Consider the following 113,341-nt stretch of genomic DNA (forward strand, 5'->3'; position numbering starts at 1 on the left):
CCGACTCCTGCTTACAACCGCACCAGCAGGTTCTTGGCGATCAGCCCGTGCAGCTTGCCGATGCCACGTGCCAGATGCATCGTCAGCAGCAGCAGCAGCGCGCCCGCCGCAGCAACCGCGATCGCCACCAGCGGCGAGGCCGCCATCGGCAGCACGTTCACGTCGTTGATGTACACGCCGGGGATGTCACCACTGAAGATCGCCGCGACCGGCGCCCAGATCAGGCTCAGCGACAGCGACAGCAGCGTCACAGCAATGGTGAAGTAGATGACGCCCAGCGGCAGCATCAGCACGAAGTACAGCAGCGTCAGCCAGGTGCGGCCATCGGTGAACATGTCGCCGATGCGCTGCAGCCAGCTGCGGCTGCGGTCGGTGTAACGCGGACGGCGCGGCATGCGCTCGCCCAGCAGCGCTTCCACCAGCCGCCCTTCCAGCAGCGCCAGCCCGCGCACCGAGCCGAAGAACAGCACGGTCAGCGGAATGCCCACGATCAGGATCAGCAGGCCCAGCGACAGCGACAGGCCGGTCACCACCCAGGTGAAGAAGAAGATGCCGGTGGCCAGCGACAGCAGCATGTAGAACAGCGCACCGTAGGTATGCGGATCGGCCACCACGCCAAAGAAGCGCGCCAGCAGCGAGCGTTGCACCGGCGCCGGCGGCGGTGCGGCCGGCTCGACGCCACTGGCTTCGGCCGCCGCACGCAGTACCGGCGCGGTATCCGCACGCGGCGTACGCAGCGCGCGGTTCACCGTCACTTCGGTCTCGCGGTAGATCTCGGCCACTTCGTCCGGCGCGCCGTAGCTTCCGGCCACGTCGGCGATCACCTCGGCCTCGCTGCGACCGGGCTGCGCGGCCAGCTCCGAGCGCAGGTACTCCTCGGCGTCGTACAGCGCGTCCTGCACCATCGCCGGGTCGGCGTCTTCCAGCGCCGCGCGCAGCTGCGCCAGGTACTGCGGGATGGTGGTCGGCAGGGCGCGGCCTGCCAGGTTCGGGTCGTTCATTGCGGTACCCCCTCCAACACGGAATCGACGGAATCGCGGGTGGCCTGCCAGGCCTGGCGCCACTGCGCCAGCACCTCGCAGCCACGTTCGTTGATGCGGTAGTAGCGTCGCGGCGGCCCGCTGCTGGACGGCTCCACATGGCTTTCCAGCAGCCCGGCGCTCTCCAGGTTGCGCAGCACCGGGTACAGCGCGCTCTGCTTGCCGCTCAGCACGCCCTCGCCCACGCGCTCCAGCTCCTTGGCGATCAGGTAGCCGTACAGCGGCTCCCCGGCCCGGGCCAGCACCGCCAGCAGGGCCAGCGACACGGTTCCGGCGCTGAGCTCCTTCTGGAACTTCTTCAGGTGGACATCGTCCTCGGACATGGCCGGCCCTCCACTACGTTGGAGTCCACAGTAGTGCGAAGTTCGGTATAGCGAATGTGTCGTTAGTCATCGTGCCGGTTGGCGAGACCGGTGCGCTCACGCAGAATCGAACCCTCGTTCATGTTCCGGGGTTCCCATGCCGCACCGTCGTCGCCTTGCCCTGACCGCCGTCGCCCTGGCCTGCCTGCTGCCCTCGCTGGCCAGCGCGGCCACCCCGTACCGCAGCCCGCAGCAGATCCTCGACGCCTCGGCCGCCAGCGACTGGCGCACCCCGGACCCGGCCAACCTGCTCTACATGGACCTGCCTGCCGGGCGGGTGATCATCGAGCTGGCGCCGCAGTTCGCCCCGCGGCACGTGGCCAACATCCAGACCTTCGCGCATGAGCACTTCTGGGACGGCACCAGCATCTACCGCTCGCAGGACAACTTCGTGGTGCAGTTCGGCGACGCCGACGCCGATGACGCGGCCAAGGCCAAGCCGTTCGGCAGCGCCGCGCGCAAGCTGCCGGCCGAGTTCGAGCGCGCCAGCGCTGGCCTGAACGTCAGCGTGCTGCCGGATCGCGACGGCTGGGCGGCACAGACCGGTTTCGTCGACGGCTTCCCGGTCGGCCAGGACCCGCAGGCCGGCAAGGCCTGGCTGGCGCACTGCTACGGGATGCTCGGCGCCGGCCGCAGCAACGAGGAAGACAGCAGCATCGGCGCCGAACTCTATGTAGTGACCGGCCAGTCACCGCGTCAGCTGGACCGCAACATCACGCTGGTGGGTCGCGTGCTGAAGGGCATGGAACTGCTCAGCGCGACGCCGCGCGGACCGGCGCCGATGGGCTTCTACACCGACCCGACGCTGCGCACGCCGATCGTGTCGATCCGCCGTGCCAGCGATGTGCCGGTGGCCGAGCGCACGCCGATCCAGGTGCTGCGTACCGATTCGAAGACCTTCGCCGATACGGTGGAGGCGCGGCGCAATCGCGTGGATGATTTCTACAAGCGCCCGGCGGGGCATATCGATCTTTGCAATATTCCGGTGCCGGTGCGCTGATGGTTTCCTGCGCGTGGCGCGTGCTGAAGGTGCTTCACTGTTCATGGGCGTTACTTTTCTTTGTACGCAAAGAAAAGTAACCAAAAGAAACGTTCCGCCGGCCGCGAGCCGGTGCTACGCACCGGTGCCCTGCGCTCCTCGGCCCGTCGAGGGACGGCGCGGGAACTCGCTGCGCTCAGACACCCGCGCCTCTTCGCCCTCGCCGGACCTGCGGTGCTCGGCTCGCTCAAGGCGGATCCAAGATCAAAGGCAGAAGCGCTCGCTTCGCTCGCCGGGCCCGGCCCGGCACTACCAAGCATCGTCGTGCAGCTGTGGCTCTTGACCTTGGGTCCGCCTTGAGTGAGCCGAGCATCGCAGGGGAATCAGGGGCGAAGAGGTGCCGATGTCTTGTAGAGCCGACTGTTAGTCGGCTGACCTCTGCACACCGTCCCCTGATTCACCGAGAAGCGCAGGGGACCGACGTGCGAAGCGCGGCGGCTCACGACCTGGCGGCGCGTTTCTTTTGGTTATTTTTCTTTTCGCGCGAAAAGAAAAGTGACGCCCATGAAAAATGAAGCACCTTCAGCACGCGCCACGCGCAAAACGCCAACGCCTCAGCCCTTCTGACTCACCGCCACGCTCCCCAGAATCAAAGCCCCCGCCACCAACATCTGTACCGTCACCGCCTCCCCAAGGAACAACCACGCAAACGCCGCGCCGAACAGCGGAATCAGGTAGGTCACCGTCGACGCACGCGACGGGCCGATGCGGCCAATCAGGCGATAGAACATCAGGAATGCCAGGCCGGTGCAGGCCACGCCCAAGGCGATCGCTGCACCCCAGGCCTTCAGCGGAATGGCGGCCTGTGGCCAGTGCGTCACCGCCATCGGCAGCATCCACAGCGAGGCACACGACAGCGTGGCTGCCGCCGCCGCGGCCGATGGCAGCCCGGTCATGTGGCGCTTCACCAGATTGACGCCCAGCCCGTACAGCAACGACGCCGCAGCGCCGGCGATCACTGCGGTACCAATACTCAGGCCGGAAACCTTGGCGGTGGCCAGCACCACCACGCCGGCGAAACCAACCAGCAAGGCACCGGCGCGGCGCATGCCGATCTTCTCGCCGAAGAACAGGAAGGCGATCAGCGCGGCGAACAGCACGGTCATCGCATTGCAGATCGCACCGATCGCGGCCGGCGCCTGCTCGGCGGCATAGGCAAACAGCACGAACGGCAGCGCCGAATTGATCAGGCCGATCGGTGCCAGCCATAGCCAGCGCCGCGGCGGGAACTGCGCGCGGGCGCGCCACAGGAACGGCAGCAGCACCAGCGCCCCCAGCACCAGCCGCACCTCGACCAGCGCGAACGGGCCGAACGACGGCACCGCCACCCGCATGAACAGGAACGAGCAGCCCCAGATGGCGCCCAGCAGGGTCAACTCCAGCGGTGTGCGCCAGTCGCGCTCGACCGCCTGTGGGACCGCATTCATGCTATGCCTCCGTCCATCGTCAATTCCTCGCCAAGGCGGACAGGATCGGGCGCAGACGCCCGCGGCACAAGCGCGTAGTATCGCTGCCAGCCACAAATATCGTTTGAGGCTGGACATGCAGCTACGCCCTTCCCTGCTCCCCGCACTGGCCGTCTTCGCGGTCGCCGCCCGCCACCAGAACTTCGCCCAGGCCGCGCAGGAACTGCACCTGACCGCCAGCGCAGTCAGCCACCACGTGCGGCGCCTGGAAGAGGTGCTGGAGACCCGGTTGTTCCTGCGCCACGCCCGCGGCGTGCGCCTGACCTCCGAGGGCCGGCAGCTGGCCGATGCGGCCAGCGCGGCCTTCACCGACGTCGCCGCGGTCGCCCATCATCTGCACCCGGATGCGGACAGCGTGCCGTTGCGGATCACCACGCTGCGTTCGCTATCGTACTGCTGGCTGTTGCCGCGGCTGCCCCGCTTCACCCAGGCCCATCCGCACATCCGCATCGAGCTGCACACCGGCAGCGGACTGGATCGCTATGACGACACTGGGCCGGAGGTCGGCATTCGCTACGGCCTGGGCCAGTGGCCGGGCCTGCGTGCGCAGCACCTGATGGACGACTACCTGTTCCCGGTAGCCTCACCGGCACTGGCCGGGGTCGAAACGCTGGTCGATCCGGCGCGCATCGCCGACCTACCGCTGCTGACCGACCTGTCGCCGCAGGGCTGGCGCGACTGGTTCCGCCACGCCGGCGTGCGCCCGCCGTCGCCGCTGCCGCCGATGCACACCTTCGCCGACAGCACCGACGCGATGCGTGCAGCGGTGTATGGCATGGGCGCGGTGCTGGCTCGCACCCACATCGCCCAGCCCTATCTGCAGCGCTACGAGGTGGTGCGCCTGCCCGGTCCGGCATTGAAGGCTCGCTATGCCTATCACGTGGTGCACGCAGAAGGGCAACCGCCGAGCCCGGCCGCGCGCCTGTTCATCGACTGGTTGCTGGAACAGGCGCAGGACGAGCGCACGCCGATTCCGGCATTGCCGGACAGCCTGCTCGGGCGGCCGGCGACGCAGGCCTGACTGCGCCCTCACCCGTTCTTTGCCTCGCGCTGGCTAGGCTGCTGGCGAACCCACAACGTACCTATGCCATGGCCATGCTGCGACTGCGCATCACCGGAACCGAAGACGACGCCCGCGCCATCAGCGACCTGCTGCTCGGCCTGGAGGGCATTGAACATGTCGAGGAAACCGACGACCTGATGCCGCACATGGACGACGACGATTCCAGTTCGGCCGGGCTGTCCGATGACATCGGCCCGGGCATCCACGAGCTGGAAGTGGAAGTCGGCAATGAAAGCACCGCGCAGAAGGTGCGCGATGCGGTGCAGGAACTGGCGCTGGAGCTGGATGTGTTCGTCGAGTACGAGACCGACGAGGGCTGATGCCGGCTGACGGCCGGCATCAGCCTTCATCTCAGCGGTTGGGCGGTAGCTTGCGACGGCGGCGACGCCACCATGCCCGCACACCCCAGGCCGCGATCAAGGCCAGCACCGCCACCGGCAGCAGTGCGGCCGCAGCGCGGATCAGGAACGCGATGCTGGTGCTGAGGATGCTGCCCGACTCGCTCAGCGCCTCGCCGATTTCGCTGCGGCTGCGCTGTCCCGAAGTGGTGTCGAAGTGGATCGACACCAGCTGGGTATCGATACGCCGGCGCTGCTGCGCAGCATCCTTGTTGGCCTGCTCGACACCCGCCTCGATCTCTGACAGGCGCGTGGTGATCGCCATCAGGTCTTCGATCTTCAGGTCCTTGCGGTCCTGGTAGGACAGCAGGCGGGCGTGCTCCTTTTCAAGCCGCGCTTTGGTCAATGCCGTGTCGGCCACCGCCTGCGCGAGATCCTCGGCACGCGTATTGCGGGACTGCAGCTTGCCGCCTTCACCGGCCATCGCGATCAGCGGCTCGGTGCCCTTCGGGGCGATGCGCACCTTCACTTCACCGCTGGGCTGCTCGCCGCCGTGCTGCTCGACCTGCAACACTGCACAGTCGCCGAACTTCGCGCTCTGGCAGGCCTGAGCGATCTGCTGGATGCGCGGTGCGATCTGCGCCGCCTCCAGCTGCACTTGCACGTCATGTTCGTAGGCCAGGAATGCACCTTCCGGTGAAGCGACGGCGGCTTCGGCACCGCCTCCGGCATCGGCCGCGACGTCGCCATGCTTTCCGCACCCTGCCAGCGCCAGCAACAGCACCGGCATTGCTGCCATGCGCGTCCACGCGCACACCGGCCTCACAGTGCGGCTCCGTCGTAGGAACTCACCGCCAGCGTGGCCAGATCCACTGCAGGCACGCAGCGCACGTTCACCGCCACCATCGGTGTGCCGGTGCGCGGGTCGACCGCTTCGCTGTAGGGAGCGACGCCACATTCGCGGCAGTGATGATGGTCGATGTGGGCCTTGTTGAAGTGGTAGGTGGCCACGTCGGCCGGATCGGTGGTCAGCTGGAACGCCTCGCGCGGGGCGAACCACAGCAGGCTGCCACGGCGGCGGCACATCGAGCAGTTGCAGTCGATGACGTCGCTGATCGGCGCCTCGGCCTGTACGGTGAATGCGATCCTGCCGCAATGGCAGCTTCCCTGGTATTCCATGTCCTGTGCTCCGCTGGAGGGTCCGTGTCTGCGCCCATGGTAATCCTATGGCACGGGGACAAAGCAGCTCCGGGGCCCTATGCTCGGGGTTTGACCCCGTACAGGAACGCCGATGCGCCCGCATCTTCTTGCCCTTGCCCTGGTCGCCGCCCTGACCGGTTGCCAGCCGGCCGACGCCCCGACCAACGCTTCCACCCCGACCGCCAGCCAGCAGGCCGGTGACGCGGCGGTCGATGCGGCCTTCGCCGATCTGTCCAAGCGCGCCCTGGATACCTGGATGCAGCTGTCCCCGGTCAGCGCCACCCAGATCGGCGACCACCGCTACGACAGCGAGCTGGACGACCTCAGCGCCGCCGGCCAGCAGAAGACCGTGGCCGCCTACAAGGCGCTGCTGGGCGAGCTGGACAAGATCGAGGTGGCCAAGCTGGGCCGCGAGAACCAGGTGGACGCGGCGATCCTGCGTAACCAGCTGCAGTCGGAAATCTGGAACGCCGAAGTGCTGCAGTCCGGCAAGTGGGACCCGCAGCTGTACAACGGCATCGCCGGCAGCGCGATCTACGGCCTGATGGCGCGCGAATTCGCGCCGCTGCCGGAGCGCCTGAAGTCGGCTACCGCGCGCATGGAAAAGCTGCCGGCGATCTTCGCCCAGGCCCGCGAGAACCTGGACCCGGCCCGCGTGCCGAAGATCCACGCCGAGACCGTTGCCAAGCAGAACAAGGGCATCCTCAGCATCGTCGATACCTTCATCACCCCGCACATCGGCGAACTGCCGCAGGCCGACCAGCAGCGCCTGCAGGCTGCCATCGACGGGCTGAAGAAGGCCGTGGACGAGCAGCAGACATGGCTGGACAAGACCCTGGTGCCGAACGCCAAGGGTGATTTCCGCATCGGTGCGGAGAAGTACGACCAGAAACTGAAGTTCGCGCTGAGCTCGTCGCTGTCGCGCCAGGAGATCGGTGAGCGTGCACGTGCCGAACTCAAGCGCGTGCGCGAAGACATGTACGGCATCGCGCAGACCGTGCTGAAGGACAAGCCGGGTGCGCCGGAGATGCCGGCCCAGCCGACCGACGAGCAGCAGCAGAAGGCGATCGAGGCCGCGCTGGAACTGGCCTACGCCGACAAGCCGGCACGCGACAAGGTGGTGGACGATGCCAAGGCCGCGCTGGAGCAGTCCACCGCCTTCGTGCGCGAGCACGACCTGGTGACCCTGCCCGACGCGCCGGTGGACATCATCCTGATGCCGGAATTCCAGCGTGGCGTGGCCGTGGCCTACTGCGATTCGCCGGGCCCGCTGGACAAGAACCTGAAGACCTTCTACGCCGTGTCGCCGATTCCGGACGACTGGAACGAGAAGCAGGTCGACTCGTTCCTGCGTGAATACAACTCGCGCATGATCCACCTGCTCAGCATCCACGAAGGCACCCCGGGCCACTACCTGGAAGGCTGGCACTCGGCCAAGTTCCCCTCCACCCTGCGTGCGGTGCTGCGTTCGGGCCTGTTCGCCGAAGGCTGGGCGGTCTACACCGAGCGCATGATGCAGGAGCAGGGTTACCTCAACAACGATCCGCTGTTCCACCTGGTGCAGCTGAAGTTCTACCTGCGCACGATCTCCAACGCGATCCTCGACCAGGGCGTGCACGTGGACAACTGGGATCGCGAAAAGGCGATGCACCTGATGACCCACGACGCGTTCCAGCAGGAAAGCGAGGCGGCCGGCAAGTGGGTGCGTGCACAGCTGACCTCGGCGCAGCTGCCGACCTACTTCGTCGGCGCGCAGGAGCACTTCGACACCCGCAAGGCGGTGCAGGAGAAGCTGGGCGACAAGTTCAACCTGAAGGCCTACCACGACCAGGTGCTGTCCTACGGCGCGCCGCCGGTGCGCTTCGCCCGCCAGCTGATGTTGGACCAGCCGATCGAGTGATCGGGGATGTAGGTTGGAATCGGAACGGCCCGGGCAGACCCGGGCCGTTTCTGCATGCGGTGGCAGGAGCCGCGCCTGCATCACGCACCGGCAACATGCACGGGCGCATCGTTCGCCGGGTTCCCCCTTCCACCGGCCTCCATGTCTCTCCCCCTGTTCCGTCTTGCACTGCTGCCCACGCTGCTGGCCAGCGCCTGTGCCTTCGCCACCTGCCCTCCACCACCGCCCGGCCAGCCCGACATCCGCGCCTTGGGCTACTACACCGACAAGGCCGGCTCGGTGATCGACCCGGCGCTTCAACAGCAGAATCATGACGCCACCGCGTCGCTGGACCGCTATGCCGCCGACGTGGCGCGCATGAGTGACGACTACCTGCGCGATGGTGATCGCGCCGCTGCGCAGTGCACGCTGGCCTGGCTCGGCGCTTGGGCGAAGGACGGCGCGATGCTCGGGCAGATGATCCGGGTCAACAACGACCAGTCGTTCTACATGCGGCAGTGGATGCTCGATGCGGTGGCCATGACCTACCTGAAAGTGCATGACCAGGCCGACCCGCAGCAGCGCGCGCGCATCGATCCGTGGCTGCAGCAGCTGGCACGCGCCAATCTGACCTACTGGGACAACCCGAAACGGCGCCGCAACAACCACTACTACTGGGGCGGTCTGGGCGTGCTGGCTACCGGCCTGGCCACCGATGACCAGGCCCTCTGGCAGGCCGGTCATGCCGCCTTCCAGAAGGGCGTCGATGACATCCAGGACGACGGCAGCCTGCCGCTGGAAATGGCGCGCGGGCAGCGTACCCTGCACTATCACGACTACGCGCTGGCGCCGCTGGTGATGATGGCCGAGCTGGCGCGGCTGCGCGGCCAGGACTGGTACGCCAGCCGCGACCACGCCATCGATCGCCTGGCGCGACGCGTCATCGAGGGCAGCAAGGACCCGGCGTGGTTCAACCAGCAGACCGGCGTGGCACAGCTGCCGCTGCAGGCCAGCGGCTGGGTCGAGTTCTATCGACTGCGCTCGCCCGATGGCGGCCTGTTCGAAGCCGCACACGCACGTGGGCCATTCCACTCGCCGCGATTGGGCGGCGACCTGACCCTGATGGCCACGCACGGCATCGTGCGCGCGCCCCTACGCTAGTCGCGCACCTCAGTGGGCCGCCGGTTGCAGCAGGCGCTGGAACTCCGCGGCGGTGCAGCCCTGCGCCGCGCAGCCCGGCACCCGCAACGCAACACGGCCCGGCGGCTGCGCCTCGGTCAGCGGCTGTGCGTCACGCAGCTGTACGGTGGTCGGGTAGACGTAGGCCAGGCGGATCCGCTCCCTGCCGCTGCGGCGGTCACGCCAGCGCTCGAACTGCAGCAGGCCACCGATCGGCGTCTTCTCGTACTGATCTGGCAGTGTGTAGTCGGTGATGCCCAGCGCCGCCAGCACCGAGCCGATGTTGGAGTCATGACCGACCAGCAGGGCCACCTTCGGTGACGCCGGATCGTTCAACAGCGTACCTACCTGCTCCAACAGTGGCGCGGCCACATCACGCGCCACCCCGGGTGTGCCGAACAGGATGTCCTGGTAGCGATTGCGGATCTGCGCCAACGCCTGCCATTGGCCCTCGGTGTTCAACCGGCCCCAGCCTTCGGCGGCGGCGTCGCGTGCCTCGTAGTGCTCCATCAGCAGCGCGTCGACCACGCCACTTGCCAGCGCCAGCGATCCGGTCGCGCGCGGCTCCTTGCCCGGCTCCGCACTGAAGGTGGTATCGGCCAGCGTCAGATGGCAGTCGCCGCGGCCGGTACACGCCGCCGACTCCGGGTAGCGGGTGACCGCCTCCACCACCGCCAGTGCCGGCGCCAGGTCCACGTCGGTCAGCGCTTGCTGCATTGCCGACAGCGCGCGCTCGCGGAAGACCGTGTCTCTGTTGTGGATCACCGGATTGAACAAGGGATCCATCGTGCCCAGCGGCATGCGCTGCTCGATCGCAACGTGGCAGCCCGGGAAGGCACCGGCAACGAAGAACTGTGCGGTGGCCTGGGTACGCTGCAAGCTGTTGGCATGGGCGCGGAAGTCAGCCGGCTGCGGGCAACCCGAGGCCCGCAACAGCTGAGCCTGGCGCAGCCACTGGCCGATGTAACGGCCCATGTATGCCTCCAGCACGCCGCCCTTGGTGGTCAGCTCGCCCGGTGCCACCTCCCAGCGCGGCCAGGTCTCGGGTGTCGCGTTGGCGAGCGCGCCGGAGGCCACCACCGGCGCGCGCAGGTTGTGGCGGCTGAGCAGGATGACCTGCTCAAGCTGCTCGTCTGCGGCGGGTGCGGCCATCGCGGTCGCAGTGCTCATGCCCAGCGCGAGCGCCAGCAACAGGGAGCGTAGGGGGAGGATCATGCAGGTCTCCAGAAGCACGCTGGGGTCAGAGCCCATTCCTTCGGAAAGGGATCCGACCCCAAGGGATACAGGACCGGGGTCGGATCCCTCTCGCAGAGAAGGCTCTGACCCCCGCAGCGGTCATTGATCGGCGGCCACGAAACCACCGGTCTGCCGCGCCCACAACCGCGCGTACAGTCCACCAGCCGCAATCAGTTCCGCATGGGTGCCGGTCTCGACGATGCGGCCCTCGTCCATCACTACCAGCCGGTCCATGCGCGCGATGGTCGACAGCCGGTGCGCGATCGCGATCACCGTCTTGCCACCCATCAGTTCGTCCAGGCTGTCCTGGATGGCCGCTTCCACTTCCGAATCCAGCGCCGAGGTCGCTTCGTCCAGCACCAGGATCGGTGCGTCCTTCAGCAGTACGCGGGCAATGGCGATGCGCTGGCGCTGGCCACCGGACAGCTTCACGCCGCGCTCGCCGACATGCGCGTCGTAGCCGCGACGGCCCTGCCCATCCACAAGTGTGTCGATGAAGCTGGCCGCTCGCGCCTTGGCCACGGCTGCGTGCAGTTGCTCGTCGGTCGCATCCGGACGGCCGTACAGCAGGTTGTCGCGGATCGAGCGATGCAGCAGCGAGGTGTCCTGGGTGACCACGCCAATCTGCTGGCGCAGGCTTTCCTGCGTAACGTAGGCAATGTCCTGGTCGTCGATCAGGATGCGGCCGCTTTCCAGGTCGTACAGGCGCAGCAGCACGTTGACCAGGGTCGACTTGCCGGCACCGGACGGACCGACCAGGCCGATCTTCTCGCCTGGCTTCACCACCAGGTCCAGGCCGGCGATCACGCCACCCTTCTTGCCGTAGTGGAAGTGGATGTCCTGGAAGTGCACGCCGCCCCGGGTCACCTGCAGCGGCACCGCATCGTCGCGGTCCTGCACGGTCAGCGGCTGGGCGATGGTGGTGATGCCATCCTGCACCGTGCCGATGTCCTCGAAGATGCCGTTGATGGTCCACATGATCCAGCCGGACATGTTGTGGATGCGGATCACCAGGCCGGTGGCCAGGGTGATCGCGCCGACGGTGATGTGGCCACCGTTCCACAGCCACAGCGCCAGACCGCAGGTACCGGCGATCAGAAAGCCGTTGACGATGGCGATGGTCAGGTCCATGCCGGTGGTGATGCGGGTCTGTGCGCGGTGCTTGACCGCCAGCTCCTGGATCGACTCTGCCACGTAGGCCTGCTCGCGCCCGCCATGGGCAAACAGCTTCAGCGTGGGGATGTTGGTGTAGCCATCGACGATGCGGCCCATGGCCTTGGAACGCGCCTCCGACGCGATCCACGCCCGTTCCTTCGCGCGCGGCACGAAGTAGAACAGGATCACCGCATAGGCCAGCAGCCACAGGATCAGCGGCACCATCAGCCGCCAGTCGGCCTGCGCGAACAGGTACAGCGCGGTGCCGGTATAGACCACGATGTACCAGAGCGAATCGACCATCTGCACCGCCGACTCGCGCAGCGAGGTACCGGTCTGCATCACCCGGTTGGCGACGCTGCCAGCAAAGTCGTTCTGGAAGAAGCTCAGGCTCTGCCGCACCACGTAGTTGTGCATCAGCCAGCGCGAGCGGTTGCTCAGGCCGGGCACGATGGCCTGGTTGACCAGCAGGTTGTGCAGGCCGACCAGGATCGGCCGCGCGATGACCGTGATGAACAGCATCCAGCCCAGTTCATTGGCGTGGCGCTTGAAGAAGTCGGCGCCCGGCTGCTCGGCGACCATGTCGACGATGCGGCCCAGGTAATCAAACATCGCCACTTCCACCAGCGCCAGCAGCAGGCCGGCGATGAGCGTGGCCAGCAGCACCGGCCACACCGGGCGCAGGTAGTGCAGGTAGAACGGCAGCACCTTGCGTGGTGGCATGCGCCCGTCCACGGGCGGGAACACCGGAATCAGGGATTCAAACCAACGGAACATTGCATTCCCTCGCCTCTTGCAAGCGGCGGAGTATCCCACGCCGGATGTGTACGCCAGCCGATGATCACCGCTCCGCCCCTGGTAGTCGCCCACCTTGGTGGGCGCCGTACCGCATGCCGACCAAGGTCGGCATCTACCGTTCAGTCGGGGTGAACAACAGGTCCTGGAAATCGAAGCTGAAATCGGTCAGGTCGGAAATCGGCTGCATGCGCACCTCGCGCACCTTGCCATCCGGATCCAGGCTGAAGTTCACGAATGCATCGGCGTTGAGCGAGCGGTCGTCCCAGCGGACGATGAAGGTGTCGTGCTGCCAGTGTTCCAGTCGCCCGCTCAGCTGCGCGGTCTTCGCAAAGCGCAGGCGCAGGCCCTTGCCCTCGCTGCTGACCTGCATGTCACCGTACCAGCGGTCACGGAAGGTGCCGGTGTAGCCGGCCAGCGCCAGCGACGGCCGGCTGCCCTTGTCGCGTGCACTCTGGTGCTTGGCCCAGGCCTCGTCGGCCTTTTCCTGGCCCTTGGCCACGGCCTTGGCATAGGCATCCACCCAGTCGTGCTTTTCACCGCCCAGGTAGGCATCGAGCACGCTCAGGGTGATCGCGTTGAACGCTGCACCCACTTCCTGGTTGGTCAGTACCACCACGCCCAGCTTCTCGCCCGGCACCAGGGTCAGTCGCGAGACCATGCCCGGCCAGCCACCGGTGTGCCAGACCAGCTTCTGCCCGCGGTAGTCGCTCAGGCTCCAGCCTTCGCCATAGCCGGCGAAATTGGCCCGCGCCGGTGCCAGCTCCGGCACGCTCGGCGCCGGGATCGACTGCGGCGTGATCATCCGCCACATCTGCTGCTGGCTCTTTTCGGTGAACAGTGGCGTGCCATCGGCCAGTTTGCCTTCGGCCAGCTGCACCTGCATCCAGCGCGCCATGTCATGCGCGCTGGAATAGATGCCACCGGCGCCGGCGTTGTTCGACCAGGTCAGCGGCGCAACGGTGCGCAGGTCCTTGAAATCGTACTTGGCGTGGCCGACGGCGGCCTTGTCACCAGGCTTCAGGTGATCGGCGTTGTAGCGGGTGCCGGCCATGCCGACCTTGTCGAAGATGCGCGCCTGCAGGAACTGCTGGTAGCTCATGCCCGAAACATGCTCGATCACCTGCTGGGCGACCGCGTACAGGATGTTGTCGTAGGCATAGCTTTCGCGGAAACCGCCCTTCAGCGGCACCCTGCCCAGTCGCTCCACCACTTCGGCGTTGCTGTAGGAGGTGGCCGGCCAGAACAGCAGGTCACCGGCGCCCAGGCTCAGCCCGCTGCGATGCGACAGCAGGTCGCGGATCGTCATCTGGCCGGTCACGAACGGATCGGACATGCGGAACGACGGCAGGTGGTCGATCACCTTGTCGTCCATCTTCAGCTTGCCGTCCTCGGCCAGCAGGTTCAGCGAGGTTGCGGTGAACGCCTTGGTATTGGAAGCGATGGCAAACAGGGTGTCGGCCTGCACCGGCTCCGGCCTGCCCTGTTCACGCACGCCCCAGCCGCGCTCGAGCACCACCTGGCCGTCCTTGACCACGGCCACGGCGATGCCGGGCACGTCGAACTGCGCGCGTACGCGCTCGACGGTCGCATCCAGGTCCTGCAGCTGCGCCGGGGTGGCCGCGCTTGCCATGGTCGTGCATGCCAGCAGCACGGCTCCTCCAATCCAGGGTTTCATCCAGCACGATCTCCGAACAGGGGTGGCGGCCATGTGCAGGCCGTCATCAGGGGTTCGCGCGATGGTAACGGTCATCGGCGCAGGCTGCCCTGTGCCATAGGAGGGGTGTCATGGACGGAAACGGCCAACCGAGCAATGGATCCACCATCATTCCTTGCCTGCGCTACCGCGATGCGCAGGCGGCGATCGACTGGCTGCAGCGCGCCTTCGGCTTCCATGCCCAGGCGGTGTATGCCGACGGCGATACCGTGTTCCACGCCCAGCTGACCTTCGGCAACGGCATGATCATGCTGGGCTCGGCCAACAAGGAAAGCGCCTGGAGCCAGCATGCCGCGATGCCGGACGAAGTGGGCGGCCGCCAGACCCAGAGTGCCTGCGTGATCGTCACCGATGCCGACGCGCACTACGCCCGGGCCAAGGCCGCAGGCGCCCGCATCGTCATCGACATCGCCGACCAGGACTACGGCGGCCGTGGCTATGCCTGCGCCGATCCGGAAGGCTACCTGTGGTGGTTCGGCAGCTACGATCCGTGGCGCGCGGACCACGGCCAGTGACCGCCGGAGCGATCCGCTGCGGCATCGGCGGCTGGGTGTTTCCGGAATGGCGCGGCGGCGTGTTCTATCCGCCGGGCCTGCCGCAGCGCGAGGAACTTGCCCATGCCAGCCGCGCCCTGCGCTGCATCGAGATCAATGGCACCTTCTATCGCACGCCGACTGCCGCCCAGTGCGCTCAGTGGGCCGCGCAGACACCGGAAGGCTTCCGTTTCTCGATGAAGGCGCCACGCTACCTGGTGCAGCGCCGCGACCTGTCCAGCACCGTGGAGGCTGCCACGCCGTTCCTGCAGGCGGCACTCGCGCTCGGTGACCGGCTCGGTCCATTGCTGTGGCAGTTCGATCCGCGCCATCCAGCCGACGCCGATGCATTGGACGCACTGATGGCGCAGCTGCCGAAGCAGCTGGAAGGGGTTCCGCTGCAACACGCGCTGGAGGTGCGCAACGCTGAGGTACATGGCCCGGCGCTGGTCGCCGCCGCGCGCCACCACGGCGTGGCACTGGTGATCGAGGACAGCGACGAGGCGCCACTGCATGGCGATGCCAGTGCCGGCTTTGTCTACGCGCGGATCAAGCGCAGCCAGGTGCGCTTGAACGAGGGCCTGCCGGGGTCCGTGCAGCAGCGCTGGGCGGAACGTGCGCTGCGCTGGTCACGCGGCGAGCCGGTGGCTGACCTGCCCTGCCTGGCCGGCCCTGCCGCGGAAGCCCCGCGTGAGGTCTACCTGCTGTGCATCGGCGCGGGCAAGGCCCGCAATCCGGCGGCGGCGATGGCCTTGCAGCGCCTCATCGACGGCGCCAGCGGTCCAACCCCCACAGCAGGGTCCACCCCACCACGAACACGCTCGCAACGCGCAGCACGTTGAGCAGGAACGCTGCCAGCCCCAGGCGTTGCAGTTCGAGGAACGGATACGGCGCCTGCCCTGTCACTTCGGCGACCAGCATCGCCCAGCCCAGGTACACCAGCGGTACCAGCAGCCCCCCGCCCAGTGCGCGCCAGCGGAGCGCCCCATGCGGCAGCAGCCACCACCACCCCAGCAGGTACAGCGCCGGCACAGCGTAGTGCAGGCCGGCATCAACCCACCATTGCAGCCCGGAGGGCTGCCACAGCCCCTGCAACGCCAGGACGTAGATGCACGCGGTCACCCCGATGCACAACGCGATCACCGCGGCGACAGTCGTGTTCAGCACACCCGCACGGATCAGCCTGACGCATCCCAGGCACACCGCCAGGTTGCTGAGAATCGTGAAGTAACCAACGAAGCGCAGCGTCGCCATGCCGACCCCGGCAGCCGCCCCGGGGCCGCGCAGCAGCAACAGGAATTGCAGCAGCAACGAGGTGGCGGCCATCAGTGCAGTCAGCGCTGCCCATGCACGCAGGGCGGAACGGTTGGCAGCCATTGCTGGGTTCCCCAGGGGAGTTTCCGCGAGCATGCCACAGGCATCGCCGGCGGCCGCGCGATTGCCGCACAATAGGCGGATGAGCACATCCGACACCCGCAAAGCGCTGTGGCAGATCCATTTCTGTGTCCTGCTGTGGGGCGTCACTGCCATCCTCGGCAAGCTGATCACCCTGCCCGCACTGCCGCTGGTGTGGTGGCGCATGTTGCTGGTGACGGCGATGCTGGCCCTGCTGCCGCGGGTCTGGCGCGGGTTGCGCACCCTGCCCCTGCGGCTGGTGGCGGGCTACGCCGGCATCGGCGCGCTGGTCGCCCTGCACTGGCTGACGTTCTACGGCGCGGTGAAGCTGGCCAATGCCTCGGTGGCTGCCACCTGCATCGCGCTGGCGCCGGTGTTCACGTCGATCATCGAACCGTGGGTGGCCAAGCGGCCATTCCAGCTGCGTGAGCTGGCGTTCGGCCTGGCGGTGCTGCCGGGTGTCGCGCTGGTGGTCGGTGGCGTGCCCGATGGCATGCGCCTGGGTGTCTTGATCGGCGCGATCTCGGCGCTGCTGGTGGCGGTGTTCGGCTCGCTCAACAAGCGCATGGTCAGTCATGCGGATCCGCTCACGGTCACCGCGCTGGAGCTGGGTGCCGGCACCCTCACCCTGACGCTGCTGGCGCCGCTGATGCCCTACCTGCTGCCAGCGCTGGCCAGCCCACTGTGGGTGGTCCCGAATCTGCACGACGGCATCCTGCTGCTGGTGCTGGCCGGGTTCTGCACGCTGCTGCCGTTTGCCCTGGCACTGGTCGCGTTGCGCCACCTGAGCGCCTATACGGTGCAGCTGGTGACCAACCTGGAACCGGTCTATGCGGTGCTGCTGGCGGTGGTGCTGCTGCGCGAGCAGCACGAGGTCACCCCGTGGTTCTACCTGGGCGTGGCGATCATCGTCGGCGCCGTGTTCCTGCATCCGCTGCTGAACCGCCGCAAGCCGGTGCAGCATCCGGAAATCCTTGGCACTGCCGAGGCGCGCAACATCGCCGATTGAGTGCATCCACGCATGGCGTGGATCTACTGAACGCAGCAACGCAGCGACGAGCGGCGTGCGGATCAATCGGTCAGCGCTGCGGCCAGTGCCATGCAGGGGCATCCAGCAGGCCCTGCCCGCTCAGCAGCGTGCGGCCCTGCTCCTTGTACAGATGCAGCGAATGGCACCCCGGCGCCTGTTCCAGCGCCGCGATCAGGCGGCTGGCGTGCGACACCACCCATACCTGGCTGCGCGCACTGGCCGCGATGATCAGCCGCGCCAGCGCCGGCAGGAGGTCCGGATGCAGGCTGGTCTCCGGCTCATTGAGCACCAGCAGCGGCGGCGGGCGTGGCGTGTGCAGCGCCGCCGCCAGCAGCAGGAAGCGCAGCGTGCCGTCGGAGAGTTCGGCCATCGACAATGGCCGCAGCAACCCGGGTTGGTGGAAGCGCAGCGCCAAGCGTCCATCCAGCTCCTCAAAGCCCACCGTGGCGCCCGGGAACGCATCGTCGACGCTGCGTGCCAACGCAAGGGGGTCACCGATCTCGAGGATGGTCACCCAGGCCGCCGCCAGATCCCGGCCATCGTGATGCAACACCGGCGTGCGCGTGGCCATCGCCGGCTGCCGCGCCGGGGCATCGGCATCGCTGCGGAAATGGTCGTAGAAGCGCCAGCAACGGATGTACTCGCGCAAGGTGATCGTTTCCGGCATGCGTTGCGGATCGCCGACCTGGGTGAACAGGCTGTCGAACAGTGACAACCGGTCATCGACCAGATCCCAGCCGCGCGCATGGCGCCGCCGCACCACCGCCCCACGTCGGTCGACCAGCAGGTTGGCGCTGCGCAGGAACGGCCCGGCCCAGATCGCCTCCGCCTTGATCTGCGGATCCAGCGCAAACGCCGAGCGACTGGGCGGCGGATAACCGAGATCGATGGCATAGCCGAATTCGTCGGTGGTGAAGCCCAGCTTCAATCCCACCGATTCCTGGCGTGGGCCGCCCTGCAAGGGGATTTCGCCGGCAGCAACCCGACGGTCTATTTTTTCCGGGCCCGCCCACAGCGCCGAACCCAGCCCACCTTCGCGGGCCAGCACGGCCGCGACGCCGCCCTGTGCGGTCTCCGCCAGCAGGCGCAGCGCGCGGTACAGGCTGGACTTGCCACTGCCATTGTCGCCGGTCACCACATTCAACTGCTGCAGCGGCAGCACCAGCCCATGCAGCGAGCGATAGTGGGCGATGGCCAGGGTCTGCAGCATGGTCGGCGTCCGTGGGAACAGGAGCGGCATTTTCGTTGGGCGCAATCGCACAGGCCGCGACACGGCGTGATCCAATCGGCAAAAGCATCCACGCATGGCGTGGATCTACGGCATGCAGGGCTTCAGCCTGCCAGTTCCACCCGGTTGCGGCCATTGCCCTTGGCCCGGTATAGCGCCTTGTCGGCACGTGCCAGCGTGTCATCCACGCTCTCACCGGGCTGGTGCTGGGCGATGCCGATGCTGATCGTCACCGGGAACCCCAATGGCAGGTCAGCCACGGCCAGGCGCAGGAACTCGCACTGCAGTTCGGCAGTGCGCAGGTCGGTTGCCGGCATCACCGCCACGAACTCCTCGCCGCCATAGCGCGCGGCCATGCCGCGGCCGGCGAAGTGCGAGCGCAGCAGTGCGCCCAGCTCGGCCAGCACGCGGTCGCCGGTGGCGTGGCCCTGGAAGTCGTTGATGTGCTTGAAGTGGTCGATGTCCAGCAGCGCCACGCAGGCCACACTGGGTGGATTGCCGGCCACCGCCTCTTCCAGTGCGGCCGCCATCGCACGACGGTTGGGCAGGCCGGTCAAGGCGTCGGTGCGGCTCTGTTCGGTCAGGTCGGCGTTCTGGGCCAGCAGCACGTCCTGGTATTCCGACAGCAGGCGCTCGTAATCGTCGCGCTCCAGCATGTGCTTCTGGATGTCCAGCGCGAAGCGGCGCAGTTCCATCACCAGCATCACCTGCCGCGACAGTGCGGCCAGCGCTTCGGCCTTGTCGCTGGCCAGGTGCTGCGGATGCGCGTCGAACACGCATAGCGTGCCCAGCGGCAGGCCATCGGAACTGATCAGCGGCGCACCGGCATAGAAGCGGATGTGCGGATCGCCGGTCACCACCGGATTGTCGTGGAAGCGGATGTCCTGCAGCGCGTCCTCGACCACCATGATTTCCTGCGGCTGCAGGATGGCGTGGCCGCACATCGATTCGCTGCGCAGGTTCTCCGCCGCATCGATGCCCTGGATCGACTTGAACCATTGCCGTTCGACATCGATCAGGGTCACCGCCGCCATCGAGGTGCCGCAGACCGCCTTGGCGATCACCACTAGGTCGTCGAAGGATTTTTCGCGCTCCGAATCCAGGATGCGGTAGCGGTACAGCGCCTCAAGCCGAAGGGCTTCATTGGCAGGCTTGTCGGGCTTGATCATGCAGCGTCACGTTCCGGCAGGTCACCGCGAAGTCTAGCTTATGCAGAGCCGGGCCCATGCCCGGCTGCATCCGGCAAATGGCGGCCGAGCATGGCTCGGCCCTACAGGCGTGGTTTACCAGTCCAGCTGCTTCGGCAGCAGGCCCTGCAGCTCCTGCTCGGTCAGGTTGCGCCACTGGCCCGGCTTCAGCGCGCCGATCTTGATGTTGTCGATGCGCACACGGCGCAGCTGGGTCACGCGATAGCCGAACTCAGCGGCCATCAGTCGGATCTGCCGGTTCAGGCCCTGCTGCAGGGTGATGCGGAAACCGAACTTGGCGATGCGCGAGGTCTTGCACGGCAGGGTCATCTGGTCGTGGATGCGCACGCCGCGGGCCATGCCGCGCAGGAACTCATCGGTCACCGGCTTGTTCACCGCCACCAGGTATTCCTTCTGGTGGCCGTTCTCGGCGCGCAGGATCTGGTTGACGATGTCGCCGTTGCTGGTCATCAGGATCAGGCCTTCGGACTCCTTGTCCAGGCGGCCGATCGGGAAGATGCGTTGTTCGTGGCCGACGAAGTCGACGATGTTGCCCTTGACCGATGTTTCGGTGGTGCAGGTGACGCCGACCGGCTTGTTCAGCGCGATGTAGACGTGGCGGCGGGTGCCGGGCTTGCGGGCGACGCGGGCGCGCAGCGGCTGGCCGTCGACCAGCACCTGGTCTTCTTCCCCCACCACCGCACCGGTGCCGGCCGGGTGGCCGTTGACGGTGACGCGGCGGGCGGCGATCAGGCGATCGGCCTCGCGGCGGGAGCAGAAGCCGGTGTCGGCGATGTGTTTGTTGAGTCGGGTGGTCATCGCCCTATTATCCGGCATCGCCGCCCGCTGCGCCTCATGCCGGGCCGGGCGGATCGAGCTCTTCACCGTCGAATACACGGTTGCGGCCGGCGCGCTTGGCCACGTACATGGCATGGTCGGCCCGCCGCAGCAGTGCCGCCAGGTCATCCTCGCCCGGCCGCCACTGTGCCAGGCCGATGCTGGCGGTCACCTCCAGCCCCGCTACCTGCAGCGCCTGGCCAGCCTCGGTGATGCGCTGGCGAAGGCGGTCCAGCCGCGCCGATGCCGCCTCACGCGGCATGCCCGGCATCAGCAGCAGGAACTCCTCGCCGCCCATCCGCACCACTTCGTCCTGGCTGCGCACCGCCGTACGCAGGGCCCGCGCAACGGCCACCAGCACCTGGTCGCCAACCGCGTGGCCATGACGGTCGTTGATATCCTTGAACAGGTCGATGTCGAGGAAGCCGATCACCAACGGCCCGCCCTCGCGGTTGACACGCTCCAGATGCCGCGCCAGCTGCTGCAGGCCGGCACGACGGTTGGGCAGGCCGGTCAGGCCATCGGTCTCGGCCAGCTGGCGCAGCTCGTCACGCTGCTGGCGCAAGCGGCCAAGCCGCTGGTTCAGGGCATAGGCCGCCATCATCAGCAGCCAGGTCACCGCCAGCTGCAACGCTTCCACCCGGTATTCCAGCAGCCACTCCGCACCACAGGCATCGGCGATGATCAGCACCAGCATCGGTGCAAGTGCAGCCAGGCCCGCCTGCGCCCAACGGTCTCCGCGCCAGCGCGCCCATATGCCGACCAGCAGTGCCAGGCCACACCCGGACAGATAGGACACCTGCAGGCCCTGTGCGACCCAGGCCAGATGCTCCCAGCGCAGCCACGGCACCAGCCCGGCCAGCGCCATCAGGGTCCACAACACCAGCAGCTGCGCCGGGCGTGATCGAGGCAGCACGCGGTCGCCTCCGTTCAGCCGCCACAGCGCTGGCAGCACCAGCGCCTGCGAGGCCGCGGTCAACGACAGCAGCCACTTCGCGCCCTGCTCCCCCACCGGCAACCAGGGTTCCGGGTAGCCACTGAGCCCACCGAGGACGGCCTGCCACAACACCAGCACGGTGGTGCAGACGATATAGACCAGGAAGCTGCGGTCGCGCGTGGTCAGGAACGCCATCAGCGCCGACAGCGCCAGCGCGATCGCCACCGCGATGCAGGCGGCACGTACCAGCAGGCGCGCGGTATCGTTCTGCTGCACCGGGCTGGGCGCGCCCAGCCGCAGGGTCGGTACCCAGCGTGTTTTCAGCGGCGTCTGCCAGGAAACCAGGAAGGGCTCGTGGCTGCCGGCCGGTGGTACGGCCACCATGCCGATACCAGCACGGAAACGCGAATCGCGGGTACGTGCATCATGCATGTCGCCGCAGATTTCGCGGTCGCCATGCTGGACGCGCACTTCACCGGCAAAGACGTTGAACACATCCAGTGCCTGCGGTTCCCCCGACCAGCCAGCGGGCGGTGCGGGCACCTCGGCCTGCTGGCGGGCGCCGGACAGCATCTGCGGCGTGCACGCACGGTGCGGCGTCGGCTCGTCGGTCGCGCCGCCGACCAGAAGATAATCACGGCCCGACACGGCCTCTGCAGCCTGAAGCGGCCACGGCAACGCCAACCACACCATCAGGACGGCCAGCACCGCTCCTGTTCCATACCGCCACTGCCTGCCGCCCACGCCACGTCCTGTTCCTGCTTACGTCCGCGCCCACTGCGCGTCGCCCCTGGCGCGCATTATCGCAGCCGGGCACGCCGCGCATGTGTAGACCAAAGTCGGCGCCCGCGGTTCAGCCAGCGCTGGGCGGCCCCTTCACGGCCACCAGCCGGAACGGCCTCAGGTCCGCCAGGGTCATCCGTTCCAGCGGCTGCGGGCGCTCGATCGCGTAGCCCTGCAGGCCCTGTACGCCAAGCCGGGTCAGCGCACCGGCGACCTCGGCAGTCTCCACCCACTCCGCCACCACTTCCATCTGCAGCTCGCGCCCGAGCTCGCTGATCGCACGCACCGTGGCGTGGCTGACCGGGTCAGTATCCATGTCCCGCACGAAGGCGCCGTCGATCTTCAGGATGTCCGCCGGCAACTGGCGCAGGTAGCCGAAAGAAGACAGGCCGGAGCCGAAGTCGTCCAGTGCCATCCGGCAGCCCCGCGCCTTGACCGCATCGATGAACGCACGGGCCTGGCTGAGGTTGCTGATCGCTGCGGTCTCGGTGATCTCGAAACACAGCTTGGAAGCCAGCGCACGGTTGCGTTCAAGCAGGTCGCAGACGAAGGCAAGGAAACCCGGTTCGGCAATCGACTGGGCAGATACATTGACGTTGCACAGCCCCAACTGGCGGACATGCACCGGGCAGACCTGCAGGTGGCGGAACAGCAGTCCGAGCACATGCCGGTCCAGCGCTACCGCCATGCCATAGCGCTCCACCGCGGGCATGAACTGTCCGGGCAGGTGCAGGCTGCCGTCGGTGCCCCGCATGCGCACCAGCACTTCGTAGTGCAGGTAGGACGGATCGCCAACCCGGGCGATGCGCTGCGCATACAGCAGCATCCGGTTCTCGGCCATCGCCAGGCTGACACCCTGCAGGCGCTCGGCCTCCTGCCGCTGCTCCTCCAGTGCCATGCGGTTCTCGTTGAAGCAGTGCACGCGGTTGCGGCCGGCCTGCTTGGCGGCATAGCAGGCACTGTCGGCAGCGCTCATCAGCCAGTTCACATCGGGTGCGTCGGCGCTGACTTCGACCACGCCGATGCTGCAGCTCAGCTGCGGACTGCCTTCACTGATGGGGAAGGTCGCCTGCCCCAGATTGCGGATCACCCGCTGCAGCACCCGCTTGGCTTCGTCCTGGCTGGCATGGGCAAGGAACACCGCGAACTCATCGGCGCCAAGTCGCCCGACCCAGTCGCCATCACGCACCGCAGCCACCAGGTAGTCGGCAAAGCTGCGCAGCATCTGGTCGCCGGCGGCGTGGCCGAAACTGTCGTTGACCAGCTTGAAGTGGTCAAGATTGATGTAGCACAGCGCATGCGTTCCACCATCGCTGCGCACCTGCAGCAGCGCGCGTTCCAGCAGGCGTTCGATCTCGCGACGGTTGATCAGGCCGGTCAACGGATCATGGCTGGCGTGGTGCTCGATCTCGCGTGCAAGTGCATGGTTCTGGCTGACATCCTCGATGATCGCGAACACCGACAGGCCACCGCCGGCACTGCGCACCCCGGTACCGCTCCAGCGCCCCCAGACCAGGCTGCCGTCACGGCGGCAGAAGCGCAGTTCGCTCGGCCGCAGCTGGCGGTCCCAGTCGATGCGGCCAACGCCGTCGATGACCAGCTCGCCTTCCATCAGCAGATCGCCGAGCGACATCTGCAGCAGCACCTCACGCCGGTAATCGAGGATATCGGCCATCGCCTGGTTGGCTTCGACCACCCTGCCCTCGGTGTCAAGCTTGAGCATGCCGACGTTGGCCTGGTAGAACGCCGCGCGGAAGCGGCTCTCGTGTTCGGTCAGGTCCTTGCCTACCCGGCGCGCGAGGGCCACCGCCATCAGGCTGATCGCCAGCACCGACAGTCCTCCCACCACCAGCGTCGCGATGCGCACCAGGGTGGCCATGCGCAGCAATGCCTGCGAGAACGCCTGCGCCTGCACCTGCAGGCGACGGTCGAGATCACGCAGCTGTTGAAGGTAGCGGTCACGCGCAGCGACCGGCAGCACGCCTTGGCCATGCCGCTGCTGCAGCTCATCCACCAGCCGCTGCACGGCCATCAGGTCGCCATCGGTCTGCCGCCACAGGGCGGTCGCTTCACGGAATGCACCGATGTCGCGTGCATACCGGAACGAGAACACCAGTCGTGGAATATCGGCGGGCGCGTTGCCGCCCCGCAGGAATCCCTGCCGGGCCTTGGCCTCGTCCGGCTCGGCCTGCTCCAGTGCCAGCCGCGCCTGCAGATCCCCCATGGGCACCTGCAGGGCCCGGCGCGCATCGTCCAGGTCCTGGGCATCACCACGCGCCAGGTAGCGGCTGAGTGCGGCGGTCGCATCCTGCTGCCCCCGCGACCAGTACCCCTGGCCAGCAATCCAGGCGGTGGAAGCCGCCTGCAGTTCCTGGATCAAGGCGGACAGTGCGACCAGTCCAATCGCCATGCCCGTCAACAACGCAAACCGCAGTCCCAGGCCACGGGTCATCGGCACCCGCCGGCTCTGTTGGTCAGTGCCACTCCTACCCATCCCGGATCCCCCCGAATGTGATGCGGTGACAACCTCCTTTGGAACCGGCTCAGCCTAGGACCGGGAATGTGTTGGCCATGCGAAAAGGGGACGGAGGGGATTAACTCGTTTTCGGCATAAGCGCCCCGGCCAGCCATTCACGACTTAATCCCCTCCGTCCCCTTTTCCAGCCCCATAACGCACAACGCCAGCCCGGAGGCTGGCGTTGTCATGGCTGCGGTACGGATCAGTAGCTGCGCGGACCGCGCGGCTTGAAGCCGTCACGACGCGGCGGGCGGCTGTCGCGGTCACCGCCGCGGTCGCCGCCGTGGCCACCCGGGCCACCCGGACCACCACGACGCGGGCCACCCGGGCCGCCCGGACCACGCTTGTCGAAGCGCGGCTTGAACGGACGCGGGGCCGGGTTGGTGTCTTCACCCGGGGCCAGCGCACGCATCTGCAGCTGCTGGCCGGACACCCACACCTTCTGCAGGTGCGACAGCACGTCCGGCGGCATCTGCGCCGGCAGGTCCAGCAGCGAGAAGTCGTCGTGGATGTCGATGCGGCCGATGAAGCGGCTTTCCAGGCCGGCTTCGTTGGCGATGGCACCGACGATGTTGGCCGGCTTCACGCCATGCTGGTGGCCCACCGAAATGCGGTAGGTCTCCATGCCCTGCTCCGGTGCACCACGCGGCGGAACCTCGCGGCGCGGACGCTGCTCGAAACCACCTTCGGCGTCGTCACGGCGCGGGCCGCGCTCGAAACGCGGGCCGCGCTCGTTGCGGTCGAAGCGATCGCCGCGTTCCGGGCGGTCGCCACGGTCGAAGCGCTCGCGCGGCGCGCGCTCTTCACGCGGGGCACGCACCGGCGGCTGCAGCAGGAACGGGGTATCGCCCTGCAGCATCTTCGCCAGCGCGGCGGCCACTTCGATGGCCGGCACGTTCTGCTCGTTCTCGAAGCGCTCCAGCAGCTGGCGGTAGAAGTCCAGGCCACCGGCACCCAAGGTTTCGGTGATGCGCGAGGTGAACTTGTTGATGCGGGTGTCGTTGACCGCTTCCACGCTCGGCAACTGCATCTCTTCGATCGGCTGGCGGGTGGCGCGCTCGATCTGGCGCAGCATCCCCTTCTCGCGCGGGGTGGCGAACAGGATCGCCTCACCGCTGCGGCCGGCACGGCCGGTACGGCCGATGCGGTGCACGTAGCTTTCGGTGTCGTACGGGATGTCGTAGTTCAGCACGTGGCTGATGCGCTCCACGTCCAGGCCGCGCGCGGCCACGTCGGTGGCGACCAGGATGTCCAGCTTGCCTTCCTTCAGCATGGCGATGGTGCGCTCACGCTGGGCCTGCTGCATGTCACCGTTGATGGCGGCAGCGGCCAGGCCACGGGCCTGCAGCTTGCTGGCCAGCTCTTCGGTGCCGGCCTTGGTACGCGCGAAGATGATCATCGCGTCGAACGGCTCCACTTCCAGGATGCGGGTCAGCGCATCCAGCTTGTGCATGCCGCTCACCCACCAGTAACGCTGGCGGATGTTGGCCGAGGTGGTGGTCTTGGCCGCGATGGTCACTTCCACCGGGTCCTGCAGGTAGGTCTGCGCGATGCGGCGGATCTGCGGCGGCATGGTGGCCGAGAACAGGGCCACCTGGCGCTGCTCCGGCAGCTTCTTCAGCACGGCTTCGACGTCGTCGATGAAGCCCATGCGCAGCATTTCATCGGCTTCGTCCAGCACCAGGGTTTTCAGCTCGGACAGGTCCAGGGTGCTGCGGTCCAGGTGGTCGATCACGCGGCCGGGGGTACCGACCACGATGTGCACACCACGGCGCAGGGCCGACAGCTGCTGGCCGTACGGCTGGCCGCCGTACACCGGCAGCACGCGGAAGCCCGGAATCTTCGACGAATAGGACTGGAACGCCTCGGCAACCTGGATGGCCAGTTCGCGCGTCGGCGCCAGGATCAGGGCCTGCGGCTTGATCTGCTGCAGGTCGATGTTGGACAGTACCGGCAGTGCGAACGCTGCGGTCTTGCCGGTGCCGGTCTGGGCCTGGCCCAGCACGTCGCGGCCTTCCAGCATCGCCGGGATGGTGGCAGCCTGGATCGGCGACGGGGTTTCATAGCCAATGGCGGTGACCGCCTGCATCACGGGCTCGGACAGGCCGAGCTGCGCAAACTGCAGCGGCGCTTGGGAATCTTGGGACATGGGGAACTCCGAAGGCACTGCCGTCTTCCTGGCAGTGCGACAAAAAGGTGATGGTCCGCGCTTTGGGCGCCCTTCTTATCGCGTGCCCTGGCGCTGCTCGGTCGGAGGAGATTTCACTCGCTCAGAGTGGAATGATACCGCATTGATGCTGAACGAGGCGTACAGCTTGCCGTGCGCGTGCCGTCATGCCCCGCGCTGGCGCACAATACGCGCCCTCGTCCCCGGCCCGGCCGCTGGCTCGCGCCCCTTCCCAGGAAACCCGTTCCATGCAGATTCTCGAATTCGACCTCGACGGTGACTACGTCGAACTCAAGCAGCTGCTGAAGCTGGCCGACCTGGTCACCAGTGGCGGCGAAGCAAAGATGGTCATCGGTGACGGCCAGGTACGGGTCGATGGCGAAGTTGAACTGCGCAAGGCCTGCAAGATCCGCGCAGGCCAGGTGGTGGAATTCGCCGACAGCCAGATCCGGGTGCTGGCCGTCGGCTGATCTGAACGGGTTCAGGCCACGCGCTGGGTCAGGTGCGAGGCGATCAGCTGCCTGAACGGAGCCACGCCCTGCGCCAGACGCAGACCGGCCGCCCGCAGCAGGCGCGCCGGGCGGCGGTCGTCGGTGTACAGGCTGGCGATCGCGTTGGTGGCCTCGTACAGCGGCCGCGACGCCAGCCGATGACCGCGCTGGTAGCTGGCCAGCATGCCCGCGGCGGCGATATCGGCACCGCGTCGCTGCTGCGCGACGATGCCCTGCGCCAGCCGCTGCGCGCTGGCCAGGCCCAGGTTGAAGCCATGTGCAGTGACCGGGTGCATGCCCACCGCGGCATCGCCGACCAGCGCTGAACGCTCGCCGACGAAGCGGTGCGCGTACACCCCCACCAACGGATACGCCTGCGGCGTGGCCACCGGCTGCATCCGGCCAAGGCGGTGCTCGAAGCAGGCACTGACGGCCTCACCAAAGGCCACTTCGTCCATCGCCAGCAGCTCCTCGATCTGCCGCGGCGGCAGCGTGATCACCGCCGATGCCTGGCCCTCGTTGAGCGGCAGCAGCGCCATGGTGCGGCCGTAACCGAACCACTCCCACGCGGTGTGGTGATGATCGCGCTCAACCTGCATGCGGCAGACCAGCATCGACTTGCCGAAGTCGCGCATCTGCGCGCCGATGCCGAGCATGCGGCGGGTGGCGGAGAAGCGGCTGTCGGCGGCAACCAGCAGGCGCGCATGCAACTGGCTGCCGTCATCGAGCTTGACCACGTGGCCCTGCGCGTCGGCCTGCACGCCCAGCACCTTGCGCCCGTCGAACAGCTCCAGGCGGTCCTGGCCCTGCACCGCATCCCACGCGGCGCGGCGGATCAGATGGTTGGGTACCAGCCAACCCAGCGGCTGGCCATCGACCTGGCTGCTGGCGAAGGTCAGCGCGAACGGCGAGCCACCATTCATCACCCTGGCATCGCGCAGTTCGGCAACTTCGGCGTGCGGCAGGCGCTGCCACAGCCCCAGTTGCTCCATGCTCTGCCGCGAGGCGTGGGTCAGCGCGATCTCGCGGCCATCGAAGGCGGCCTCGGCCAAGGCCTGGCGCGGCTGGACGTCGACCAGCCCGACCTGCAGGCCGCTGCCGGCCAGCGCGCGCGCGAAGCACAGGCCTGCCGGCCCGGCACCGACCACCACCACGTCCATCCTGCGCATGCGCGCCTCCTGCCGTTGATTCAGTCCGCGCCAGCATAGCGCCGCGCACCTGAGCGGCCTTGATCTGGATCAGGCCCGGGTCACAACAGCGCGAACACCAGCGCCAGGATCGACAGCAGCGACACCAGCCACACCAGGCTGCGCACGTAGGGCACGCCTGCGGCATACAACGGCAGGTAGACCACGCGCGCCCAGAAGTAGGCCTGCGCGGCCAGCGCGGTGGTGTCGTTGCCGCGCCCGGCCAGCACGACTGCGATCGCCGCGGCGGCGAAGAACGGGAACGTCTCCAGGAAGTTGGCCTGGGCCCGCTGCAGGCGACCGGCCAGCGCGCTGAGCGGCTTTACATCGCCATCCCGCGCCGAGGCATTCCACTTCATTCCCCGTTCGCGGGTGACCACGGTGGAGGTGGCGAAGATGCAGACAAAACCCAGCAGCACCGACCAGGCCAGCATCGTCAGTTCAGTTGCCATCGATCATATCCTCATGGCGCCGACGCGCGCAGGCTGTAGCCGGCCAGGCGCCACACCTGGTCTTCGTCGAACCGGAACGAGACCAGCTCGCGCACCGGCTGCGCGCTGTTGGCGAAACGGGTCGGGAAACTGACGTTGATGTACAGCCCTTCCGGCACGGCGGCACCGGCGCTGTACTTGACCCGGGTGATGGTCGGCTGGCCACGCCCGGCCAGCGCCCCCAGGCGCGCGCGTTCGGTGGTCAACTGGCTGACGAAGGCGGCCTTCGGCACCGCACGGCGCGCGACGGCAGAGGCGCCATCCCACAATTCGCCAGCGCGGTTGGCATCAACCAGCTGCGCGGCCTTCACCGCCGCCGCGCCAATTTCAGCGTCCTGCTTCTGCACCTGCGCCTGCTGCGCAGCGGTCAACGCCGGAGCGCCTGCGGTGGCCGGTTTCGCAGCCGCTGGCGATGCCGGTGCAGGCCGCGCCGGTGCCGGTGCAGGCGTGCTCGGCGCAGGAACCTGCGCCAACGCGGTCAGGGGCAGCAGGGACAGCAGCAGGAGCACGCGCTTCATGGACACCGCCGGTTCTCGGGAAAGAACCGCAGTCTACGCCAGCGCGGTGATCTGTCCGTCAGCGCGCGTTGGCGCTGCCTTCCACCGCGGCGGCATCGGCCTGCGCGGCAGGCGTGCCGGTGTCTGCCGGCGCCTGTTCGGCCACCGGCGACGGCTCCGACGGTGCCGGTGGCAGCGTCGCCACGTCGATCTCCGACAGAGGGCTTTCTTCCGGGCACACCGCATCCGGGAACCCGAAGCGCTGCTTCAGCGCCTGGCCGCAGCTGTTGATCGATTCCATGTCGGCGCCTTCGCGCTTGCACTGCTGGTCGAAAGCGATCAGGAACGCATCCTTGCGCTGCACGAAATCATCGCCGCAGGCCCGCATCTGCTTGATCCGTTCCAGATCGTCCTGCACCGCGTTGGTGCCATCCAGGCCGTACTGGCGCAGCTCGTCCGGGGTCAACAGGCGCAGGCTGCGGTTGGGCACGGTCATCATCAGGTCGGCTACGCCCACCGCCACGCCGTTGCGCTGCAGGTAGTCCTTCACGTTGTCGTAGACCTCGTGCAGCTCGCGGTTGAGTTCCGCGCGCGAGGTGGCCTTGGAACTGATGCGCATCATGCGATGGATGCCGACCTTGCCCGACAGCAGGCGGTTGTCACCGGCGGCCAGCACGAACACGCAGGCGCTGTGGCAGATCGAACCTTCGCGTACCCAGATGGTCCAGCCCGATTCACCGATGCTGTCGCCGGCGACGATCGCCGATTCCACCTGGCCGCCACTGGAGTCCAGGTCGAGGATGCGCTTGTGGATCTTCTGTCCGTCAGCAACCACGGCCAACCGCCACATCATCTCGGCGAAGCCCGGATTGATCTTGCCGGCGTAGCGCACGCGCATCAGGCCGCGCTCGGCACACGGCGCCAGCGCCTGGCCGATCTGCTCGCGCTGCAGGCCTTCCAGCTCGACACCGTCGCCCGCATCGCCGGCATATTCGGTGCCGCAGCTGACCCAGGCGCGACCATTCTCCAGCTGCGCCTGCGGCCACGGCCGATCCGCCCGGCTGCGCGGCGGTGCCGGCGGTGGCGGCGCATCGGCGGCATTGATCGACACCATGTTCTCGCCATCGCTGGCCGGCGCCCGCGCCGCCTTGTCGGCAGCAGTCACATTGCCCGGATTCTCCAGCTGGCTGCAGCCCGCCAGGGCCAGGCACAACAGGGGCAACCAGCGGAGTTTGGCGGACATCGGGCAACCGGATTTCAAGGGAGCAAGGGCCACAGTCTACCCGTCCAGCGCGCGCATTCAGCGCGTGGCACTGAACCCCTTCTGACCCTCTGGTTCCATCCTTTTCATTACAGCGTCCCCCACCACTCCATCCACGCATGGCGTGGATCTACCGTGTCGACCAAGGTCGACACCCACCAACAGCAACGCAGAACGCCGTTCCGACGGATCGCGGGCAACTGTCGAAGGCGGGGTGGGTCCGGTTGCGGGGGCGTGAGCCGCATGGATGCGGCGACCGAGCCTACATGGACGTATTTACGGCGTCCCCCGCAACCGGCCCCCCCCGCCATCCCACGGTTGCCCGGCTTTTGACGTTGACGTTGATTCGGCGGGTGCAGGGCGCAGCCCTGCCGAACCCCCTTCAGCATCCATGTCCGAATGTGGCGAGTATCGCCGCCCCCACAGGCCTAGACTGGGGCCATGGACACCGCCCTCGCCCTCGACACCGCCGCCTGCGACCGCGCCCGACTGGCCCGTGACGCACGCTTCGACGGCGTGTTCTTCACCGCCGTGCGCAGCACCGGCATCTACTGCCGCCCTGTCTGCCCGGCGCCGCCGCCGAAACCACGCAACATCACCTACTACCCGACCGCCGCCGCGGCCGCTGCCGCCGGTTACCGCCCCTGCCTGCGCTGCCGCCCGGAACTGGCGCCACAGGCCCAGCAGGCCCTCGCCGGGCAGACCGTACAGCGCGCCTTGGCCATCATCCATGGCGGCTTCCTGCAGGAGCAACCGGTAGCGGACCTGGCGCAGAAGATCGGACTCAGCGCGCGCCAGCTGCAGCGCCTGTTCGTCGAACATCTCGGCGCAACACCCGGGCAGATCCATGCCACCCACCGCCTGCTGCTGGCCAAGCAGCTGCTGACCGAAACCACGCTGCCGGTGACCGACGTCGCGCTGGCCGCCGGCTACAACAGCCTGCGTCGTTTCAATACCGCGTTCCTGCAGGGCTGTGGCATGGCGCCGACCGCGCTGCGCCGCCAGCATCAACCGTTGGCAGCCGATGATGGCGGCCTGGTGCTGCGCCTGGTGTATCGCCCGCCACTGGATTTCCCACGCATGCTGGCGTTCCTGCGCAAGCGCAGCCTGCCCGGCATCGAGCTGATCGGCGAAGACAGCTACCAGCGCGTGCTCGGCACACCCGAACGCCCCACGCTGCTGCGCGTCACCGCCGACCCGAAACGGCCGGAACTTCGCCTGCAGCTGGGTGCCGTCGATCCACGCCTGATCCCCGACATCGTGCGCCGGGTACGTCGCGTGTTCGACCTCGATGCCGATCTGCAGCAGGTCCACGCAGCCCTGGGCGAGGAACCGCTGCTGGCACGCGGCATTGCCGAACGCCCGGGCCTGCGCGTTCCGGGCGGCTGGGATGGCTTCGAGGTCGGCGTACGCGCCGTGCTCGGCCAGCAGGTCAGCGTCGCCGCCGCCACTACCTTTGCGCGGCGTCTGGTGGATGCGTACGGCGCGCATCTGCCGGGCATGCCTTCCGAGTTCGATCGCCAGTTCCCGGCGCCCGAGGTACTGGCCGAGGCACCGCTGGAATCGATCGGCCTGCCGCGCAGCCGCGCCGCCACCGTGCGTGCGCTGGCCGCTGCGTGTGCCAGTGGCCAGCTCGACTTCGGTCCCGGCCAGGCGCTCGAAGAATTCGTTGCGCGCTGTGTTGCACTGCCCGGCATCGGCCCGTGGACCGCGCAGTACATTGCCCTGCGCGGACTTGGCCAGCCCGATGCCTTCCCCGCCGGTGACCTGGTGCTGCAGCAGGTCCTCGGCCACGCGCAGGGCCAGCGCCTGAGCGAGCGTGCAACCGAAGCCCGCTCGCAATCGTGGCGCCCGTGGCGCGCCTACGCCGTGCTGCACCTGTGGCACCTGTCCGGCACTTTCGTTGGAGAACCGACATGACCCTGTTGTTCGATCGTTTCGACAGCCCTATCGGTGTGCTGACCATCGCCGGTGACGAGCGTGGGCTGTCACATGTGCTGTTCCCGGAGAACCGCCATCCGGCACGCGGCCGCGACGGCTGGCATTACGCGCCGGATGCTTTGCCGGAAGCGCGCGACCAACTGCTGCAGTTCCTGCACGGCGAGCGCAACCAGTTCGACCTGCAGCTGGCGCCACGTGGCACCCCGTTCCAGCTACGCGTGTGGCAGGCGCTGGCGCTGATCCCGTTTGGCCGGACCTGGAGTTACCTTCAGCTGGCGCAGCACCTGGGCCAACCCAGCGCGACCCGCGCGGTGGGCGCGGCGAACGGCCGCAATCCGCTGCCGATCATCCTGCCCTGCCATCGTGTGATCGGCAGCAACGGCGCGCTGACCGGTTTCGGCGGCGGGCTGGAAACCAAGGCCGCGCTGTTGCTGCTGGAACAACGCCAGGCACCGCTGTTCGCCTGAGAGTTGCTGGCCGGGCGGCGCCCGGCACCCGCAGAAGCAACGGCAACGGCCGAAGCAACAGCAGGATTCCGTGGGATGCCGTGGTGGGTCCGGTTGCGGGGGACGCCGTGAACCCTTCCATGAAGTGACCCCCGGGAGTTGGACGCCAGATCCAACCCCGAGGGATACATGAACAGATACGACGCGCGTTTCAAACTGCAGGTCGCCAAAGAGGCCTGCAAGACCTCCACATCGGTCAAAGCCGTTGCTCGTCGCCACAGCCTGGAGTTCTCCACGGTCAGACGCTGGGTGGCGACCTATCGGCTGCACGGTTGGCGCGGGTTTCACCGCCAGGCCCGGTCCTATGACCTCGCGTTCAAGCTGGCTGTCCTGGAGAAGATGAGCCAGGACGGCATGTCCGGGCGCGAGGCCACCACCTACTTTCAGATTGGTGATGCCGGCGCAGTGGGGCAGTGGCGGCGCCTGTATGCTCAGGGCGGTGCCCAAGCGTTGGCACCGCCCCTGCCGCCGCCCCGAAAGCCGATGAAAAAGACCCGTTCGTCCAAGCCACCTGAGGATATGAGCCGCGATGAGCTGCTCAAGGAAGTCGCCTATCTGCGCGCGGAGACCGACTACCTAAAAAAACTCGATGCCTTGATCCGGGAAGAGCAGGCGGCGCAAGACGCAAAGCGCAAGCCATCCAAGGATTGAGGCAGGTTCATACGCTGTCGCTTCTGCTCGAAGCGGCAGGGCTGTCGCGCAGTACGTTCTATTACCAGAACCATGTCCTGGCCCATCCGGATCAGGACGAGGCAGACCTGCGTGAGCGTATCCGTGCAATCTACGATCAGAGCCAAGGGCGCTATGGCTATCGCACGGTGACGCTGGAACTGGCCAATCAGGGCCATCGGACCAATCACAAGCGGGTACAGCGCCTGATGGGGGAGATGGGCCTGAAATCGCGCGTGCGCGTCAAGCGCTATCGGGCCTTCAAGGGGGCGGCCAATATTGTGGTTGGCAACGATCTCAATCGTGAGTTCCAGGCCGAGCGACCCAATCAGAAGTGGGTGACCGACGTCACCGAGTTCAAGGTGCAGGGCATGAAGCTGTACCTGTCGCCGATCATGGACCTCTACAACGGTGAAATCGTGGCTTATCAGATCAAGCGCCAGCCCGTGTTCGATCTGGTGGGTCAGATGCTGGAGGAGGCCATCAGCAAGCTTTCCCCGGATGAGCGCCCCATGATCCATTCTGACCAGGGCTGGCAGTACCAGCATGAAAACTACCGGCACATGCTGGAAAAGCACTCGTTGAAGCAAAGCATGTCCCGGCGTGGCAACTGTTTGGACAATGCGGCAATGGAGAGCTTTTTCGGAACGTTGAAGTCGGAGTTCTTCTATCTGAACAGCTTTGACAGCATCGAGAGTCTGGAGGCTGGGCTGGTGGAATACATCCAGTACTACAACGAAGAGCGCATCAAACTGAAACTGAAAGGTCTGAGCCCGGTAAAGTACCGGGAGCAGGCCCAATCGGCCGCCTGACCCCGTCCAAGTCTCGGGGGGCACTTCACCATGGGGGCTTGGCCGCGGCATCCATGCCGCGGACACCCCCGCAACCGGACCCACCACGCCTTCGACAGGTTCCTGCGATCCGTCGGGATGGCCTACTGAGCGGTGGCTGGTAGGTGTCGACCTTGGTCGACACGGTAGATCCACGCCATGCGTGGATGGAAGCATCTGTAATCTGTCTGGAGAAGAGCCCCCTTGTTGTTGAAGGGGGCGCGCCGACAGGCGCGGGGATAAGGAAAAATGCGCGGACACGCTGCGTCCTTCGGCGCAACGTGTCTTGGGCCGGTCATTGCACCGGCTTATCATGCGTGGATGACTTCCGTACGCCTGACCTGCGCGCTGGCGCTGCTGCTGCCATTGGCCGCCTGCACCACCGCGCCCGCCCCTTCTGCCTCTGTTCCCACCACTGCTGCAACAGCTGCACCGCCGAAGCTGCTTCTGATCTCGATTGACGGCCTGCGCGCCGATGCGCTCGATCGCGGCCTGACACCGAACCTGCAGCGACTGATCGACGGCGGGGTACGCGCGCGCTGGATGACGCCGTCGTACCCCTCCCTGACCTTCCCCAACCACTACACCATCGTCACCGGCCTGCGCCCGGACCACCACGGCATCGTCAACAACAGCATGGACGATGCAGCACTGGGACGTTTCGAACTGAGCAACCGCGAGGCGGTCACCACCAGTGGCTGGTGGGGCGGTGAGCCGATCTGGGTCAGCGCCGAGAACGTCGGCGTGCGCACCGCCACCACCTCGTGGCCGGGCAGCGAGTCGGAAATCCGCGGCGTGCGCCCGAGCCAGTGGCGCGTCTATGACGGGCAGGAGCCGCTGGAGCAGCGCGCCGGCGTCGTGCTCGACTGGCTGGCGCAGACCGATGCCGATGCGCCGCGACTGACCACGCTGTACATGGAACACGTGGACAAGGCCGGCCATCACTACGGCCCGGATTCGAAGCAGTACGCCGACGCCATCGTGCGTGCCGACCAGATCATCGGGCAGGTGCTGGACGGCCTGCGGCAGCGTGGGCTGGCATCCACCACCAACGTGATCGTGGTGTCTGACCATGGCATGGCCAGCGTGGCCGATGGCCACGTGATCGCGACCGAATCGATGGTCGATCCGGCCATCGCGCGCAATGTCAGCCAGGGCCAATCCGTAGGGTTCGCCCCTCTGCCCGGCCGTGAAACGGATGCCGAGCGCGCGCTGCTTGGCCGCCATGCGCATTACGAATGCTGGAAGAAGGAAAGCCTGCCACCGCGCTGGCATTACGGTACGCACCCGCGGGTTCCGGACATCGTCTGCGCCATGGATGAAGGCTGGGATGCGCTGCACCGCGAAAAGATCGCCAAGCGCGCCAAGCAGGAGCGGGGTTCGCATGGCTACGACAATGCGCTGCCGTCGATGCGTGCGGTGTTCGTGGCCGGCGGCCCGTCGTTCCGCCAGGGCCTGGTGATCGAGGGCTTCGACAACGTGGATGTCTACCCGCTGCTGGCCCACCTGCTGCAGGTGCCGGCTGCACCGAATGATGGCAATCCGGAAACGCTGAAGCAGACCCTGCGTTGATCGAATGTCTCCGCCGGGCATGGCCCGGCGCTACCGCGCCAATGTGGGTAGTGCCGGCCCACGGCCGGCGGACGCGGCGGCCCGGACGACACGCATAAAAAAACGCGGCGCCAGGCGCCGCGTTTTCTTTGGACTCATCACCGGCCGTATCAGGCCTTGGCGACGGCCTTCTTCGCCACGGCCTTCCTCGCCGGAGCCTTGGCCACGGTCTTCTTGGCAACCGGGGCGGCGGCGCCTACGGCGACCTTGCTCGCGGTATGCGAACGGGCGTTGCCGTAGCTGGCGTTGTAACGCTTGCCCTTGGCGGTCTTGCGGTCACCCTTACCCATGTCTTCAACTCCTCAAGTGTGAAATCTGGTTACCCCGTACTGACACGGGTTCGGCGGGGCCGCCTTGCTGGGCGCCCCCGCGCACGATCGAAAATCCTATCACGGAGCGCCTAGTGCGCGCAGCTGGCGTCGTGCACGTGACCGTGGTTGAGGCGCAGGTTGACCAGGTGGGCCACGCCCACCAGCAGGCCGCCGATGGTCATCACCACCGCGTGCGGCACCGCGTTGTGGTGCAGCGGGTCGTACAGCACGCCCGCCCACAGCGCGACCAGGCCGGGAATCAGGAAGCCCAGCGCGCGCAACGCACCATGGCGGCGGTAGCCCCAGACCAGGCTGAACAGACCCAGCAGGGTCACGAACACCACCAGCGCCTGCTCCACGCCGTCGCTCAGCCAGAACGACAGGCCCAGCGACGGCGCCGCCGCCAGCAACACGGGGATCACCGCGCAGTGCACCGCGCACAGCATCGAACCAGTGGCACCGAAACGGTCGAGCAGGTGGCGCAGGCGTGAGGACAGGGACATGACTTCCAGCAGGGTCGGCGAATCGTTATGGAATAATATAACATCCATTCCCGACCCGCACGGTTTCCCTCCCCCTGTCCCGCTGACGGGATTCGTGCGCCCAGCGATTGATATACAGTAACAAAGGACTTCTTCATGCCCACCCACACCCCGCGGCTCAAGCCGCATTCCCTGGCCCTGGCTCTGGCCACCCTGCTGCCGTCCATTGCCTTTGCAGCCGGCCAGGACACCTCCCATCGTGACCGCCACCTGACTGAACTGTCGTCGGTGCAGGTGACTGCTTCGCCGCTGCAGGGCGATGCAGAATCCCTGGCACGCCCGGTTGACGTGCTGGCTGGCGAGCGCCTGGACGAGCAGAAGGCCGGTACCCTCGGCGACACCGTGGCCAAGCTGCCGGGTGTGCAGAGCACCTTCTTCGGCCCCGGCGTCGGCCGCCCGATCATCCGCGGCCAGGAAGGCCCGCGCGTGGCCGTGCTCTCCAACGGCATGGGCAACATGGATGCATCCACCGTCAGTGCGGACCATGCCACCAGCATCGAGCCGTTCCTCGCTGACCAGATCGAAGTGCTGAAGGGGCCGGCCACGCTGCTGTTCGGCAGCGGTGCCATCGGTGGTGCGGTCAATGTGGTCGACGGCCGCATCGCGCGTGAGCTGCCCGAGCGCCCGCTCAGCGGCCGCGCCGAGCTGCGTGGCAATTCGGTGAACAACGAGCGCAGCGGCATGTTCCGCCTCGATGGCGTCACCGGCAATGTCGTGCTTCATGTGGACGGCCTGGTACGCAATGGCGACGACTACCGCATTCCCGGCTATGCGGTGATCGACAGCCTGGAAGACCACCACGACGACCACGACCACGCGGGCGAGGAGGGCGAAGAGCCGCGCCGCGGCCGCCTCGACAACAGCTCCATCCGTACCCGCGCCGGTGGCGTCGGCGCGACCTGGCTGGGCGACGGCGGCTACTTCGGCGTGTCGGCCAGCACCTACCGCACCAACTACGGCATTCCCAACGGAGCGCACGTGCACGCCGATGGCGACGATCACGGCCATGACCACGGCCACGACCATGGCGACGAAGAGGAAGGCGGCGACGAGCATGACGTGCGCATCGACATGGTGCAGAACCGCTTCGAGACCAAGGCTGGCATCTACAACCCGGTCTCCTTCCTGAAGAACATCAACGCACGCGTGGCCTACACCGACTACGAGCACGTGGAACTGGAGGCCGGCACGCCCTCCACCCGCTTCACCAACCGTGGCATCGAGGCACGCCTGGAAGCGGTGCAACAGCAGATCGGCGGCTGGGATGGCGCGTTCGGCCTGCAGTTCGGCAACAGTGATTTCGGCGCCAAGGGTGAAGAGGCGTTCGTACCGGATACCGGTACGAAGAACATCGGCCTGTTCGTGCTGCAGGAAAAGCAGTTCGGCCCGTTCAAGCTGGAACTGGGCGGCCGCCACGATCAGGTCAAGCTGGACCCGACCGGTGACTACCGCCGTCGCACGTTCGGCGCCACCAACCTGTCTGCCGCTGGCATCTGGAAGCTCAACGATGCCGTTGATCTGCGCATCGGCGTGGACAGCTCCGAGCGTGCACCGACCAACGAAGAGCTGTATGCCGCCGGCGCGCACATCGCCACCCGCTCGCTGGAAATCGGCGATGCCAACCTGAAGACCGAGCGCGGCCAGCGCGTCGAACTGGGTATCCACACCCACAGCGAACGCCTGGACTTCTCGGCGTCGGTCTATCAGACGAAGTTCAAGGACTTCATCTACCTGGCCGACACCGGCGTAACCGAAGGCCTGCCGGTTCGTGCATGGACCCAGCAGGACGCGGTGTTCCGCGGTGCCGAGGCCGAAGCGCTGGTACACCTGTTCGAGGGCGGCGCCGGTGACTGGGATCTGCGCCTGTTCGGTGACTACGTGAAGGCCAAGCTGGATGGCAGCGGCAGCCGCAACCTGGACATCGCCGTGCCGCATGGCGACCACACCCACAACTACAGCGTGGAACTGGCCAACACCGGCTACCTGCCCCGCATCGCCCCGGCCCGCATCGGTGCCGACCTGCGCTGGTCGAAGGATGGCTGGCGCGCTTCGGTCGGTGCGGTGCGTTACAGCCGCCAGAAGGACGTCGCGCAGAACGAGGAGCCGAGCAACGGCTACACCCTGGTCGATGCGCACCTGGCCTACCGTTGGGATCGCAACGCCAGCAACAGCTACGAAGTCTTCCTGGATGGCAGCAACCTGACCAACCGCGAAGTGCGTCCGCATACCTCGCTGCTGCGCGACTACTCGCCGCTGCCGGGCCGTGGTGTCGCATTCGGCATCCGCGCGTTCTTCTGATCGCGTAGGCGGGGTCGGATCCCTTTCCGCAGGAAAGGGCTCTGACCCCACGTGATCCTACGGGGGCCTTCGGGCCCCCGTTTTCGTTCAGATTCCCACCATCACGTATCCGTCACAAAGATGTGCGTACGACAACAAGCGGACAATCCCGTCACTCAATGTCTCGCCAACCGGACACTAATGTCCGAAAATATACCCATGACTGCCCAACGTGCCGATGCTGCTGCCCGCCGTGCCCTCATCCTCGACGCCGCCGATCATGTGTTCGGCCAACACGGTGTCACCGCCCCGCTGGACCTGGTGGTCGAACGCGCCCAGGTGGGCCGCGCCACCCTGTACCGCAACTTTCCCGACCGCACCGCGCTGATCCAGGCACTGCTGCAGCGTACGGTCGACCGCATCCGGCGCCAGGTCGAACAGCTCGGTGACCGCGACGACGCCCTGTTCGAGGTGTTCGAGGGCATGGCCCAGCGCATCATCGATTCGCCGGCGCTGGCCGATTACTGGCGTGCGGTCGATTCGGACGTGCCGGCCATGCGCACCGCGCGCGAGACCGTGCGCGATCTGCTGGAAGCGCCGATTGAGCGCGCCAAGGCGGCCGGCCTGTGCCGTGCCGACCTGGAGAAGACGGATATTTCACTGATCTCGGGCATGCTGGGCGCGGCCCTGCGCGGCAAGACCCGCGACGAGCGCGCCCACCTGGCCGGGCGCGCCCTGCAGCTGCTGCGCGGGGGTCTCCAGGGAGCAACCAGCGAGGCCCGCTGATGGTCCAGCCGTATCTGAAGCCGGTTCCGGATTGGGAGGAGCACGAGAAGCCGACCATGCCCGGTTCGGCATCGATGCCCTGGCATCCGCCGTATCGGCGCGTGGCCTATGCACTGGTGTCGCTGCTGGTGGCGATCACCGGCGGCCTCGGCAATGCGCTGGTGACCGCCAACCTGCCGTTCCTGCAGGGCCAGCTGGCGCTGACCCCGACCCAGGGCAGCTGGCTGGTGGCGGCCTATGCAATGGTCAACGTCACGGCCAACCTGCTGGCCTTCAAGTTCCGCCAGCAGTACGGCATCCGCCTGTTCGCAGAGATCGGGCTGGGCCTGTATGCGGCGCTGGCGGTGCTGCACCTGTTCGTCGGCAGCTTCGAGACCACGATGCTGACCCGTGCCGCCAGCGGCTTCGCTGGCGCGGCCTGTTCGACCCTGGGCACGCTGTACATGTTGCAGGCGCTGCCGCGGCGGTTCACCGGCAATCTGCTGGTGGTCGGGGTCGGCCTTTCGCAGCTGGCGGTGCCGATCGCCTGGATCGTTTCGCCAGGCCTGGTCGATACCGGCCAGTGGCACCAGCTGTATTCCTTCGAAGCCGGCCTGGCGCTGTGTGCATTTGCAGCCGTGGTGGTGCTGAAGCTGCCGCCCGGCATCCAGATCAAGGCCTTCGAACCGCTGGACTTCCTCACCTTCGCGCTGCTGGCACCGGCGGTCGCGCTGCTGGTGATCGTGCTGGCGCAGGGCTACACGCGCTGGTGGCTCAACACGCCATGGCTGGGCTGGGCACTGGTCGCCTCGATCGTGCTGTCCACCACCGCCTTCATCATCGAGCACTACCGGCGCAATCCGCTGCTGCAGATCCGCTGGCTGTCGAAGCTGCCGGTACTGCACTTCATCGTCGGTGCCTTTCTGATCCGTTTCCTCACCACCGAGCAGTCCTATGGCGTCGTCAACCTGATGCGCACGCTGGGCATGGGGCCTGACCAGATGCGCCCGCTGTTCGTGGTGATACTGGCGGGCGTGGTCACTGGCATCGCCGGAGCATCACTTACCTTCGGCCCGAAGCGGCTGATCCCCCAGCTGCTGATGGCGATCCTGCTGCTGGGCGCCGCCGCCTTCTTCGACCAGCATCGCACCAGCATGGATCGGCCGCACGACTTCTATGCCAGCCAGTTCCTGGCCTCGGTCGGCGCCGGCATGTTCATGGGCCCGTTGATCATGCTCGGCATTTCCGCCGCTCTGAAACAGGGCGTGGATCACATGATCACCTTCCTGGTAACGCTGTCGATCACGCAGACCCTGGGGGGCCTGGCCGGATCGGCGGTGCTGGGTACCTTCCAGCTGCATCGCGAACAGCTGTACTCCAGCGCGCTGACCAGCCAGCTCGACCCGGCCGATCCTGTGGTGGCGCAGCGCCTGCGTATCCAGCAGCAGCTGTACGCTGCCCAGATCACCGATCCGGTGCTGCGCAGCGCGCAGGGCAGCGCGCAGCTGGCGCAGACGACGCGCCGCGAAGCCAACGTGCGCGGCTTCAATGATGTGTTCACGCTGAGTGGCTGGCTGGCCATCGGCTTCCTGTGCTGGTTGCTGCTGTTGTCGGTGCGCACCGCCGTGCTCAAGCAATGGCGCAAGCGCCATCCCACGTCCCCTGCCGTGGCCACGCCGGCCGCGCCCCGCTGAGTCCAACCCCATGCCTCCCGTTCCGCCCCGCACCGACGACGACAACGTCACCCCACCGCCACCGACGGACGCCGCTCCCGCGCCCACGCCAGTCGAACCTGCCGTGGCGCCGAAGTACCTCAAGCCCAGCGCGCGCAGCGTGGTGGTGATGGTGGTCGTGGCCCTGCTGGGCATCGCGCTGATCCTGCGCGCGTGGCACCTGTGGCCGTTCACCAGCACGGTGATGGTGACCGACAATGCGTATGTGCGCGGGCAGATCACGGTGATGGCGCCGCAGGTGAACGGCTATGTGACCGAGGTGCTGGTGAAGGACTTCCAGCACGTGAAGGAGGGCGCGCCGCTGCTGCGCATCGATGACCGCATCTACGCACAGCGTGTCGCGCAGGCACAGGCAACGCTGGACAGCGCGCGCGCGGCGCTCGCCAACTCCGACCAGTCGCAGGCCCAGAACCGCGCACAGATCGCCTCCGCGCATGCAACGCTGTCGGCCGGCCAGGCCGAACTGCAGCGCGCGCGCAACGAGCTGAAGCGCTACGAGGAACTGGCCGCGCAGCAACTGGTGTCGATCAATGACCGCGACAAGTTCCGCACCACCCAGGCGTCGGCACAGGCCAGCGTCCAGCAGTCACAGGCGCAGATCCGCATTGCCGAGGAAACCCTGGTATCGACCCAGGTCGCGCGCAAGAGCCTGGAGGCGCAGGTGGAGAGCGCACAGGCGCAGCTGGAACTGGCGCGCATCGATCTGGCCAATACCGTGATCCACGCGCCGCGCGACGGCCAGATCAGTGAAGCCAGCGTGCGCGTGGGCCAGTACGTCGCGGCCGGTTCTCAGCTGCTGTTCCTGGTGCCTGACACGCTGTGGGTGGTGGCCAACTACAAGGAAGGCCAGACCTGGGGAATGGCCATCGGCCAGCCGGCCACGTTCTCTGTGGACGCGTTCCAGGGCCAGGTGCTGCGTGGCCGCGTGCAGGAGATCGCCCCGGCCACCGGGTCGGAATTCAGCGTGCTGCGCCCGGACAATGCCAGCGGCAACTTCACCAAGGTGGTGCAGCGGCTGCCGGTACGGATTTCGATCAATGAAGGCCAGAAGCTGGCCGCAGAGTTGCGGCCTGGCATGTCGGTGATCGTGCGGGTGGATACCGCAAGCAAGCCGATGGACTAGGACGCGACCCTGCAGGACTCGGCTTGGTAGAGACGGCTTGGTAGAGTCGACTGTCAGTCGACTATCGCGCAGCGCGGGGTACTCGTGGGCTTCACGGAAGAGCAGTCGACTAACAGTCGACTCTACCGCCGACCGACTCTACCGCCGACACGATCAGCCCGCGCAGCGCGCGCAGAGCCCGTGCACTTCCAGGGTCTGTGCCTGCGGCTGGAAGCCCAGCTCCTTGGCACGCTTTTCCAGCTGGGTGACGATCTCGCGGTCTTCCAGTTCCACTGCGCTGTGGCAGCTGTTGCAGATCAGGAACGGCACCGAATGCGCGGCGCTGCTGGGGTGATGGCAGGCCACGAATGCATTCACCGACTCCAGCTTGTGCACGAAGCCATTGGCCATCAGGAAGTCCAGCGCGCGGTACACGGTGGGCGGGGCATCAGCGCCCACGCCCTTGCCGTTGCGCACCCATTCCAGCAGCTCGTAGGCCTTGACCGGCTTGCCGGCCTCGGCGATCAGCTTCAGCACGTTGGCGCGGATCGGGGTCAGGCGCAGCCCGCGTTCGCGCGAGACGCGCTCGACCACCGCCACGAAATCCGATGCGTCATGGACGTGGTGGTGCGGGGCGGTACAGGCAGTGGCGGTCTTGGCGGGCATGCGTGTTCTCCGGTTCGGGCCTGGCAAGGATGCCTCAGGCCGTTGCTACCTTGGTGATGGCCACATCAATGCGTTTCAAGGCCTGCTCGCGGCCGGCCAGGTACACGGTATGGGAAATGTCAGGGCTGACCTGGGTGCCGGTGATGGCCACGCGCAGCGGCTGGGCAACCTTGCCCATTCCGATCTCCAGCGCCGCGGCGGCATCATGCAGGGCCACGCCCACCGACTCGGCGGTCCATTCCGGCAGGGCTGCCAGCAGCTCGCGGGCCTTGCCCAGCGCCACCTCGGCGCCGGCCTTGAAGTGCTTGGCCACGGCGGTTTCGTCGTACTCGGTCAGCGGCTGGTACCAGACCACGGCCTTTTCGGCCATTTCCTTCAGGGTCTGCACGCGTTCACGCAGGGCGATCACCACGTCCTCCGGGGCCGGGCCGGCGGCCACGTCCAGGCCCAGCTTCCGCAGCTGGTACACCAGGTGCGGCACGATGGCGGCCACGTCCTCGGTCTTCAGGAAGTGCTGGTTGACCCAGCCCAGCTTGGCCATGTCCAGGCGCGAGGCCTTGGAATTGCAGTCCTTCACGTCGAACAGGTCGATCAGTTCCTGGCGGCTGAACAGCTCCTGGTCACCATGCGACCAGCCCAGGCGGGCCAGGTAGCTCAGCAGCGCATCGGGCAGGTAGCCGGCGTCCTTGTACTGCATCACGTCGGCCGCGCCGGTGCGCTTGGACAGCTTGGCGCCCTGCTCGTCCAGGATCATCGGCATGTGGCCGAACTTCGGCACCGGCGCACCGATGCCTTCGTACAGGTTGATCTGGCGCGGGGTGTTGTTGATGTGGTCGTCGCCGCGGATGACCTCGGTGATGCCCATGTCCCAGTCGTCCACCACCACTGCGAAGTTGTAGGTGGGGTAGCCGTCCGGGCGGAAGATGACCATGTCATCCAGCTCGCTGTTGGCGATCTCGATGCGGCCTTTGATCAGGTCGTCGAACACCACCGTACCTTCCAGCGGGTTCTTGAAGCGGATGACGCGATTCGGGTCGTCCTTGCGCGGCAGGCCCAGGTCACGCGCGGCGCCGTTGTAGCGCGGCTTTTCCTGCTTGGCCATGGCGGCCTCGCGCATCGCGTCCAGCTCTTCGCGGGTCTCGTAGGCGTAGTACGCCTTGCCGTCGGCCACCAGCTGCTCGGCCACTTCCAGATAGCGGGCGACGCGGTCGGTCTGGTAGATCGGGCCCTCGTCGTAGTCCAGACCCAGCCACTCCATCGCCTCCAGGATCGCGTCGATCGCGCCTTGGGTGCTGCGTTCACGGTCGGTATCCTCGATGCGCAGCACGAACTCGCCGCCACGGTGGCGGGCCTCCAGCCAGCAGTACAGCGCAGTGCGGGCACCACCGATGTGCAGGTAGCCGGTGGGACTGGGGGCGAAGCGGGTGCGGCAGGTCATGGACGGCTCGAGGAACGGGAATCCCCTGATTTTACCACCAGCCCCGGAAAGGCAAGGAGGGGCGGATGCATCGCCCCGTCCCCTCCGGTTTTTCAGGGCTGCGGTTCAGCCTTGCGCGGGAACGACTGCTCGCGCATCGCCGCGTTGTAGGCGAACGAGGCGACGATGGCGGCGGCCTGCTTCAGGTCTTCCGGCTCGGCGTGGTCCCAGGTATCCAGGTGGCTGTGGTGGACATTGGTGAAGTAGTCCAGCCGGTCCTGGATGAACTGGAAGCCCGGCAGGCCGATGCGGTCGAAGCTGATGTGGTCGGTGCTGCCGGTGTTGCGAGTGGCCACGGTAGTGGCGCCCACGTCATGGAACGGCGCCAGCCAGGCTTCGAAGATCGGCATCGCCGCCAGGTTCTCCTGCGCATAGATGCCACGGAACCGGCCCGAGCCGTTGTCCATGTTGAAGTAGACCTGGAACTTGTCGTAGTCGCGGGTCTTCTGCAATGCACCGGTCGGCTCGCGCAGCGAGGCCGGCAGTGCCTTCTGTGCCGCGTCGGTGGGTTCCGGGAAACGACCGAAGTGCTTGGCCACATAGGCCTGCGAACCAATCAGGCCCTGTTCCTCGCCGCTCCACAGCGCCACGCGGATGGTGCGCTTCGGCTTGGCGCCGGTGGCCTTGAGGATGCGCATCGCCTCCATCATCACTGCCACGCCGGCCGCGTTGTCGGCCGCACCGGTACCGCTGTGCCACGAATCCAGGTGCGCGCCGATCATCACCACTTCGTCGGGCCTGCTGCTGCCGCGGATCTCGGCCAGCGTGTTGTAACCCGGCTGGTCGGCCTGGTCGGTGAAACGCGCGGCCACATCCACGCGCAGGCGCACGGTCTGCTTGGCCTCCAGCGCGCGCACCAGTGGATTGAAGTGCTCGCTGATCATCGCCAGCTCGGGGATGCCCACCGATTCACCGGCCTTGCGCGAACCACCACCGGCAACGCGGATGATGCCGTTGTCCCAGCTGCTGATACTGATCGAGGCCAGCGCGCCCTCTTCCACGAAGAACGCATTGACCTTGGTCGCCAGCTGCTGGCGTTCCTGGTACTCCTTGACCCGCTTGGCACGTTCGGCGGTGGCGTCCTTGTCCTTGGGCAGGGTGAACTCCTGCAGGCCCTCCAGCGAGGTGGCGTCATGCCGGTGCGAATCGGGCTCGGTGCCGCGCTTGTACTCGCGCGCCTCGCCAAGCAGCAGGATCTTGTCGCGCAGCTTGCCGCGGTACTTCTCGATGTCTTCCGGCTTCTTTATCTCGACCTGGACCAACTCGCCTTCGACCGGGCCCTTGGTGCCCGGCGTCCAGGCCTTGGGCAGCGCATGCAGCGGCTGCACGCGGTCACCCAGCATTTCCACGCTGGCCGAGGTGAACTCCCAGCCACGGCCGAAATCATCGAAGGCTTCGTCGTGGACGTTGTCCAGCTTCCATTCGTTGAACTTGCCGCGGGTCCAGGCATTGGCGCGGCCCATCGCCGGCGAATTGGTCAGGCGTGGGCCGATGCGCTCGGTGAGATAGCTGAAGGTGTCCATCACCTGCGAACGATGGAAGGCCTCCTGGCGGATGCGGCTGACCATGTCCAGGTCCACCGTTTCGCGCTGCTGCGCCCCTGCATTGCCACCCATCACCAGCGCTGCGGCCAGCACGCCCCACTTCAACACATCGCACCCCTGCCCTTCGGCTCGATCATCAACCCATCGAGTCTAGCCAGCAGGGGCGCGGCGATACCGTCCCATCGGTCATGGACAGCTGTAGGTCCACGCCATGCGTGGATGAACAGCCGAATCATCCATTCCACCCCAACCACAACTGCGCCCGCTCCGGCAGCAACAGCAACCAATGCCGCCGGTCGATGCTGCTGCAGCCGAACACCGCCGCATGCGCCGGCCAGTCATCCGGCAGGCCGCCGATGCCGATCTCGGCCAGCGCCTCTGCCCCGGCCTTCCATGGCCGGTAGCGCGGCACCCGGCCGGCCACCGCGCCGCGTCCCTGCCGCGCGCCCTGCAGCCAGGCCAGCCCCTTGCCCTGCAATCCCTCGCAGGTGACCGGCGCCAGCTGGAAGCGGACCAGGCCGGGCGCAATCCGTGCCCCCGGCAGGGCCGCCAGCACGCCATGCGCCTGCAGCAGTGCATCCACTTCCAGCAGGGCCGGAATGCCCTGCCGTGCCCGTTGCCGCAATCCCTCGCGCCAGCCCATGGTGTACTCCTTACTTCAGTTCCGCGCCAAGCGCGTACCAGTCGACCCGGCGGGTCACCCACATCGCCAGTGCCAGGATCACGAACAGCAGCAGCGAACCCATCAGCAGCGCATTGTTCTCCGACACCAGCAGGCCGTACAGCGCGCCATACAGCACGGTCAGCAGCGTGGCGAAGCCGAGGCCGCGCTTCCAGTGCCCCAGCACGTTGGCCAGATACACCGCCTGCAGGCCGATACAGGCCACCGCCGACACCAGGTAGGCCTTCCAGAATGCGATGTGCTCGGACAGGCTGATCAGCAGCAGGAAGAAGATCGCCAGCGCCAGGCCCACCATCAGGTACTGCAGCGGGTGGATGCGCAGCGACTTGATCAACTCGAACAGGATGAAGCCCACGAACGTCAGCAGCACGAACAGCACGCCATACTTCGAGGCGCGATCGGCCTGGGTGTAAGCATCGACCGGATCGACCAGCGAAACGGTCACCGCCTGCGATTCGACCGCACCGTCATTGCGCAGCTGGCGCTGTGCGTCGGAGGCCAGCGAGGACACCGCCCAGCGCGCATCGAAGCCCTGCGCATCGACGCGGCGCTCGTTGGGCAGGAAGGCACCGCTGAACGACGGGTGCGGCCAGCTCGAACGCAGCGCGATGTGGGTGTCATCGCCCACCGGCACCACCGACAGCATGCGGCTTCCGTCCAGGCGCAGCTCCAGCTCCACGGTGCTGGCGGCCAGCGTGCCGCCATGGTCTTCGGCGAATCCGGCCACCGGTGCATGCAGGCCGCGGCCGACTTCGCTGGCGGCGCCGACGCCCGGCAGCAGGCGCAGCTGCTTGCCATCCACGCGCAGGTTGGGCGTACCGACCAGGCCGCGCACATCGGAAACCCCCACCGCCACGTACGGTTGACCGTAGCTGCGGCCGGCCTTCACCGGGTAATCGTCTTCGGCGAAGGTTGCCTTCATCTGGCCGTTCCAGCTGTACACCGGCACCTTGAACAGGCCGACCTCACGCTGGCTCGGCAGCATTTCGCCGCCGACCTCCAGCGACGCCGGCATCTGCAGCCAGTGCCCTTCGGTGACCTGTACCTCGGTCTTCTTGACGCCCAGCGGGTCGACCAGCTCAACCTGCTTGCGCTCCACCCACGGCACCACCCGCACCGGGCCGACCAGCTGCTGTGCACCGGCGCGGCTGTCGGCCACCCGCGCGAAGGCCTCGTCGCGGTACGCACTGCGTTCGTTGATGACCCCGCGGATCATCGTCAGCGGAACCAGCAGCAGCAGGATCAGCCCGCCGACAATGGCGAACCGCAGCAGCATCTTCAGGGATTTCATGGTCCATCCTCGTTGGAGAGGGCTGCAGGATGGACCGCTGCAGTGAGCAGGGTTTGTGGCGAATTTGAAGCGAGTGTGAAGTCAGCGCCGCGGACGCTGGCCCGGCGTACCCAGCGGCAACCACAGATTGGCCACGGTGCCACCGCCGTCGCGGGCATCGACGCTGGCGCGGCCATCATGCAGGCGAGCGACCTCCTGCACGAACGGCAGGCCCAGGCCGGAACTGCGCCGTCCGCTGCCGGGGCGGGCCAGCGAATAGAAGCGTTCGAACACCCGCTCACGCGCATAGTCGGGAATGCCGGCACCGCGGTCGGCCACCTGCAGGCGTACGCCCTGCCCATCCACCTCGGCCTGCAGCGCGATCTCCGCGCCGGCCGGAGAGAACGCAATCGCGTTGTCGATCAGGTTGTGCAGCGCCTGCCGCAACAGGTAGCCGTCGCCCTGCACCTGCAGGTCGGGCACGCTGCCGATGCGGACCTGCACGCCCGCCGCCTGCGCGCGCACCTGCGCGGCCGCGGCGGCATCGGCCAACAAGATTGGCAGCGCGATCGGATCACGGGTCTGCAGCCAGCCATGCTGTTCCACTTCGGCCAGCGCCAGCAGTTTGTCGATGGTCTCGGTCAACCGCTCCTGCTGATCGACGATGCTGCGTGCGAAATGCATGCGATCGACTTCCGGCAGCGGCTCCTGCAGCAGCTCGGCCGCACCGCGGATCGCCGCCAACGGACTCTTCATTTCATGCGTCAGCGACTGCACGTACTGCTCGACGTAGGCCTTGCCCTCCAGCTTGCGGCGCATGGTTTCCAGCGCCTGGCCCAGGTCACCGATCTCGTCGCGGCGGCGGCGCGGCGGTGGCACCGGTTCGCCGGCGCTGACCGCACGCGCATAGCGGCTGAGCTGGCCCAGGCCGGTGGTCAGCCACATTGTCACCAGCACACCGACCAGCGCCGACAGCCCGATCAGCCAGGCGCCGCGCTCGATGATGGCGCGCTGGCTGGCAGCGATGAACGGATCGATGCTGCGGTTGGGCTGGGCCAGGCTGAGCACGCCGATGAGCGTGCGTCCATCGGCCGGGTCGTACACCGGCGCTGCCACGTGCATCACTGTATCGCCTTCCTCACCCGGTGTTTCCGGGCTGGAGCGGGCGCCGTACTCGCCGCGCAGCGTGCGGTACACATCATTCCAGCGCGAGTTGTCGCGCCCCAGGTCGCGGCCCAGCGAGTCGTAGATGACGATGCCCTTGGCATCGGTGATGGTCACCCGGTAATCCAGCGAACGCTTCGGGAAGCGCCAGACCATCGCCTTCAGGTCACGCTGTCGTGCCTTGGCGAGGCTGCGGGTGAAGCTGCCGCTGCGGATGGTGCCGGCCTTGACGTCGGCGGCGGCCATTTCGGCCAGCACGTTGGCCGCATCGACCAGGGTCGATTCCATCGCCTGGCGCACACCGGGCTTCACCTCGTTGACGAACACGCGCATCACGAAGAAGGCGGCGATGCCGGTGATCAGGAAGAAGCCCAGGAACAGCTTCAGTACCAGGCGCATCGGCTAGACCTCCAGCGCGTAGCCAAGGCCACGGTGGGTACGGATCGGGTCGTCGCTGGCGCCTGCCGCACGCAGCTTGGCGCGCAGCGTCTTTACATGCGTATCAACGGTCCGGTCGGCGCTGTCGGCGCTGCTGTCCCAGCCACGGTCCATCAGCTGGGCACGGCTGAGAATGGCGCCGGGGCGCTGCAGCAGCGCCTCCAGCAGCGCGTACTCGTAACGGGTCAGGTCCAGTGCCTGGCCATGGAAGCGGATACGCCGGCCTTCACGGTCGATGGCGAAGGCGCCGTATTCCTGCCAGCCCGCATCGGCACCGGGTGCTGCCACGACCGGTGCCGCGCGGCGCAGGCGCGCACGCACCCGCGCCACCAGTTCGCGCGGCGAGAACGGCTTGGTCATGTAATCGTCGGCGCCCAGTTCCAGGCCGAGCACACGGTCGACCTCGTCGTTGCGGGCGGTCAGGAAGATCACCGGCAGCTGTGCCTCCGGCCCGGGCTGCGCGCGCAGCCGACGGCAGACCTCGAACCCGCCCAGGTCGGGCAGGCCCACGTCCAGCACCACCACGTCGATATCGCCGGCCTGCAGCCGCTGCAGGGCCTCGCCGCCCAGCAGGCAGTGGCTGGCGGCATAGCCCTCGCTGCGCAGCGCGTAGAGCACGGTTTCGGCGATGGCGGCTTCGTCCTCGACCACCAGGACATGGGCAACAGGAGCTGTCATGGCGCGCAGCATAGCCGCTGCGGCCGCCGCCCCGTACACTGCCGCCCATGAACTATCGCCACGCCTTCCATGCCGGCAACCACGCCGATGTGCTCAAGCACATCGTGCAGCTGGCCCTGATCGACAGCTTCAAGCGCAAGGACAGCCCGTTCTTCGTGCTCGACACCCACGGCGGTGCCGGCCGTTACCTGCTGGCCAGCGAAGAAAGCCGCAAGACCCTGGAGGCCGAATCCGGGATCATGCGGCTGATGGCCCAGCCCAAGCTGCCGGAGGTGGTCGAGCGCTACCTGAAGGCGGTGCAGGCCGACAATCCGATCGGCGCGCTGACCACCTACCCCGGCTCGCCGCTGCTGAGCGCACAGGCCATGCGTGCCCAGGACCGCATGGCGGTATGCGAGCTGCAGGAAGCCGAAACGGCCACGCTGAAGGCGCTGTTCGCGCATGACAGCCGCGTCGACGTGCGTGCGGGCGATGGCTACGCACTGCTGCGTTCGCTGCTGCCGCCGAAGTTCAACGGCAGCAAGATCGGCCGCGGCCTGGTGCTGATCGACCCGCCCTACGAGGCGCAGGACGCCGAATACCAGGCCGTCCTGGCCGCGCTGGCCGAGACCCTGGCACGCTGGCCGCAGGCCACCTGCGCGGTCTGGTTCCCGATCAAGCAGCGCCGCACCATCCTGCATTTCCTGCGCAAGGCCACCGCCCTGCCGGTGAAATCGGCGATGACGATCGAGTTCCTGGTGCGCCCGGACGACTCGCCGCTGCGCCTCAACGGCAGTGGCATGCTGCTGCTCAACCCGCCCTGGCAGTTCGACCGGGTGGTCGGCCCGGCCCTGCCGGCACTGCGCCAGCACCTGGGCGAACCCGGTGCCAGCACCCGCCTGGATTGGCTCAAAGCGCCCGAATAACGGCCTTCACGAGGCTGTACCGCCGTGAGCCTTTCGTTCACGGAATGCAGCCCCGGTGATGCCACAATCGATGGACCACCAAGGAATCACCCGGTATGGCCACTCGCAACCGCATGCCGCCCTGGCATGAGATCTTCAAGGCTCCCAGCGGCCACGAGCTGCTGATCCGCCCCATCCGCCCGGAAGATGGCGCACCGCTGCAAGCGGCGTTCAGCCTGTTCGGGCCGGAAGAAATCCGTGATCGTTTCCTGCAGGCGGTGACCGAACTGTCGCCGGAAACCACCCAGCGCCTGACCCACCCCAATCCAAAGACCGAGATCACCCTGGTCGCTGCCGAATCCCTGCCGGCTGGCGAAGCGGTGGTCGGCGCGGTCGCCCGGGCTTCGATCATCCCCGGTACCCGCGAAGCCGAGTACGCGATCCTGATCAGCCGCTTCCTGATCGGCCAGGGCCTGGGCCGGCAGCTGATGCGCAAGCTGGTGAAGTGGGGCCGCGGCAAGTACCTGGACCGCCTGTACGGCGACGTTGCCGCCGAGAACGAGCCGATGAAGCAGCTGGCCGCCTCGCTGGGCTTCAAGCCGGTGCCGCACCCGACTGGCGCCGAAGGCCTGGTGCGGATGGTGCTGGAGCTGGACAACTGAAGGTAGCGCCGGGCCATGCCCGGCGACATTGATTCAACCGCTGCGCTCGCCGGGCTTGGCCCGGCGCTACCCCGCTCACGTCACGATCATGGGCCCGGCGGGGGCTTCTGCTAAAATCCGGGGTCCATGTCGCGTACCTCATACCCCGCCCCGCCGCTGCCGCGTGCCGGCCAGCTCCGCGCCTGGTGGCGCGCCCCCGCCTCGCCGACCGCCCTGGCCTGGTACCTGGCCCAGGCCGCGCGTGCGCACGACGCTCCGCTGCTGGTGATCGCCCGTGACAACCACGGCGCCAACCAGCTCGAAGCCGACCTGCACACCCTGCTCGGCGGCGACCCGGCCCTGCCGGTGGTCGCCTTCCCGGACTGGGAAACCCTGCCCTACGACCGCTTCAGCCCGCATCCGGACATCATCTCGCAGCGTTTGTCCGCCCTGCACCGCCTGCCCACGCTGAAGCGCGGCCTGGTGATCGTGCCGGTGCAGACCCTGCTGCAGCAGCTGGCCCCGCGCAGCTACGTGATCGGTGGCAGCTTCGACCTGAAGGTCGGCCAGCGCCTGGACCTGGAAACGGAGAAGCGCCGCCTGGAAAGCGCCGGCTACCGCAACGTGCCGCAGGTGATGGATCCGGGTGATTTTGCGGTGCGCGGCGGCCTGCTCGACGTGTTCCCGATGGGCGCCGACGAGCCGCTGCGGGTGGAACTGCTGGACGAGGACATCGATTCGATCCGCGCCTTCGACCCGGAAAGCCAGCGCTCGCTGGACAAGGTCGAAGCGGTGCACATGCTGCCCGGCCGCGAAGTCCCGATGGACGAGGCCAGCATCGCCCGCGTGCTGGCCACGCTGCGCGAGCGCTTCGATGTCGATACCCGGCGCAGCGCGCTGTACCAGGACCTGAAGTCCGGGCTGGCCCCGGCCGGCGTCGAGTACTACCTGCCGCTGTTCTTCGAACGCACCGCAACCCTGTTCGACTACCTGCCCGACGGCAGCCTGCCGGTGGTCTGCGCCGGCACTGGCGAAGCCGCCGAAGCGTTCTGGGCGCAGACCGGTGAGCGCTACGAACAGCGCCGCCACGACGTCGAACGGCCGCTGCTGCCGCCGTCGGCGCTGTACCTGTCGCCGGAGCTGCTGCGCGAGCGCCTGAACGATGCACCGCGCATCGAGGTGTGGGCTGCTGACCACGCACGCATCGCCGACGCGCACCCGTTGGGCGACCAGCCGTTGCCGCCGTTGCCGGTGGCCGCGCGCGACGCACCGGCCGGCGACGCACTGAAATCCTTCCTCGGCCACTACCCGGGCCGCGTGCTGATCGCCGCCGATTCGCCCGGCCGTCGTGAAGCCCTGCTGGAAGTGCTGCAGGCCGCCGAGCTGAAACCACCGGTGGTGGCCGACCTGCCCGCGTTCCTCGCCGACGATGCGCGCTTCGCGATCGCCGTGGCGCCGCTGGAGGATGGCTTCGCGCTGGACGATCCGCGCATTGCGGTGCTGACCGAACGCCAGCTGTTCCCCGAGCGCGCCGGCAGCACCCGCCGTACGCGCCGTGCCGGCCGCGAGCCGGAAGCGATCATCCGCGATCTCGGCGAGCTGACCGAGGGCGCGCCGATCGTGCACGAGGACCATGGCGTCGGCCGCTACCGGGGCCTGATCGCGATGGACGTCGGCGGCATGCCCGGCGAGTTCCTCGAAATCGAATATGCCAAGGGCGACCGCCTGTATGTACCGGTCGCCCAGCTGCACCTGATCAGCCGCTACTCGGGCGCCTCCGCGGAAACCGCGCCGCTGCATTCGCTGGGTGGCGAGCAGTGGAGCAAGGCCAAGCGCAAGGCCGCCGAGAAGGTGCGCGACGTGGCTGCCGAACTGCTGGAGATCCAGGCCCGCCGCCAGGCGCGTGCCGGCCTTGCACTGCAGGTGGACCGCGCGATGTATGAGCCGTTCGCGGCCGGCTTCCCGTTCGAGGAAACGCCAGACCAGCTGGCCGCGATCGACGCCACCCTGCGCGACCTCGCCAGCAGCCAGCCGATGGACCGTGTGGTCTGCGGCGACGTCGGCTTCGGCAAGACCGAGGTGGCGGTGCGCGCGGCATTTGCCGCTGCCAGCGCCGGCAAGCAGGTGGCGGTGCTGGTGCCGACCACGCTGCTGGCCGAACAGCATTACCGCAACTTCCGCGACCGCTTCGCCGATTACCCGCTGAAGGTCGAGGTGCTGTCGCGCTTCAAGACCACCAAGGAAATCAAGGCCGAACTGGAGAAGGTTGCCGCCGGCACCATCGACGTCATCGTCGGTACCCACCGCCTGCTGCAGCCGGACGTGAAGTTCAAGGACCTGGGCATGGTCATCGTCGATGAGGAACAGCGCTTCGGCGTGCGCCAGAAGGAAGCGCTGAAGGCGCTGCGCGCCAACGTGCACCTGCTGACCCTGACCGCCACGCCTATCCCGCGCACCTTGAACATGGCCATGGCCGGCCTGCGTGACCTGTCGATCATCGCCACGCCGCCGCCGAACCGGCTGGCCGTGCAGACCTTCATCACCCAGTGGGACAACGCACTGCTGCGCGAAGCCTTCCAGCGCGAGCTGGCGCGCGGTGGCCAGCTGTACTTCCTTCACAACGACGTGGAAAGCATCGGCCGCATGCAGCGCGAGCTGTCCGAGCTGGTGCCGGAAGCGCGCATCGGCATCGCCCACGGGCAGATGCCCGAGCGTGAGCTGGAAAAGGTGATGCTGGATTTCCAGAAGCAGCGCTTCAACGTGCTGCTGTCGACCACGATCATCGAGTCGGGCATCGACATCCCCAACGCCAACACCATCATCATCAACCGCGCCGACCGCTTCGGCCTGGCCCAGCTGCACCAGCTGCGCGGCCGCGTCGGCCGTTCGCACCATCGCGCCTATGCCTACCTGGTGGCGCCGGACCGTCGATCGATCACCCCGGACGCCGAGAAGCGCCTGGAAGCGATCGCCTCGATGGACGAGCTCGGCGCCGGCTTCACCCTGGCCACGCACGATCTGGAGATCCGCGGTGCCGGTGAACTGCTCGGCGAGGACCAGAGCGGGCAGATGGCCGAGGTCGGCTTCAGCCTGTACACCGAGCTGCTGGAGCGCGCGGTGCGCAGCATCAAGCAGGGCAAGCTGCCCGACCTGGATGCCGGCGAAGAAGTGCGTGGCGCCGAGGTCGAGCTGCATGTGCCGGCGCTGATTCCGGAAGATTACCTGCCGGACGTGCACACCCGCCTGACCCTGTACAAGCGCATTTCCAGCGCGCGCGACAGCGACGCGCTGCGCGAGCTGCAGGTGGAAATGATCGACCGCTTCGGCCTGCTGCCGGATGCGGCCAAGCACCTGTTCGCCATCGCCGAGCTGAAGCTCAAGGCCAATACGCTGGGCATCCGCAAGCTCGACCTGGGCGAGAACGGTGGCCGCATCGTGTTCGAATCCAAGCCGAACATCGACCCGATGGCGGTGATCCAGCTGATCCAGAAACAACCGAACCTGTACGCCATGGAAGGGCCCGACAAGCTGCGCATCAAGCACCCGCTGCCGTTGCCGGAAGACCGCTTCAATGCGGCCCGCGCCCTTCTGACCACCCTCGCCCCGGGTTGATCGCCCCCGAATACCCCGCACCGGTCCCCACCCGGTGCGGGCGGATGACCATGTTTCCTGACGCCGTACCCGCCCCCGACCTGCTGCACGCGCAGGCCTGCCTGATCGATGCCCTTTCGATGTCGCTGCAGATGCGCGATGCCTACACCCGCCACCACTGTGACCGCGTCGGCCTGCTCGCGCATCGCCTGGCCGCGCACTGCGATCTCGATGACGATGCCTGTTCGCAGATCGGCCTGGCCGCGCGTTTCCACGACATCGGCAAGATCGGCATTCCCGACGATGTATTGCTGACACCGCGCCGGCACACCGACGAGGAACGCGCGATCATGCGCGAGCATCCCGTTCGCGGTGAACACATCTTCCTCGCCACCGGCCGCAGCGACGCGGCACCGGTTGCGCGGCTGATCCGCGCCCATCACGAGGCCTTCGATGGCAGCGGCTACCCCGATGGGCTGCGCGGTGAGGGTATTCCGCTGGGTTCCCGCATCATGACCGTGGCCGATGCCTATGACGCGATGACCAGCGTGCGCCCCTACCGTGCCGCGATGGAACACGATACTGCGATGCGCATCATCGACGAGCAATCCGGCGGTCTGATCGATCCGTATGTGCTGCAGCGCTTTCATCGCATGCTGGCACAGGAACCGGCGCTGGCCTGAGTCCTTCCCGAACGTGAAGTGACCCGTCGGCTGATGTGCTGACGGATGCGCCCGCTGACGCGGCGGCTGATGTGCTAACCGACTTACGGGTGGACACGTCGGCTGATGCGCCGACCGACTTGCCGACGGACACGTCGGCTGATGCGTCGACCGACTTGCCGACGGACACGGCGGCTGATGCGCCGACCGACTTGCCGACGGACACGGCGGCTGATGCGCCGACCGACTTGCCGACGGACACGGCGGCTGATGCGCCGACCGACTTGCTGGTAGAGTCGACTGTTAGTCGACTGCTCTTCCTACAGATCGCGAAAACCCCGCGCTACGCGCGATAGTCGACTGACAGTCGACTCTACCGATCCGGCGCCATCGTGCCGGCAAACAAAAGGCCCGGCGTTCGCCGGGCCTTCTGCATCACGCATCACGTGCGATCGATTACCAGATCACCACGCGCTTGTCGTCGGCACGCACCATCGCATCGCCCGCCTTGCATTGGAATGCAGCGGCATAGGACGGCATGTTCGACGGCGCACCGTTGGCACGGAAGTTGGCCGGGGCGTGCGGGTCGGTGTTCAGGCGGACGCGCAGCTCACCGTCGGTGAAGTTGCGGCGCCACACGGTGGCCCAGTTCATGAAGAAGCGCTGGTCCTGGCTGTGGCCATCAACTTCGACGTTCGCCTTCGGGTCTTCCTTCAGCGCCATCTGCAGCGCGTCGTAGGCTACGGTCAGGCCGCCCAGGTCGCCGATGTTCTCGCCCAGGGTCAGCTTGCCCTTCACGAACACGCCCGGCACCGCCTCATAGCCGTCGAACTGCGCGACCAGCTGGTCGGTACGCTCGGTAAAGGCCTTGCGGTCGGCGTCGGTCCACCAGTTGTCGAAGTTGCCGTTGGCGGCGAACTGGCTGCCCGAGTCGTCGTAGCCGTGCATCATTTCGTGGCCGATGACCGCACCGATGCCGCCGTAGTTCAGCGCCGGATCGGCCTTGGCGTCGAAGAACGGCGCCTGCAGGATGGCGGCCGGGAACACGATCTCGTTCTTGGTGGCGTTGTAGTACGCGTTGACGGTCTGCGGGGTCATGCCCCACTCGGTCTTGTCCACCGGCTTGCCGATCTTGTCCAGCATGTAGCGGTAATTGAACGCGCGCGCGGCCTGCATGTTGCCCAGGTAGCTGTCGCCGTTGGTCTGCAGGCCGGTCCACTCACGCCACTTGTCCGGATAACCGATCTTCGGGGTGAAGCTGGCCCACTTCTCCAGTGCCTTCTTCTTGGTTTCTTCGCCCATCCACGGCAGCTGCTCCAGGCGCGCCTTCAGCGCCTGCGACAGGTTTTCCACCAGATGCTGCATGGCCACCTTGGATTCGGCAGGGAACACGGCGTCGACATACAGCTGGCCCAGGGCTTCACCCATGCCACCGTTGACCGACTCCAGCACGCGCTTCCAGCGCGGCTGCATTTCCTTCTGGCCACGCAGGGTGGTGCCGTAGAAATCGAAATTGGCCTTCTCGAACTGGCTGCTCAGGTACGGCGAAGCATCGTCGATGGTGTGGAAGCGCAGGTAGGCCTGCCAGGTGCTGGCCGGCACATCGGCCAGCATCTTGTCCATTTCACCGAAGAAGCCCGGCTGGGCCAGCGAGAACTTCTGCGCGGCCGGCACCTTCAGGGTGTCGAACAGCGCCGTCCAGCTGAAGTTCGGGGTCAGCTTGTCGGCGTCGGCGGCGCTGAGCGGGTTGTAGCGCTTGGCCGGGTCACGCATTTCGATGCGCGACATCGAGGCCTTGGCCAGGCGGGTTTCAAAGGCCATCACGGCCTTGGCCTGCTCGGTGGCCTGTGCAGCGTCCACGCCGGACAGGGTCAGCACCTGTGCGATGTAGGCCACGTAGGCGTCGCGGATCTTGGCCTGCGCGTCGTCGAAGTAGTAGCCCTTCTCCGGCAGGCCGAGGCCGCCCTGGCCGACGTAGGCGATGACGTTGGCCGAATCCTTGTAGTCGGCATTGGCGAACAGCGAGAACAGCACGCCCTTGCCCTCGGCCTGGCTGTCGCGCAGGTACTGGGTGATGGCAGCCGTGTCGTTCAGCGCGGTGATCTTGTCCAGCTGCGGCTGCAGCGGCGCCAGGCCGGCGGCTTCGATCTTGGCTTCGTCGTTGCCGGTCTTCCAGATGTCACCGATCTTGGCTTCCACCGAACCGGCCTTGGCCTGGCTGGCGGCGGCCTGCTGCACCAGCGCGTGCTGCACTTCCAGCGAGCGCTCGCGCAGGATCTCGAAGCTGCCCCAGGTGGTCTGGTCGCCCGGCACCGGGTTGGCCTTCAGCCACTTGCTGTTGACGAAGCCATTGAGGTCGGTACAGGCCGAAATGGCCAGATCCAGGTCGGCGCTGTTGAGCGAGATCAGCGGGGTCTTGATCTGCGACTGGTCGAAGGCCGGCTTGGCGTCGGCGTGGGCAGCCGGCGCGGATTCATTCTTGCCACAGGCGGCCAGCGAGGCAGCAATGGCGATGGTCAGGCCCAGCGGGGCCAGGTTGCGGAAGTTCATGAGGCTCTCCTGCGGGTAATTTCACAGGGTAGCCGGGAAGGCCCAGCGCGGGGACCGGCCAAAGGTCACAGGACGCCTCTCTGTAGAGTCGAACCATGCTCGACTGCTCTCCGTTCCGGTTTCATGCCACTTGTGGCAAGAGGCCCAAAAAGCAGTCGAGCATGGCTCGACTCTACAAAATCAAGAAGGCCGGCTTGCGCCGGCCTTCTGCCTTACTTCGCCTTGCCCTGGTTGGCCACGGCTTCGGCGGCCTTGCGCGCCGCTTCCGGGTCGCCCAGGTAGCGGAACGACTTCACCGTCAGATCGTCGTTCAGTTCGAACAGCAGCGGAATTCCGGTCGGGATGTTCAGCTCGAGGATTTCCTCGCGCGAGACGTTGTTGAGGTACTTGTACAGCGCGCGCAGCGAGTTGCCGTGGGCGGTGACCAGCACGGTCTTGCCGTCCTTCAGCTGCGGCGCGATGGCGTCATGCCAGTACGGCAGCACGCGGTCCAGGGTGGTGGCCAGCGATTCGGTGCCCGGCAACGCGTTGCGATCGAGGCCGGCATAGCGGCGGTCATGGATCGGGTGGCCCGGATCTTCCAGGTCCATGGCCGGCGGCGGGATGTCGTACGACCGGCGCCACACCTTGACCTGGTCCTCGCCGTGCTTGGCGGCGGTCTCGGCCTTGTCCAGGCCCTGCAGGCCGCCGTAGTGGCGCTCGTTGAGCCGCCAGGACTTGTTCACCGGCAGCCAGTCCTGCTCCAGCTCGGCCAGCGCACCCTGCAGGGTGTGGATGGCGCGCTTCAGCACGGAGGTGTGGGCGACGTCGAACTGCAGGCCTTCCTCGCGCATCAGGCGACCGGCGGCGGCCGCTTCCCGGCGCCCCTGCTCGGTCAGGTCGACATCGACCCAGCCGGTGAAGCGGTTGTCCAGGTTCCACTGGCTCTGGCCATGGCGCAACAGTACGAGTTTACGGGTCACTGCAGGGTCTCCAACGCGAGGAAAGGCAGGCCACCATTGTAGCCCCGGGCGCCGCTCACCGGGCCGTGGCGTTGCCCATGCCATGCTGTGGCCAATGAATACGGTGATCGACCCCGGACGCTGGGAAGGCAGCGTCGCCACTGCCCGCGCGCAGCAGACCCAGCTTGCCAGCCGCGTGGAGCGCAAGGACCGGTTGCCCCGCGATGTGCGCTGGCTGGCCGGGCTGGATGTCGGCTTCGAAGACAACGGCGCCACCACCCGCGCCGCAGCGGTGCTGCTGGACGCGAATACGCTGCAGCCCGTGGCGCAGGAGATCGCGCGGATTCCAACGGTGATGCCGTACATCCCCGGCCTGCTCAGCTTCCGCGAACTGCCAGCGTTGTTGGCCGCGCTGACGCTGCTGCCGCGCACGCCGGACCTGGTGTTCGTCGACGGCCACGGCATCAGCCATCCACGCCGGTTGGGCGTGGCCGCGCACCTGGGCGTGGTCACCGACCTGCCCAGCATCGGCGTCGCAAAGTCGAAACTGGTGGGCCGGTTCATCGAGCCGGGCGCCGAGGCCGGCGCGCATGCGCCACTGCGGGATGGCGATGAACAACTGGGCTGGGTGCTGCGCAGCAAGGTGCGCTGCAAGCCGCTGTTCGTGGCCGGCGGCCATCGGGTCAGTGCCGATACCGCGCTGGACTGGGTGCAGCGCACCCTGCGCGGTTACCGGCTGCCGGAGCCGACCCGGCTGGCGGACCGGCTGGCCTCGCGACGGGACGAATAGCTGCGCCGGGCCTCTCCCGGCGCGCGCGTCATCTTCGATCAGCGATGCACGTGGCCGCGATGCCCTTGTGCGTCTTCGCCGTGGTCATGACCTTCATGGCCCTCGTGCTCGCCGCCCTTGGCCGGCGCCGGTTCACCGCAGGCCTCGCCGCAGTGGTCGGCCTCGATCTGCAGCGTCACGTGCTCGATGCCGAAATCATCGTGCAGGCGCGCGCCCAGCTCACGGCGCAGCGCATCGGCATCGGTGCCGTCGCGCATCACGACATGCGCGGTCAGCGCTGGCGTGCTGGAGGCCAGCGCCCACACGTGCAGGTCATGCACGTCCAGCACCGCGGCATGCCCGGACAGGCTGTCGCGCACCTTGGCCACGTCCATGCCCTTGGGCACGCCTTCCAGCAGCACGTTGATCGCCTCGCGCATCAGCACCCAGGTGCGCGGCAGCACCCACAGGCCGATCAGCACGGCCAGGATCGGATCGATCGGCTTCCAGCCGGTGAACTGGATCAGCAACGCACCGGCGATCACTGCCACCGAGCCGAGCATGTCCGCCCACACTTCCAGGTAGGCGCCCTTCACGTTGAGGCTCTCGCCACTGCCGGCCTGCAGCAGGCGCATCGAGATCAGGTTGATGACCAGGCCCGCAGCCGCGATCACCAGCATGCCGGTGGAGGCGATCTCCTGCGGCTTGCTGAAGCGCCCGACGGCTTCCCACAGGATGTAGCCGGCAACCACGAACAGCATCGCGCCGTTGATCATCGCGCCCAGTGCTTCCAGGCGCGCGTAGCCATAGGTGCGGCGCGCATCCGGCGGGCGCCGGCTCAGCCGCACCGCGATCAGCGCGATCATCAGCGCCAATGCGTCGGTGGCCATGTGGGCCGCATCGGACAACAGCGCCAGGCTGTTGGTCCAGAACGCGCCCACCACCTCGACGACGAGGAAGGTGGAGGTCAGGCCGAGCGCCCACCACAAGGGCTTCTCGTGGCGGATCTCGGACGGCAGGTGGTCGTGGTCGTGGCCCATGGCAACAGCTCCTTTGCGATGGAGGCAGGCTACGCTGGCGACCGTGGGGAAACTATCACGGTGTTTATAACATTGCAGAATCCACGGCGCCGGTCGCTGAAGGTTGCGCCTGCGCCGGGCCACACTATGATGGCCGTAGCCCCTCTGGACGGGGAACGGGCGGCCAGATCGCTTCGGCGTTGCTGCCCGCAATGGACACCCAAGCACAAGGAATCTGGAACATGTGGACTACCAAGACCCCCTGGGTCGCCGTCGCTGTGGCCTGCGCGCTGGGTATGGCCGCAGGCGCCTCGGCCAAGACCTGCCAACAGAACTTCCAGGCGGTAGGCGATCCCCGCAATGGCCAGTTCTTCACCTCCGAAGTCACCCTTCCCGGCCTGAAGCCCCGCAGTGCCCTGGGCCAGCTCCGCAAGGCAGCGCTTGATGAGGGCAACAACTTCGTCAGCGGTGATGTCATCACCGAGACCGAAGGCCAGATGTACGTGCTGCAGACCGACACGAAGATGCCGCTGGTCAGCATCATCACCGCCTCCAATGGCGGCAACGTGGTGGTCGGCACCAAGCTGTCCCGCGGACAGACCGCCAAGGAAGAGGACGCACGCAGCGCGCTGTGCGGCTGGCTGGACAAGCTCAAGACCGGCCCCGAAGGCGAGGCGATCGCCGAAGCCGTACGTGTCTCCAGCGGCTTCGACAAGCCGATCCAGGCCACCGCGGTCGGCATGTCCACCGAAATGGGCAAGGACGCCAAGCGGCTGCAGCGGGAAATCAACACCGCACCGCTCAGGGCACTGTTCTCCGGCACCAGTACCCCGCCGGATACCGATGCGATGTACCAGCCGTTGCTCGTCAAGTATTTCGGCCGTCGTTTCATCATTGACGGCCAGGTCTACACCGCCCAGCCCAACCGCTTCGCCAAGACCTTCGAGGTGGGCTATCTGGTCACCAAGATGAAAGGCATCGGTGGCATCGGCGGGCGCCAGTCGAACGAAGACAACAACGCCAACTTCACCGTGCACTGTGCGCTTGCGCCGGACCAGATGGCACTGGGCGCTACCCTGCGCGAGAACGACTGGGTGAAACTGGAAGGCGTGGTCGACAAGATGGACACCGGTGGCGTCCACCTGCGCGATTGCCGGCAGGTGAAGTAGCCTTCAGGCTGCGCCGGGGAACGCCCCGGCGCAGGTCTCATCGGGTCAGAACCCGAAGCGCAGGCTGGCCCAGTACGCGCGGCCCGGCTCGTTATAGGTCGCCGCACCAGCATCACTGCTGTTGGCCTCGCGGAACAGGCGCTTGTCGGCCAGGTTGTTCACACCGAAACCGAAGCTGACCGTGTCGGTCACCTTGTAGCGCGCGCTCACGCCCCAGATGTTGTAGGCGCCACGGTCCTGCAGCGCCACCGACGGATCGCACGTGCCGGTGCAGCGCGGGTCGTTGTTGATGTTGGTGGTAGCCGGTTCCTGCTTGCCGTAGAACGTACCGGTCAGCAGCAGCGACAGCTTGTCGGTGGCCTGCCAGTCGAGCATGGTGTTGATCGTGTACTTCGGGATCACCGACAACGGCTGGCGCGTGGTCTTGTTCTCGTTCTCCACCATGTAGGTGAAGTTGTTGCTCCACTTCAGGCGGTTGCCTTGCTCGCCCAGCAGCGGGATCACCAGGTTGCCTTCCAGCCCCTGCACGATCGCCTTCGGCGCGTTCTCCCAGCGGAAGATGCGGCCCTTGGTGTCGGCGGTCAGCCCGATCTGGGTGTAGCCGGCCTGGATCTTGTCCTTGTAGTCGTTGTGGAAGTAGGTCAACGACGCCTGCCAGCCGCTCTGCGGTGCCCACTCGATGCCCAGCTCCTTGTTCAGGCTGGTTTCTGCCTTCAGGTCCGCGTTGCCGCGCATGTAGCAACCGGCGCCCAGGCTCGGCAGCGCATTGGGGCAGCCGTTGCCGCGGGTGTAGTACAGATAGTCCGGATTGGACTGGTACAGGTTCGGTGCCTTGAACGCACGTGCGACACCGCCCTTCACCACCCAGTCGCTGTTGATGCGGAACTGCGCGTTGAGGCTGGGGCTGGTGTTGTTGCCGAACTGGCTGTGGTGGTCGAAACGCAGGCCCGGGGTAACGATCCAGCGCTCACCGAGGTAGATGTTGTCTTCGACGAACACGGCGGTGGTCTGCGCATCGGACTTGCCGCGCGCGCGATCGGCCGACAGGCCCGGGAAGCCGCCGCCGCTGGTGCTGGACTGGCTCATCGAGTACGGGTCGGTCAGGCGGCTGTCCAGGTATTCAAAGCCCAGCGTCCAGATGTTCTCGGCGCCGCCCAGCGTGGTCGGGAAGCTCACTTCGCCATCCAGCTGGTAGTTGCGCAGGCGCGAAGTCGACCAGTCGGTGCCGTTGAAGCTGCCTTCCGGGCCACCGGCCAGGCCTTCATTGATGCGTGAGTTGTTCACCGCCTCCACCGCAGCGGTCACCCGCGAGGTCACATCGCCCCAACGGCCACGATGGGTGACTGCGCCGGTGTTGCGGTACATGCGGTTGGTTTCCGCCTTGCCGTCGGCCAGCGCAGCCAGATCGATGCCGGTCGAAGTACCCGTGGTGCTGACCGCGCGGTCGCCGGCGTAGATGTTGCCCTGGCGGCTGGTGCCGGCTTCGATCTCGACCACCTGGTTGGCGGTCACGTCCCAGCGCAGCAGCGCGTTGACATCACGATTCTTGACGCCCTCACGACCGGCCGGTGGCACCGCGTTCGGATTGGTGGCGTACTGGCGGTTGAGATCCAGCGAATCGGCGTCGGTCTTGTTGAGGTTGCCGTACAGGCGGAACGACAGCGTGTCGGTCATCGGCCCGCTCAACTGCAGGCCGACGCGCTCGCTGCCGCCCTCGGCGCTGTGCTCGGGCACCAGGCCGTACATGTCGACCGCGCCGGTCAGATCACCGGTCGGGCGCTTGGTGATGATGTTGACCACGCCACCGGAAGCACCGGAGCCGTAGCGTGCCGCCGCCGGACCGCGCAGCACTTCGATGCGCTCGATCATCTCCGCCGGCACCCAGTTGGTATCGCCACGGGTATTGCGCTCGCCGCTGCGACCCATGCGTACTGCATCGCGGGCACCGATGCGCTTGCCATCGACCAGGATCAGGGTGTTTTCCGGGCCCATGCCACGCAGATCGATCTGGCGGTTGTTGCCGTACTGGCCCGAGGCGCTGTTGCCGGTCAGGTTGACGCCCGGCATGGTGCGCAGCAGTTCGGCGATATCGTTGGCCGGCGGGCGCCTGACGATGTCCTCGGCGGTGATGGTCGAGGTGCCCAGCGCCTGGCGCGCGATCTGCGAGGCGGTGACATGCACCGTGTCGATATCGGTGGCGTCGGTTTCGGCATGGGCGGTCAGGGCACCGCCCGCCAACAGGGCGGCAACGGCGAGCGCCAGCGGGCGCGGCGAAAGGACAACGGCAGGGGACATGGTCTGAACCTTCTGGCAGGGCAACGGGGCCTCTGGCAAAGGGCTTGAGGCAACGACGAGGGGGAGGCGCGGAACGTTGCTGCAGGCACCTGCACCCCGCTCCGTGCGCGCATTCTCCCATCAATGAGATTGATTCTCAAATGCGTTCACTCATTGCCGCAGCGGCCCCGATGTGGTTTGCGCACCGTGCAACCCTGCACCGCGCGTAAACTGGCCGGCTAACCCGCCATCAACCGCACGCCACCGCGGCCGATACCCGTGGTTTGTCGTACGCAGTCAGAGATCGACGTGGAAACACCCCAACTGGATGAAGCCAGCCAACCGCTGGCCGAGGCGTGGCAGCTGTGCCTGCAGCAGGCCGGCCCCGCCGCCACTGCGCTGCTGCACGCCGCCGCCGCGGACGCGCCACCGGCGCTCGCCGGGCGCTTCTATGAAGTGCTGCTGCAGGATGGCCGCGCGCGCCGCTTCCTGTCCCACGAACAGGTCAAGCAACGCCTGCAGCCGGCGATGCAACGCTGGCTGGTGCAGCTGCTGACCACCGACACCGCCGGCGTGGTCGCCACCGTCGCCTCGCAGCGGGTGATCGGCGACGTGCATGCGCGGGTCGGCATTCCGGTCGATCTGGTCACCCGCGGCGCACGCGTGCTCAAGCACGAACTGTTCCTGCGCCTGCGCGACGATGCACCCGACAGCGCGACCGCATTCGCCGCCATCGACTGCCTCAGCGCGATCATGGACATCGCCATGGAAGGCATGACCCTGGCCTACACCCATGCGCGCGAGCGCTCCACCCGTGCCGACGCCGCCTACCGGCTGTTCTCGCTGGTACAGAACGTCGGTACCGAACGCGAGCGCCAGCGCGCACTGCTGCTGGACTGGGAGAACGCCCTGCTCTACGCACTCGCCGGCCACGTGCAGGCCAGCGACAATGCCAGCCTGGCCACCTCGGAGTTTGGCCTGTGGTTCACCCACAAGGGCATCCCCAGCTTCGGCGAAAGCAGCGAAACGCAGCAGGTGGGCCAGTTGATGGCCCGCATTGACAGCCACCTGCAGCGCGCGAGCGGCGATGCTCCGGCGCAGCGACTGGCGGTGCTGCCGGCCATCCGCGAGGACCTGGCCGCGATCCGCACCCTGATGACGCTGCTGTTCGAACGCATCGGCGAACTGGATGCCGGCAGCGATGCCCTGACCAACCTGCTCAACCGCCGCTTCCTGCCCACCGTGCTGCGCCGGGAAATCGAGCTGGCCACCCGCAACCGCACGCCGTTCTCGCTGCTGCTGCTCGACCTGGATCATTTCAAGGCAATCAACGACGGCCACGGCCACGATGCCGGCGATCGCGCGTTGCAGCATGTGGCCGGCCTGCTGGGGCAGCTCACACGCGGCAGTGACTACCTGTTCCGCTATGGCGGTGAGGAGTTCGTGGTGGTGCTGGTTGCGGCCAGCGAATCACAGGCCGGGGTGATTGCCGAAAGCCTGCGCAGGCAGATCGCGCACTCGCCGGTGGCGCTGGCCAACGGGCAGGTACTGGAACTGACCGCCAGCATCGGCGTGGCGGGCCATGACGGCCACCCGGACTACGAGCGGCTGATGGCACGCGCCGACGCTGCGATGTACGAGGCCAAGCGCAGTGGCCGCAACCGGGTGGTGGTGGCCAGCGACGCCCTGCAGGATGCGCCGGGACGGCGTGCGCTGCAGCGGTGAACCGGCGGAAATGAAACATCCCGGTGGCGTGTAGAGTCGACTGTCAGTCGACTATCGCGCGCAGCGCGGGGTTTTTCGCAAAGTGACGGAAGAGCAGTCGCCTAACAGTCGACTCTACCGCTTCGCACCGCGGCCGATGCATTGAGCGCCACCACTCGCCACGCCGCCCACCACAGCAGCGCCAGCAACGCGATGCCGGCCCCCAGCATGCAGACCGCCGACCAGCCATGGCGCGCCTGCATCCAGGGCCCGGCCGCCGCGCCCGCACCGCTGCCCATCGCATAGAACAGCATGTACAGCGCCACCAGGCGTCCATGCTGTTCACCGGGCGCGCGCAGCAGCAGCGCCTGGTTGGCGACGTGCAGTGCCTGACCGCCCAGATCCAGCACCACCACGCCCAGCAGCAGCAACGCCAGCGACTGCGGCAGGCCCAGCAGCGGCCACCACGCGGCGAGCATCAGCAGCAGCGCTCCGAGGCTGACCCGATGTGCGAATCCACGGTCCATCCAGTGCCCGACCCGCGCCACCATCAACGCACCAACCACGCCGGCCAGGCCCAGGCAGCCAATGGCTGCGGTGGACCAATGCAAAGGCGGGGCCGACAACGGCAACGGGGCGGCCGCCCAGAACACGTTGAGCCCAGCAAACAGCAGCAGTGCCAGTGGCCCACGCTCGCGCAGCGTTCGGTCGGTACGCAGCATGCCCAGCATCGAGCCCAGCAGCTCGCGCCAGCGTGGGGGGACTTCCGGCACCGGCACTGCGGGCAGGCGCCGCCACAACAGCACCGCCAGGGTTGCCATCACCAGCGCCGACAGCAGATACACCGCCTGCCAGCCCAATGCTGCCGCCACCGTACCCGACACCACACGCGCCATCAGCAGCCCGATGAATACACCTCCCTGCACCACGCCCACGATGCGTCCGCGTTGCTCGGGCGGAGCCAGTGTTGCCGTGTAGGCAATAAGCCCCTGCGTCAGCGCCGTGCCAAGCAGCCCGGTCAGCAGCATGCCCGACAACAGCCAGGTCGCCGTGCGGGCCGTCGCCAGCCACAGCAAGGCCAGCACCAGCACCATCAGCTGCAACCGCAGCAGGCGTCGCCGATCACCGCGATCGGCCAGCGGCAACAGCCCCAGCAATGCCAGCACACTGCCCGCCTGGGTAGCCGCCAGCACCGCACCGGCCACTGCACGGTCCAGTGCAAAGGTGCGCGCAAGCTGGTCCAGCAACGGCTGCGCGTAATAGACATTGGCGACGCTGGCGCCGGCGGCGATTGCCAGCAGCACCAGCAGGGATTGGGGCATCGGAGCGGGGCTCATAATGTAGTTGCAATTTGAAACCTGATGCAGGCTAGCGCCAAAGGTTTTAAACTGCAACCACATTTGGAGATACACCCATGCACGCCAACAGCCCCTGCCCCGTCGCCCGCAGCGCCGACCTGCTCGGTGATCGCTGGGCCTTGCTGGTGATCCGCGACGCGTTCGACGGCGTCACCCGCTTCAGCGACTTCCAGCGCAGCCTCGGCGCGGCACGCAACATCCTCAGTGACCGCCTGCGCAGGCTGGTCGATGCCGGCATCCTGCAGCTGCAACCGGCCTCCGACGGTTCGGCCTACCAGGAATACGTGCTCACTGCCGCCGGACTGGAACTGTTTCCGCTGCTGGTCGCGCTGCGCCAGTGGGGCGAGCGGCATTGCTTCGAGGCCGGTGAGCCCCATTCCCAACTGATCGAATCGAGTACGCGGCGGCCCTTGCCCTACATGCAGCCACACGGCCGCAACGGCGAGCCGCTGCAGGCCACCCACACCCACGTGCGCAAGCTCAAGGATGCTGGCGGCGGGGCCTGACCCGCCCACTCGCGCACACCAGGGAACGCCAGCGCCGGGTAGCATCGGATCTTTCCGCTGCTGGATGCCGCCGATGTCGCGCTATCACCCTTCCCTGCTGACCGCCCTGCTGGCGCCACTGCTGGCCTGCGCGGCCGGAACCACGCAGGCCCGCGAGGTCGCCGCACCGGCCGACCATGTACAGGCCGATGGACCGTATGTGTTCCGCAAGGGCGAGCAACTGCAGGCGAAGTGGATCTGTGCGGACAAGGTCGAGTCGCGCACCCTGCCCATCAGCAAGGCGGGGACCGATATCGCAGCACGCTGCGGCTATGAGCATACCGTGCACGTAGACGCACCCAATGCCGCCTCGGTCTCCATACTGCCGGCGGTCCCTCGCATCGTCGCGCTGTCCGACATCCACGGCCAATATGGGCTGCTGGTGCGCCTGCTGCGCGCCAACCGGGTCATCGACGCACAGGACCGCTGGGCGCTGGGCAAGGACACCCTGGTCATCGCCGGCGACGTCTTCGACCGCGGCCCGCAGGTGACCGAGGCATTCTGGCTGCTGTACGGCCTGCAGCAGCAGGCAGCTGCGGCCGGTGGCGCGGTGCACTTCGTGCTCGGCAACCACGAAACCATGGTGCTGTACGACGACCTGCGCTACGTCAACCCGAAGTACCTGCGCAGCGCCAAGCTGCTCGGCCGCAGCTACCCGCAGCTGTACGGTGCCGATTCGGTGATCGGGCAGTGGCTGCGTACCCGCCCGGTACTGCTGAAGATCGGTGACACCCTGTTCCTGCACGGCGGCATCTCGCCCGAAGCCGTCGAGCTGGCGCTGGACCCGGCACGCACCAACGCGGCCTACCAGGCGTCGCTGGGCTTGCCCAAGGCCGAAGTTAAAGCCGATCCGGCCACCGCTCCGCTGTATGACGGCAAGACCAGCCCGATCTGGTACCGCGGCTACTTCGATGGCCGCCTCGACACCGCAGGGGTGCAGAACGTGCTCGACCGCCTGAAGCTCTCGCGCATCGTGGTCGGCCACACCTCGATGCCGCACGTCAGCAGCTTCCATGGCGACCGCGTGATCGCGATCGACAGCAGCATCAAGAACGGCGAGAACGGCGAACTGCTGTTCATCGAAGATGGCAAACTCAGCCGTGGCCTGCTGGACGGTTCGCGGGTGCCGCTGGCGCAGGGCGAGCCCGGCCTTCAGGACTGAATGGACGGACAGCGCGACGGCGTACGGCGCCGCCGCCGCGTTCCACCTTCACCCGGTTTGCGGCTACCCTCGGCAGCCGAGAGGCCCACCCCGTCCATCCGGTGGGCCTGACCGTTACAGGAGCCCCGCGCATGCGCGTTCTGATTGCTGAAGACGACCCGGACATCGCCTCCGGCCTGTGCGCCTCGCTGCGCCGGCAGGGGCACGTGGTCGACCACGTCGACAATGGCGCGCACGCCGACGCTGCCCTGGGCTCGACCCAGTACGCACTACTGGTGCTGGACCTGGGCCTGCCGCAGCTGGATGGCCGCGACGTGCTGCAGCGCCTGCGCCAGCGCGGTGATGGCCTGGCTGTGCTGGTGGTGACCGCCCGCGACGGCCTGGCCGAACGCGTGCGCGTGCTCGACCTGGGTGCCGACGACTACCTGGTCAAGCCGTTCGCGCTGGACGAATTCGAAGCACGCGTGCGTGCCCAGCTGCGCCGGGTCACCAGCAATGGCAACCCGGACCTGCGCATCGGCCGCCTGCGCCTGGACCTGGCCGGGCACCGGGTGTGGATCGACGACCAGTCGCTGGAACTGACCGCGCGCGAATTCGGCCTGCTGTCAGCGCTGGCGGTACGCGCCGAGCGCATCGTATCGCGCGCGCAGCTGGTGGAAGCGTTGTGCGACTGGGGCCAGGACCTGACCGACAACGGCCTGGACATCGCCCTGCACCGCCTGCGCCGCAAGCTGCAACCCGGCGGGATGGGCATACGCACCGTGCGCGGGCTGGGCTACATGCTGGAAGACGCGCAGGACGACAGCACCCCGTGATCAGTGGACCGCCCAGCCTGCGCCGGCGCCTGCTCGCCTTCCTGGCGCTGCCGATGCTGGGCCTGCTCACCTTCAACACGATCCTGGCCTATTACGTTGCGCTGGACTATTCCAACCGCATCCACGACCGCAACCTGATCGACGACACCCACTCGTTCGCGCAGATGCTGAGCACCATGCCGGTGACCAGCGACCTGTCACCACAGGCGCGCTTCCTGATCGAGTACGACCCCGACGGCCATCGTTATTTCAACGTCGACAGCAGCCGCAAGGGTACGCTCAGCGGCAATGCAGACTTCAGCCCGTACGCCCCTTCGCAGGACTGCACCGGCGTGCATCCGGCCCTGTACGACGGTCACCTCAACGGCCAGCAGGTACGCATGGCCACTGTCTGCACGCAGGCGATGAATGATCCGCAGGACCAGCTGGCAGTGACCGTGGCCGAGAGCATGGCCGACCGACGCCAGCGCGCACGCGAGATCCTGATGATCATCATTCCGCTGATGACCATGCTGGCGCTGGGCACCGCCGCGCTGGTCTGGTTCGGCGTGACCTACGGCCTGCGCATCCTGACCCCGCTGAGGACCCGGCTGGCGCAGCGCCGCGGCGAGCTGGCGCCGATTTCCGATGCCGACGTGCCGGAAGAGATCCAGCCGCTGATCAGCACCATCGACGATCTGTTCGCGCGCCAGGCGGAAATGATCACCCTGCAGAACCGCTTCATCGCCGACGCTGCACACCAGCTGCGCTCGCCGTTGGCCGGAATGGCCCTGCACGTGGACCAGGCGCTGGCGCACGGCGACCCGGACACGGTGCGCGAGGCACTGCAGCACATCCGCCGGCTCAACCAGCGCACCGCGCGGGTCAGCACCCAGCTGCTGGCGCTGAGCCGAGCCCAGACCGTGCCGGATACCGTGGAAGCACTCGACCTGTGCGAACTGATACCGCAGTGGGTCGGCATGCGGGTCCCGGAAGCGATCCGTGATGGCATTGATCTCGGATACCGCGGCAGCCCCCAGCCGCTGCGCGTGCTGGGCAACGGTGCCATGCTGCAGGAAGCAATGGACAACCTGATCGACAACGCCCTGCGCTATGCGGGCCGTGAAGCCACCGTCACAGTCGGCGTGCACGCACTGGACGACAATGATGTCGAACTCTATGTGGAAGACAACGGCCCAGGCGTCCCGGAAGACGTGATGCCGCGCCTCGGCGAGCGCTTCTTCCGCGCCCCTGGCACCACTGCCAGCGGCACCGGGCTGGGCCTGGCCATCGCGCACGAGGCGGTGGAGCACTTCGGCGGTCGCCTGAGCTTCCTCAACCGCCCGGGTGGCGGGCTCAAGGTCGCCATCACGCTGCCGCTGCTGAAGGCCCCCTGACCCGGCCCGGGGCGCTGAAAGGCTGGTGAAAATCACGCTTGCGATCCTGCCATCCCCACTGCCGTCCCGGAGCCGCCAGGTGACCGAATCGCACGACTTCTTCCTCCCCGGTGGCCCGCAGGGCGTGCTGCTGGTCCACGGCCTGACCGGCACCCCGGCGGAAATGCGCATGCTGGGCAAGGGGTTGAACAACGCCGGTTTCACCGTGCACGGCGTGCAGCTGCCCGGCCATTGCGGCACCGTGGATGACCTGCTGGCGACCACCTGGGAACAGTGGTACCAGGGCGTGGAAGATGCGGCGGCAAACCTGCGCGGCAAGGTCGACCAGCTGTTCGTCGGTGGCCTGTCGATGGGCGCGGTACTTTCGCTGGCGTTGGCGGCACGTCGCCCGGAATGGGTGTCCGGCGTGGGCGTATACGGCGCCACGTTCCGCTACGACGGTTGGAACATTCCCGCCGTGGCCCGCTTCTCGTTCCTGCTGCCGTGGTTCAAGCGCTTCAACATCGGCCGCGACCGCATGTTCATGGAAGAACCGCCGTACGGCCTGCGTGACGAGCGCCTGCGTGCGCAGGTGAGCGCCGCCATGCTGTCCGGCGACAGCGCCGCCGCTGGCCTGCCGGGCAACCCCTGGCACGCACTGGCCGAAATGCGCGCGCTCAGCCACTGGACCCGCCGCCACCTGCACCAGGTCACCGCGCCGTGCCTGGTGATGCACGCCCGCGAGGACGACGTGGCCAGCATGGGCAACGCCGAGCTGGTGATGTCGCGGGTCAGCGGCCCGAAGGAGCTGGTGGTACTGGAAGACAGCTACCACATGATCACCATCGACCGCGAACGCCGCTACGTGATCCGCCGCAGCGCCCGCTTCTTCACCGAGATCGGTGAGCGTACGGGTGTGCTCAAGGCGGTGGCCTGAGATGGGGGCACTTGCCACGCTGCTGTGGCTGGCCAACGTGGTGCTCGATACCGGCGGCCAGCTCGCCTTCAAGGCCGCCGCCAGCGACCCGCAGGACGGCGAAGGACTGCAACGCTGGAAACACATGCTCAGCCGCCCGTGGCTGTGGATCGGCATCGCCTGCTACGTGCTTGAGTTCGTCGCCTGGATCGCGTTCCTGTCACTGGTTCCGCTGTCCAAGGGCGTGCTGCTGGGCTCGATCAACATCGTCGCACTGATGATTGCCGGCCGCATCCTGTTCCGCGAGAAGCTCACCCCGCTGCGGGTGACCGGCATGCTGCTGGTCACCGCCGGCGTGGCCGTGGTGGGAGCGGGCTCATGAGGCGCCTGTATGTGATCGGCTTCCCGTTGCTGATGGCCTTCGACACGCTGGCCCAGCTGTGTTTCAAGTACGCCGGCGATGCCGCGCTGCCGGTCGAGGCCAACACGGCATGGCTGCTGCGCGTGCTGTCGCAGCCGTGGGTGTACGGCGCCATCCTTGGCTACGTCGGTGCATTCTTCACTTGGATGAGCCTGCTGCGGCATGCGCCGATCGGCCCAGCATTCGCGGCTTCGCACCTGGAAGTGATCAGCGTGCTGCTGCTGTCGGCCTGGCTGTTGAACGAACCGCTGACCCTGCATCACCTGGTCGGTGCGGTCCTGATCGTGGCCGGCATCGCCTGCCTGGGCCGTGCCGAAGCGGACGATCCGCATAGCCCTGCCGAAAGTACCGCATGAGCGCGTTGCGATGAGCCTGTTCGCGCGCGAGCTGCCGCCCACCGCCGGCCTGCCCATGCAGGCCAGCGACTTCCTCCCCGGCGGTGGCGACCTTCGCGCGATCCTGGCCAGCCAGCTCGGCACACCGCCGCTGCAGTTGACCTGTTCCGGCACGCACGCGCTGCTGATCGCCCTGCGCACGCTGCGCAGACGCGCGCCCAAGCGCGACACCGTGATCCTGCCGGGCTACACCTGCCCGCTGGTGCCGATCGCGGTGCACAGCCTGGGCCTGCGCGTGCAGCTGTGCGACACCCGCCCCGGCCACTTCGATTTCGATCCTGGCCAGCTCAGCCGCCTGGCCGATGCACGCACGCTGGCGATCCTGCCCACCCACCTGGGCGGGCGCATCGCCGATGTCGAGCTGGCCTGCGAGGTTGCACGCGGCGCTGGCGCGTGGGTGATCGAAGATGCCGCGCAGGCGCTCGGTGCACGCGTCGGCAATACCAGTGTCGGCCTGCGCGGCGATATCGGATTCTTCAGCCTGGCCGCCGGCAAGGGCCTGAGCCTGCACGAAGGCGGCCTGCTGGTCAGCCGCGATGACGAGCTGCGTGCCGCGCTGGCCGCACATGCCGCCGAACAGGTGCGTTCCAGCCTGCGCTGGGAACTGCTGCGCAGCGTGCAGCTACTCGGCCTGGCCGCCTGCTATCGGCCATCGCTCCTATCGATGGTGTATGGAAATCCACTGCGCAGTGCGCTGCAGCGTGGCGACCTGGAAGAAGCGGTCGGTGACATTTTCCCGCTGGAGATTCCGCAGCACCGGGTCAGCCAGTGGCGGCAGAACATCGGAGCCCATGCCGCGCGGCGGTTGCCTGCATTCCTGCAGGCAGGTCGCCTGCGTGCATTGCAGCTGCGCGTGCAGCTGGCACAGCTGCCGGCGGTGGAAGTGGTCGATGGGCTGGCCGGTACCGGCGGAACCTGGCCGATGCTGATGCTGCTGCTGCCCAGCCAGCGGGCCCGCGATGCCGTACTGGAAGACCTGTGGCCACGCGGACTCGGCGCCAGCCGCATGTTCATCCATGCCCTGCCCGACTACGCGTACCTGCGCGGCATCGTGCCGGCCGCCGAAGTGCCCAACGCACGCGACTTCGCCGCACGCATGCTGACCCTTGGCAACAGCGCCTGGCAGACCCGTGAAGAGACGGCCGAAATACTGCAGGTCCTGGCCCGCGCCTGACCCGCACGTGCATGCGTGGCCTGCGCTCCGCGCATTCATCCATGCACCTTCCTGAACGTTTTCCCAGTCCGTCGATGAAGCCTTTCAACAGGAAAGGAACGAGAAAGGCGGCCTGCCTACATTGAGCCTGCCCCGGCATCGTGCCGGTCGCTTCTTTCATCGACGGACCTGCCCATGCACTGGAGCATCCTGTGTGACTTCGACGGCACCATCAGCCTCGAAGATGTCATCGACTCGCTGCTGGAGAAGTACGGCCAGCCGGGCTGGCAGGCGCTGGAAGACCAGTGGAAGGCCGGAAAGATCGGTTCGCGCGAATGCATGCAGGGCCAGGTGCGGCTGCTGAAGCTGGACCCGGCCACGCTTGATGCGCACCTGGACCAGGTGCAGATCGACCCGGGCTTCGTCGCCTTCGTCGCCCGCGCCGAGCAGCTGGGCCTGCCGCTGCGCATCGTCAGCGACGGCCTGGACTATGCGATCCACCGCATCCTCGCCAACCATGGCCTGTCGCGGCTGCCGGTGGTGGCCAACCACCTGCGCTGGTGCGAAGACCACTGGGAACTGGAATCACCCTACCAGGCCGAGGGCTGCCGCAGCGGCACCTGCAAGTGCACCTGCGCCGCGCAGGCACGTGCCAACGAAGCACCGCGCGTGCTGATGATCGGCGACGGCAGCTCGGATTTCTGCGTGTCCGAAGAAGCCGACTTCGTGTTCGCCAAGCGCCGCCTGATCACCCATTGCACGAATGCCGGCATCGAGCATGCCGCCATCGACACCTTCCACGATGCAATCGCGCTGTTGCCGCGCCTGCTCGATGGCAGCCTGCTGCAGCCACGTCGCATCGACGCCAGCCCGCAGCCCGACGTACTGCCCCTGCTGCTGGCCACCGCCTGAGCACTCCCTTCCAGCCACGCTCCCCCGTTGCCCCCTTTCGAACGTCCTTCACGGAACCGAACTGCATGAACATTTTTGACAAGAACGCCGACGCCGCTGCCTCCGATGCGCAGCTGCTGGCCGACGAAGCCCGCTACAGCTCCTTCGGCGACACCGTCCACTACGTCGACCCGCCGAAGATCTTCCAGCGTGGCGAAGGCAGCTATATGTTCGACGGTGCGGGCGTGCCCTACCTCGACCTGCAGATGTGGTACTCGGCCTGCAACTTCGGCTACAGCAACAAGCGCCTGAACGACGCGCTGAAGGACCAGATCGACACCCTGCCGCAGGTCGCCAGCCAGTACCTGCACCCGACCCGCGTGCAGCTGGCCAAGACCATTGCCGTGGACATGCACGAGAAGTTCGGCCTCGATGGCCGCGTGCACTTCAACGTCGGCGGTGCACAGGCCATCGAGGATTCGCTGAAGATCGTGCGCAACGCGCGCGGCGGAAAGAGCCTGATGTTCGCCTTCGAAGGCGGCTACCACGGCCGTACCCTGGGTGCCTCGTCGATCACCTCCAGCTACCGCTACCGCCGCCGCTACGGTCACTTCGGCGAGCGCGCGATGTTCATCCCGTTCCCGTATCCCTTCCGCCGCCCGAAGGGCATGACCCCGGACGAGTACTCCGACCACTGCGTGTGGCAGTTCGAGCGCCTGTTCGAAAGCGAGTACAACGGCGTGTGGGATCCCAAGGTCGGCCAGGCCGAGTACGCCGCGTTCTACGTCGAGCCGATCCAGGGTACCGGCGGCTACGTCATCCCGCCGCGCAACTTCTTCACCGGCCTCAAGCGCGTGCTGGACAAGTACGGCATCCTGATGGTGGTCGATGAAATCCAGATGGGCTTCTGGCGCACCGGCAAGCTGTGGTCGATCGAGCACTTCGGCGTGACCCCGGACGTGCTGGTGTTCGGCAAGGCGTTGACCAACGGCCTGAACCCGCTGTCGGGCCTGTGGGCACGCGAAGAGCTGATCAACCCGACCGTATTCCCGCCGGGCTCCACCCATTCCACCTTCAACTCCAACCCGCTGGGCACCCGCCTGGGCCTGGAAGTGCTGAAACTGGGCAAGGAAATGGATTACGAGCGCACCGTGCCGGAAAAGGGCGCGTACTTCCTCGACGGCCTGCGTGGCCTGCAGAAGCGTCACCCGGAAATCGGCGACGTCGACGGCCTGGGCCTGGCCCTGCGCGCGGAAATCTGCCAGGCCGACGGCTACACGCCGAACAAGGAACTGCTGGACCGCATGGTCGACATCGGCCTGGCCGGCGACCTGCTGCATGACGGCAAGCGCATGGGCCTCGTGCTCGACGTGGGTGGCTGGTACAAGAACGTGATCACCTTCGCGCCGTCGCTGGACATCAGCTACGAAGAGATCGACCTGGCGATCACCCTGCTCGACCAGGCGCTGACCAAGGCCAAGGGCTGAGGCCGGATGCGCTGCCGGTTCCCGTGCCGATGGAAATGACGTCACGTGCGTCCAGCACCGCGCTGGAACCGGCCGCGCTGCTGGAGGGCTTCCTGGCCCACCCGCCGCTCGGATTCGAGGCAGGCCGCCTTCCCAGCGGCCTGCCGACCTTCCGTGCACCGCTCGACCTGACCACCACGATGGACGACGCGCTGCGCAGCAAGCTGCTCGGCCTGCCGCTGTCGCGCCTGTGGCGGCCGTGGATCACCTGGAAGACCCGCTTCGTCGGTGCCACCAGCACCGAGTACACCCCGCTGCCGGCACACGTCGCGCCGGAGGCGCTGGCCGAGGACGTGACGCGTCACGCGATCGGCGATACCCGGCTGCTGGTGGTCAAGGACCTGGCCATCGATTCACCGCTGCTGGACGACGCGGCCAATGCGCACAGCGCCGCCTTCCTGCAGGCATTGCTGGCACGCGGCTTCGTTGAACTGGAAGGCATGCCGCTGGCCTGGGTGGCGATCGATTTCGATTCGATCGACGGCTATCTCGGCCGCCTGTCGTCCTCGCGCCGCAAGAACATCCGGCGCAAGCTGCGCTCGCGCGACGACCTGCAGATCGACTGCATCGCCACCGGTGATCCGGCCCTGGCCGACCCACGGCTGCAGGCCGAACTGCATGCGCTGTACCTGGGCGTGTATGCGCAGAGCGCGGTGCACTTCGACCAGCTCGACCTGCCCTACCTGCAGCACCTGCTGGCCGACAGCCAGGGGCAGGGCCGGATGTTCCTGTACCGCCACGAGGGCCAGCTGATCGGCTGGAACCTGTGCTACGTGCATGCCGGCAAGCTGGTGGACAAGTACATCGGCCTGGCGTACCCGCAGTCGCGCGAGCACAACCTGTACGCGGTCAGCTGGATGCACAACCTCGAGTACGCCCTGCAGCACGGCCTGAGCCACTACGTGGCCGGCTGGACCGACTCGCGGATCAAGGCCGAGCTGGGGGCCAGCTTCACCTCCACCCGGCACGCGATCCACGCCCGCTCACCGCTGCTGCGCGCCGCATTGCGCAGGCTGGCCCCGCATCTGCAGGGCGAACCTGATGGAGGCGGTTGAGCGATGCCGTTGCGTTCCCCGCTGATCCTCAACCTGGACGGTGGCGTGCTGCCACTGGCCCAGGCGCAGACCCTGGCGCTGCCGCAGTGGCACGACCCGCTGCGATTTGCCTGCAGCAACGGCACCCTGGATCGCTTCAGCACCGAGGTGCTTGCGCCGCTGCCGGCCCAGCTCGGCACAGTGATGCTCGGCAGTGGTGACTTCCATCACCTCAGCCTGCCGCTGCTGCGTCGCATGCGTGCACAGACGCCGTTCCAGCTGGTGGTGCTGGACAACCATCCGGACAACATGCGGTTTCCGTTCGGCATGCACTGCGGTTCGTGGGTGAACGCCGCCAGCAAGCTGCCGCAGATCTCGCACATCCATGTGCTCGGCATCACCTCCAGCGACATCGGCCTCTGCCATGCCTGGGAGAACCACTGGCGCCCGCTGATGGGCGGTCGCCTGACCTACTGGTGCATGGACGTGGGTGTGGGCTGGGGCCATCGCCTCGGCATGGGCCATGCGTTCCGCCGCTTCGAGCACCCCGAAGCGCTGGTGGCTGCGTTCGCTGCCGAACAGGCCAAGTCGCCACAACCCACCTACCTGTCGATCGACAAGGACGTGTTCGCCGAGGACGTCGCGCGCAGCAACTGGGACCAGGGCCGTTTCCAGCTGGAGGACGCGCTGGTGGTGATCGAGGCACTGCGCGCCGGCGGCCTGGTTGGCAGTGACATTACCGGCGAAGTCTCGCTGGCCAACTACCAGAGCCGCTTCAAGCGCTGGCTGTCGTCGCTGGATGGCCAGCCGGACATCAGCGCCGACGATCTTCCCGCCTGGCAGGCGCGTCACCAGCAGGTGAACCGCGAACTGCTGGCCGCGATGGCTTCGGTCCCGATGGCCTGCTGACCGCTGGCCGGCAATGCCAACCAAGGTTGGCAACTACCAGAGCCGGGTAGAGCCGAGCCCACGCTCGGCTGGCGCCTTCTGTAGAGTCGAGCCATGCTCCACTGAGGGGACCGCGAGCAGCAGCCGAGCATGGCTCGGCTCTACACTGGGTTCCCACCTCGGAGCCGCCGCCATGCCCCAGACCGTCATCCCGCAGCTGCGCATGCGCCACGCCGACACCACCCTGCCGTTCTACGTGCAGGGGCTGGGCTTCGTGGTCGACTGGGAACACCGCTTCGAGCCCGGCTTCCCGCTGTTCGCCCAGCTCACCCGCGATGGCCAGACGATCTTCCTCACCGAACACAGCGGCGACTGCGAGCTGGGCGGCGCGGTGTACTTCATCGTCGAGGATCTCGACGCCCTGTACCGCGCCTTCAGCGCGGCCGGCGTGCCGATCGAACAGCCGCCGCACGACACCGAGTGGGGCAGCCGCGAGATGCTGCTGCGCGACCCTGACGGCAACCGGCTGCGCTTCGCCACCCACGTGGACTGAACGACGCCGGCTTGAGATGAATATACGAAACATATACGCTTCGTATATCCGCTCCTCGAGGACCGCCCATGGGCATCGTCAACATCGATGACACCCTGCACGACCAGCTGCGCCGTGCCTGCACCGTCTCCAGCCGCTCGATCAACGCCCAGGCCAACTTCTGGATCCGGGTCGGCATGTTGTGCGAGATGAACCCCACGCTGAGCTTCCAGGACATCGTCGCCAGCGAACTGCGCGCGGCCGGGGTACAGGCGCTGGCGCCCGGGCGGGCCTGACATGGCGATGATCAAGCAGCCGCACGAGATCGCGCTGATGGCCGAATCCGGGCGCCTGCTGGCGCAGGTGTTCGCCGCACTCGACCGGTTGCCGCTGCAGGGCCGCAGCACGATGCAGATCAACGACTTCGTCGAGCGCATGATCGTCGACGAGCTGCAGGCGCGGCCGGCCAGCAAGGGCCAGTACGGCTTCCCGTACGTGCTCAACACCTCGATCGACAACGTCATCTGCCACGGCGTGCCCAGCACCACCGACGTGCTGCGCAACGGCCAGATCGTCAACCTCGACATCACCCTGGAAAAGAACGGCTACATCGCTGATTCCAGTACCACCTACCTGGTCGGCGAGGTCGACTACGCCGCACGCCGGCTGGTACAGACCACCTACCAGGCGATGTGGGAAGGCATCGCCGCGGTGCGCCCCGGCGCGCGGCTGGGCGACATCGGCCACGCCATCGCCCGCCACGCGCGCAGCCACGGCTACAGCGTGGTGAAAGAATACTGCGGGCACGGCATTGGTCAGGAAATGCACGAGGAACCACAGATCCTGCATTACGGCCATCCCAACACTGGCATGGTGCTGGAAGACGGCATGGTGTTCACCATCGAACCGATGCTCAACCAGGGCAAGCCGGCGATCCGCCAGCAGCCGGACGAGTGGCCGGTCTACACCCGCGACGGCAAGCTGTCGGCGCAGTTCGAGCACACGGTGGCGGTAACCCGCAACGGCGTGCGCGTGCTGACCCTGCGCCCTGGCGAAGCGCCTCTGTGCGCGGTGGACGCGGCCTAGAGCGGGCGCACCAGCAACAGTGTCGCCAGGCAGAACATGAAGGCCGCCACGGCGGCATCCAGCACCCGCCAGGCACCTGGCCTGCGGAACACCGGCTGCAACAGTCGCGCGCCATAGCCCAGCGCGCAGAACCAGGCCACGCTGGCCAGGCACGCCCCGGCGCCGAAGGCCCAGCGCAGGTCACCCGGATAGCGCGTGGACAGGCTGCCCAGCAGCACCACGGTATCCAGGTAGACGTGCGGATTGAGCAGGGTGAAGGCCAGGCAGGTCAGCAGCACCTGGCGCGCACTGCCGGCCTGCGCCTCGGCGGCGGCCAGTACGCTGCCACCGCGCCACGCGCGCAGCCCGGCCTGCACGCCATACCAGAGCAGGAACGCCGCGCCACCGAAGCGCAGCACCTGCAGCAGCAGCGGCCACTGCAGCACCAGTGCGCCCATGCCGCCCACGCCGGCCAGGATCAACGCGATATCCGCGCCGGCGCAGGCCAGCACCACCCTGCCCACATGCCGCTGCTGAAGGCCCTGGCGCAGCACGAAGGCGTTCTGCGCACCGATGGCGATGATGAGACCGGCGCCTGCGAACAGGCCGGCAGCGAAAGCGGTGATCCACATCAAGAACGGGCCAGGCAGCAGGAGGATGCGCAGGGTGCGGCCGATGGCCACCTTCAGGCAATCTTGTTTTTCTTTATCCTGTACAGAAAAACTGAAGAGGCGCCGGCGTGGACCTGGTACATCCGCAACTGTCCGCATTCGCAGCCGTGCTGGAAGAAGGAAGCTTCGAGGCTGCGGCACGCCGCCTGTCGATCAGCCCGTCGGCACTGTCGCAACGGATCAGGGCACTGGAAGACCGGCTCGGCCAAGTGCTGCTGGTGCGCCAGGCCCCGTGCCGGCCTACCGCCGCCGGTGAGGCGCTGCTGCGCCGCGTGCGACCCATGCAGGCCCTGGAAGCCGAGGCCCTGGCCGAGCTGCTGCCCGAACGCGGCAGCGACACCGGACGCATGCCAATCCCTCTGGCGGTCAACGATGACTCGCTCGATACATGGTTCGTGCCGGCCGTCGCCGACCTCCACCAGCGCCATGGCTACCTGTTCGACCTGCGCATGGACGACCAGGACCATACCCTGCAACTGCTGCGCGATGGCAGCGTGCTGGGTGCGGTCACGGCCGAAGGCCGGCCGGTGAAGGGCTGCAACGTGCACCCGCTGGGCGCCATGCGCTACCAGGCAATTGCTTCGCCCGGCTTCGCCCGCCGGTACTTCAGCGATGGCATGCAGGCCGCAACCCTGGCGCACGCACCGATGCTGGTGTTCAACCGCAAAGATGAACTGCAATGGCGCTTCGTGCGACGGCTGACCCGCGCCCGCCTGCAGCCGCCGCTACACTACCTGCCCTCCTCCACCGGTTTCGTCGAAGCCGCTGCGTGCGGACTCGGCTGGGGCATGGCCCCGGAAACCCTGGTCGCGTCCGCCGTGCGCGCCGGCCGGGTGGTGGTACTGGAACCCCGCCGCTGGCTCGATGTGCCGCTGTACTGGCAGCATGCCGCCGTGCGCTCAAGTACGCTGCAGCACATCACCCAGGCGCTGCGCACTGCGGCCAGCGGCATCCTTCGTTGAGGACAATCCGATGATCGCAGACCCGGGCTTCACGCCGCGCGCACTACCGTTTGCGCACTTATTTACCACTGGGACGGCATGGGCGTGATCGGCCGACGTACAAGGATGCACCGGGCGAATGCCGCGCTGGCGCTGGCGCTGGCGACCTGCCTGCCAATTGCTGCGTCCGCGCAGAACAACAACGACGCACCTGCATTGGACTGGGAACAGGCGCGGCAACGCCTGGAGCAGGTCTCCGATGCACTGGCAGCCGCTGATGCAGCGGTACGCAACAAGCAGGACCTGCAGGACGCCACCCGCCTGCTGCGCCTGCCGGAGATCACCGGTGAAGTGCGCCGCCTGCAGTTCCAGAAGACCCTCACCCTGCCACTGGGCTCGCTGGCCCCCGTGGCTGAAGCCTTCGGCATCGATTCACCACTGTCGTTCACCGAGCGCGACTGGCGTACCCGTCCCGTCGTCACCGCGGTGCTGCCGCTGTACACCGGCGGCGTGATTCCGGCCGCTCAACGTGCCGCGAGCGCGGCCCACGAACAGGCCAGTGCCGAGCGCGAGGCACAGCGCCAATCGCTGACCGTGCAGCTGGCACAGGCCTATTTCGGCCAGCGCCTTGCCGAGCAGGCGGTGGACGTACGCCGTGATGTGCGCGATGGCTTGAATCGCCACCTGTCAGACGCAGAAAAGCTGGAACGCGAGGGCTTCGCCACCCGTGCCCAGCGCCTGCAGGCCACCGTGGCCCGTGACAAGGCCGAGCGCGAGTACCAGAAGACGGTGAACGACCTGGCCACGCTGAAGGCCGCGCTGGCCACGCTGCTGCGCAGTGGCGGCGAGGTGCAGCCGGTGTCGCCGCTGTTCGTGCAGCGCGTGCCGCTGGAACCCGTGACCAGCTTCGAGCGCACGGCGCAGGCGCGCCAGCCGCAGATCGCGCGCCTGCGAGCGATGGTGGCGCAGGCCGAACAAGGCGTACGTGTACAGCAGGCCAAGCTGAAGCCGCAGATCTTCGCCTTCGGCCAATACGACTTCCGCCGCCGCGACGAGATGCTGACCGATCCGGACTGGGCGTTCGGCATCGGCCTGAAGTACACCTTCCTGTCGCCGAACTCTCGGCCGGCGCAGATCAGCGCCGCGCGCGCGCAGCAGGAGCAGGCCGAAGCCGGCCTGCGCGAAGCCGAGAACCAGGTCGCACTAGGCGTGCGCAAGGCCTGGAATGAACTGGAGACTGCGCGCCAGCAGTACGTGCTGCTCGACAGCAGCATCGCCCAGGCACAGGAAAACCTGCGCCTGCAGGAGCTGGCGTTCCGCGAGGGCCAGGCTACTTCGCTTGATGTAATCGACGCGCGGCTCGGCCTGGGCGGTGCCCGTGTCGAGCGCGCGCAGGCCGCCTACCAATACGATATTGCGCTGGCACAGTTGCTGGAGGTCAGTGGACAGATGGACCGTTTTGAAGAATACCGGCGCCGTGCGGACGAGGTGATCGACCATGAGTGATGTGCTGCACGACGAAGCGAAAACGCCCCCGGGCAAGCGACGGCTGGGACCGATCCTGCTGGTGGTCCTGCTGGTCGCAGTGGTGCTCGGCCTGTGGCTGGCCTGGCGCAGCCCGGCCGATCAGATCCAGGGCATGGCCGATGCGGACACCATCAACGTGGCCGCCAAGATCACCGCGCGCGTGGCCGAACTGAAGGTGCGCGAGGGCGACCGCGTGCAGGCCGGGCAGGTGCTGTTCCTGCTCGACAGCCCCGAAGTGGCCGCCAAGGAACAGCAGGCGCACGGCGCTTTGGCCGCCGCACAGGCAGTGGCCGACAAGGCCGACGAGGGCGCGCGCAGCGAAGACATCCGCGCCGCCGAAGCGAACTGGAAGCGCGCAGAAGCCGGTGCGACGCTGGCCGAGGCCACCTACCAGCGCGTGCAGAACCTGTTCAACGAAGGGGTGATGACCCGGCAGAAGCGCGATGAAGCGCAGGCCCAGGCCACCAGCTCGCGCGAACTGGCGCGTGCCGCACGCGCGCAGTACGACATGGCGTTGGCCGGCGCACGCGAGCAAGACAAGCGTGCCGCGCAGGGCCAGGTGCAGCAGGCGCAGGGCGCGGTGGCCGAAGTCAACGCCGCCCGTGCCGAAGTCGAAGGACGCGCGCCGGTGGCGGGCGAGATCAACAAGCGCATGGCCGACCCGGGCGAACTGGTGCCGGCCGGCTACCCGGTATTCACCCTGGTCGACATCGATCGCATGTGGGTGGCGATGAACCTGCGCGAATCACAGATGCAGGGCCTGAAGGTCGGCAGCAAGCTGCAGGGCAACGTGCCGGCACTCGGCCTGGACGGCGAGTTCGAGGTCTACTTCATCAACCCTGCCGGCGACTATGCGACCTGGCGTACCACCCGCCAGTCGTCCGGCTACGACGTCCGCAGTTTCGAGGTGCGGGTGCGCCCGGTACGCCGCATCGAGGGCTTCCGCCCCGGCATGAGCGTGCTGTTCGCATGGCCCCAGCACTGAGCCCGGGCCGCGGCGGCTTCGCCGCCAGCTGGCGGCGCGAGCTGCAGTCACTGCGCGGCAACCGCGCTGACCTGCTGCTGGTCACCGTGCTGCCGCTGCTGATGCTTGCGGTGATGGCGTGGATGTTCACGCCTTCAGTGATGCGCGACATCCCGATCGCCGTGGTCGACCTCGACCACAGCAGTGACAGCCGCCTGCTGCTGCGCATGCTCGATGCCAGCCCCGGCGTGCGCATCGCCAGCCAGCCGGTGGACCTGGAAGACGCCCGTTCGCAGCTGCGCAGGCTGGACGTGTTCGCCATCGTGCTGGTGCCGCGCGATGTCACCCGGCAGGCGCTGCGTGGGCGACAGGGCACGGTGTTCGCCTATTACAACGCCACCTACATGACCACCGGCCAATCTGCGGCGCGCGATATCGGCGATGCGGTATCGGCCTGGAACGCGCGCCTGCTGCGCGAGCGCATCGGCCTGCAGGTCGGTCCGGGCAAGCTGCGTGCGGCACCGATCGCGGTGCAGTCGGACATCCTCTACAACCCGGCGCGCAGCTACGAATTGTTCCTGCTGCCGCTGATCTTCCCGGCAGTCTTGTCGCTGGTGCTGGCGCTTGCCGTGGCTGGCAGCATCGGCCGCGAGATCCGCGACGGCACCCTGCCCGCCTGGCTGGACCGCACGGCGTGGGCTGCGATTGCCGGCAAGGTCGCGCCGTACATCCTGTTGTTCTCGCTGTATGGCGCGCTCGGCATCGGCTACCTCGCCTGGCTGCGCGGTGATGGCGTGGCCGGCAGCGTACTTCTGCTGGTGCTCGCGCAACCGTTGTTCTACCTGGCCACCGCCGCCTACGCATTGTTCTTCGTCGGCGTGACCCGCGACATGGGTACCGCGCTGTCGGCGGTCGGCCTCAGCATCGGCACCGCGCTGGCATTCTCCAGCGCCACCTTCCCGGTGCTGGATGGCCCCCTGTTCACCCGCATCTGGCATCAACTGCTGCCACTCAGCGCCTACATCAAGCTGCAGACCCAGCAGCAGTTCATCGGTTCGCCGCTGCAGGTTTCGGCATGGCCGCTGGCCACGCTGTTGTTGATGACGGCGGTGGCCGGTGGCATCGGCGGCCTGCGCCTGATCGCCTTCGCGCGCACGCCCGAAGCCGCGCAGCCTGCGGGGACGGACGCATGAGCACACTCTGGCGCAGCCTGCGGCAGACCCTGATGGCGGTGCTCTGCGACCGCTACGCGATCGTGGTGATGGTCGGTGCGGTGATCCTGTACTCGTTCTTCTATCCAGCCGCCTACCGGCACCAGGTGGCCGGCAACCTGCCGGTGCTGGTGGTAGACGAAGACCACAGCGCGACCAGCCGCGAGCTGCTGCGCAAGCTCGACGCACTGCGCGTCGCGCGCGTGGTCGGGCAACCGGCGGACGTCGACAGCGCACGCCGGCAGCTCGAAGCCGGCCATGCCGAAGGCATCGTCGTGATCCCGGCCAACCTGGAGCGCGACATCCTGCGCGGCCATCCGGCCAAGCTGGTATTGCTTGGCAACGGTGCCTACCTGGGCCGCGCCAGCTGGGTGCTGGGCAGCGTAGCTGATGCGCTGGGTGCGTTCGGGCGTGATGCCTTGGTCGGCCAGGCCGCCTTCATGGGTCCACCGCAGGCACCGCCGGTCACGCTTGTGCAGCGCCCGCTGTACAACACGCAAGAAGGCTATGGCAGCGCCATCGTACCCGGCGTGGCCGAACTGATCGTGCACCAGACGCTGCTGATGGGCATCGGCGTCCTGCTCGGCGGCCGCCGCCTTGCACTCGGCCGGCGCCTGCGCTTCGACCTGCCGACGCTGGCGGGCATGGCATTGGGCTTCGGCCTGATCGGCCTGTTCGGCCTGTTCTGGTATGCCGGTTTCACTGCCTGGGTGCAGGACTATCCACGCGGTGGCAACCCGCTGGGCCAGCTGCTGGGTGGCACGCTGTTCATTGCGGCGACGGTGACCTTCGGCCTGTTCGTCGGCAGCTTCTTCCGCACCCGCGAGCGCGCCTTCCAGTACATCATCGCCACCTCGATCCCGCTGTTCTTCCTGGCCAACCTGTCATGGCCGGCGGTGATGACGCCGCAACCGCTGGTCTGGCTGGCACAGCTGCTGCCGACCACCTCGGGCATCAACCTGATGGTGCGCCTGAACCAGATGGACGCCCGCCTGGCCGACGTCAGCCACGAACTGATCACCCTCACCGTCCTGCTGCTGCTCTACGGCAGCCTCGCCGCCTGGCGCCTCCTCGCCCCAACGGGGACGGAGGGGATTAAGTCGTAAACGGCAAGGTTGAGGGATTGCGACTTGATCCCCTCCGTCCCCTATTCAGGGGTCGGGCGCGTACCAGAACGGAATGCGGTACTCGCGGCGTCGCTCCGGGCCGCGTTCGCCCCCTTCGGCATTCCAGACGAGGCTCAGGTCATGGCGTCCGGGTGCCAGCGTCGCCATGGGCAGATAGCCCACCAGGCCACGCATGTCGAGATCGCGGCGCTCCATCGGCATGAAGTCGTGCAGGTCAACCGGCGTGCCATCCAGCTGCACCCGCCACAACCGCGACAGGCACTCCACCGCTGCGCTGGCGGCCTTTGCGCCGGTCGCTTCATCGCGTGCGGCGGGCGAGGCAGTGCAGTGCTGGCGCGCCAGCGGGTTGTCGCGCTGGGGGCGGTGTGGAATGAACACACGCAGGCGTGAACCACTGATCGTGTCCGAAGGGATCATCGGATACGGCAGCAGCTGATCGTGCGCCGAACGCATCGATTCGTAGTGCGCGCTCAACATGCCGTGTTCGACGGCCTCGTCGGTCATCACCTGGTAGCGGTTGAACAGCGAGAACTTCACCGAACCCAGCACCTGCACCGCGCCCAGCACCATGGCCACCATCACCGCCAGCAGATAGACCGCCATGAACGAACGCGAGCGCAGGTTGCTCTGCAGGGTCAGCTGCATGGTCTGCATCAGGCGCAGCAGGGGAATCCGTTGCAGGCCCGCCAGGAAGCGTTGCAGCCACCGCTGCAGGCCGTGATAGGCCTGGTCGCGCCGCTGCCGGCGCGCAATGACACGCTCCAGCAGTGCAGGAACCAGTGCGAGCACAAGCAGGCTGGCCAGCACGGTACCGACCACGATCATGGCCACACGGTCGGAACCGCCGGCAAGCGCACTGATCGCCATCGCCACGCACAACGTCAGCACGGCCATCACCAGGGTGCCGGCCAGCGTCTGCACCGCCAGCAGCGTGGTGGAAAAGAGCATGGTGGCCAAACGATCAGCGCGTTCGATGCTGCCGTCCAGGCCGCCGTCGCGGGCCTTGAGGAAGGCGCGGGATACCGGGCCCATCTGCGGCAGCCGTTCCCAGTCGATGCCCTTGGGGAAGTGCGATTTCAGCCCGATCAGGCCTATCCAGTAGCCGCGCACGGTCAGGTGCGCGATCAGCGCTACCGCCAGCACGTAACACATGCCCACGCTGATGCTGAAACCAAACCACAGCACCTGGAAGTACATGCCTTCCGTGTGCAGGCTGCTGCGTGCCCACGCATCGAACAGGTAGCCTGGTACCGCCAACAGTGCGAACGCCAGCAGGCCAGAGATGAACAGTTCGAGCTCGTCGGTACGCTCACGCAGTCGGCCGAAGCGCGCTGCAGCTTCCGGTGCTGGATCGACCTCGACAGCCGGCGCGCGCGACTCAGCCAGGGGTGATTCGTTCACTGGGCGTTCATCCGTTGAAGTCCGCGCAGTATAGACACCGGGCTGCGCTCCGCGATACGGGGCCGCTCAACGCCGAACGCCGGCACGGGGCCGGCGTTCGGGGAATACGTACTGCGGTGTGGAAGGGGAAACGAGGTCTGGCTGTAACCGATCAGCGGTAGACGCGTTCGCAGCGGCGTTCGACCACGCGGTCGCCGTTCTTCTGCTGGCTGTTGCCCTGGATCTGGCGGCCGGCCGCGCCGCCAGCTACGGCACCGGCCACGGTGGCCAGCTTCTTGCCATTGCCACCGCCCACCTGGTTGCCCAGCAGACCACCAATCACCGCGCCGGTGGCGGTACCGGCGATACGGTTGGGATCGCGCGAGTTGCGCTGCACTTCCACGTTCTTGCAGACCACTCGGCTGCCATCGTTGAACTTGCGTCCTTCGTCGCGCGGCCCGTAGGTCTGCGCGCCGGCAACGGACGTTGCTGCCAGCAGGGTGCCCAGCACAAGCAGTCGGGTCGAGGTCTTCATGGCCATCTCCTGAGGTCCGGTATGGCGCAAGTCTCCTCCCGGGGCTGGCAACCTGAAGTGAAATACGCGTGTCCGCCGCCTCATCGGCCATCGCGCGTTCAGGAAGAAAGTTGCGCCCATCGCGATCAGCCATCGCGATGGGCGCCGTCTCCCTACCGGCATGCGCTGTTGCTAGAACTCTTCCCAACCACCCGCATTGGCAGCCAACGTCGGCTCGATGCGCGGTGACAGCACCGCCGGGCGTCTCACCGGCGTGACCGAGGCCGCTACCGCCGCAAGCGCGCGCGGGACCGATACGGCTGCCACGGCTGCCCCGGTGCGGAACACCGACACCGCTTCGGTCAGAAGGTTGGCCTGCTCTTCCATGGAACGCGCTGCGGCGCTGGCCTCTTCCACCAGCGCGGCATTCTGCTGGGTGGTCTCGTCCATCTGCACCACGGCCTGGTTGACCTGTTCGATGCCCGAGCTCTGCTCCTGCGATGCGGCTGAGATATCGGCCATGATGTCTGTGACGCGCTGCACCGACGCCACGATCTCGCCCATCGTGGTGCCGGCCTGGCGGACCAGCGCCGATCCATCGGCGACCTTGCCGACCGAATCCTCGATCAGGCCCTTGATCTCCTTGGCCGCGCCGGCCGAGCGCTGCGCCAGTGTGCGCACCTCACTGGCCACCACCGCAAAGCCCCTGCCCTGCTCGCCGGCACGAGCGGCTTCCACTGCAGCGTTAAGCGCCAGAATGTTGGTCTGGAATGCGATGCCATCAATGACCGAAATGATCTCGGCGATCTTCTTCGAGGAGGCTTCGATGGCCGACATGGTGGTCACCACCTGGCCGACCACCTCGCCGCCCTGCGACGCGACACCGTGCGCACCGATGGCGAGCTGGTTGGCCTGGCGTGCGTGCTCTGCGTTCTGCTTCACGGTGGAGGTCAGTTCCTCCATTGACGCCGCCGTCTCTTCCAGGTTCGCCGCTTGCTGCTCGGTGCGCCGCGACAGATCGGTGTTGCCCGAGGCGATCTCGCCTGCCGCCAGGTTGATGCTGGACGCGCTGGACTGGATACGGCCGACAATCTGCTTGAGCTGATCGACGGTGGCATTGCAGTCATCACGCATGCGGGCGAACACGCCGTGGAAGTCGCCCTGCATGCGCACGGTGAGGTCACCGCGCGAGATCGCCTGCAGCAGCGTCGACACCTGCACCAGGTTCTCGTCGGTGGTCTGCATCAGGCGATTGAGCCCGGCCACCATGTCGCGGAAATCATAGGCGAAGCGATCTTCATCGCCGCGCAGGCTGAAATCGCCCGCCGCCGCGGCCGTCGCCAGCCGGCGGATCTCGCTGTTGATCGCCGACAGGCTGGTCTTGGTCTCGTCCATGGCCTGGGTGATCGCCGCCTTCTCGCCCGGCAACGGATCCATGTCCACCGACAGGTCGCCACGGGCGTAGTGCTTCATCACTTCGATCAGCCGGCTCTGCACCTGCACGTGCGAGCCGACCAGCGCATTGGTCTCGTGCACCATGCGCCCGTAGTCGCCGGGGAAAGCGCTCTCATCCATGCGGTAGCTGAGGCTACCCGCATCGTGCTGGCGGGCCAGCTCGCCCTGCGCCGCCATCACCGCCTGCAACTGTGCCTGCATGCGCTGCATTGATCGGAGCAGCTGGGTCACCTCGTCGTTGCCGGAGGCGTCGATGCTGCTGTCCAGGCGGCCACCGGCAATACCGTCGGCCAGCTTCACCGCCCCTGCCAGCGGACGGGTCAGGCTGCGGGTGATGGCCCACGCCGCCAGTGAACCCAGTATCAGGCTCAGCACCCCGAACACGATCGACAACGTGCCGGTCCAGGATTCGGTCGCGCGGTACTCCTCGCGGCTGCGCGCTGTCAGCGCCTCCTGATGCCGCAGCAGGGTCGAGATGGCTTCATTCCAGGCCGTCGCCAGGCCATGTTCGGCCAGCAGTTCCTTGGCCGCGCCGTCGAAATCGCCGGCCCTCATGCGCTCATGCAGATGCTGGGTGGAAGCGTCGGTAGCCTTGCGCGCCGCCTCGATCTTCGCCACCAGGGTATCGCCGGTGGCATCACGTGGAATCTTGATGTACCTGGCCCAGATACCATCGTAGGTCTGCGACAGCTCCTGCGCCTTCTGATAATCCTTGTCGAAATCCTCGCCGCGCTTGATCACCATCAGCCGGCGATGCATCAGCACCGCGTTGTTGGTATCCAGCATGTCGTTCAACAGCCGCATCTTCACCATGTTGACGTCCACCACCTTCTCGAACTGGGCGGACTTCAGGTGATTCCCGTACAGCACGAGGCCAACGATGGCCACGATGAACAGCAGCAGCAGACCAAACCCGGCACCCAGCCGGGATCCCACTCGGAGGTTGCGTAAGGCGAGCATCTCAATTCCCTTGATCATGGCCGTACGATCGGTGGCGGCGCGACCGGGAGAATCTTTAAGAGCTTTTCCGCATATACCTTCGTGAATATCTTCAACTGCGAGGAAAATCGTGAAAAATGTATCTCAACCCGCATTCATATTCGAAAAGATTATCTTTGATTTTCCACACTAGGAATCCTTTCATGCCCCTTACCCTGCAGATTGAAGGCAGTGCGATCCACGACATCGGCAGCCTCCATGCCGAACTCAACCGCGTGTTCATGGCAAGCGAGGACTGGCAGCTCGGGCCGAACCTGGATGCGCTGGACGACCTGTTGCATGGCGGTTATGGCGCGTTGGCTGGCCACGATCAGGTCACCCTCGTCTGGCGCGACATCGCACATAGCCGCGCGGCTCTGGGCGTCGATGCCACCCGCCGCTGGCTGCAGGCAAAACTCGACGGGCCGGGTCACTTCAACGCGCAGGCCATCACCCACCAGCTGCAGGCCCTGCAACGGGGCGATGGCCAGACCTACTTCGAGATCGTCATGGAGATATTCGCCAGCCACCGGCAGATCACGCTCATCCCGGCCTGATTGCGTGCCCCGCACGTACTTTGCTCATCATCGGCAGCGGCGTCCCCCAGCCCCAGCAGTTACCATGGACGGCCCTGTACCTGCTCCGCCGTCGCCGCCCTCCGGCGCGACCGGATGCCCTGATCCACGAGTGCCATGTCCAAAGACAAGTCCGCCGAACACACCCCGCTGATGAAGCACGATGGATTCATCGGAATCATATGCAAGCAAGCCCTTCTGCAGCAATGACTCCGGCCCATTGGCGGCCGAACAGCGCTTAAAACGCAACACCGTCGCAACAAGCCCCCTGCAGCAAGCCCGACCCATTTTTGTTGATTGGAATCGATTCCAATCTCGGAGTCTGAGGAGATGAGACACGAGGGGTAGTAGGATTGAGTTGTCCCATTCACCTGGTCACTCAACAGCTGCCTGATGACGAAATCCATCCAGGTTATTTCTGCATCTAAGTTCGCTACAACTTTTGCCCTCCGACCCGAGCTTCACGCGTGGCTTCTCGGTGCCGGCGCTTCTGCGGCCTCCGGCATCCCGACCGGCTATGACATGATCCTGGACTTCAAAGCCAGGCTCTATTGCCAAGAGACCCGGTTCCCTCGCCGAAACGTTGATCCGAGTGATCCACTGTGGGTTCAGCGCATTGACGAGTTCTTCTCTCGCACCCCTCTCCTTCCGCCCCCTAACGATCCGACCGAGTATGCGGCCGCGTTCGAGGCGATTTATCCGCAAGAGACCCATCGTCGCCAATACATCGCTGACGCCATCAGCAAGGGCAACCCCTGTTTTGGGCATCGCATGCTGGCCGGTCTGATAAGCGCCTCAAAGGCTCCCTGCGTCTTCACGACCAACTTTGATCCTCTCATTGAAGAATCCAGCCTGCTGGCGGCATCCCTAATGCCACCAGGAGCCGCGAGCAAGCCTACGGTGGCGACTCTAGACTCTGCACACCTGGCTACGCGCTGCCTGGATGAGTCTGACTGGCCCCTCATCGCCAAGCTTCATGGCGACTACCGTTCAACATCCCTGAAGAACACCACGAGCGAGCTGGCTTCCCAAGACCATAATCTGCGCCGGGCTATGGTTGAAGCCTGCAAGCGGTTCGGTCTGGTCGTAGTCGGCTACAGCGGACGCGATTCCTCCGTGATGGAGGCGCTTGAGTCGGTCCTGGCCTACGAGAACCCCTTCCCAAGCGGCCTCTACTGGTGTGCGTCTTCCCGCTCCAAGCTCCTGCCGGCTGTGAATGATTTTTTGCAGAAGGCTGTGTCTGCGGGAGTCAGCGTCTTCATCATCGAGTCCGCGACGTTCGACGAGTTGGCCGGCGATCTGCTCAACCAAATCAGCCTTCCAAGCCCGCTGCTGGACCATGTCCTGTCGTTCCAGCCGACCCAGCTCGCAGCTCCCATCCCGGTGCGCGCGGCGGAAGCACGGAAGTTCCCCGTGCTGCGCCTCTCCGCATTGCTGTTAGAAAGTCTCCCCATAACGGCAAGAAGAGTAGCCTTGGGTCGCCCATCCTCCATCGTTGAGGTGCGGGAAATGCTCAAGGCCACGAAGTGCCGGTCGGCGGTGGCAATGGTTGGGAATGAGCTCGCAGCCTTCGGCAAAGATGCAGAAATCCTCGCTTCATTGCACAGTCTGAAACCAGTGCTAAACGGGCATTGGACGCTGGACCCCGTCCAAGACAGCTGGGCGCTAGGCCTCATCTACGATGCTCTCCTTCGCGCATTGGCTCGGCGACGACCGTTAATTCCGAGACTTAAGCGTTCCGGGCACTCGCTTATGGTTGCCAGCGCAAGGGTCAACGAAACAGACGAGCAGCGACATCGTCGCGAAAGCCAACTATCCAAGCTCAAGGCGGCCTATGGAAGCGAGCTCACGGGGAATAAGTTCGGTCGCAACTACAACGAAGCCATCTCGGTTCGGCTGGAAGAGATTGAGGGACGCTGGTGGTGCGGGTTTGACCCCTACACTGCCGTAGAAGCACCGCAAGATGAGCGGCTGGCTCCTTCTGACACGGCCCAAGGCGACCCGCTGGGCTGGTCGACGCAGCGCAAGCCAGATCCGACCGCTGACTGGAGACGAGAGCGCTGGGCGACCAAGTACAACGGTGCTTGGGCCAACATCATCGACGCGTGGGCAAGCTTGCTCACGTCCCCACACGGCGCCACCTTTCACGCGTTCGGAATAGAAGATCAAGAGGGAGTCGATGCAGCCTTTCGCATTTCACCGCTCACCGGCTTCAGTCGTCCTGGACATCACGACAAATACTTTGACCGGAGGCAGTGATGGTAGATGTTTCTCGCTCGCAGCTACCGCCGCTGTCCTTGCTTTCGGAACCGGAGCTGGCCTTTTCTCCTGAGCACTCCGGGGGGCGAGACGTCCACCCCCTTCGCGGGCTGGCGCACTACGGCCCCTTCTCGTCCCAGACATTCAGCCAGTTCACGCCCACCGTTCGTATCGCCACAGTGGGCCCAGCAAGTGCGTTCTGGACTCGCGGCGCACTTATGGCATCGCTGAAAGAGCGACATGGGGCTAGCGATAGAAGTGGCTACGCCCCAGATTTTCCTGGTTTCGCCAGCGTCTTCGGCGTGGACTTGGCTTCCTCGGACAAGGCCAACCACATCCGCTGGCCCGACTCCATCAACGATCTTCCAGGATCTGGCCCGCTTCAGCATCGCCTGGTGGCCGCCTTCGACGCAGCTCTCTCGCAACTAAGCACAAGACACGAACAGTTTGACGTGGTTCTAGTCCATCTCCCAGAAGCGTGGCTTCCTCACACGTCCGGGGACGGGTTCGACGCGCACGATGTCCTCAAGGCATTGGGAGCAAAGCACGGCATCCCAACCCAAGTGGTCAACGACCGGACCTTCAGCTTCTCCAACAAGGCTCAGCTGGCCTGGAGGCTGTCGATCGCACTCTATGTCAAAGCCGGCGGCATTCCTTGGAAGCTCGCCCCTCTGGCGGGAGTGCCCGCGGATACTGCCTACATTGGTTTGGCATACGCGCTGAAGAAGGTCAACGACGAAACCCACTTTGTCACCTGCTGCTCGCAGGTGTTCGACATGGACGGGGGCGGCATGCAGTTCGTGGCGTTCGAGGCAAAGGATCCGGTCAAGGACGTGCGCGAAGCACGAAGGAATCCGTTCTTGTCACGAGAAGACATGCGAGCAGTTATTGCCCGCAGTCTATCGATCTACCAACAGCGCAATGGAGGCATTCTTCCCCGGCGAATGGTCATTCACAAGAGCAATGCCTTCAAAGAAGAGGAGGTTCTTGGTGCTCGCGACGCCTTGACCGCCGTCCCCGAGGTGGAATGCATCGAGATCAGCTCCAGACCGACTTGGCGGGGAGTATGGCTGGTCAAATCCTCTGGTGGGACCGCGCGCACCCAGCCAGCGAGATACCCAGTCCCCCGCGGCACCTTCGTCCCCCGGTCGGGCACGTCCGCTCTTCTTTGGGCTGCAGGCAATGTTTCAGACGTTTCAAGCAAATCAGACTACTACCAAGGCGGGAAGAGCATCCCCCGTCCACTTCTACTGACCCGTCACGCGGGCAGCGGACCGCTGGAAACGATCGCCCACGAAACGCTGGCGCTGACCAAGATGGACTGGAACAACGACGCACTCTACGACCCAGTGCCCGTCAGCATCCGCTACTCCCAGAAGCTCGCCAGGACCATTTCCAATGTTAAGGACCTTCCCGGAAACAGCTATCCATACCGTCTATTCATGTAGCAGCTTCCCAATGCAAGGAGAACACGTTCAACGTAATGTTCGAACTACGCCCAATGCCTTCATTTAATGGGTGTCGGACTTTCGTCGACGGCCAGATGGTTCACCCAAGCCTTAATCACTGCGCCGCGCCGCGCCGCGCTCGCAATCATTGGCGCTGACCAATCAATCGACCAGGCATGTCTCTTTAAAACGCAGAGACATGTCGTCATGGACGACGACTCCACTGCTCTCAGCGCAACCCTATTACGCAAGCTCTTCTATGGTTGGATTTGCAGCCAAGAAGGAGCTCCAGTCGGCGTCGGACGCCAACGAACCGAAAGGTTCCTTGGACGTCACCGTCAGGCCGATCGTATCTTTATGATGGTGCCACAAGGCAAAAACTTCGCCTGGTTGGTTTCGATGGAACGAGGACCAGGTAAGCCCATGAACGGTCTGCCCGAAACGTTGAAACAGTTCCAAGCCCATCGCTTGATAGGGGGCATATCGCTTGAACGCAACGTCTCTTCCATCCAGACCCAGATACTTTCGGTTCCGACCATCGATTCGAAGGAAAAGGGATGGCCGCTCTGAACGATAGCGCGCGACCTTGTAACTCTCGGCACGACGACGCAGCCACTGGTAGTTCCCGGATGGATTCTCAGAGAGAATGTGGCACTCCACTGCAACGGTTGGAATGTTTTTCCCCAGGTACAGCACAGCATAGTCGCCCTTATGCCCGTCGGGAGGATCCACCCGAGCATTCCGATACTTCTCCTCAGGCGGCTCGAGATGTGCGCCGTCGTGTCGAAAGAGGCGAACGAGGTCATTCTGGGGATCAAGCAGGACGACTTCCAAGTCACTAGCATCAATCACGCGATCCCTCGCTTAGTATTGGGAGTGGACATCCGCAGCCGCGACAACCGCAGCACGGCGCTTGCTGCCGTCTTGCGTCAACAACCACTGCCCTGCAGCGACATCCCGCGCACTGGTCAGCTTGCCCAAGAGCACTTCAATCGGTGTCAGTCCTGCCAGTGATTCATTGATCCCAGTGAAGAATGCAAAGGCCTCCGCGCCACTGCCTGATAGATGCGAAAGCACTTCAACCAACGGCTCGCCGGAAATGCCCGCCCACGTCTGAAACACAGGATAAGCCCTGCCCCTCTTTCGGTGAGAGCCGAGGAACGCAATGACCTTCCCCTCACCTTCGCGACGCCGGACCGTTTCCGCGCTCACACCGAGCAGCTTCGAGAACTCGGCAACACCAAGCGTCTCGTTCGGATCGTGATTAAACACTGGAACAGATTCTGCCTGCGATTGCTCGGACTTCGACAACACGGCCATCCTAGTGACCTGAAGTTCCGATTGCAGCAGATTTCCAACTCTCACCGTCTCCAGCCATGAGCGCATGATTCTCACGGCCTCGGCGCTCATTCCAGCCCTCGCCAATGCATCCGCATGACTCTCTTCGCTGTGCTTGATCGCCATCGCGAGGGCGCTCTCACGCGCCTGCCCGAGGCGGAAAAGGTGCGGAGACACCAAGCCCTTCACGGGATGAGCGAACCCAGCAGGGAGAAAATGATTGAAAGACGTAGCGTCATGGGCTTTGAAAAGCTCACCTAGCTCTTCATAGATACCCACCTTCCCGGGCCTCCATGCCTCAAAGGCATGCGCCGCTATGTCTTCCATCACATCAAGCTCTTCCAGCCCCTCATTCAACTCATGATAGGGAATCGCCCATTCAAAACTATGCGCCTGCATGCGCGGAACCGCCGCTTTGGCCCTGCGTTGTTTGGCTTGAGACATGACGACCTCCAAAGCACCCAGAGTGCCTAGTGTGGCTTATGAGGCTTAAATTGTCAACTCGGCTCTATCATGGAAGATAGAATCATGCAAGATGCTGATCCATATCTTCCAAGACCTGCGTGTAAGATGCTCTTATCAACTGCTTACCAAGCTTCCCGCTGAACCCCCTGGCGAGGCGAGAGCAGAGCCTGGAAAACCGGAACCCAAGGAAACCTATGGCAAACGGAAGTGCCCCCCAAGACTGCAAGGTCGCTGTTCTGGTGGACTGCGACAACGTCAGTCCTGAGATCGTCGACCATGCTCTCTTAATGGGAGCTCAGTTCGGTCGAGTAGTGCTACGTCGGGGCTATGGAAACCATGCCACCCTCGCCAACCGCTGGCAGGAAGTGATGGTCCAACAGGCGTTCACGCCCTGTCTTCAGTATCAGTACGCTGCGGGAAAGAACACATCAGACATCGCTCTGGCTTTGGACGCCCAAGAGGCCATGTTCGACGGCAGGGCGGATACGTTCTGCCTGGTCACCAGCGACTCTGATTTTGCCTACCTATGCAGAAAGCTCCGCGAGCGCGGCGCAACCGTTTGCATCGTGGGCGAGTCGAAGACGCCTCTCGCCCTGCGCAACGCATGTGACCAATTCTTCCTCTGGGAGAGCGTTTCGGCTGCTGGGCCACGTGAGAACACTGGTCTCAACGAATCAGCGAGCACAGGCCCCGGCAAAGTGGAGCCCACTTCTAACGACGTGCGTCCCCTCCCCAAACGTCGGCCTCGGTTCCTAGTGGATGCGGTGGCCCTGCTTGCAGGTGAGACCTCGGAGGGAAAGGTGGGCCTAGGCGCACTGGGGCAATACTTGCGGCGAACCAACCCATCGTTTACCCCGAATGCATACGGCCACTCTGGGCTGCTGAACATGGTGAAGACCTACGACCTGCTCTCGCCGCAGCAGGAACCGGGCGGCAATTGGTCGGTTGGGCTGGCACCTAGCCCTGCCGCCGATGCCAAGTAGCCCAACAAAATAGGTCCAACATGCCCGCCTCCGCACTCCGTGCCTTTCGACTGCTCCGAGCATTCGGTGCCCTTGAGTACGCATTGAAACAAGTTCCCGGGTTCACCGACACTTACTCAAACGGATCCGCCAAGGTGAATTGGCAAGCCGTCGACACTGCACTTGAAGCGATGCAACCAGAGCTGCTCACGTTGGCCGTGTCTGACTCGACCAAGCAGAAGATTCTGGGCGGGAACCGGGATCGTCCCATGGTTCAGGTGGTGACGGTGCACGGCGGCCACAACATCACCGCCTTCCGGGCCAAAGCCTTGAGTGCGTCAGACCCGAGGGCGCTGATGCAAGCCGCCCGCAGGGTTCGCAACAACCTCTTTCACGGGGGCAAAGAAGATCCGCTTGAAGAGGCATTCCCTGGCGATGACAATCAGTGGATTACAGCCGCGACCGACGTCGCGAGTGGCGTTCTTGATCTGGTCGTGAATGGAAGGCTACGGCCCTTGCCCTGAGCAGGGCCGGCCCGAAGCGGCATCCCCGGAGTCAATTCAACTCGGCCAATCGCGTCTGGTAGGCCTGCTCTATACAGGCTTCGTCGGCACATATATCCCGTACCGTCCTGCGCCACCGCCCTTGATTCGACGTAACCTCACCCGGGTCCATCGAACGGGCCCGGACGACACCGAATGCCTCTGCAGTTTGCTTGTCCAACCGGGCCAGTTCCGGGTCGGCACAAATCATCTGCTCTACGGCCGACGACGCGTTCTCACAGTCAAAGCTGGGCCCAGTCGAAGCGCCATCCGCCAGCGGCTCGTCCGAGTTGGGCTCTTGGTAATCGTCCGCCTTCGTCGACATCGCTGAATCATAAGCAGGATCAACGTCCACTGCCTGTGACGCTTCCACTGGGGCCGCAGCTGCGGGAGCCATGGCTTGTGTTTGGCTCCTGACATTAGAGCTGATAGCCGCACCGATGCCAATAAGATCTCCAGGAAGCACCTGGACCTCGGCCAAGTGTTGTCCATTGACCGCCTGAGAGGTGTATTCAAGCCGTAGCTTGTAAACGTCCTGCCCAGGGTTGTTGAATGGCGCGGCCAGGTCAGCTTCGCAACTGTAGCGGCTGATCTTCTCATCAAAGCTCGTCGGATGAGCCAAAGAGATGGGAAGAACACTGCGAAGCTGCTCTGCGCTCAAATTGGCAGCAGCACTGGTCGCCCCCAGCTCCCGCTGGATGATGCTGCGAACCAGGTCCAGGGTCATCTCATCGCCGCACTCCGGCGCTCCGGCCTTCCCGCACCCTACGAGTGCAGGAAGCAAGAACGCACTGCTTAGAACCATTTTTTTCATTGACATCCTGTCCTCGTCGCAAAGGTCGGGCAACGCCCTCTTATGCGGCTATCGACCCCGTTGCGAATTTCTTTAGAGAGCTAACTTGGGGCCATCGTGACCCAACGCCGGCGGAGTCAGCCCCGCTTGTGGGGCCGACTGCGCGACTGCAGGTGACTTTCCAGGGACCGCTTCCCCGCCAGCAAGTTCTTTTCGACTAAGTAGCAATTCTGTGCGCGATTCCCTGCTACGTGCCCTTGCTAATTTTCACTTAACTGGTTGGCTACGAGCACACACCAACCGAGGACGCACATTGCTAGATCCACGAACCCAAATCGCCGCGCTACTTTTGAGCGGCAGCTTCAATCCCACCGTCCATCGCACTCGCGAAGAGCGCTTGGGGGACGTTCAAATCGCTCTGGAGCTCGCGGAGTGCGTCCTGGGCAGGTCTGCAGGAGAAAGCCCGATCCAACCCATCGATGCTCAGTTGACCGACGACGGGCACACACCGACGAAGGAGGGGCCATGACTGATCCACAAACCCGAATCGCCGCGCTCGTTCTGAGCGGCACCATCGAACGAGCGGCTCAGCGTACACAGCAAGAGCGCTCAGAAGATGTTCGAGTGGCCTTGGAGGTCGCCGCCGAGGTTTTGCGCCAGCGCGCAGGCGGAAACCCAGTCGACCTCATTCATGACAGGCCTCACCTTCAGCCACGGCCCGCTCCTACAACCAAGGAACGCGTCGAGGTAAAAGAGGATCTGGCTCCGTTGGACCAACTGCTCGCTGATCGGCGGGGAATCAGGCCCTCGGCCAAGCCGCCAACGACCAAACGGCCAACGATTCATTGAACTTCCCAAGCCCCCCGCCACAGCGGGGGCTCTTCATTGCTGTCAGTGAAGCCTTGGCCGAGGCGTGGCCTGCGGCGTGGATACAGTCAGCTTTGCGGGGTCTCCCGTTTCGTGAAGCGGATCCTCCAACTGATCCAGGGCTACCCTGCTGCCGGCTTCCAACTCTGCCACGGCGGCTGACAGCTGATTCGCACAGGCCTCTTCCTGACCGTCCTCGATCTTTGTACGAGCTTTTCTCAGGGCATCCAAACGCTGCTCGATTGCGGCCAAGCGACGTCCGCGACGCCGGGCCCAAGCCACCAGTGCAGCGCCTGTCGGCCGGGGCTGCTGTTCGATGAAGTCCTCCAACGACCGCTCCGCGCGCGTCAGAAGCGATGCAGCCCGTCGTTCTGCCTCCACCCGTCGCAGCCACTCCGTCGCTCGTCGCCTCACGGCGGTCAAGCCCCTTAGCGCTCGGTGGATATCCTTGCGCACCCTTGTCGCCACGCTCCCGTTGCTAACGGCCAAGTCCAGGCGACCTAGAAGCAGGCGCGTGGACCGAAGCGCGCCTTCGAGACCGGCCGCCACCACGTCACGCCAAAGTCCCCACGCGCTCTCCATCAGGGATTGCAGCGATGGTTCCGGTGCATCGGGAAGAGTGCGAATGGCCAGAACTCCTCGCCGACCGAATCCCTTTACGTCCTCGATGTAGCTTTCACCTGATTTCGCCCCCAGCTCGACACGGTTCGGCGGCATCGATGCATGTCCGTGGGCACGGTCTGTATCCGTCGCTGCCCTCTCAAACCGTATCGATGCCTGATGCACAGCACCCTGGTTGTCCGCAACGATGTTGGCCAGAACCTTCCCGACATCGATCTCCACTCCCCGCCGTTCGAGCGCTGAGGCCTGCTGGCCCAAGTGGATCGTTGGGCGCCGCCCGAGAACCGCAGCTTCGACGATGTCGCCGCGCTCGAGCGCGTCCTCCGCTTGCGCTTCCAAACTTCGATGATCGACGGACACTGGGATCTCGGCAGCGGCCAAGTGCTGGTTTGTCAGCTGGGCCACCATCGCCCGGAGCCACTCCACTTCGCTGCGCCCCGAGGGGCCACCGTCCAGCTCGCGCGTCTTGTCCGCAAGCCCTTCGGCATCCAAGCGGCGCGTGGTGGCGAGGATGTGCACGTGCCAATTCAGTCCATCGTTGCTGCCCGGCGAATGGATGCTCGCTTGGGCTGCAAAGCCGTAGCGATCAACCAGGGCCCGGGCGATGTCCGCCGTCAGGGCCGAGCGCTGCGGCCCGTTGAGCTCATGCGGAAGTGCGATCTCAAACTCTCGGGCCACGGTCGCGTCTTTTCGCTTCTCTGCCGCCTCGGCTGCTTGCCAGAGCCTGGCCGCATCGAGCGACCAATCGGGCGCCTTCAAAGGCACCACCCAGCGACTCTCGACCACACCGCCTCTGCGAGAGTAATCGTGCCGCGCTCCCGTGCGCTCATCTACGAGCGACAAGCCCGCGCGGTAGGCCGCGGCGGCAACGGCCGAATGGCCTTTGGCCCGGGAGAAGGTTTTGACGCGGGTGTGGTAGATCGCCATGCAGAGAGCTCCAGTTCTTTGAGCTCTTTATGCCTTTGAATTTGCCGTTGGCAAGTCGCAAAGCGGCTTGGGGTTCAAGGGGCGAAGCACTTTGCGCACGCATCACTTGTGATGCCTAAGTGCGCTTTTCGCTCTTTGCATTTGCATCTTTCTTTTCTGATTTTCTGAATTGCATCAAGTGCGAAAGCGATGCGCCATAAATAGGTTGACGGATGAGAAATCATTGCTTCACTGAGGGAGACTTCACTAGGAGAAGATCATGTCATCCACCAATCACTACCGCGATCAGATCCAACGGGCCACCCATCGGCTGGCCCAGCTTCAAGCCAGGGAGCTTCTGGCGCATCAGCGGCAGGATGCCCGGGAGAAGGCCATCAAGCGCCGCGACGACGCCAAGCGCAGACGACAAGTGGCCGAACTCGTTTTCCTGGCCGGGGCCCAGAACCTGCCAGACAACGAGATCGTCGCAGCCCTGCAGCGGCACATGCTTGCGGTGAACGAAACACGGCTCTCACCACCCCACTGATCATCCCAGCTCACTCGTACGGCCATCAACGTCAAGGCTTGGGGCAGGCACGCCAGTGCCCTGGACGCCAATACTGAATGGGCGAATCCTGGCCATCCCAGAGCCTCGCCCCGTCCTGGCGATGCGCGTCTCACGTGGGGTTGGCGAGCTACAATGCCCCAAAAGGAAGCGCCAAAGGCAGGGGGCCACATGGCGAGAAGGAAGCAAACCGCAGGCGGCTGGATCGTCGCAATCCTGGTCGTCATAGCATTGGTGCCAAAGGAAGTCTGGATCGGTTTGGGGATCGTCCTTGCGGTGGCCGCCGCCGTTTGGCTCTGGGCCAAGTGGCAGGCGATGCGCCCGAAAAAGACACCCTCTCCCGCCAAGCCGGTCCCCGCTCCAGAGCCGACCTTGGCGGAGTTGATCAAGGCATCCGCTCTTCCATCTGGGCAGGCGGCACAGAGACAGCCCCGCGCAGAAGCTGCCCAACCGGCGAGACCCGCGAATATTGAATCGGGCACGTCCTCGGGATCGGTCGGCGCTGCGGTGCCAGAAGATGCGCGCCCGCTCGGCTCTGAGGGGCGCTCGGCGCTGCCTGCGGCGCAGGCCCCGAGCAAAGCGCCCCCGGAGACTCTTTCGCCGCCCCGTCCTGGCAATTTGGAAGAGGCCAAAGCCGCGGTGAGCATGCGCCTTGCCATCGAGTCCGCCGCACGGGTGCTGACGGCCGTGGGCTCCGCAAACCCTTCTACCCCCTACCCCTACCAACCTGACGAGGAACGCATTGAGCGCGCGCGCCCGGGCAACCTCGCTGCGGCGAAACTTGCCGTGACCCAGCGCTTGGCCGCGACTTCGCAAGATGAGCTGGTCGAGCCGCTGATCCAGTTCGCCACAAACGCGGACACAGCCTCGGGAGAAACCTTGACGGGCACCATAGATGGGCGAGCGCACTCGGACTCAAGAGCCGCGGAGCAGACTAACCCTCCCCACACGAACGGAACCCGCGACGCAGGCGCAATGACGCCGCCGCCCCCGCTTCCATCGCGGGCTTCGCCTCCCTCCCTGCCCGATGAGCTCCGGCGGGTGGCCATCGACGCCGGAACGCCGGCAAAGCAATTCACGGTACCCCGCCCCCCCGAGGGCTGGGACAAGACCCGCTGGCTCGGCGCCCAGGACGAGATCGAGATCGCGGGCATTGTTATCCGGGGCGGCCTGTTCTACACAGGTCCGCGGCTGACCACCCCTGGCACGCGTGAGAACGAGCCCAGCTTGGTCAATGGCGTTCTTGCCGTTGGGCGATACGGGGATTACCGGTCCACGACGCGCTACTGGGGAGGCTACGCAGATTTTGAACCCGCTGAACGCCACGCCTATCTGAAGTGGCTCGCTTCGGACCGTACCGATCCCGGCTGCGCAATCCAGTATGTTCGATTGTTCCTGTTTGGATTGGAGCGTCGCATCTTGCTGGATTCGGTGAGCGATCCGGATTCCAAGCAAGACTGGCCCGCTATCAAGGCGATGCTCCGCCGTTTGTCGTCTGCTTATGCCGCCGTGCTTCCGAATGTCCACGGTCATGTCAACAGCCTGCTCGACTGGATGGCTCTGACCGAAGCAGGCGAACAGCTTTACAACGCGCCGCTTCCCGCGTTCGAACGAACTTACGAACTGCCTTTCTACATCCGCTTGGCCCTGGGGCAATGCTCCTTGGATCGAGTCCCCGTGCCCGCCGCGCTGGCCACGGCCTGGGTGCGGCTCAATCCAGAGATTCCGCTGCGAACCGCCGCAACGCGTTGTGCGGAAGAGTTCGATCGCCTTTTCGCTCTGCGGTATCAAGAGACGTTCGGCCCTGGAATGGTGCTGCCAAAAAACCGCACCAAGCTGAAGTTCACACGCCGCCCCTTTAACCCGGCCTTGGACCGGACTGATGCCGGCACCAAGACTTTCGGTAACATTCCCGATGTCACCGCATTGCGAGCGCCCCTAAAGGCGCTGCAGGAACTTGTTTCTCAGTGCACGGAGGACCTCGGAGCCTTCAGCCGGCTCGTGGGCAAGAACCCCGAGGCCCGCCAATCCATTGAGGGCACCTTGCTGCTTCCGTCAGAGATCTGGCCGCTGGCCACGCGGACCGCATTGGCCGAAGTCGCTTCGGATGTTCAAACCGCCAATTTGTCGATCAAGCTGACCGACCTATTGGAAAGGCTTGGGGCAGTCGGAACCACCTTGGGCAAGGACAAAATTCGGGAACTCGCACGAGCACTGGAGCAGTCCAAGGTCGGCATGGAACCCAATGTGCTCGAAGGCGCGCGGGTGCCTGGCGAGAACGACCCGATCGTTCTCTTCCCCCTGCTTCCCGACCAAACCCATCGAACCGACGCTCAGGCCTATCAAACGGCCCAGTTGACCCTGCAACTCGCCTCGACGGTCGCTCAGTCTGATGGCACGTTCAGCACCCACGAACTTCAGCACCTTTCACGCGAAATCGAAAGCTGGACGCATCTGAGCGAGGGTGACCGACGGCGTCTGCGCGCGCACCTTGATCTCTTGGCGATGGCACCGCTTTCCTTGCCTACGCTGCGCAAGAAGCTGGATCCGCTCAGCGGGGACATAAAGGACGCCATCGCCGGGTCCATGGCCACGCTCGCCCAAGTCGACGGGATGGTCTCCCCAGAGGAGGTCCGGTTCTTGGAGCGCGTCTACAAAGCGTTGGGCGTGGATCCCGCTCGTGTGTTCAGCGACGTCCATGCCCCACGCCCGCCCAAAGCCCCCAGCGCATTGCCCAAGGCTGCGTCTGGCGCATTCCAACTCGATCCCGACCGGATCGCTGCTCTTCAGCGGGACACAGCCCAAGTCTCCGCATTGCTCGCCAACATTTTCACCGACGAGGAAGCGACTCTCCCTGATCTTGCGCCGGCGGAAGCGGTGAGTGCCGAGGTGGAGAGTGCTGGTCAGTTGCTCGGGCTTGATCAGGCACACAGCGCATTGCTGAGGCTAATGCTGTCGCGCCCCGTCTGGACCCGTGCAGAACTGGAAGATGGCGCGGCAGACATGGAGCTGATGCTCGACGGCGCGCTTGAACAAATCAACGATGCGTCGTTCGACGCTTACGACATTCCATTTTCCGACGGCGACGACCCGTTGGAGATCAACCCCGAATTCATTGAGAAGATCGAGCAATGAGCAGCCCAATCCGTTCCAGGGACCGCGACGCGGTGATCCAGTCGCTGCGCGCCGGCGTCGTCCCGCGCGCCGGTCAGCATTTGATCCAGGTTGGGCGCGCCCGCGAAGTGCAAACCTTGGTCAGTGACATTGACCGGCTCGCCGATGGCGGCTCCTCCTTCCGCTTAGTCGTGGGCGAGTACGGCGCTGGCAAGACCTTTTTCTTGAACCTCGTTCGTGCCATTGCAATGGAGCGGAAGCTCGTCGTGGCCAGCGCGGATCTGAATCCCGACAGGCGGTTGCATGCTTCAGGGGGGCAGGCCCGGTCGCTCTACGCCGAGCTCATGCGGAACTTGGCCACTCGGACAAAGCCCGACGGAGGCGCGCTGCCCGGGGTGGTCGAGAAGTTCATTTCGACCGCAGTGGCCGAGTCCAAGTCGCAAGGCGTATCCACCGAGCAGGTCATTCGCGCGAAGCTCGAGCAGCTGAGCGAACTGGTGAACGGCTATGACTTTGCCGACGTGATCGCCGCTTACTGGAGAGGGTTCGAGCAAGGCAACGAGCAGCTCAAGTCCGATGCCATTCGTTGGTTGCGTGGCGAATTTGCCACCCGGACGGACGCGCGTGCAGCGCTGGGCGTCCGAACCATCGTGGACGACGCATCGGTCTACGACCAGCTCAAGCTCATGGGCCGCTTTGTTCGGCTGGCGGGCTATAGCGGCCTGCTGGTGTGCCTGGACGAACTGGTCAACCTCTACAAGTTGGCCAACGCCCAGGCCCGGAATGCAAACTACGAGCAGCTCCTGCGCATGCTCAACGACTCCCTGCAGGGCACTGCGGTTGGCCTTGGTTTTGTTCTGGGCGGCACCCCGGATTTCCTGATGGATACCCGCCGCGGCGTCTACAGCTATGAAGCTCTTCAGAGCCGCCTGGCCCAGAATACCTTTGCCACCAACGGGTTGGTGGATTTCAGCGGCCCTGTCGTTCGACTGTCGAGCCTGACAGCCGAAGACTTCTACGTCCTGCTCACCAAGATTCGCCATGTCTACGCTGCCGGCGACGCAGGCAAGTATCTCTTGCCCGATGAAGCCATTCACCAGTTCATGACCCATTGCGCCAATCGAATCGGCGATAGCTTCTTCCGCACCCCGCGCACAACGATCACCGCCTTTATCAACCTCTTGGCCGTCTTGGAGCAGAACCAGGGCGTGGACTGGCAGGACCTGATCGGATCGGTCGAGGTGGCAGCTGACCACGGGGGCGACGGCGAGTTGGTCGTGCAAGAGGACGACGAGCTGGCGTCGTTCAGGCTCTAACGATGACTGCCTCCAGCGCCTTCCAATCGCTGCACCCTCGAATCCAGCGCTACCTCTGGACCGAACAATGGGAGGCGCTGCGTGAGGTCCAGGAATTGGCGATTCCTCTCGTCCTGAGCGCCGACCGGGACGTGATCATCGCCGCCAGCACCGCCTCGGGAAAAACCGAGGCCGCTTTTCTTCCTGCGCTCACGCACCTTCTGAACACCGACGAGGAGGGCCTGATTGTCTACATCAGCCCTCTAAAGGCGCTCATCAACGACCAGTTTGAACGGCTGCAGCGGCTTTGCGAGGACCTTGAAGTCCCCGTGTGGCCTTGGCACGGGGACGTATCGGGCTCCACCAAGCAGCGGTTCTTTAAGCACCCCCGTGGCGTGCTCCTGATCACGCCGGAGTCCTTGGAGGCGATGCTTTGCAACCGCGGAACCTCCGTAGGCGCCGCGTTCTCCAAGCTCCTCTACGTTGTCGTGGACGAACTCCATGCGTTCATTGGAAGCGAGCGCGGGAAGCAGCTCCAATCGTTGATGCACCGGATCGACGTGCTATTACGGCGGCGGACTCCCCGCCTGGGCCTGTCGGCAACCTTGGGTGACTTTTCGAGCGCTGGGGCTTTCCTACGCCCGGGTGTTGGGGCTGCCCCCGCGCTGGTCAACGCCTCATCAACCGGAAATGATCTCCAACTGATCATCAAGGGCTACGAACAACCCGCACCTGACGCCGGGTCCGACGAGAATCCGGCGGCCCCCGCTGCACTGGCCGAGCACCTCTACCGGGTCCTTTCAGGGACGAACAACCTGATCTTCCCCAATAGCCGAAGGGAGGTTGAACGCTACACCCACCTCCTCAACCTGCTGAGCGAACAGGACGGCCGGCCGAGAGAGTTCTGGCCACACCATGGGAGTCTGTCCAAAGAGATACGAACGGACACGGAAGCGGCTCTGAAGCAAAGGGGTCGTCCAGCAAGCGCAATTTGCACGAACACCCTAGAACTAGGCATCGATATCGGAGCGGTGAAAAGCATCGCGCAAATTGGCCCACCACCTTCCGTGGCCAGCCTTCGCCAGCGCCTTGGTCGCTCCGGACGCCGCCCTGGAGAGCCAGCGGTGTTGCGCGGCTACGTTATCGAGGATGCAATCGATGCTGAGTCGACGTTGAAAACAAGGCTTCGACTGGACACAGTTCAGTCCACTGCTTGCGTACTGCTACTGCTGGAGAGGTGGTTTGAACCGCCTTCGGTCAACGGGCTACACCTATCGACGCTGGTTCAGCAGTTGCTCTCCTCCATTGCCCAGTACGGCGGACTCAAGGCAGCCCAAGCCTATCAGCTGCTCTGCGCAGATCAGGGACCGTTCCACGGGCTGTCCCAAGACGCGTTCGCAGAGTTGCTTCGCCACCTTGGCCAAGAACAGGTCCTGATTCAAGACGGCTCCGGCTTGCTGCTCCACGGCCCGGTCGGCGACAAGTTGGTCAACCACTACACCTTCTACGCCGCTTTCAGCGTCGACGAAGAGTTCCGGATCGTGGCCGCCGGCAAGGCACTGGGCACGCTCCCCGTATCCCAACTGGTGACCGTCGGCCAACGAATTCTATTTGGCGGTCGCACTTGGCTAGTAGAGCAGATCGACGACGCCCAAAAGACGATCTACGTGACCGCTGCGAAGGGCGGGACCCCGCCTCTTTTCAATGGAACGGGCGGTCAGGTCCACACGCAGGTTCGCCAGAAGATGCGCGGGCTGTATCAGCAAGAGATCAAACCAGACTTCCTGGACCCAACTGCCACTCGCTTCCTGCAGGAGGCGCAGAACGCCTACCGTCAATTGGGGCTCGACGGGAAGATTCTTCTCGACCAGGGCAGCTACGCCTTGCTGATGACGTGGCTGGGAGACTCCGCAAATGAAGCCATCGCCTGCCTTTTGAACGCTCAGGGATTCACTTCTCAGGCAGGTAGGCTGGGCGTGGAAATTTCCATGGGAGCAAGGAGTCTCGATGATGTGATCAAGGTGCTCGGGCGGGTGGCAAAGATGCCATGGCCATCGCCAGAGACGCTTCTTCACTCTGCAAACAACCTGGTCACGCAGAAGTGGGACGGCCTCCTTCCTCCACGCCTTTTGCGACGCTCCTATGCATCGTTAAAGCTGGACCTGGAAGAGGCTACCGCTTGGCTCGCGCGCGCGTTCGGGTAGTCCACCACGTTGTGACCAGTCCAGGGCTGATGCCATCTCAGAATGAGGCTATAGCCTCGTTGTCTCATTCAAATTAACCGGATTACTGAAGATGGCCGGCATCGGCTATCGCCCCTTGCTTCGTATATTATTTATTGAACCCCACCCACCGATACAGAGTTTCCATTAAAAGGACGAGCAAAATGGCGAAAGAAGGCCAAAATAGATCTTCGAGTAACAAGACCTCCGCGAAGAAGCAGACTAAGAAGCCAGCCGAAGCAACCGGCAGCGAGTCCCCAGCCAATGCAGCTCAGACACGGAAAGCCTGGGCAAAGAAAGTTCTGGAGAAAGCTATAATCGACGTTGTCGGAGGCCTTCTGGCGACGGGCGCAGTCGCTGGAGGCGGATGGCTCATTGACCACATCAGCAAAGTCATCAATGGCGGTGGCCTCTTCTGGGGCGAGGCGACCACGCCGAAGTCCGCCATTAAGGCAGCAGCAACGCAAGACCGATTGATCTATCTGCAACAGCTATACCTTGATATAGCAGTGTTGCTCGCTACTCATCAAAAACAGCTCAGCAAGCATGCGTCACGGCTGCCTGAGCTGGAACAGCAACTCAGCGCCAACCTAGACATCAGCGTCAAGGTTCGCGCCCCCGGCGAATCCGAGAGGCTTAACCATAAAGTTCTTGCTGCGCTCATTTTCGACAGGTGGGTTGAAGGACTCAAGCCTATGTCGCCATCTCGTCTGCGCAGGATGTAAGTAGTCGTTTACGCAGGCTGCTCAACCCCGTCGGCAAGACCTCTTTTCCGCCAATGGGGTTGAGCGTTCGCTTAGCGCGCAGCATGCCGCCCTTCACTTTCCAACAGAATGCCCCCAAACTCCAGGGCACGCCGCCCTGGTGTCTGGAACTCCAGGATCGTCTTGGCTATCCAATACGCCGAGCATTCCAACCAAAAACCAGCAGTCTTTTTTCAGGATTTCGGCGATTTCATCCTCACCATAACAGTCGGCTGTGCACTCTCAGGGCAGGTGAAGACATCGCCCCTCCGCTTTCCGCCACACGACAAGAGTGCCAATTTCTTCCGCGCATATCCAAACCGATTACTTCAGCAACAGGCAACAGCGACGAAGGCCGGCGCCATAGTGGTGTCGGCCAGTGTCGCACTTCTGCTCTTTTGATCCCTGCCGCCGACAACCAATCCGCTTTAAGTCACTTGCCGGGCTTATGCTTGTGAGGCTTCAAGCCCGGAGTATTCCCCGGGGTATCCTTGTTATCTCGTCGGCGCTTATCCGGCTGCCCGGTGGAGGGAGCTATCGGCTTCGGGCCAGGCTTAATCGACATAACTTGACTCCTTCATTGAGAGGGAACAGCCACACAAAGCTGCAACATTGCGTCACAACTGTCAATATATCCTAACGGGATGAACTAATTCATTCGACATTGCCATTGCCCGCCCTCCCCCATTCTGCCCAGGGCGGCCCCGACAGTCTCAGTTCTGTTTCGCAAGTGAGATGAGGTGGCGCAGCGCTCCCGCCCGATCCTGCCACGTATCTACGTTCCACGATGGATGGTAGACCCAGGTCATCAAGGCAAACCCACCCTTGTAGTCCAGCGACCAGACTTCCCGGGATTCGATGTAACGCCGCTTACACCTGCCCTCCCCACGGTTGACCTGTCGGGCAATGAAGGGCTGTAAGTCCGGCGACACCCTGCCGTGACTAAATAGCCGCCAGGCGGTGCGACCCAGGACCAGCACCACATCTGGCCGGAGCGTCGGCAGAATGTCTCGAACCAACACGTGCCCGCCGTAGCGTAGCGCCTCATTTCGCGGCCGGTCATTTGCCTGGGAACCTGCGAACGCCTGGGATAGGTTCAGGAATGCCACGCGCCTCCAAGCCTCGGCGGCGTCTTGGAGTTGGAAGTCCTGCCGCCCGGTGAGGATCAGATCGAGCGCCTTGAAGAAGGGTCCGTCGCGGCCGCTCCGGACGGGCAAGGCCATCTCTCGGAAATGGTCTTGAGTGAAAGGACGGGTCACTTCCAGCGAATCGCTCGCCCCCTCCGTCCGATAGTGCGACTCGCCAAGCAAGAGCACCCGCCGCCCCTCCGTCCCGCCCCAGTAGAGGTCACCCCAATACGGGATGAAACGGACTTCATTGGGCCATTGATGGCCGTCCAGATCCATTTCAGGTGGGATGGCAGACTTCTGCACAGCTTGATTTTCCCTGGTCATACTCACTCCTCCAACAATGCACTCCGAATAGACCCGAACAGGACAACACTAGCAGCTGAAGCGACTCAGTGGCCGCGCCGTGCCATCCTTTGCCCGCGCTTCGCTGGCTTCTTACCTGGGGGCAGTTTCTTCACCTTAACTTTGTTTTGATCGACGGAGATCTTGGCAAGCATGACCTCTCCAAAGCCACGCTCGAGGATGCGCGTGCATACAGACTTGAGCACAACCTTGGCGAAAAATGGCAGATGCAGTCCCGGCGCTTCAGACTGGCTTATTACACCGAACACCACCTTGTAATCTGTGACGTCACGCGGGACGTCAAACGGAAGGTCAAGCGCATGAGCCGGATCGATCTTCTCGTTGGCGAGTTGCACGAAGCTCTTGTCTGACTTAAGCAACTCGGCTGACACCAACCCCTGATTGAACAGGTGCCCGAGCACGCTGGAGCTACCGTAGTGCTTTATGTGCAAGAGAGTCTTAGCCCCATAGACATCGCAGAACTCAACCTTGTCGTGCACCCCGCCCACGTTGAGAAGCTTCCGGTCCATCAAACACCAGGCCCCATTGCCCTCGTCCACAAGGGCCTGGTTGTAAGCCGCCTCATCGTCGTGGTTGTAGATCGGCAGCTCTAAAGGGAACTTGGCGATGTTCGCATAGAATTCTTCGATGCTTGCGGCAAAATCATCATGGACCTCAAACCAGTTCCCTGCGGAAAGCACGTAAGATTTCCCACCATCCTCCAGCTCACAGTGGATGCAGCGGTAGACTTGCCAGTCCTCTACGGTCCATTGCTCCTCATCCACTGCGAATGCCTGCCGGGATCGCAAGAACTCAATGTCCGGCTCTGCATCCGGATATGCTTGTACCAGGCCAGGCAGGTGGAGATCCGAGGACATGCCTTCGTTCTTCTTGCGGGTGAACTTGAAG

Annotated in this window: 99 protein-coding genes (1 of these 99 only partly in view); 56 read left to right on the forward strand and 43 right to left on the reverse strand. The window is 65.8% G+C overall.

Features of this window, described 5'->3' with window-relative positions; translation table 11 throughout:
• Positions 1-11 precede the first annotated feature (11 nt).
• Entirely contained in the window at positions 12-1,001 is a 990-nt protein-coding gene (locus tag ACZK0Z_RS16100) for a sensor domain-containing protein (protein WP_049426666.1), read from the reverse strand.
• Positions 998-1,363: a helix-turn-helix transcriptional regulator gene (locus tag ACZK0Z_RS16105; protein WP_197633218.1), complete on the reverse strand. Its 366-nt coding sequence runs from the start codon at positions 1,361-1,363 to the stop codon at positions 998-1,000. The genes ACZK0Z_RS16100 and ACZK0Z_RS16105 overlap by 4 nt, the downstream gene beginning before the upstream one ends.
• A 136-nt stretch (positions 1,364-1,499) precedes the next feature.
• Here ACZK0Z_RS16105 and ACZK0Z_RS16110 point away from each other — a divergent pair, with 136 nt between their 5' ends.
• Positions 1,500-2,402, forward strand: a complete 903-nt coding sequence (locus tag ACZK0Z_RS16110) for a peptidylprolyl isomerase (RefSeq protein ID WP_197633219.1) — start codon at positions 1,500-1,502, stop codon at positions 2,400-2,402.
• 593 nt (positions 2,403-2,995) lie between these two features.
• Here ACZK0Z_RS16110 and ACZK0Z_RS16115 read toward each other — a convergent pair.
• Positions 2,996-3,868: a DMT family transporter gene (locus tag ACZK0Z_RS16115; RefSeq protein WP_099560113.1), complete on the reverse strand. Its 873-nt coding sequence runs from the start codon at positions 3,866-3,868 to the stop codon at positions 2,996-2,998.
• Between the two features lie 115 nt (positions 3,869-3,983).
• On the opposite strand from ACZK0Z_RS16115, the gene ACZK0Z_RS16120 reads away from it, so the two are divergent.
• Together ACZK0Z_RS16120 and ACZK0Z_RS16125 are read left to right on the forward strand one after the other, a co-directional pair.
• The gene (locus ACZK0Z_RS16120; protein ID WP_049427690.1) at positions 3,984-4,928 is read left to right on the forward strand and encodes a LysR substrate-binding domain-containing protein; all 945 of its coding nucleotides are present in this window, start codon (positions 3,984-3,986) and stop codon (positions 4,926-4,928) included.
• Between the two features lie 68 nt (positions 4,929-4,996).
• Positions 4,997-5,290: a hypothetical protein gene (locus tag ACZK0Z_RS16125; RefSeq protein ID WP_005408721.1), complete on the forward strand. Its 294-nt coding sequence runs from the start codon at positions 4,997-4,999 to the stop codon at positions 5,288-5,290.
• Positions 5,291-5,321: 31 nt separating this feature from the next.
• On the opposite strand, the gene ACZK0Z_RS16130 is transcribed toward ACZK0Z_RS16125, so the two are convergent.
• Both ACZK0Z_RS16130 and ACZK0Z_RS16135 read right to left on the reverse strand, forming a co-directional pair.
• Entirely contained in the window at positions 5,322-6,107 is a 786-nt protein-coding gene (locus ACZK0Z_RS16130; protein ID WP_197633220.1) for a DUF4349 domain-containing protein, read from the reverse strand.
• Positions 6,108-6,130: 23 nt separating this feature from the next.
• Positions 6,131-6,487: a GFA family protein gene (locus ACZK0Z_RS16135; RefSeq protein WP_049427693.1), complete on the reverse strand. Its 357-nt coding sequence runs from the start codon at positions 6,485-6,487 to the stop codon at positions 6,131-6,133.
• Positions 6,488-6,599: 112 nt separating this feature from the next.
• Here ACZK0Z_RS16135 and ACZK0Z_RS16140 point away from each other — a divergent pair, with 112 nt between their 5' ends.
• Together ACZK0Z_RS16140 and ACZK0Z_RS16145 are read left to right on the forward strand one after the other, a co-directional pair.
• The gene (locus ACZK0Z_RS16140) at positions 6,600-8,408 is read left to right on the forward strand and encodes a DUF885 domain-containing protein (protein WP_049427695.1); all 1,809 of its coding nucleotides are present in this window, start codon (positions 6,600-6,602) and stop codon (positions 8,406-8,408) included.
• Between the two features lie 141 nt (positions 8,409-8,549).
• Complete coding sequence (locus ACZK0Z_RS16145; protein WP_197633221.1) at positions 8,550-9,548, forward strand: polysaccharide lyase; 999 nt, start codon at positions 8,550-8,552, stop codon at positions 9,546-9,548.
• A 9-nt stretch (positions 9,549-9,557) separates the two neighbouring features.
• On the opposite strand, the gene agp is transcribed toward ACZK0Z_RS16145, so the two are convergent.
• From agp to ACZK0Z_RS16160, 3 genes are all read right to left on the reverse strand, one after another.
• Entirely contained in the window at positions 9,558-10,781 is a 1,224-nt protein-coding gene (gene agp, locus ACZK0Z_RS16150) for a bifunctional glucose-1-phosphatase/inositol phosphatase (RefSeq protein ID WP_197633222.1), read from the reverse strand.
• Between the two features lie 120 nt (positions 10,782-10,901).
• The gene (gene smrA / locus ACZK0Z_RS16155; RefSeq protein ID WP_049427698.1) at positions 10,902-12,734 is read right to left on the reverse strand and encodes a multidrug efflux ABC transporter SmrA; all 1,833 of its coding nucleotides are present in this window, start codon (positions 12,732-12,734) and stop codon (positions 10,902-10,904) included.
• Positions 12,735-12,867: 133 nt separating this feature from the next.
• Positions 12,868-14,430 (reverse strand): serine hydrolase, encoded by a 1,563-nt coding sequence (locus ACZK0Z_RS16160; RefSeq protein WP_197620374.1) that lies wholly within the window; start codon positions 14,428-14,430, stop codon positions 12,868-12,870.
• A gap of 110 nt (positions 14,431-14,540) precedes the next feature.
• Between ACZK0Z_RS16160 and ACZK0Z_RS16165 the strand changes: the two genes are divergently transcribed.
• On the forward strand, positions 14,541-14,984 hold the full coding sequence (locus ACZK0Z_RS16165; protein WP_049427701.1) for a VOC family protein: 444 nt from the start codon (positions 14,541-14,543) through the stop codon (positions 14,982-14,984).
• A complete protein-coding gene (locus tag ACZK0Z_RS16170; RefSeq protein WP_100443641.1) occupies positions 14,981-15,844 on the forward strand; it encodes a DUF72 domain-containing protein in 864 nt (287 codons plus the stop codon). The genes ACZK0Z_RS16165 and ACZK0Z_RS16170 overlap by 4 nt, the downstream gene beginning before the upstream one ends.
• Here ACZK0Z_RS16170 and ACZK0Z_RS16175 read toward each other — a convergent pair.
• Positions 15,765-16,379 (reverse strand): Pr6Pr family membrane protein, encoded by a 615-nt coding sequence (locus tag ACZK0Z_RS16175; RefSeq protein ID WP_049426646.1) that lies wholly within the window; start codon positions 16,377-16,379, stop codon positions 15,765-15,767. The genes ACZK0Z_RS16170 and ACZK0Z_RS16175 overlap by 80 nt on opposite strands.
• 79 nt (positions 16,380-16,458) lie before the next feature.
• Between ACZK0Z_RS16175 and ACZK0Z_RS16180 the strand changes: the two genes are divergently transcribed.
• On the forward strand, positions 16,459-17,406 hold the full coding sequence (locus tag ACZK0Z_RS16180; RefSeq protein ID WP_049426647.1) for a DMT family transporter: 948 nt from the start codon (positions 16,459-16,461) through the stop codon (positions 17,404-17,406).
• Between the two features lie 70 nt (positions 17,407-17,476).
• Here ACZK0Z_RS16180 and ACZK0Z_RS16185 read toward each other — a convergent pair whose 3' ends face one another.
• From ACZK0Z_RS16185 to ACZK0Z_RS16210, 6 genes are all read right to left on the reverse strand, one after another.
• Positions 17,477-18,637 carry an AAA family ATPase gene (locus ACZK0Z_RS16185; RefSeq protein WP_197633223.1) on the reverse strand — a complete coding sequence of 387 codons (1,161 nt, stop codon included), beginning with the start codon at positions 18,635-18,637 and terminating at the stop codon, positions 17,477-17,479.
• Between the two features lie 122 nt (positions 18,638-18,759).
• Positions 18,760-19,824 (reverse strand): sensor domain-containing diguanylate cyclase, encoded by a 1,065-nt coding sequence (locus tag ACZK0Z_RS16190; protein WP_049426649.1) that lies wholly within the window; start codon positions 19,822-19,824, stop codon positions 18,760-18,762.
• A gap of 114 nt (positions 19,825-19,938) precedes the next feature.
• Entirely contained in the window at positions 19,939-20,661 is a 723-nt protein-coding gene (locus tag ACZK0Z_RS16195; protein ID WP_012510490.1) for a pseudouridine synthase, read from the reverse strand.
• A gap of 34 nt (positions 20,662-20,695) precedes the next feature.
• Complete coding sequence (locus tag ACZK0Z_RS16200; protein WP_197633224.1) at positions 20,696-22,360, reverse strand: diguanylate cyclase; 1,665 nt, start codon at positions 22,358-22,360, stop codon at positions 20,696-20,698.
• Between the two features lie 109 nt (positions 22,361-22,469).
• Positions 22,470-24,893, reverse strand: a complete 2,424-nt coding sequence (locus ACZK0Z_RS16205; protein WP_478449162.1) for a putative bifunctional diguanylate cyclase/phosphodiesterase — start codon at positions 24,891-24,893, stop codon at positions 22,470-22,472.
• 226 nt (positions 24,894-25,119) lie between these two features.
• A complete protein-coding gene (locus ACZK0Z_RS16210; RefSeq protein ID WP_049432175.1) occupies positions 25,120-27,066 on the reverse strand; it encodes a DEAD/DEAH box helicase in 1,947 nt (648 codons plus the stop codon).
• Between the two features lie 266 nt (positions 27,067-27,332).
• On the opposite strand from ACZK0Z_RS16210, the gene ACZK0Z_RS16215 reads away from it, so the two are divergent.
• Positions 27,333-27,554 carry an RNA-binding S4 domain-containing protein gene (locus ACZK0Z_RS16215; protein ID WP_197633225.1) on the forward strand — a complete coding sequence of 74 codons (222 nt, stop codon included), beginning with the start codon at positions 27,333-27,335 and terminating at the stop codon, positions 27,552-27,554.
• 11 nt (positions 27,555-27,565) lie between these two features.
• Here ACZK0Z_RS16215 and ubiM read toward each other — a convergent pair whose 3' ends face one another.
• The 4 genes from ubiM to ACZK0Z_RS16235 all read right to left on the reverse strand — a co-directional run bounded on the left by ubiM (position 27,566) and on the right by ACZK0Z_RS16235 (position 30,993).
• On the reverse strand, positions 27,566-28,744 hold the full coding sequence (ubiM, locus tag ACZK0Z_RS16220; RefSeq protein ID WP_049432178.1) for a 5-demethoxyubiquinol-8 5-hydroxylase UbiM: 1,179 nt from the start codon (positions 28,742-28,744) through the stop codon (positions 27,566-27,568).
• An 80-nt stretch (positions 28,745-28,824) separates the two neighbouring features.
• Positions 28,825-29,214 carry an MAPEG family protein gene (locus ACZK0Z_RS16225; protein ID WP_197633226.1) on the reverse strand — a complete coding sequence of 130 codons (390 nt, stop codon included), beginning with the start codon at positions 29,212-29,214 and terminating at the stop codon, positions 28,825-28,827.
• Between the two features lie 11 nt (positions 29,215-29,225).
• Positions 29,226-29,771, reverse strand: a complete 546-nt coding sequence (locus tag ACZK0Z_RS16230) for a DUF4019 domain-containing protein (protein ID WP_197633227.1) — start codon at positions 29,769-29,771, stop codon at positions 29,226-29,228.
• 58 nt (positions 29,772-29,829) lie between these two features.
• Positions 29,830-30,993, reverse strand: a complete 1,164-nt coding sequence (locus ACZK0Z_RS16235) for a hypothetical protein (protein WP_197633228.1) — start codon at positions 30,991-30,993, stop codon at positions 29,830-29,832.
• Between the two features lie 459 nt (positions 30,994-31,452).
• On the opposite strand from ACZK0Z_RS16235, the gene ACZK0Z_RS16240 reads away from it, so the two are divergent.
• From ACZK0Z_RS16240 to ACZK0Z_RS16255, 4 genes are all read left to right on the forward strand, one after another.
• Positions 31,453-32,931 carry an AlkA N-terminal domain-containing protein gene (locus ACZK0Z_RS16240; protein WP_336339799.1) on the forward strand — a complete coding sequence of 493 codons (1,479 nt, stop codon included), beginning with the start codon at positions 31,453-31,455 and terminating at the stop codon, positions 32,929-32,931.
• Positions 32,928-33,419 (forward strand): methylated-DNA--[protein]-cysteine S-methyltransferase, encoded by a 492-nt coding sequence (locus tag ACZK0Z_RS16245; RefSeq protein WP_336339800.1) that lies wholly within the window; start codon positions 32,928-32,930, stop codon positions 33,417-33,419. Before ACZK0Z_RS16240 ends, ACZK0Z_RS16245 begins: the two co-directional genes overlap by 4 nt.
• A gap of 168 nt (positions 33,420-33,587) precedes the next feature.
• Positions 33,588-34,939 (forward strand): IS3 family transposase gene (locus ACZK0Z_RS16250; protein ID WP_197633811.1). Its coding sequence is split into 2 segments (ribosomal slippage): positions 33,588-34,035 and positions 34,035-34,939, totalling 1,353 coding nucleotides; the frame shifts between segments, so codons are not numbered across the junction.
• A 339-nt stretch (positions 34,940-35,278) separates the two neighbouring features.
• The gene (locus ACZK0Z_RS16255; RefSeq protein WP_197633687.1) at positions 35,279-36,529 is read left to right on the forward strand and encodes an alkaline phosphatase family protein; all 1,251 of its coding nucleotides are present in this window, start codon (positions 35,279-35,281) and stop codon (positions 36,527-36,529) included.
• Between the two features lie 149 nt (positions 36,530-36,678).
• Here the strand turns inward: ACZK0Z_RS16255 and ACZK0Z_RS16260 are convergent, their stop codons facing one another.
• Complete coding sequence (locus ACZK0Z_RS16260; RefSeq protein ID WP_197633686.1) at positions 36,679-36,858, reverse strand: 30S ribosomal protein THX; 180 nt, start codon at positions 36,856-36,858, stop codon at positions 36,679-36,681.
• Between the two features lie 110 nt (positions 36,859-36,968).
• Positions 36,969-37,382 carry a MerC domain-containing protein gene (locus ACZK0Z_RS16265; protein WP_008264835.1) on the reverse strand — a complete coding sequence of 138 codons (414 nt, stop codon included), beginning with the start codon at positions 37,380-37,382 and terminating at the stop codon, positions 36,969-36,971.
• Between the two features lie 135 nt (positions 37,383-37,517).
• Here ACZK0Z_RS16265 and ACZK0Z_RS16270 point away from each other — a divergent pair, with 135 nt between their 5' ends.
• The 4 genes from ACZK0Z_RS16270 to ACZK0Z_RS16285 all read left to right on the forward strand — a co-directional run bounded on the left by ACZK0Z_RS16270 (position 37,518) and on the right by ACZK0Z_RS16285 (position 43,319).
• Entirely contained in the window at positions 37,518-39,719 is a 2,202-nt protein-coding gene (locus ACZK0Z_RS16270; protein ID WP_049430295.1) for a TonB-dependent receptor, read from the forward strand.
• A gap of 198 nt (positions 39,720-39,917) precedes the next feature.
• The gene (locus ACZK0Z_RS16275; protein WP_135272812.1) at positions 39,918-40,484 is read left to right on the forward strand and encodes a TetR/AcrR family transcriptional regulator; all 567 of its coding nucleotides are present in this window, start codon (positions 39,918-39,920) and stop codon (positions 40,482-40,484) included.
• Positions 40,484-42,157, forward strand: coding sequence for an MFS transporter (locus ACZK0Z_RS16280; RefSeq protein WP_197619948.1), 1,674 nt, complete (start codon positions 40,484-40,486; stop codon positions 42,155-42,157). Before ACZK0Z_RS16275 ends, ACZK0Z_RS16280 begins: the two co-directional genes overlap by 1 nt.
• Positions 42,158-42,167: 10 nt before the next feature.
• Positions 42,168-43,319: an HlyD family secretion protein gene (locus ACZK0Z_RS16285; protein ID WP_197619949.1), complete on the forward strand. Its 1,152-nt coding sequence runs from the start codon at positions 42,168-42,170 to the stop codon at positions 43,317-43,319.
• Positions 43,320-43,472: 153 nt separating this feature from the next.
• Here ACZK0Z_RS16285 and ACZK0Z_RS16290 read toward each other — a convergent pair whose 3' ends face one another.
• From ACZK0Z_RS16290 to creB, 7 genes are all read right to left on the reverse strand, one after another.
• Positions 43,473-43,964: a Fur family transcriptional regulator gene (locus ACZK0Z_RS16290; protein ID WP_004150412.1), complete on the reverse strand. Its 492-nt coding sequence runs from the start codon at positions 43,962-43,964 to the stop codon at positions 43,473-43,475.
• Positions 43,965-43,998: 34 nt separating this feature from the next.
• Positions 43,999-45,402 (reverse strand): glutamate--tRNA ligase, encoded by a 1,404-nt coding sequence (gene gltX / locus ACZK0Z_RS16295; protein WP_197619950.1) that lies wholly within the window; start codon positions 45,400-45,402, stop codon positions 43,999-44,001.
• A 92-nt stretch (positions 45,403-45,494) separates the two neighbouring features.
• A complete protein-coding gene (locus tag ACZK0Z_RS16300; RefSeq protein WP_197619951.1) occupies positions 45,495-47,093 on the reverse strand; it encodes a M28 family metallopeptidase in 1,599 nt (532 codons plus the stop codon).
• A 124-nt stretch (positions 47,094-47,217) separates the two neighbouring features.
• Positions 47,218-47,628, reverse strand: coding sequence for a hypothetical protein (locus tag ACZK0Z_RS16305; RefSeq protein ID WP_197633685.1), 411 nt, complete (start codon positions 47,626-47,628; stop codon positions 47,218-47,220).
• 10 nt (positions 47,629-47,638) lie between these two features.
• The gene (gene creD, locus ACZK0Z_RS16310; RefSeq protein ID WP_197619953.1) at positions 47,639-48,958 is read right to left on the reverse strand and encodes a cell envelope integrity protein CreD; all 1,320 of its coding nucleotides are present in this window, start codon (positions 48,956-48,958) and stop codon (positions 47,639-47,641) included.
• Positions 48,959-49,039: 81 nt separating this feature from the next.
• Positions 49,040-50,500 carry a two-component system sensor histidine kinase CreC gene (gene creC / locus ACZK0Z_RS16315; protein ID WP_197633684.1) on the reverse strand — a complete coding sequence of 487 codons (1,461 nt, stop codon included), beginning with the start codon at positions 50,498-50,500 and terminating at the stop codon, positions 49,040-49,042.
• Between the two features lie 3 nt (positions 50,501-50,503).
• Positions 50,504-51,229, reverse strand: coding sequence for a two-component system response regulator CreB (gene creB, locus ACZK0Z_RS16320; protein ID WP_336339786.1), 726 nt, complete (start codon positions 51,227-51,229; stop codon positions 50,504-50,506).
• Positions 51,230-51,264: 35 nt separating this feature from the next.
• Here creB and ACZK0Z_RS16325 point away from each other — a divergent pair, with 35 nt between their 5' ends.
• From ACZK0Z_RS16325 to ACZK0Z_RS16340, 4 genes are all read left to right on the forward strand, one after another.
• Positions 51,265-52,122, forward strand: coding sequence for a 23S rRNA (adenine(2030)-N(6))-methyltransferase RlmJ (locus ACZK0Z_RS16325; RefSeq protein ID WP_049432781.1), 858 nt, complete (start codon positions 51,265-51,267; stop codon positions 52,120-52,122).
• Positions 52,123-52,217: 95 nt separating this feature from the next.
• Positions 52,218-52,763, forward strand: a complete 546-nt coding sequence (locus ACZK0Z_RS16330) for a GNAT family N-acetyltransferase (protein ID WP_004150340.1) — start codon at positions 52,218-52,220, stop codon at positions 52,761-52,763.
• A gap of 126 nt (positions 52,764-52,889) precedes the next feature.
• Positions 52,890-56,354: a transcription-repair coupling factor gene (gene mfd / locus ACZK0Z_RS16335; RefSeq protein ID WP_197632027.1), complete on the forward strand. Its 3,465-nt coding sequence runs from the start codon at positions 52,890-52,892 to the stop codon at positions 56,352-56,354.
• Positions 56,355-56,398: 44 nt separating this feature from the next.
• Positions 56,399-57,016: an HD domain-containing phosphohydrolase gene (locus ACZK0Z_RS16340; protein ID WP_197632028.1), complete on the forward strand. Its 618-nt coding sequence runs from the start codon at positions 56,399-56,401 to the stop codon at positions 57,014-57,016.
• 435 nt (positions 57,017-57,451) lie between these two features.
• On the opposite strand, the gene ACZK0Z_RS16345 is transcribed toward ACZK0Z_RS16340, so the two are convergent.
• A complete protein-coding gene (locus tag ACZK0Z_RS16345; RefSeq protein ID WP_197632029.1) occupies positions 57,452-59,545 on the reverse strand; it encodes a M13 family metallopeptidase in 2,094 nt (697 codons plus the stop codon).
• A gap of 212 nt (positions 59,546-59,757) precedes the next feature.
• Positions 59,758-60,507 carry a 2,3-diphosphoglycerate-dependent phosphoglycerate mutase gene (gene gpmA, locus ACZK0Z_RS16350; protein WP_004150217.1) on the reverse strand — a complete coding sequence of 250 codons (750 nt, stop codon included), beginning with the start codon at positions 60,505-60,507 and terminating at the stop codon, positions 59,758-59,760.
• Between the two features lie 94 nt (positions 60,508-60,601).
• On the opposite strand from gpmA, the gene nfi reads away from it, so the two are divergent.
• Positions 60,602-61,276, forward strand: coding sequence for a deoxyribonuclease V (gene nfi, locus ACZK0Z_RS16355; protein WP_049429599.1), 675 nt, complete (start codon positions 60,602-60,604; stop codon positions 61,274-61,276).
• A 38-nt stretch (positions 61,277-61,314) separates the two neighbouring features.
• Here the strand turns inward: nfi and ACZK0Z_RS16360 are convergent, their stop codons facing one another.
• Positions 61,315-62,295 (reverse strand): cation diffusion facilitator family transporter, encoded by a 981-nt coding sequence (locus tag ACZK0Z_RS16360; RefSeq protein ID WP_049429598.1) that lies wholly within the window; start codon positions 62,293-62,295, stop codon positions 61,315-61,317.
• Between the two features lie 221 nt (positions 62,296-62,516).
• Here ACZK0Z_RS16360 and ACZK0Z_RS16365 point away from each other — a divergent pair, with 221 nt between their 5' ends.
• Positions 62,517-63,443, forward strand: coding sequence for a hypothetical protein (locus ACZK0Z_RS16365; protein WP_049429597.1), 927 nt, complete (start codon positions 62,517-62,519; stop codon positions 63,441-63,443).
• 45 nt (positions 63,444-63,488) lie between these two features.
• On the opposite strand, the gene ACZK0Z_RS16370 is transcribed toward ACZK0Z_RS16365, so the two are convergent.
• A complete protein-coding gene (locus tag ACZK0Z_RS16370) occupies positions 63,489-65,738 on the reverse strand; it encodes a FepA family TonB-dependent siderophore receptor (RefSeq protein ID WP_197632030.1) in 2,250 nt (749 codons plus the stop codon).
• Between the two features lie 288 nt (positions 65,739-66,026).
• Between ACZK0Z_RS16370 and ACZK0Z_RS16375 the strand changes: the two genes are divergently transcribed.
• Complete coding sequence (locus ACZK0Z_RS16375; protein WP_197632031.1) at positions 66,027-67,442, forward strand: diguanylate cyclase; 1,416 nt, start codon at positions 66,027-66,029, stop codon at positions 67,440-67,442.
• A 101-nt stretch (positions 67,443-67,543) separates the two neighbouring features.
• On the opposite strand, the gene ACZK0Z_RS16380 is transcribed toward ACZK0Z_RS16375, so the two are convergent.
• Complete coding sequence (locus ACZK0Z_RS16380) at positions 67,544-68,743, reverse strand: MFS transporter (RefSeq protein ID WP_404830716.1); 1,200 nt, start codon at positions 68,741-68,743, stop codon at positions 67,544-67,546.
• Between the two features lie 92 nt (positions 68,744-68,835).
• Between ACZK0Z_RS16380 and ACZK0Z_RS16385 the strand changes: the two genes are divergently transcribed.
• The 15 genes from ACZK0Z_RS16385 (at position 68,836) to map (ending at position 81,498) form a co-directional block, all read left to right on the forward strand.
• Positions 68,836-69,285 carry a winged helix-turn-helix transcriptional regulator gene (locus ACZK0Z_RS16385; RefSeq protein WP_049429593.1) on the forward strand — a complete coding sequence of 150 codons (450 nt, stop codon included), beginning with the start codon at positions 68,836-68,838 and terminating at the stop codon, positions 69,283-69,285.
• Positions 69,286-69,358: 73 nt separating this feature from the next.
• Positions 69,359-70,486, forward strand: coding sequence for a metallophosphoesterase (locus ACZK0Z_RS16390; RefSeq protein WP_197632033.1), 1,128 nt, complete (start codon positions 69,359-69,361; stop codon positions 70,484-70,486).
• A 131-nt stretch (positions 70,487-70,617) separates the two neighbouring features.
• Entirely contained in the window at positions 70,618-71,301 is a 684-nt protein-coding gene (locus ACZK0Z_RS16395; protein ID WP_088025290.1) for a response regulator, read from the forward strand.
• The gene (locus ACZK0Z_RS16400) at positions 71,298-72,677 is read left to right on the forward strand and encodes a sensor histidine kinase (protein ID WP_049429590.1); all 1,380 of its coding nucleotides are present in this window, start codon (positions 71,298-71,300) and stop codon (positions 72,675-72,677) included. Before ACZK0Z_RS16395 ends, ACZK0Z_RS16400 begins: the two co-directional genes overlap by 4 nt.
• Before the next feature lie 79 nt (positions 72,678-72,756).
• Positions 72,757-73,593 carry an alpha/beta fold hydrolase gene (locus tag ACZK0Z_RS16405; RefSeq protein WP_197632034.1) on the forward strand — a complete coding sequence of 279 codons (837 nt, stop codon included), beginning with the start codon at positions 72,757-72,759 and terminating at the stop codon, positions 73,591-73,593.
• Between the two features lies 1 nt (position 73,594).
• Positions 73,595-73,954, forward strand: a complete 360-nt coding sequence (locus ACZK0Z_RS16410) for an EamA family transporter (RefSeq protein ID WP_014646430.1) — start codon at positions 73,595-73,597, stop codon at positions 73,952-73,954.
• Entirely contained in the window at positions 73,951-74,349 is a 399-nt protein-coding gene (locus ACZK0Z_RS16415; RefSeq protein ID WP_197632035.1) for an EamA family transporter, read from the forward strand. Before ACZK0Z_RS16410 ends, ACZK0Z_RS16415 begins: the two co-directional genes overlap by 4 nt.
• Before the next feature lie 10 nt (positions 74,350-74,359).
• Positions 74,360-75,562: a DegT/DnrJ/EryC1/StrS family aminotransferase gene (locus ACZK0Z_RS16420; RefSeq protein WP_197632036.1), complete on the forward strand. Its 1,203-nt coding sequence runs from the start codon at positions 74,360-74,362 to the stop codon at positions 75,560-75,562.
• A gap of 174 nt (positions 75,563-75,736) precedes the next feature.
• Entirely contained in the window at positions 75,737-76,453 is a 717-nt protein-coding gene (locus tag ACZK0Z_RS16425) for an MtnX-like HAD-IB family phosphatase (protein WP_049429586.1), read from the forward strand.
• A gap of 65 nt (positions 76,454-76,518) precedes the next feature.
• On the forward strand, positions 76,519-77,919 hold the full coding sequence (locus ACZK0Z_RS16430) for an aspartate aminotransferase family protein (protein ID WP_005408663.1): 1,401 nt from the start codon (positions 76,519-76,521) through the stop codon (positions 77,917-77,919).
• A gap of 29 nt (positions 77,920-77,948) precedes the next feature.
• Positions 77,949-79,013, forward strand: coding sequence for a GNAT family N-acetyltransferase (locus ACZK0Z_RS16435; protein WP_197619965.1), 1,065 nt, complete (start codon positions 77,949-77,951; stop codon positions 79,011-79,013).
• Positions 79,014-79,016: 3 nt separating this feature from the next.
• Entirely contained in the window at positions 79,017-79,901 is an 885-nt protein-coding gene (locus tag ACZK0Z_RS16440; RefSeq protein WP_049429584.1) for an arginase family protein, read from the forward strand.
• A gap of 172 nt (positions 79,902-80,073) precedes the next feature.
• Positions 80,074-80,433: a bleomycin resistance protein gene (locus ACZK0Z_RS16445; RefSeq protein ID WP_049429583.1), complete on the forward strand. Its 360-nt coding sequence runs from the start codon at positions 80,074-80,076 to the stop codon at positions 80,431-80,433.
• Between the two features lie 68 nt (positions 80,434-80,501).
• Entirely contained in the window at positions 80,502-80,708 is a 207-nt protein-coding gene (locus tag ACZK0Z_RS16450; RefSeq protein ID WP_049429582.1) for a ParD-like family protein, read from the forward strand.
• A 7-nt stretch (positions 80,709-80,715) separates the two neighbouring features.
• Entirely contained in the window at positions 80,716-81,498 is a 783-nt protein-coding gene (gene map / locus ACZK0Z_RS16455; RefSeq protein ID WP_049429604.1) for a type I methionyl aminopeptidase, read from the forward strand.
• Here the strand turns inward: map and ACZK0Z_RS16460 are convergent.
• Positions 81,495-82,109, reverse strand: a complete 615-nt coding sequence (locus ACZK0Z_RS16460) for a LysE/ArgO family amino acid transporter (protein ID WP_049429603.1) — start codon at positions 82,107-82,109, stop codon at positions 81,495-81,497. The genes map and ACZK0Z_RS16460 overlap by 4 nt on opposite strands.
• 107 nt (positions 82,110-82,216) lie before the next feature.
• Between ACZK0Z_RS16460 and ACZK0Z_RS16465 the strand changes: the two genes are divergently transcribed.
• The 5 genes from ACZK0Z_RS16465 to ACZK0Z_RS16485 all read left to right on the forward strand — a co-directional run bounded on the left by ACZK0Z_RS16465 (position 82,217) and on the right by ACZK0Z_RS16485 (position 87,897).
• Positions 82,217-83,110, forward strand: a complete 894-nt coding sequence (locus tag ACZK0Z_RS16465) for an ArgP/LysG family DNA-binding transcriptional regulator (RefSeq protein WP_197632037.1) — start codon at positions 82,217-82,219, stop codon at positions 83,108-83,110.
• Positions 83,111-83,188: 78 nt separating this feature from the next.
• Positions 83,189-84,595 (forward strand): TolC family protein, encoded by a 1,407-nt coding sequence (locus tag ACZK0Z_RS16470; protein ID WP_049426715.1) that lies wholly within the window; start codon positions 83,189-83,191, stop codon positions 84,593-84,595.
• On the forward strand, positions 84,588-85,601 hold the full coding sequence (locus ACZK0Z_RS16475; protein WP_049426714.1) for an HlyD family secretion protein: 1,014 nt from the start codon (positions 84,588-84,590) through the stop codon (positions 85,599-85,601). The genes ACZK0Z_RS16470 and ACZK0Z_RS16475 overlap by 8 nt, the downstream gene beginning before the upstream one ends.
• Positions 85,586-86,773, forward strand: a complete 1,188-nt coding sequence (locus ACZK0Z_RS16480) for an ABC transporter permease (RefSeq protein ID WP_049426713.1) — start codon at positions 85,586-85,588, stop codon at positions 86,771-86,773. The genes ACZK0Z_RS16475 and ACZK0Z_RS16480 overlap by 16 nt, the downstream gene beginning before the upstream one ends.
• Positions 86,770-87,897 carry an ABC transporter permease gene (locus ACZK0Z_RS16485; RefSeq protein WP_197632038.1) on the forward strand — a complete coding sequence of 376 codons (1,128 nt, stop codon included), beginning with the start codon at positions 86,770-86,772 and terminating at the stop codon, positions 87,895-87,897. Before ACZK0Z_RS16480 ends, ACZK0Z_RS16485 begins: the two co-directional genes overlap by 4 nt.
• Before the next feature lie 45 nt (positions 87,898-87,942).
• Here the strand turns inward: ACZK0Z_RS16485 and ACZK0Z_RS16490 are convergent, their stop codons facing one another.
• From ACZK0Z_RS16490 to ACZK0Z_RS16500, 3 genes are all read right to left on the reverse strand, one after another.
• A complete protein-coding gene (locus ACZK0Z_RS16490; protein WP_197632039.1) occupies positions 87,943-89,319 on the reverse strand; it encodes a hypothetical protein in 1,377 nt (458 codons plus the stop codon).
• A gap of 151 nt (positions 89,320-89,470) precedes the next feature.
• Positions 89,471-89,839, reverse strand: a complete 369-nt coding sequence (locus ACZK0Z_RS16495; RefSeq protein WP_049426710.1) for a glycine zipper 2TM domain-containing protein — start codon at positions 89,837-89,839, stop codon at positions 89,471-89,473.
• Positions 89,840-90,004: 165 nt separating this feature from the next.
• Positions 90,005-92,227, reverse strand: coding sequence for a methyl-accepting chemotaxis protein (locus tag ACZK0Z_RS16500; protein WP_197632105.1), 2,223 nt, complete (start codon positions 92,225-92,227; stop codon positions 90,005-90,007).
• 182 nt (positions 92,228-92,409) lie between these two features.
• Between ACZK0Z_RS16500 and ACZK0Z_RS16505 the strand changes: the two genes are divergently transcribed.
• The 3 genes from ACZK0Z_RS16505 (at position 92,410) to ACZK0Z_RS16515 (ending at position 96,527) form a co-directional block, all read left to right on the forward strand.
• A complete protein-coding gene (locus ACZK0Z_RS16505) occupies positions 92,410-92,802 on the forward strand; it encodes a barstar family protein (RefSeq protein WP_197632040.1) in 393 nt (130 codons plus the stop codon).
• A 411-nt stretch (positions 92,803-93,213) separates the two neighbouring features.
• Complete coding sequence (locus ACZK0Z_RS16510) at positions 93,214-95,079, forward strand: SIR2 family protein (RefSeq protein WP_197577792.1); 1,866 nt, start codon at positions 93,214-93,216, stop codon at positions 95,077-95,079.
• Positions 95,079-96,527, forward strand: coding sequence for an argonaute/piwi family protein (locus ACZK0Z_RS16515; RefSeq protein WP_049450163.1), 1,449 nt, complete (start codon positions 95,079-95,081; stop codon positions 96,525-96,527). Before ACZK0Z_RS16510 ends, ACZK0Z_RS16515 begins: the two co-directional genes overlap by 1 nt.
• Positions 96,528-96,770: 243 nt before the next feature.
• Here ACZK0Z_RS16515 and ACZK0Z_RS16520 read toward each other — a convergent pair whose 3' ends face one another.
• Both ACZK0Z_RS16520 and ACZK0Z_RS16525 read right to left on the reverse strand, forming a co-directional pair.
• Positions 96,771-97,361, reverse strand: a complete 591-nt coding sequence (locus ACZK0Z_RS16520; protein ID WP_158229528.1) for an RES domain-containing protein — start codon at positions 97,359-97,361, stop codon at positions 96,771-96,773.
• Between the two features lie 30 nt (positions 97,362-97,391).
• The gene (locus ACZK0Z_RS16525) at positions 97,392-98,309 is read right to left on the reverse strand and encodes a MerR family transcriptional regulator (protein WP_197577793.1); all 918 of its coding nucleotides are present in this window, start codon (positions 98,307-98,309) and stop codon (positions 97,392-97,394) included.
• A 215-nt stretch (positions 98,310-98,524) separates the two neighbouring features.
• Here ACZK0Z_RS16525 and ACZK0Z_RS16530 point away from each other — a divergent pair, with 215 nt between their 5' ends.
• Positions 98,525-99,313, forward strand: coding sequence for an NYN domain-containing protein (locus ACZK0Z_RS16530; protein WP_049433914.1), 789 nt, complete (start codon positions 98,525-98,527; stop codon positions 99,311-99,313).
• Positions 99,314-99,396: 83 nt separating this feature from the next.
• Positions 99,397-99,816: a hypothetical protein gene (locus ACZK0Z_RS16535; protein ID WP_188238848.1), complete on the forward strand. Its 420-nt coding sequence runs from the start codon at positions 99,397-99,399 to the stop codon at positions 99,814-99,816.
• Positions 99,817-99,847: 31 nt separating this feature from the next.
• Here ACZK0Z_RS16535 and ACZK0Z_RS16540 read toward each other — a convergent pair whose 3' ends face one another.
• Positions 99,848-100,561, reverse strand: coding sequence for a lysozyme inhibitor LprI family protein (locus tag ACZK0Z_RS16540; protein WP_197577794.1), 714 nt, complete (start codon positions 100,559-100,561; stop codon positions 99,848-99,850).
• Positions 100,562-101,152: 591 nt separating this feature from the next.
• Between ACZK0Z_RS16540 and ACZK0Z_RS16545 the strand changes: the two genes are divergently transcribed.
• Positions 101,153-101,476, forward strand: coding sequence for a hypothetical protein (locus tag ACZK0Z_RS16545; protein ID WP_180874505.1), 324 nt, complete (start codon positions 101,153-101,155; stop codon positions 101,474-101,476).
• A gap of 42 nt (positions 101,477-101,518) precedes the next feature.
• On the opposite strand, the gene mobQ is transcribed toward ACZK0Z_RS16545, so the two are convergent.
• The gene (gene mobQ, locus ACZK0Z_RS16550) at positions 101,519-103,042 is read right to left on the reverse strand and encodes a MobQ family relaxase (protein ID WP_459004616.1); all 1,524 of its coding nucleotides are present in this window, start codon (positions 103,040-103,042) and stop codon (positions 101,519-101,521) included.
• 259 nt (positions 103,043-103,301) lie between these two features.
• Between mobQ and ACZK0Z_RS16555 the strand changes: the two genes are divergently transcribed.
• From ACZK0Z_RS16555 to ACZK0Z_RS16580, 6 genes are all read left to right on the forward strand, one after another.
• On the forward strand, positions 103,302-103,568 hold the full coding sequence (locus ACZK0Z_RS16555) for a hypothetical protein (protein WP_019659219.1): 267 nt from the start codon (positions 103,302-103,304) through the stop codon (positions 103,566-103,568).
• 189 nt (positions 103,569-103,757) lie between these two features.
• Positions 103,758-106,721 (forward strand): TerB N-terminal domain-containing protein, encoded by a 2,964-nt coding sequence (locus ACZK0Z_RS16560; protein ID WP_197577796.1) that lies wholly within the window; start codon positions 103,758-103,760, stop codon positions 106,719-106,721.
• Positions 106,718-108,016, forward strand: a complete 1,299-nt coding sequence (locus ACZK0Z_RS16565) for an ATP-binding protein (protein WP_169448806.1) — start codon at positions 106,718-106,720, stop codon at positions 108,014-108,016. Before ACZK0Z_RS16560 ends, ACZK0Z_RS16565 begins: the two co-directional genes overlap by 4 nt.
• A 2-nt stretch (positions 108,017-108,018) precedes the next feature.
• Positions 108,019-110,199: a DEAD/DEAH box helicase gene (locus tag ACZK0Z_RS16570; protein WP_169448807.1), complete on the forward strand. Its 2,181-nt coding sequence runs from the start codon at positions 108,019-108,021 to the stop codon at positions 110,197-110,199.
• 182 nt (positions 110,200-110,381) lie between these two features.
• Positions 110,382-110,942 (forward strand): hypothetical protein, encoded by a 561-nt coding sequence (locus tag ACZK0Z_RS16575; protein ID WP_062606810.1) that lies wholly within the window; start codon positions 110,382-110,384, stop codon positions 110,940-110,942.
• Between the two features lie 162 nt (positions 110,943-111,104).
• Positions 111,105-111,362: a hypothetical protein gene (locus ACZK0Z_RS16580; RefSeq protein WP_155730716.1), complete on the forward strand. Its 258-nt coding sequence runs from the start codon at positions 111,105-111,107 to the stop codon at positions 111,360-111,362.
• A 311-nt stretch (positions 111,363-111,673) separates the two neighbouring features.
• Here ACZK0Z_RS16580 and ACZK0Z_RS16585 read toward each other — a convergent pair whose 3' ends face one another.
• Both ACZK0Z_RS16585 and ACZK0Z_RS16590 read right to left on the reverse strand, forming a co-directional pair.
• A complete protein-coding gene (locus ACZK0Z_RS16585; protein WP_197577797.1) occupies positions 111,674-112,414 on the reverse strand; it encodes a uracil-DNA glycosylase family protein in 741 nt (246 codons plus the stop codon).
• Positions 112,415-112,479: 65 nt separating this feature from the next.
• On the reverse strand, positions 112,480-113,341 hold the 3' portion of the coding sequence (locus ACZK0Z_RS16590) for a DUF6119 family protein (protein ID WP_169448808.1). 782 nt of this gene lie beyond the right edge of the window; only the last 862 of its 1,644 coding nucleotides appear in the window; the start codon falls outside the window, past its right edge; it ends in the stop codon at positions 112,480-112,482.

The organism is Stenotrophomonas sp. 116085_Sma (assembly GCF_056479585.1).

What these genes read in the sequence shown, in the direction of transcription:
- ACZK0Z_RS16100 (WP_049426666.1), bottom strand. Translation starts at nt 1,001, where the DNA reads ATGAACGACCCGAACCTGGCAGGCCGCGCCCTGCCGACCACCATCCCG.
- ACZK0Z_RS16105 (WP_197633218.1), bottom strand. Translation starts at nt 1,363, where the DNA reads ATGTCCGAGGACGATGTCCACCTGAAGAAGTTCCAGAAGGAGCTCAGC.
- ACZK0Z_RS16110 (WP_197633219.1), top strand. Translation starts at nt 1,500, where the DNA reads ATGCCGCACCGTCGTCGCCTTGCCCTGACCGCCGTCGCCCTGGCCTGC.
- ACZK0Z_RS16115 (WP_099560113.1), bottom strand. Translation starts at nt 3,868, where the DNA reads ATGAATGCGGTCCCACAGGCGGTCGAGCGCGACTGGCGCACACCGCTG.
- ACZK0Z_RS16120 (WP_049427690.1), top strand. Translation starts at nt 3,984, where the DNA reads ATGCAGCTACGCCCTTCCCTGCTCCCCGCACTGGCCGTCTTCGCGGTC.
- ACZK0Z_RS16125 (WP_005408721.1), top strand. Translation starts at nt 4,997, where the DNA reads ATGGCCATGCTGCGACTGCGCATCACCGGAACCGAAGACGACGCCCGC.
- ACZK0Z_RS16130 (WP_197633220.1), bottom strand. Translation starts at nt 6,107, where the DNA reads ATGGCAGCAATGCCGGTGCTGTTGCTGGCGCTGGCAGGGTGCGGAAAG.
- ACZK0Z_RS16135 (WP_049427693.1), bottom strand. Translation starts at nt 6,487, where the DNA reads ATGGAATACCAGGGAAGCTGCCATTGCGGCAGGATCGCATTCACCGTA.
- ACZK0Z_RS16140 (WP_049427695.1), top strand. Translation starts at nt 6,600, where the DNA reads ATGCGCCCGCATCTTCTTGCCCTTGCCCTGGTCGCCGCCCTGACCGGT.
- ACZK0Z_RS16145 (WP_197633221.1), top strand. Translation starts at nt 8,550, where the DNA reads ATGTCTCTCCCCCTGTTCCGTCTTGCACTGCTGCCCACGCTGCTGGCC.
- agp (WP_197633222.1), bottom strand. Translation starts at nt 10,781, where the DNA reads ATGATCCTCCCCCTACGCTCCCTGTTGCTGGCGCTCGCGCTGGGCATG.
- smrA (WP_049427698.1), bottom strand. Translation starts at nt 12,734, where the DNA reads ATGTTCCGTTGGTTTGAATCCCTGATTCCGGTGTTCCCGCCCGTGGAC.
- ACZK0Z_RS16160 (WP_197620374.1), bottom strand. Translation starts at nt 14,430, where the DNA reads ATGAAACCCTGGATTGGAGGAGCCGTGCTGCTGGCATGCACGACCATG.
- ACZK0Z_RS16165 (WP_049427701.1), top strand. Translation starts at nt 14,541, where the DNA reads ATGGACGGAAACGGCCAACCGAGCAATGGATCCACCATCATTCCTTGC.
- ACZK0Z_RS16175 (WP_049426646.1), bottom strand. Translation starts at nt 16,379, where the DNA reads ATGGCTGCCAACCGTTCCGCCCTGCGTGCATGGGCAGCGCTGACTGCA.
- ACZK0Z_RS16180 (WP_049426647.1), top strand. Translation starts at nt 16,459, where the DNA reads ATGAGCACATCCGACACCCGCAAAGCGCTGTGGCAGATCCATTTCTGT.
- ACZK0Z_RS16185 (WP_197633223.1), bottom strand. Translation starts at nt 18,637, where the DNA reads ATGCTGCAGACCCTGGCCATCGCCCACTATCGCTCGCTGCATGGGCTG.
- ACZK0Z_RS16190 (WP_049426649.1), bottom strand. Translation starts at nt 19,824, where the DNA reads ATGATCAAGCCCGACAAGCCTGCCAATGAAGCCCTTCGGCTTGAGGCG.
- ACZK0Z_RS16195 (WP_012510490.1), bottom strand. Translation starts at nt 20,661, where the DNA reads ATGACCACCCGACTCAACAAACACATCGCCGACACCGGCTTCTGCTCC.
- ACZK0Z_RS16205 (WP_478449162.1), bottom strand. Translation starts at nt 24,893, where the DNA reads ATGGGTAGGAGTGGCACTGACCAACAGAGCCGGCGGGTGCCGATGACC.
- ACZK0Z_RS16210 (WP_049432175.1), bottom strand. Translation starts at nt 27,066, where the DNA reads ATGTCCCAAGATTCCCAAGCGCCGCTGCAGTTTGCGCAGCTCGGCCTG.
- ACZK0Z_RS16215 (WP_197633225.1), top strand. Translation starts at nt 27,333, where the DNA reads ATGCAGATTCTCGAATTCGACCTCGACGGTGACTACGTCGAACTCAAG.
- ubiM (WP_049432178.1), bottom strand. Translation starts at nt 28,744, where the DNA reads ATGCGCAGGATGGACGTGGTGGTGGTCGGTGCCGGGCCGGCAGGCCTG.
- ACZK0Z_RS16225 (WP_197633226.1), bottom strand. Translation starts at nt 29,214, where the DNA reads ATGGCAACTGAACTGACGATGCTGGCCTGGTCGGTGCTGCTGGGTTTT.
- ACZK0Z_RS16230 (WP_197633227.1), bottom strand. Translation starts at nt 29,771, where the DNA reads ATGAAGCGCGTGCTCCTGCTGCTGTCCCTGCTGCCCCTGACCGCGTTG.
- ACZK0Z_RS16235 (WP_197633228.1), bottom strand. Translation starts at nt 30,993, where the DNA reads ATGTCCGCCAAACTCCGCTGGTTGCCCCTGTTGTGCCTGGCCCTGGCG.
- ACZK0Z_RS16240 (WP_336339799.1), top strand. Translation starts at nt 31,453, where the DNA reads ATGGACACCGCCCTCGCCCTCGACACCGCCGCCTGCGACCGCGCCCGA.
- ACZK0Z_RS16245 (WP_336339800.1), top strand. Translation starts at nt 32,928, where the DNA reads ATGACCCTGTTGTTCGATCGTTTCGACAGCCCTATCGGTGTGCTGACC.
- ACZK0Z_RS16255 (WP_197633687.1), top strand. Translation starts at nt 35,279, where the DNA reads ATGACTTCCGTACGCCTGACCTGCGCGCTGGCGCTGCTGCTGCCATTG.
- ACZK0Z_RS16260 (WP_197633686.1), bottom strand. Translation starts at nt 36,858, where the DNA reads ATGGGTAAGGGTGACCGCAAGACCGCCAAGGGCAAGCGTTACAACGCC.
- ACZK0Z_RS16265 (WP_008264835.1), bottom strand. Translation starts at nt 37,382, where the DNA reads ATGTCCCTGTCCTCACGCCTGCGCCACCTGCTCGACCGTTTCGGTGCC.
- ACZK0Z_RS16270 (WP_049430295.1), top strand. Translation starts at nt 37,518, where the DNA reads ATGCCCACCCACACCCCGCGGCTCAAGCCGCATTCCCTGGCCCTGGCT.
- ACZK0Z_RS16275 (WP_135272812.1), top strand. Translation starts at nt 39,918, where the DNA reads ATGACTGCCCAACGTGCCGATGCTGCTGCCCGCCGTGCCCTCATCCTC.
- ACZK0Z_RS16280 (WP_197619948.1), top strand. Translation starts at nt 40,484, where the DNA reads ATGGTCCAGCCGTATCTGAAGCCGGTTCCGGATTGGGAGGAGCACGAG.
- ACZK0Z_RS16285 (WP_197619949.1), top strand. Translation starts at nt 42,168, where the DNA reads ATGCCTCCCGTTCCGCCCCGCACCGACGACGACAACGTCACCCCACCG.
- ACZK0Z_RS16290 (WP_004150412.1), bottom strand. Translation starts at nt 43,964, where the DNA reads ATGCCCGCCAAGACCGCCACTGCCTGTACCGCCCCGCACCACCACGTC.
- gltX (WP_197619950.1), bottom strand. Translation starts at nt 45,402, where the DNA reads ATGACCTGCCGCACCCGCTTCGCCCCCAGTCCCACCGGCTACCTGCAC.
- ACZK0Z_RS16305 (WP_197633685.1), bottom strand. Translation starts at nt 47,628, where the DNA reads ATGGGCTGGCGCGAGGGATTGCGGCAACGGGCACGGCAGGGCATTCCG.
- creD (WP_197619953.1), bottom strand. Translation starts at nt 48,958, where the DNA reads ATGAAATCCCTGAAGATGCTGCTGCGGTTCGCCATTGTCGGCGGGCTG.
- creC (WP_197633684.1), bottom strand. Translation starts at nt 50,500, where the DNA reads ATGCGCCTGGTACTGAAGCTGTTCCTGGGCTTCTTCCTGATCACCGGC.
- creB (WP_336339786.1), bottom strand. Translation starts at nt 51,229, where the DNA reads ATGCTGCGCGCCATGACAGCTCCTGTTGCCCATGTCCTGGTGGTCGAG.
- ACZK0Z_RS16325 (WP_049432781.1), top strand. Translation starts at nt 51,265, where the DNA reads ATGAACTATCGCCACGCCTTCCATGCCGGCAACCACGCCGATGTGCTC.
- ACZK0Z_RS16330 (WP_004150340.1), top strand. Translation starts at nt 52,218, where the DNA reads ATGGCCACTCGCAACCGCATGCCGCCCTGGCATGAGATCTTCAAGGCT.
- mfd (WP_197632027.1), top strand. Translation starts at nt 52,890, where the DNA reads ATGTCGCGTACCTCATACCCCGCCCCGCCGCTGCCGCGTGCCGGCCAG.
- ACZK0Z_RS16340 (WP_197632028.1), top strand. Translation starts at nt 56,399, where the DNA reads ATGACCATGTTTCCTGACGCCGTACCCGCCCCCGACCTGCTGCACGCG.
- ACZK0Z_RS16345 (WP_197632029.1), bottom strand. Translation starts at nt 59,545, where the DNA reads ATGAACTTCCGCAACCTGGCCCCGCTGGGCCTGACCATCGCCATTGCT.
- nfi (WP_049429599.1), top strand. Translation starts at nt 60,602, where the DNA reads ATGAATACGGTGATCGACCCCGGACGCTGGGAAGGCAGCGTCGCCACT.
- ACZK0Z_RS16360 (WP_049429598.1), bottom strand. Translation starts at nt 62,295, where the DNA reads ATGGGCCACGACCACGACCACCTGCCGTCCGAGATCCGCCACGAGAAG.
- ACZK0Z_RS16365 (WP_049429597.1), top strand. Translation starts at nt 62,517, where the DNA reads ATGTGGACTACCAAGACCCCCTGGGTCGCCGTCGCTGTGGCCTGCGCG.
- ACZK0Z_RS16370 (WP_197632030.1), bottom strand. Translation starts at nt 65,738, where the DNA reads ATGTCCCCTGCCGTTGTCCTTTCGCCGCGCCCGCTGGCGCTCGCCGTT.
- ACZK0Z_RS16380 (WP_404830716.1), bottom strand. Translation starts at nt 68,743, where the DNA reads ATGCCCCAATCCCTGCTGGTGCTGCTGGCAATCGCCGCCGGCGCCAGC.
- ACZK0Z_RS16385 (WP_049429593.1), top strand. Translation starts at nt 68,836, where the DNA reads ATGCACGCCAACAGCCCCTGCCCCGTCGCCCGCAGCGCCGACCTGCTC.
- ACZK0Z_RS16390 (WP_197632033.1), top strand. Translation starts at nt 69,359, where the DNA reads ATGTCGCGCTATCACCCTTCCCTGCTGACCGCCCTGCTGGCGCCACTG.
- ACZK0Z_RS16395 (WP_088025290.1), top strand. Translation starts at nt 70,618, where the DNA reads ATGCGCGTTCTGATTGCTGAAGACGACCCGGACATCGCCTCCGGCCTG.
- ACZK0Z_RS16410 (WP_014646430.1), top strand. Translation starts at nt 73,595, where the DNA reads ATGGGGGCACTTGCCACGCTGCTGTGGCTGGCCAACGTGGTGCTCGAT.
- ACZK0Z_RS16415 (WP_197632035.1), top strand. Translation starts at nt 73,951, where the DNA reads ATGAGGCGCCTGTATGTGATCGGCTTCCCGTTGCTGATGGCCTTCGAC.
- ACZK0Z_RS16420 (WP_197632036.1), top strand. Translation starts at nt 74,360, where the DNA reads ATGAGCCTGTTCGCGCGCGAGCTGCCGCCCACCGCCGGCCTGCCCATG.
- ACZK0Z_RS16425 (WP_049429586.1), top strand. Translation starts at nt 75,737, where the DNA reads ATGCACTGGAGCATCCTGTGTGACTTCGACGGCACCATCAGCCTCGAA.
- ACZK0Z_RS16430 (WP_005408663.1), top strand. Translation starts at nt 76,519, where the DNA reads ATGAACATTTTTGACAAGAACGCCGACGCCGCTGCCTCCGATGCGCAG.
- ACZK0Z_RS16435 (WP_197619965.1), top strand. Translation starts at nt 77,949, where the DNA reads ATGGAAATGACGTCACGTGCGTCCAGCACCGCGCTGGAACCGGCCGCG.
- ACZK0Z_RS16440 (WP_049429584.1), top strand. Translation starts at nt 79,017, where the DNA reads ATGCCGTTGCGTTCCCCGCTGATCCTCAACCTGGACGGTGGCGTGCTG.
- ACZK0Z_RS16445 (WP_049429583.1), top strand. Translation starts at nt 80,074, where the DNA reads ATGCCCCAGACCGTCATCCCGCAGCTGCGCATGCGCCACGCCGACACC.
- ACZK0Z_RS16450 (WP_049429582.1), top strand. Translation starts at nt 80,502, where the DNA reads ATGGGCATCGTCAACATCGATGACACCCTGCACGACCAGCTGCGCCGT.
- map (WP_049429604.1), top strand. Translation starts at nt 80,716, where the DNA reads ATGATCAAGCAGCCGCACGAGATCGCGCTGATGGCCGAATCCGGGCGC.
- ACZK0Z_RS16460 (WP_049429603.1), bottom strand. Translation starts at nt 82,109, where the DNA reads ATGTGGATCACCGCTTTCGCTGCCGGCCTGTTCGCAGGCGCCGGTCTC.
- ACZK0Z_RS16470 (WP_049426715.1), top strand. Translation starts at nt 83,189, where the DNA reads ATGGGCGTGATCGGCCGACGTACAAGGATGCACCGGGCGAATGCCGCG.
- ACZK0Z_RS16475 (WP_049426714.1), top strand. Translation starts at nt 84,588, where the DNA reads ATGAGTGATGTGCTGCACGACGAAGCGAAAACGCCCCCGGGCAAGCGA.
- ACZK0Z_RS16480 (WP_049426713.1), top strand. Translation starts at nt 85,586, where the DNA reads ATGGCCCCAGCACTGAGCCCGGGCCGCGGCGGCTTCGCCGCCAGCTGG.
- ACZK0Z_RS16485 (WP_197632038.1), top strand. Translation starts at nt 86,770, where the DNA reads ATGAGCACACTCTGGCGCAGCCTGCGGCAGACCCTGATGGCGGTGCTC.
- ACZK0Z_RS16495 (WP_049426710.1), bottom strand. Translation starts at nt 89,839, where the DNA reads ATGGCCATGAAGACCTCGACCCGACTGCTTGTGCTGGGCACCCTGCTG.
- ACZK0Z_RS16500 (WP_197632105.1), bottom strand. Translation starts at nt 92,227, where the DNA reads ATGCTCGCCTTACGCAACCTCCGAGTGGGATCCCGGCTGGGTGCCGGG.
- ACZK0Z_RS16505 (WP_197632040.1), top strand. Translation starts at nt 92,410, where the DNA reads ATGCCCCTTACCCTGCAGATTGAAGGCAGTGCGATCCACGACATCGGC.
- ACZK0Z_RS16510 (WP_197577792.1), top strand. Translation starts at nt 93,214, where the DNA reads ATGACGAAATCCATCCAGGTTATTTCTGCATCTAAGTTCGCTACAACT.
- ACZK0Z_RS16515 (WP_049450163.1), top strand. Translation starts at nt 95,079, where the DNA reads ATGGTAGATGTTTCTCGCTCGCAGCTACCGCCGCTGTCCTTGCTTTCG.
- ACZK0Z_RS16525 (WP_197577793.1), bottom strand. Translation starts at nt 98,309, where the DNA reads ATGTCTCAAGCCAAACAACGCAGGGCCAAAGCGGCGGTTCCGCGCATG.
- ACZK0Z_RS16530 (WP_049433914.1), top strand. Translation starts at nt 98,525, where the DNA reads ATGGCAAACGGAAGTGCCCCCCAAGACTGCAAGGTCGCTGTTCTGGTG.
- ACZK0Z_RS16540 (WP_197577794.1), bottom strand. Translation starts at nt 100,561, where the DNA reads ATGACCCTGGACCTGGTTCGCAGCATCATCCAGCGGGAGCTGGGGGCG.
- ACZK0Z_RS16545 (WP_180874505.1), top strand. Translation starts at nt 101,153, where the DNA reads ATGACTGATCCACAAACCCGAATCGCCGCGCTCGTTCTGAGCGGCACC.
- mobQ (WP_459004616.1), bottom strand. Translation starts at nt 103,042, where the DNA reads ATGGCGATCTACCACACCCGCGTCAAAACCTTCTCCCGGGCCAAAGGC.
- ACZK0Z_RS16555 (WP_019659219.1), top strand. Translation starts at nt 103,302, where the DNA reads ATGTCATCCACCAATCACTACCGCGATCAGATCCAACGGGCCACCCAT.
- ACZK0Z_RS16560 (WP_197577796.1), top strand. Translation starts at nt 103,758, where the DNA reads ATGGCGAGAAGGAAGCAAACCGCAGGCGGCTGGATCGTCGCAATCCTG.
- ACZK0Z_RS16565 (WP_169448806.1), top strand. Translation starts at nt 106,718, where the DNA reads ATGAGCAGCCCAATCCGTTCCAGGGACCGCGACGCGGTGATCCAGTCG.
- ACZK0Z_RS16570 (WP_169448807.1), top strand. Translation starts at nt 108,019, where the DNA reads ATGACTGCCTCCAGCGCCTTCCAATCGCTGCACCCTCGAATCCAGCGC.
- ACZK0Z_RS16575 (WP_062606810.1), top strand. Translation starts at nt 110,382, where the DNA reads ATGGCGAAAGAAGGCCAAAATAGATCTTCGAGTAACAAGACCTCCGCG.
- ACZK0Z_RS16585 (WP_197577797.1), bottom strand. Translation starts at nt 112,414, where the DNA reads ATGACCAGGGAAAATCAAGCTGTGCAGAAGTCTGCCATCCCACCTGAA.